The organism is Methylobacterium sp. Leaf399 (assembly GCF_001424525.1).
Taxonomy (GTDB): domain Bacteria; phylum Pseudomonadota; class Alphaproteobacteria; order Rhizobiales; family Beijerinckiaceae; genus Methylobacterium.
Genome location: NZ_LMQK01000001.1, coordinates 671,263 through 783,317, shown reverse-complemented (window position 1 = coordinate 783,317; position 112,055 = coordinate 671,263). Strand labels below are relative to the sequence as shown.

General features: G+C 70.6%; 105 protein-coding genes, 2 tRNA genes and 1 riboswitch (2 of these 108 only partly in view). Of the genes, 41 read left to right on the top strand and 66 right to left on the bottom strand.

The features are described 5' to 3' along the window. On the bottom strand, positions 1–382 hold the 5' portion of the coding sequence (locus ASG40_RS03565) for a GntR family transcriptional regulator (RefSeq protein ID WP_055880509.1). It extends 347 nt beyond the left edge of the window; only the first 382 of its 729 coding nucleotides appear in the window; its start codon is at positions 380–382; the stop codon falls past the left edge of the window. 112 nt (positions 383–494) lie between these two features. Continuing rightward, on the bottom strand, positions 495–1,412 hold the full coding sequence (locus tag ASG40_RS03560; RefSeq protein ID WP_055880506.1) for a LysR family transcriptional regulator: 918 nt from the start codon (positions 1,410–1,412) through the stop codon (positions 495–497). Between the two features lie 126 nt (positions 1,413–1,538). Between ASG40_RS03560 and ASG40_RS03555 the strand changes: the two genes are divergently transcribed. The 6 genes from ASG40_RS03555 to ASG40_RS03530 all read left to right on the top strand — a co-directional run bounded on the left by ASG40_RS03555 (position 1,539) and on the right by ASG40_RS03530 (position 7,357). Next, positions 1,539–2,480, top strand: a complete 942-nt coding sequence (locus ASG40_RS03555) for a ring-cleaving dioxygenase (protein WP_055880503.1) — start codon at positions 1,539–1,541, stop codon at positions 2,478–2,480. Between the two features lie 70 nt (positions 2,481–2,550). After that, positions 2,551–3,183, top strand: coding sequence for an alpha/beta hydrolase (locus tag ASG40_RS03550; RefSeq protein WP_055880500.1), 633 nt, complete (start codon positions 2,551–2,553; stop codon positions 3,181–3,183). 88 nt (positions 3,184–3,271) lie between these two features. Further along, entirely contained in the window at positions 3,272–3,628 is a 357-nt protein-coding gene (locus ASG40_RS03545) for a 4-fold beta flower protein (RefSeq protein WP_055880497.1), read from the top strand. Between the two features lie 211 nt (positions 3,629–3,839). Then, positions 3,840–4,823, top strand: a complete 984-nt coding sequence (gmd, locus tag ASG40_RS03540) for a GDP-mannose 4,6-dehydratase (protein WP_055880488.1) — start codon at positions 3,840–3,842, stop codon at positions 4,821–4,823. A gap of 69 nt (positions 4,824–4,892) precedes the next feature. After that, on the top strand, positions 4,893–5,894 hold the full coding sequence (locus ASG40_RS03535; protein WP_055880485.1) for an NAD-dependent epimerase/dehydratase family protein: 1,002 nt from the start codon (positions 4,893–4,895) through the stop codon (positions 5,892–5,894). A 38-nt stretch (positions 5,895–5,932) separates the two neighbouring features. Beyond that, on the top strand, positions 5,933–7,357 hold the full coding sequence (locus ASG40_RS03530; RefSeq protein ID WP_156387552.1) for a mannose-1-phosphate guanylyltransferase/mannose-6-phosphate isomerase: 1,425 nt from the start codon (positions 5,933–5,935) through the stop codon (positions 7,355–7,357). Here ASG40_RS03530 and ASG40_RS03525 read toward each other — a convergent pair. The 4 genes from ASG40_RS03525 to metX form a co-directional block, all read right to left on the bottom strand. Next, positions 7,345–10,095, bottom strand: a complete 2,751-nt coding sequence (locus ASG40_RS03525) for a molybdopterin-dependent oxidoreductase (RefSeq protein ID WP_055880481.1) — start codon at positions 10,093–10,095, stop codon at positions 7,345–7,347. The two genes, ASG40_RS03530 and ASG40_RS03525, sit on opposite strands and share 13 nt — an antisense overlap. Beyond that, the gene (locus ASG40_RS03520) at positions 10,092–10,919 is read right to left on the bottom strand and encodes an FAD binding domain-containing protein (RefSeq protein ID WP_055880479.1); all 828 of its coding nucleotides are present in this window, start codon (positions 10,917–10,919) and stop codon (positions 10,092–10,094) included. Before ASG40_RS03520 ends, ASG40_RS03525 begins: the two co-directional genes overlap by 4 nt. Before the next feature lie 195 nt (positions 10,920–11,114). After that, on the bottom strand, positions 11,115–11,798 hold the full coding sequence (gene metW / locus ASG40_RS03515; RefSeq protein ID WP_443136576.1) for a methionine biosynthesis protein MetW: 684 nt from the start codon (positions 11,796–11,798) through the stop codon (positions 11,115–11,117). Between the two features lie 121 nt (positions 11,799–11,919). Further along, positions 11,920–13,167 (bottom strand): homoserine O-acetyltransferase MetX, encoded by a 1,248-nt coding sequence (metX, locus tag ASG40_RS03510; protein WP_055880473.1) that lies wholly within the window; start codon positions 13,165–13,167, stop codon positions 11,920–11,922. A 290-nt stretch (positions 13,168–13,457) separates the two neighbouring features. On the opposite strand from metX, the gene ASG40_RS03505 reads away from it, so the two are divergent. The 3 genes from ASG40_RS03505 to ASG40_RS03495 all read left to right on the top strand — a co-directional run bounded on the left by ASG40_RS03505 (position 13,458) and on the right by ASG40_RS03495 (position 16,504). Continuing rightward, positions 13,458–14,306, top strand: coding sequence for a chorismate mutase (locus ASG40_RS03505; RefSeq protein ID WP_055880470.1), 849 nt, complete (start codon positions 13,458–13,460; stop codon positions 14,304–14,306). Positions 14,307–14,421: 115 nt separating this feature from the next. Further along, the gene (locus ASG40_RS03500; protein ID WP_055880468.1) at positions 14,422–15,564 is read left to right on the top strand and encodes a pyridoxal phosphate-dependent aminotransferase; all 1,143 of its coding nucleotides are present in this window, start codon (positions 14,422–14,424) and stop codon (positions 15,562–15,564) included. Then, complete coding sequence (locus ASG40_RS03495; protein WP_055880465.1) at positions 15,554–16,504, top strand: prephenate/arogenate dehydrogenase family protein; 951 nt, start codon at positions 15,554–15,556, stop codon at positions 16,502–16,504. The genes ASG40_RS03500 and ASG40_RS03495 overlap by 11 nt, the downstream gene beginning before the upstream one ends. A 9-nt stretch (positions 16,505–16,513) precedes the next feature. Here the strand turns inward: ASG40_RS03495 and ASG40_RS03490 are convergent, their stop codons facing one another. The 4 genes from ASG40_RS03490 to ASG40_RS03475 are packed head-to-tail and all read right to left on the bottom strand — an operon-like array spanning position 16,514 to position 20,112. After that, positions 16,514–17,854, bottom strand: coding sequence for a glutamate--tRNA ligase (locus tag ASG40_RS03490; protein ID WP_055880462.1), 1,341 nt, complete (start codon positions 17,852–17,854; stop codon positions 16,514–16,516). Between the two features lie 37 nt (positions 17,855–17,891). Then, positions 17,892–18,728: a substrate-binding domain-containing protein gene (locus ASG40_RS03485; protein WP_082523866.1), complete on the bottom strand. Its 837-nt coding sequence runs from the start codon at positions 18,726–18,728 to the stop codon at positions 17,892–17,894. Continuing rightward, positions 18,701–19,420: an ABC transporter ATP-binding protein gene (locus ASG40_RS03480; protein ID WP_055880457.1), complete on the bottom strand. Its 720-nt coding sequence runs from the start codon at positions 19,418–19,420 to the stop codon at positions 18,701–18,703. Before ASG40_RS03480 ends, ASG40_RS03485 begins: the two co-directional genes overlap by 28 nt. Next, positions 19,417–20,112: an ABC transporter permease gene (locus tag ASG40_RS03475; protein WP_055880453.1), complete on the bottom strand. Its 696-nt coding sequence runs from the start codon at positions 20,110–20,112 to the stop codon at positions 19,417–19,419. The genes ASG40_RS03480 and ASG40_RS03475 overlap by 4 nt, the downstream gene beginning before the upstream one ends. Before the next feature lie 201 nt (positions 20,113–20,313). Here ASG40_RS03475 and ASG40_RS03470 point away from each other — a divergent pair, with 201 nt between their 5' ends. Continuing rightward, positions 20,314–21,522: a complex I NDUFA9 subunit family protein gene (locus ASG40_RS03470; protein ID WP_443136575.1), complete on the top strand. Its 1,209-nt coding sequence runs from the start codon at positions 20,314–20,316 to the stop codon at positions 21,520–21,522. A gap of 9 nt (positions 21,523–21,531) precedes the next feature. Here ASG40_RS03470 and ASG40_RS03465 read toward each other — a convergent pair whose 3' ends face one another. Beyond that, positions 21,532–22,248: a sulfate transporter family protein gene (locus ASG40_RS03465; RefSeq protein ID WP_055881266.1), complete on the bottom strand. Its 717-nt coding sequence runs from the start codon at positions 22,246–22,248 to the stop codon at positions 21,532–21,534. A 150-nt stretch (positions 22,249–22,398) separates the two neighbouring features. Between ASG40_RS03465 and ASG40_RS03460 the strand changes: the two genes are divergently transcribed. Further along, a complete protein-coding gene (locus ASG40_RS03460; protein ID WP_200944188.1) occupies positions 22,399–23,739 on the top strand; it encodes a flavin monoamine oxidase family protein in 1,341 nt (446 codons plus the stop codon). A 48-nt stretch (positions 23,740–23,787) separates the two neighbouring features. Here the strand turns inward: ASG40_RS03460 and ASG40_RS03455 are convergent, their stop codons facing one another. From ASG40_RS03455 to ASG40_RS03430, 6 genes are all read right to left on the bottom strand, one after another. Beyond that, complete coding sequence (locus ASG40_RS03455; protein ID WP_156387532.1) at positions 23,788–24,909, bottom strand: branched-chain amino acid ABC transporter substrate-binding protein; 1,122 nt, start codon at positions 24,907–24,909, stop codon at positions 23,788–23,790. A 73-nt stretch (positions 24,910–24,982) separates the two neighbouring features. Beyond that, entirely contained in the window at positions 24,983–25,330 is a 348-nt protein-coding gene (locus ASG40_RS03450) for a DUF6867 family protein (protein WP_055880446.1), read from the bottom strand. Beyond that, positions 25,327–26,109 carry an ABC transporter ATP-binding protein gene (locus ASG40_RS03445; RefSeq protein ID WP_055880443.1) on the bottom strand — a complete coding sequence of 261 codons (783 nt, stop codon included), beginning with the start codon at positions 26,107–26,109 and terminating at the stop codon, positions 25,327–25,329. Before ASG40_RS03445 ends, ASG40_RS03450 begins: the two co-directional genes overlap by 4 nt. A 10-nt stretch (positions 26,110–26,119) precedes the next feature. Continuing rightward, positions 26,120–26,977, bottom strand: a complete 858-nt coding sequence (locus ASG40_RS03440) for an ABC transporter ATP-binding protein (RefSeq protein WP_055880439.1) — start codon at positions 26,975–26,977, stop codon at positions 26,120–26,122. Beyond that, positions 26,974–28,359 (bottom strand): high-affinity branched-chain amino acid ABC transporter permease LivM, encoded by a 1,386-nt coding sequence (livM, locus tag ASG40_RS03435; protein ID WP_055880436.1) that lies wholly within the window; start codon positions 28,357–28,359, stop codon positions 26,974–26,976. The genes ASG40_RS03440 and livM overlap by 4 nt, the downstream gene beginning before the upstream one ends. Position 28,360: 1 nt before the next feature. Beyond that, positions 28,361–29,278 (bottom strand): branched-chain amino acid ABC transporter permease, encoded by a 918-nt coding sequence (locus tag ASG40_RS03430; protein ID WP_055880433.1) that lies wholly within the window; start codon positions 29,276–29,278, stop codon positions 28,361–28,363. A 321-nt stretch (positions 29,279–29,599) separates the two neighbouring features. Between ASG40_RS03430 and ASG40_RS03425 the strand changes: the two genes are divergently transcribed. After that, positions 29,600–31,729 (top strand): GumC family protein, encoded by a 2,130-nt coding sequence (locus tag ASG40_RS03425; protein ID WP_055880429.1) that lies wholly within the window; start codon positions 29,600–29,602, stop codon positions 31,727–31,729. A 7-nt stretch (positions 31,730–31,736) separates the two neighbouring features. Continuing rightward, positions 31,737–33,083: a VpsF family polysaccharide biosynthesis protein gene (locus ASG40_RS03420; RefSeq protein ID WP_082523865.1), complete on the top strand. Its 1,347-nt coding sequence runs from the start codon at positions 31,737–31,739 to the stop codon at positions 33,081–33,083. Here ASG40_RS03420 and ASG40_RS03415 read toward each other — a convergent pair. Both ASG40_RS03415 and ASG40_RS03410 read right to left on the bottom strand, forming a co-directional pair. Further along, on the bottom strand, positions 33,080–34,354 hold the full coding sequence (locus ASG40_RS03415) for a glycoside hydrolase family 5 protein (protein ID WP_055880425.1): 1,275 nt from the start codon (positions 34,352–34,354) through the stop codon (positions 33,080–33,082). The two genes, ASG40_RS03420 and ASG40_RS03415, sit on opposite strands and share 4 nt — an antisense overlap. Then, positions 34,351–35,544: a DUF1972 domain-containing protein gene (locus ASG40_RS03410; protein WP_055880422.1), complete on the bottom strand. Its 1,194-nt coding sequence runs from the start codon at positions 35,542–35,544 to the stop codon at positions 34,351–34,353. The genes ASG40_RS03415 and ASG40_RS03410 overlap by 4 nt, the downstream gene beginning before the upstream one ends. A gap of 213 nt (positions 35,545–35,757) precedes the next feature. Between ASG40_RS03410 and ASG40_RS03405 the strand changes: the two genes are divergently transcribed. The 4 genes from ASG40_RS03405 to ASG40_RS20990 all read left to right on the top strand — a co-directional run bounded on the left by ASG40_RS03405 (position 35,758) and on the right by ASG40_RS20990 (position 40,209). Next, entirely contained in the window at positions 35,758–36,909 is a 1,152-nt protein-coding gene (locus tag ASG40_RS03405) for a glycosyltransferase (protein WP_055880417.1), read from the top strand. Between the two features lie 24 nt (positions 36,910–36,933). After that, entirely contained in the window at positions 36,934–38,289 is a 1,356-nt protein-coding gene (locus ASG40_RS03400) for a hypothetical protein (RefSeq protein WP_156387531.1), read from the top strand. After that, positions 38,280–39,581 carry a GNAT family N-acetyltransferase gene (locus tag ASG40_RS03395; protein ID WP_244480510.1) on the top strand — a complete coding sequence of 434 codons (1,302 nt, stop codon included), beginning with the start codon at positions 38,280–38,282 and terminating at the stop codon, positions 39,579–39,581. The genes ASG40_RS03400 and ASG40_RS03395 overlap by 10 nt, the downstream gene beginning before the upstream one ends. 187 nt (positions 39,582–39,768) lie before the next feature. Next, positions 39,769–40,209, top strand: coding sequence for a hypothetical protein (locus ASG40_RS20990; protein WP_156387530.1), 441 nt, complete (start codon positions 39,769–39,771; stop codon positions 40,207–40,209). Between the two features lie 166 nt (positions 40,210–40,375). On the opposite strand, the gene ASG40_RS03390 is transcribed toward ASG40_RS20990, so the two are convergent. Then, positions 40,376–40,837 (bottom strand): molybdenum cofactor biosynthesis protein MoaE, encoded by a 462-nt coding sequence (locus ASG40_RS03390; RefSeq protein WP_055880414.1) that lies wholly within the window; start codon positions 40,835–40,837, stop codon positions 40,376–40,378. A 212-nt stretch (positions 40,838–41,049) separates the two neighbouring features. Between ASG40_RS03390 and ASG40_RS03385 the strand changes: the two genes are divergently transcribed. Together ASG40_RS03385 and ASG40_RS03380 are read left to right on the top strand one after the other, a co-directional pair. Next, positions 41,050–42,069: a gamma carbonic anhydrase family protein gene (locus ASG40_RS03385; protein ID WP_055880410.1), complete on the top strand. Its 1,020-nt coding sequence runs from the start codon at positions 41,050–41,052 to the stop codon at positions 42,067–42,069. 437 nt (positions 42,070–42,506) lie between these two features. Further along, positions 42,507–42,848: a hypothetical protein gene (locus ASG40_RS03380; protein WP_244480509.1), complete on the top strand. Its 342-nt coding sequence runs from the start codon at positions 42,507–42,509 to the stop codon at positions 42,846–42,848. A 32-nt stretch (positions 42,849–42,880) separates the two neighbouring features. Here the strand turns inward: ASG40_RS03380 and ASG40_RS03375 are convergent, their stop codons facing one another. After that, entirely contained in the window at positions 42,881–44,371 is a 1,491-nt protein-coding gene (locus tag ASG40_RS03375) for a M48 family metalloprotease (RefSeq protein ID WP_055880406.1), read from the bottom strand. Between the two features lie 8 nt (positions 44,372–44,379). Next, positions 44,380–45,189 carry a thermonuclease family protein gene (locus tag ASG40_RS03370; protein WP_055880402.1) on the bottom strand — a complete coding sequence of 270 codons (810 nt, stop codon included), beginning with the start codon at positions 45,187–45,189 and terminating at the stop codon, positions 44,380–44,382. Between the two features lie 446 nt (positions 45,190–45,635). On the opposite strand from ASG40_RS03370, the gene ASG40_RS20985 reads away from it, so the two are divergent. The 3 genes from ASG40_RS20985 to ASG40_RS20980 all read left to right on the top strand — a co-directional run bounded on the left by ASG40_RS20985 (position 45,636) and on the right by ASG40_RS20980 (position 48,289). Further along, positions 45,636–45,712 (top strand) — tRNA-OTHER (locus ASG40_RS20985). A 98-nt stretch (positions 45,713–45,810) separates the two neighbouring features. Then, positions 45,811–47,616, top strand: coding sequence for a site-specific integrase (locus ASG40_RS03365; RefSeq protein WP_055880397.1), 1,806 nt, complete (start codon positions 45,811–45,813; stop codon positions 47,614–47,616). After that, complete coding sequence (locus ASG40_RS20980; RefSeq protein ID WP_156387529.1) at positions 47,576–48,289, top strand: hypothetical protein; 714 nt, start codon at positions 47,576–47,578, stop codon at positions 48,287–48,289. Before ASG40_RS03365 ends, ASG40_RS20980 begins: the two co-directional genes overlap by 41 nt. A gap of 333 nt (positions 48,290–48,622) precedes the next feature. On the opposite strand, the gene ASG40_RS03360 is transcribed toward ASG40_RS20980, so the two are convergent. Continuing rightward, positions 48,623–49,066 (bottom strand): hypothetical protein, encoded by a 444-nt coding sequence (locus ASG40_RS03360; protein ID WP_055880393.1) that lies wholly within the window; start codon positions 49,064–49,066, stop codon positions 48,623–48,625. 91 nt (positions 49,067–49,157) lie between these two features. Further along, positions 49,158–49,310: a hypothetical protein gene (locus tag ASG40_RS20975; protein WP_156387528.1), complete on the bottom strand. Its 153-nt coding sequence runs from the start codon at positions 49,308–49,310 to the stop codon at positions 49,158–49,160. 846 nt (positions 49,311–50,156) lie between these two features. On the opposite strand from ASG40_RS20975, the gene ASG40_RS20180 reads away from it, so the two are divergent. Then, the gene (locus tag ASG40_RS20180; protein WP_162243287.1) at positions 50,157–51,554 is read left to right on the top strand and encodes an AAA family ATPase; all 1,398 of its coding nucleotides are present in this window, start codon (positions 50,157–50,159) and stop codon (positions 51,552–51,554) included. Between the two features lie 127 nt (positions 51,555–51,681). Then, positions 51,682–52,137, top strand: a complete 456-nt coding sequence (locus ASG40_RS20175; RefSeq protein WP_162243286.1) for an RloB family protein — start codon at positions 51,682–51,684, stop codon at positions 52,135–52,137. Positions 52,138–52,651: 514 nt separating this feature from the next. Here ASG40_RS20175 and ASG40_RS03355 read toward each other — a convergent pair. The 5 genes from ASG40_RS03355 to ASG40_RS03345 all read right to left on the bottom strand — a co-directional run bounded on the left by ASG40_RS03355 (position 52,652) and on the right by ASG40_RS03345 (position 56,646). Further along, positions 52,652–53,293 carry a hypothetical protein gene (locus ASG40_RS03355; RefSeq protein WP_055880387.1) on the bottom strand — a complete coding sequence of 214 codons (642 nt, stop codon included), beginning with the start codon at positions 53,291–53,293 and terminating at the stop codon, positions 52,652–52,654. A gap of 684 nt (positions 53,294–53,977) precedes the next feature. Next, positions 53,978–54,106, bottom strand: a complete 129-nt coding sequence (locus ASG40_RS22325; protein ID WP_274533817.1) for a hypothetical protein — start codon at positions 54,104–54,106, stop codon at positions 53,978–53,980. A gap of 64 nt (positions 54,107–54,170) precedes the next feature. Further along, on the bottom strand, positions 54,171–54,806 hold the full coding sequence (locus tag ASG40_RS03350) for a hypothetical protein (RefSeq protein WP_156387527.1): 636 nt from the start codon (positions 54,804–54,806) through the stop codon (positions 54,171–54,173). Between the two features lie 902 nt (positions 54,807–55,708). Next, positions 55,709–55,834, bottom strand: a complete 126-nt coding sequence (locus ASG40_RS22320) for a hypothetical protein (RefSeq protein WP_274533816.1) — start codon at positions 55,832–55,834, stop codon at positions 55,709–55,711. 509 nt (positions 55,835–56,343) lie between these two features. Further along, entirely contained in the window at positions 56,344–56,646 is a 303-nt protein-coding gene (locus ASG40_RS03345) for a hypothetical protein (RefSeq protein ID WP_156387526.1), read from the bottom strand. A 231-nt stretch (positions 56,647–56,877) separates the two neighbouring features. Between ASG40_RS03345 and ASG40_RS20170 the strand changes: the two genes are divergently transcribed. Continuing rightward, complete coding sequence (locus tag ASG40_RS20170) at positions 56,878–57,078, top strand: ribbon-helix-helix domain-containing protein (RefSeq protein WP_082523895.1); 201 nt, start codon at positions 56,878–56,880, stop codon at positions 57,076–57,078. 40 nt (positions 57,079–57,118) lie between these two features. On the opposite strand, the gene ASG40_RS22005 is transcribed toward ASG40_RS20170, so the two are convergent. Then, positions 57,119–57,397 carry a hypothetical protein gene (locus ASG40_RS22005; RefSeq protein ID WP_244480506.1) on the bottom strand — a complete coding sequence of 93 codons (279 nt, stop codon included), beginning with the start codon at positions 57,395–57,397 and terminating at the stop codon, positions 57,119–57,121. A 173-nt stretch (positions 57,398–57,570) separates the two neighbouring features. Between ASG40_RS22005 and ASG40_RS21600 the strand changes: the two genes are divergently transcribed. After that, entirely contained in the window at positions 57,571–57,714 is a 144-nt protein-coding gene (locus tag ASG40_RS21600) for a hypothetical protein (RefSeq protein WP_200944186.1), read from the top strand. Positions 57,715–57,749: 35 nt separating this feature from the next. Here the strand turns inward: ASG40_RS21600 and ASG40_RS21595 are convergent, their stop codons facing one another. The 6 genes from ASG40_RS21595 to ASG40_RS03315 all read right to left on the bottom strand — a co-directional run bounded on the left by ASG40_RS21595 (position 57,750) and on the right by ASG40_RS03315 (position 63,985). Then, a complete protein-coding gene (locus tag ASG40_RS21595; RefSeq protein WP_200944185.1) occupies positions 57,750–57,926 on the bottom strand; it encodes a hypothetical protein in 177 nt (58 codons plus the stop codon). Between the two features lie 96 nt (positions 57,927–58,022). Continuing rightward, positions 58,023–58,700 (bottom strand): recombinase family protein, encoded by a 678-nt coding sequence (locus tag ASG40_RS03335; RefSeq protein ID WP_055880374.1) that lies wholly within the window; start codon positions 58,698–58,700, stop codon positions 58,023–58,025. 562 nt (positions 58,701–59,262) lie between these two features. Next, a complete protein-coding gene (locus ASG40_RS03330) occupies positions 59,263–61,143 on the bottom strand; it encodes a SufS family cysteine desulfurase (RefSeq protein ID WP_055880370.1) in 1,881 nt (626 codons plus the stop codon). Further along, positions 61,130–62,521, bottom strand: a complete 1,392-nt coding sequence (locus ASG40_RS22315) for a family 2B encapsulin nanocompartment shell protein (protein WP_055880367.1) — start codon at positions 62,519–62,521, stop codon at positions 61,130–61,132. Before ASG40_RS22315 ends, ASG40_RS03330 begins: the two co-directional genes overlap by 14 nt. 374 nt (positions 62,522–62,895) lie before the next feature. Next, a complete protein-coding gene (cysE, locus tag ASG40_RS03320) occupies positions 62,896–63,657 on the bottom strand; it encodes a serine O-acetyltransferase (protein ID WP_244480523.1) in 762 nt (253 codons plus the stop codon). A 136-nt stretch (positions 63,658–63,793) separates the two neighbouring features. Beyond that, a complete protein-coding gene (locus ASG40_RS03315) occupies positions 63,794–63,985 on the bottom strand; it encodes a hypothetical protein (RefSeq protein ID WP_055880358.1) in 192 nt (63 codons plus the stop codon). A 266-nt stretch (positions 63,986–64,251) separates the two neighbouring features. On the opposite strand from ASG40_RS03315, the gene ASG40_RS03310 reads away from it, so the two are divergent. The 3 genes from ASG40_RS03310 to ASG40_RS03300 are packed head-to-tail and all read left to right on the top strand — an operon-like array spanning position 64,252 to position 65,587. After that, entirely contained in the window at positions 64,252–64,731 is a 480-nt protein-coding gene (locus ASG40_RS03310; RefSeq protein ID WP_055880355.1) for a TIGR01244 family sulfur transferase, read from the top strand. After that, entirely contained in the window at positions 64,728–65,153 is a 426-nt protein-coding gene (locus ASG40_RS03305; RefSeq protein ID WP_338011760.1) for a YeeE/YedE family protein, read from the top strand. Before ASG40_RS03310 ends, ASG40_RS03305 begins: the two co-directional genes overlap by 4 nt. Then, positions 65,150–65,587, top strand: coding sequence for a YeeE/YedE family protein (locus tag ASG40_RS03300; RefSeq protein WP_055880351.1), 438 nt, complete (start codon positions 65,150–65,152; stop codon positions 65,585–65,587). Before ASG40_RS03305 ends, ASG40_RS03300 begins: the two co-directional genes overlap by 4 nt. A gap of 34 nt (positions 65,588–65,621) precedes the next feature. Here the strand turns inward: ASG40_RS03300 and deoA are convergent, their stop codons facing one another. From deoA to ASG40_RS03280, 4 genes are read right to left on the bottom strand one after another with little or no spacing between them, the layout of a single operon-like run. Next, positions 65,622–66,932: a thymidine phosphorylase gene (deoA, locus tag ASG40_RS03295; protein ID WP_055880348.1), complete on the bottom strand. Its 1,311-nt coding sequence runs from the start codon at positions 66,930–66,932 to the stop codon at positions 65,622–65,624. Next, complete coding sequence (gene deoC / locus ASG40_RS03290) at positions 66,929–67,633, bottom strand: deoxyribose-phosphate aldolase (protein ID WP_082523894.1); 705 nt, start codon at positions 67,631–67,633, stop codon at positions 66,929–66,931. The genes deoA and deoC overlap by 4 nt, the downstream gene beginning before the upstream one ends. Before the next feature lie 38 nt (positions 67,634–67,671). Continuing rightward, positions 67,672–68,445 carry a purine-nucleoside phosphorylase gene (locus tag ASG40_RS03285; protein ID WP_055881244.1) on the bottom strand — a complete coding sequence of 258 codons (774 nt, stop codon included), beginning with the start codon at positions 68,443–68,445 and terminating at the stop codon, positions 67,672–67,674. A gap of 47 nt (positions 68,446–68,492) precedes the next feature. Continuing rightward, positions 68,493–68,903: a cytidine deaminase gene (locus ASG40_RS03280; RefSeq protein ID WP_055881239.1), complete on the bottom strand. Its 411-nt coding sequence runs from the start codon at positions 68,901–68,903 to the stop codon at positions 68,493–68,495. Positions 68,904–69,051: 148 nt separating this feature from the next. On the opposite strand from ASG40_RS03280, the gene ASG40_RS03275 reads away from it, so the two are divergent. Next, the gene (locus ASG40_RS03275; protein WP_055880341.1) at positions 69,052–69,273 is read left to right on the top strand and encodes a DUF2093 domain-containing protein; all 222 of its coding nucleotides are present in this window, start codon (positions 69,052–69,054) and stop codon (positions 69,271–69,273) included. A 217-nt stretch (positions 69,274–69,490) separates the two neighbouring features. Here ASG40_RS03275 and lpxK read toward each other — a convergent pair whose 3' ends face one another. The 3 genes from lpxK to ASG40_RS03260 are packed head-to-tail and all read right to left on the bottom strand — an operon-like array spanning position 69,491 to position 72,550. After that, entirely contained in the window at positions 69,491–70,474 is a 984-nt protein-coding gene (lpxK, locus tag ASG40_RS03270; protein ID WP_055880338.1) for a tetraacyldisaccharide 4'-kinase, read from the bottom strand. A 16-nt stretch (positions 70,475–70,490) separates the two neighbouring features. Then, positions 70,491–71,795: a 3-deoxy-D-manno-octulosonic acid transferase gene (locus ASG40_RS03265; protein WP_055881235.1), complete on the bottom strand. Its 1,305-nt coding sequence runs from the start codon at positions 71,793–71,795 to the stop codon at positions 70,491–70,493. A gap of 32 nt (positions 71,796–71,827) precedes the next feature. Further along, positions 71,828–72,550, bottom strand: a complete 723-nt coding sequence (locus tag ASG40_RS03260) for a lysophospholipid acyltransferase family protein (protein WP_055880335.1) — start codon at positions 72,548–72,550, stop codon at positions 71,828–71,830. 529 nt (positions 72,551–73,079) lie between these two features. Between ASG40_RS03260 and ASG40_RS03255 the strand changes: the two genes are divergently transcribed. The 5 genes from ASG40_RS03255 (at position 73,080) to ASG40_RS03235 (ending at position 77,011) form a co-directional block, all read left to right on the top strand. Next, positions 73,080–74,243 carry a tetratricopeptide repeat protein gene (locus ASG40_RS03255; protein ID WP_082523863.1) on the top strand — a complete coding sequence of 388 codons (1,164 nt, stop codon included), beginning with the start codon at positions 73,080–73,082 and terminating at the stop codon, positions 74,241–74,243. 182 nt (positions 74,244–74,425) lie between these two features. Then, positions 74,426–75,325, top strand: coding sequence for a metallophosphoesterase family protein (locus tag ASG40_RS03250; RefSeq protein WP_055880328.1), 900 nt, complete (start codon positions 74,426–74,428; stop codon positions 75,323–75,325). Positions 75,326–75,541: 216 nt separating this feature from the next. After that, positions 75,542–76,018 (top strand): MarR family winged helix-turn-helix transcriptional regulator, encoded by a 477-nt coding sequence (locus ASG40_RS03245; RefSeq protein ID WP_055880326.1) that lies wholly within the window; start codon positions 75,542–75,544, stop codon positions 76,016–76,018. 322 nt (positions 76,019–76,340) lie between these two features. Continuing rightward, positions 76,341–76,796: an NUDIX hydrolase gene (locus ASG40_RS03240; protein WP_055880320.1), complete on the top strand. Its 456-nt coding sequence runs from the start codon at positions 76,341–76,343 to the stop codon at positions 76,794–76,796. 140 nt (positions 76,797–76,936) lie between these two features. Further along, positions 76,937–77,011 (top strand) — tRNA-Thr (locus ASG40_RS03235). A gap of 431 nt (positions 77,012–77,442) precedes the next feature. Here the strand turns inward: ASG40_RS03235 and ASG40_RS03230 are convergent. The 9 genes from ASG40_RS03230 to phnG all read right to left on the bottom strand — a co-directional run bounded on the left by ASG40_RS03230 (position 77,443) and on the right by phnG (position 92,688). After that, a complete protein-coding gene (locus tag ASG40_RS03230; RefSeq protein ID WP_156387525.1) occupies positions 77,443–85,863 on the bottom strand; it encodes an ExeM/NucH family extracellular endonuclease in 8,421 nt (2,806 codons plus the stop codon). A gap of 505 nt (positions 85,864–86,368) precedes the next feature. After that, complete coding sequence (phnN, locus tag ASG40_RS03225; protein WP_055880317.1) at positions 86,369–86,938, bottom strand: phosphonate metabolism protein/1,5-bisphosphokinase (PRPP-forming) PhnN; 570 nt, start codon at positions 86,936–86,938, stop codon at positions 86,369–86,371. Beyond that, positions 86,938–88,080 carry an alpha-D-ribose 1-methylphosphonate 5-triphosphate diphosphatase gene (locus ASG40_RS03220; protein ID WP_055880313.1) on the bottom strand — a complete coding sequence of 381 codons (1,143 nt, stop codon included), beginning with the start codon at positions 88,078–88,080 and terminating at the stop codon, positions 86,938–86,940. Before ASG40_RS03220 ends, phnN begins: the two co-directional genes overlap by 1 nt. Positions 88,081–88,097: 17 nt before the next feature. Then, positions 88,098–88,832, bottom strand: a complete 735-nt coding sequence (phnL, locus tag ASG40_RS03215; RefSeq protein ID WP_443136574.1) for a phosphonate C-P lyase system protein PhnL — start codon at positions 88,830–88,832, stop codon at positions 88,098–88,100. Beyond that, positions 88,829–89,602: a phosphonate C-P lyase system protein PhnK gene (gene phnK, locus ASG40_RS03210; protein WP_055880306.1), complete on the bottom strand. Its 774-nt coding sequence runs from the start codon at positions 89,600–89,602 to the stop codon at positions 88,829–88,831. The genes phnL and phnK overlap by 4 nt, the downstream gene beginning before the upstream one ends. Further along, a complete protein-coding gene (locus tag ASG40_RS03205) occupies positions 89,599–90,474 on the bottom strand; it encodes an alpha-D-ribose 1-methylphosphonate 5-phosphate C-P-lyase PhnJ (RefSeq protein WP_055880303.1) in 876 nt (291 codons plus the stop codon). Before ASG40_RS03205 ends, phnK begins: the two co-directional genes overlap by 4 nt. After that, positions 90,471–91,580: a carbon-phosphorus lyase complex subunit PhnI gene (locus ASG40_RS03200; protein ID WP_055880302.1), complete on the bottom strand. Its 1,110-nt coding sequence runs from the start codon at positions 91,578–91,580 to the stop codon at positions 90,471–90,473. The genes ASG40_RS03205 and ASG40_RS03200 overlap by 4 nt, the downstream gene beginning before the upstream one ends. A 2-nt stretch (positions 91,581–91,582) precedes the next feature. After that, a complete protein-coding gene (phnH, locus tag ASG40_RS03195; RefSeq protein ID WP_082523862.1) occupies positions 91,583–92,245 on the bottom strand; it encodes a phosphonate C-P lyase system protein PhnH in 663 nt (220 codons plus the stop codon). Then, positions 92,245–92,688: a phosphonate C-P lyase system protein PhnG gene (phnG, locus tag ASG40_RS03190; protein WP_274533815.1), complete on the bottom strand. Its 444-nt coding sequence runs from the start codon at positions 92,686–92,688 to the stop codon at positions 92,245–92,247. The genes phnH and phnG overlap by 1 nt, the downstream gene beginning before the upstream one ends. Before the next feature lie 110 nt (positions 92,689–92,798). Here phnG and phnF point away from each other — a divergent pair, with 110 nt between their 5' ends. Next, positions 92,799–93,545 (top strand): phosphonate metabolism transcriptional regulator PhnF, encoded by a 747-nt coding sequence (gene phnF / locus ASG40_RS03185; protein ID WP_055880300.1) that lies wholly within the window; start codon positions 92,799–92,801, stop codon positions 93,543–93,545. A 124-nt stretch (positions 93,546–93,669) separates the two neighbouring features. Here the strand turns inward: phnF and phnE (ASG40_RS03180) are convergent, their stop codons facing one another. The 5 genes from phnE (ASG40_RS03180) to ASG40_RS03160 form a co-directional block, all read right to left on the bottom strand. Continuing rightward, positions 93,670–94,518, bottom strand: a complete 849-nt coding sequence (phnE, locus tag ASG40_RS03180; RefSeq protein WP_055880292.1) for a phosphonate ABC transporter, permease protein PhnE — start codon at positions 94,516–94,518, stop codon at positions 93,670–93,672. Beyond that, on the bottom strand, positions 94,515–95,393 hold the full coding sequence (phnE, locus tag ASG40_RS03175) for a phosphonate ABC transporter, permease protein PhnE (RefSeq protein ID WP_055880289.1): 879 nt from the start codon (positions 95,391–95,393) through the stop codon (positions 94,515–94,517). Before phnE (ASG40_RS03175) ends, phnE (ASG40_RS03180) begins: the two co-directional genes overlap by 4 nt. 53 nt (positions 95,394–95,446) lie before the next feature. Further along, complete coding sequence (gene phnD / locus ASG40_RS03170; RefSeq protein WP_055880286.1) at positions 95,447–96,373, bottom strand: phosphonate ABC transporter substrate-binding protein; 927 nt, start codon at positions 96,371–96,373, stop codon at positions 95,447–95,449. A 29-nt stretch (positions 96,374–96,402) separates the two neighbouring features. Then, positions 96,403–97,200, bottom strand: a complete 798-nt coding sequence (phnC, locus tag ASG40_RS03165; RefSeq protein WP_055880283.1) for a phosphonate ABC transporter ATP-binding protein — start codon at positions 97,198–97,200, stop codon at positions 96,403–96,405. 261 nt (positions 97,201–97,461) lie between these two features. Further along, entirely contained in the window at positions 97,462–98,127 is a 666-nt protein-coding gene (locus ASG40_RS03160) for a DUF1045 domain-containing protein (RefSeq protein WP_055880279.1), read from the bottom strand. Positions 98,128–98,604: 477 nt separating this feature from the next. Here ASG40_RS03160 and ASG40_RS03155 point away from each other — a divergent pair, with 477 nt between their 5' ends. The 5 genes from ASG40_RS03155 (at position 98,605) to aqpZ (ending at position 104,520) form a co-directional block, all read left to right on the top strand. Next, entirely contained in the window at positions 98,605–99,150 is a 546-nt protein-coding gene (locus tag ASG40_RS03155; protein WP_055880276.1) for a hypothetical protein, read from the top strand. A gap of 69 nt (positions 99,151–99,219) precedes the next feature. Further along, complete coding sequence (locus ASG40_RS03150; RefSeq protein ID WP_082523861.1) at positions 99,220–99,459, top strand: hypothetical protein; 240 nt, start codon at positions 99,220–99,222, stop codon at positions 99,457–99,459. 96 nt (positions 99,460–99,555) lie between these two features. Next, positions 99,556–99,768: riboswitch (cobalamin riboswitch) on the top strand. Positions 99,769–99,895: 127 nt separating this feature from the next. Then, positions 99,896–102,109: a TonB-dependent receptor gene (locus ASG40_RS03145; protein ID WP_055880274.1), complete on the top strand. Its 2,214-nt coding sequence runs from the start codon at positions 99,896–99,898 to the stop codon at positions 102,107–102,109. After that, on the top strand, positions 102,106–103,515 hold the full coding sequence (locus ASG40_RS03140) for a PepSY domain-containing protein (RefSeq protein WP_244480505.1): 1,410 nt from the start codon (positions 102,106–102,108) through the stop codon (positions 103,513–103,515). Before ASG40_RS03145 ends, ASG40_RS03140 begins: the two co-directional genes overlap by 4 nt. 264 nt (positions 103,516–103,779) lie before the next feature. Then, a complete protein-coding gene (gene aqpZ, locus ASG40_RS03135; protein WP_055880268.1) occupies positions 103,780–104,520 on the top strand; it encodes an aquaporin Z in 741 nt (246 codons plus the stop codon). Between the two features lie 234 nt (positions 104,521–104,754). Here the strand turns inward: aqpZ and ASG40_RS03130 are convergent, their stop codons facing one another. From ASG40_RS03130 to ASG40_RS21990, 9 genes are all read right to left on the bottom strand, one after another. After that, entirely contained in the window at positions 104,755–105,201 is a 447-nt protein-coding gene (locus ASG40_RS03130) for a hypothetical protein (RefSeq protein WP_055880265.1), read from the bottom strand. Positions 105,202–105,228: 27 nt separating this feature from the next. Further along, positions 105,229–105,558, bottom strand: coding sequence for a hypothetical protein (locus ASG40_RS03125; RefSeq protein ID WP_055881224.1), 330 nt, complete (start codon positions 105,556–105,558; stop codon positions 105,229–105,231). Between the two features lie 44 nt (positions 105,559–105,602). Beyond that, positions 105,603–106,106, bottom strand: a complete 504-nt coding sequence (locus ASG40_RS03120; protein ID WP_082523859.1) for a rod-binding protein — start codon at positions 106,104–106,106, stop codon at positions 105,603–105,605. A gap of 55 nt (positions 106,107–106,161) precedes the next feature. After that, a complete protein-coding gene (locus ASG40_RS03115) occupies positions 106,162–106,611 on the bottom strand; it encodes a hypothetical protein (RefSeq protein WP_055880262.1) in 450 nt (149 codons plus the stop codon). A 4-nt stretch (positions 106,612–106,615) separates the two neighbouring features. Continuing rightward, positions 106,616–107,368, bottom strand: coding sequence for a flagellar biosynthesis protein FliR (fliR, locus tag ASG40_RS03110; protein ID WP_274533814.1), 753 nt, complete (start codon positions 107,366–107,368; stop codon positions 106,616–106,618). After that, positions 107,365–109,446, bottom strand: coding sequence for a flagellar biosynthesis protein FlhA (gene flhA / locus ASG40_RS03105; RefSeq protein WP_055880259.1), 2,082 nt, complete (start codon positions 109,444–109,446; stop codon positions 107,365–107,367). Before flhA ends, fliR begins: the two co-directional genes overlap by 4 nt. 437 nt (positions 109,447–109,883) lie before the next feature. Continuing rightward, the gene (locus ASG40_RS03100) at positions 109,884–110,117 is read right to left on the bottom strand and encodes a hypothetical protein (RefSeq protein WP_156387523.1); all 234 of its coding nucleotides are present in this window, start codon (positions 110,115–110,117) and stop codon (positions 109,884–109,886) included. A 268-nt stretch (positions 110,118–110,385) separates the two neighbouring features. Beyond that, positions 110,386–110,733 carry a hypothetical protein gene (locus tag ASG40_RS21590; protein ID WP_200944184.1) on the bottom strand — a complete coding sequence of 116 codons (348 nt, stop codon included), beginning with the start codon at positions 110,731–110,733 and terminating at the stop codon, positions 110,386–110,388. A 238-nt stretch (positions 110,734–110,971) separates the two neighbouring features. Beyond that, on the bottom strand, positions 110,972–112,055 hold the 3' portion of the coding sequence (locus tag ASG40_RS21990) for an HlyD family efflux transporter periplasmic adaptor subunit (RefSeq protein WP_055880253.1). The gene runs 401 nt beyond the window's last position; only the last 1,084 of its 1,485 coding nucleotides appear in the window; its start codon lies beyond the right edge, outside the window — the gene reads right to left on this strand; its stop codon occupies positions 110,972–110,974.

Here is a 112,055-nt window from a genome sequence, read left to right as displayed (position 1 = left end):
CGGTGCCGTGGCGGGCGGCGTCCTCCTCCTCGATATGGGCGAGCAGCGCCGCCTCCTGGGCCGGGCCGATGCGCCCGACGAGGCGCTGCATCACCAGGCGCTCCAGCGAGATGCGGACCTCGAAGGTGTCGCGCGCCTCCTCCCAGCTCGGGGTCGCCACCACGGCGATGCGGTTGCGGCGCAGTTCCACCAGCCCCTCCGCCGCCAGCTGCCCCAGGGTCTGGCGGGCGATGGTGCGGCTGACGCCGAAGCGCTCGCCCAGCGCATCCTCGGGCAGGCGGTCCCCCGGCAGCAGCGCCCGCTCGACGATGGCCCGGCGCAGGGACCGGCAGATCGACCCGACCTTGCCGGTGCCGTCGTGTGTCTGCGCCTTGGCCGCCATCCGTCCCCCCGTCGATCATGGTTCGTCTTGCACGCGGTCCTTGCGCATGTTCCTTGCGCGCGCGCCTGTCGGACAACCGTAAGCACGACTGGGACCAGCCCGTCACATCCGGTCACGGCCCCGGCGTGTTCCACGGCCGCGCCACCAGTTCCCGTTCGAGGAAGCCGATCAGCGCGCTCACCCGCGCCGGGCGCAGGGCACCCGGGGGCATCACCAGGTTGAGGGCGATCGGCGGCGGCGCCCAGGCCGTCATCACCCGTTCGAGCCGGCCGGCGGCCAGGTCCTCCCACACCATGAAATCGGGCTGCACGGCGAGGCCGAGGCCCGCCAGCACCGCCGGCGTCAGGGCGTCGGCGTTGTTGGCCCGCAGCGGCCCGCCCGGCACCACGCTCGCCTCCTCGCCGGTCTCGCTCACGAAGCGCCAGCGGTCGGGGCTCGGGAGGTGGGCGTAGCCGAGGCAGGCGTGGTGGGCGAGGTCGGCCGGCGCCTGCGGCCGGCCGTGCCGGTCGAGATAGGCCGGGGCCGCCACCAGCGAACGCCGGATCGGGCACAGGCGGCGCACCCTGAGGCTCGAATCGGCCAGCGCCGCGATGCGCAGGGCGAGATCGAAGCCCTCGCCCACGAGATCGACCACGGCGTCGCTCAGCGCCAGGTCGATCCGCACCTGCGGATGGGCGGCGAGGAAGGCCGGCAGCAGCGGGGCCACGTGCAGCACCCCGAACGACATCGGACAGGCCAGCCGCACCAGGCCGCGCGGCTCGGCCGTGGTGGCCATCGCCAGCGCCTCGGCCGCCTCTCCCTCCGCCAGCAGCCGCGCGGCGCCCTCGCGGGCCTGCCGCCCGGTCTCGGTGAGCGAGAGTTTTCGCGAGGTGCGGTGGAACAGCGGGGCGCCGAGGCGCGCCTCGAGCCGGCTCACCGCCTTCGAGACGGTGCCCTTCGACAGGCCGAGGTCGGCCGCGGCCCGCACGAAGGAGCCGGCCTCGGCCACCTTGGCGAAGATCGCCCAGGCCTCGAAATCGGGTAGGCGCATGGCAACCCTGCTTTTGCGAAACGATGGGTTTCCATCGTTTCCGTTTATGCGAGGGCTGGCAAGCTCCATATCGGCGTCACGGGGTCCGTCCCACCGGACCGAACGCCCTTCGAAGGAGACATCGTCATGTCCGTCCCCGGCATCCGCCACGGCATCCACCACGTCACCGCCCTGTCCGGCCCGGCCCGGCGCAACCTCGATTTCTACGGCCGCGTGCTCGGGCTGCGGCTCGTGAAGAAGACCGTCAACTTCGACGATCCGGGCACCTACCACCTCTACTACGGCGACGAGACCGGCCGGCCCGGCACGATCCTGACGTTCTTCCCCATCGCCCAGGCCGCCCGTGGCCACGTCGGCACCGGCGAGACCGAGGAGACCGCCTTAACCGTGCCGCGCGGCGCCATCGGGGCCTGGATCGACCGCCTGGCCGGCCACGGCATCGCCGTCGATCCGCCGGTGCGCCGCTTCGGCGACACGGTGCTGCGCTTTGTCGATCCCGACGGCATGGCCCTCGCCCTGGTGGGGGTCGACGAGGCCGGGCCGGCGCCGGCCCGCAGCGGCGGCGAGGTACCGGCCGGGGAGGCGATCCGCGGCATCCACGGCGTGACGCTGCGGCTCGCCGAGACCGGCCCGACGGCGGCGATCCTCACCGACGTGATGGGCTTTGCCGAGGTCGCCCGCGAGGGCGACACGGTGCGCTACGCCAGCGGCGCGGATCTGGGCGGGTTCGTCACCCTGCGCGGGGTCGGGGAGGCACAGCGCGGCCGGGCCGGGGCCGGCTCGGTCCACCACATCGCCTTCCGTGCGGCCGACGACGCCGAGCAGGCGGCGATGGTGGACAGGCTCACGCGGGACCACGGCCTCGCCGTGACCGAGCAGCGCGACCGCCAGTACTTCCGCTCGGTCTACCTGCGCGAGCCCGGCGGCATCCTGTTCGAGATCGCCACCGACGTCCCGGGCTTTGCCGTCGACGAGCCGGTGGCCGACCTCGGCGGGGCGCTCAAGCTGCCGGCCTTCCTCGAGGCCCAGCGCGCCCGCATCGAAGGCGTGCTGCCCGCCCTCGCCTGACCGCGACCGCCCCCGCGCCGCCACGACCGGCGCGGGGGCGGCATCGCTGAATCCCCTGCAGGAGCCCGCCATGACCGCCGCCACCCTCGGTTTCGTCCATCGCTTCGCGCCCGCCACGGTGCCGGGGCGCCCTGCCCTCCTGCTCCTGCACGGGACAGGGGGCGACGAGGGCGACCTGCTGCCGCTCGGGCAGGCGATCGCACCCGGGGCGGCCCTGCTGTCGCCGCGCGGGCCGGTGCTGGAGCGGGGCATGCCGCGCTTCTTCCGGCGTCTGGCCGAAGGGGTGTTCGACGAGGCGGACGTGGAACGCCGCGCTCGTGACCTCGCCGATTTCGTCGTCGCCGCGCGGGACGCCTACGGGATCGGCCGGCCGATCGCGGTGGGATTCTCCAACGGCGCCAACATCGCCGCCGCGACCCTACTCCTGCGGCCCGGCGTGCTCGCGGGCGCCGTGCTCCTGCGCGCCATGGTCCCCTTGCGCGCCTGGCCGGAGGCGGATCTCGCCGGGCTGCCGGTGCTGGTGCTGTCGGGGGCGACCGACCCGATCGTGCCGCAGGAGAACGCGGGGCGTCTGGCCTCCGGGCTGGCGCAGCGCGGTGCGCGGGTGGAACACCGGGTGCTGCCCGGCGGCCACGGCCTGACCGCGACCGACGCGACGCTGGCGGCCGATTGGCTCGGGCGGCGGGAGGCGGATGCCGCCTGACGGGGGCGTCGTCCTCGCCGTTCCCGCGTTCGGCCCTACCTTGTGACGGGGACGCCCGGTTCCCCGCGCGTCGGACACGGATCCCGTCATGATTGCCTTCTACGATCGACAGGGACGGGCGACCGCCTTCTGCGAGGACGGCGCATCCCTCTACTTCTGGGACGGGCGGCCCGCCGCCTACCTCGACGGCGACATGGTGGTCGACTACGGCGGGCGCCCCATCGGCTGGCTGCAGGACGGCTGGATCACCGACCTCGACGGGCACGCGATCCTGTTCGAGAGCGACGCGATCCGCGGCCCGGCCAAGCCCGAGCGCCTCGCCAAGGCCGTGCCCGCCCCGCGCCGGCCGCGCCCGGCCAAGGCCGACCGCACCGGCGAGGCCCCGCCGCGCCGGCCGGTGTCGAGCACGTCCTGGTCCGAGCGCAGCTTTTCGCAACTGCTCTGATCCCCGTCGCCTCGCGATGCCGGCGTCGCGAGGACGACGGCATCGTCGGGCGTGCCGGCTCCGGCCGGCGGGATGGTCCGGCCCCTTGCGTGCCCCCCGGGCATCCGGTACGGCGGAACGCGCCGATGCGTCTCCATCAACGCCTTGAGGGGACGCGGTTTTTGGTCGGGAGCCGGCGGCCCTCGTCCCGAACACCGCTGAGGACCGTCCCATGGCAGCCCCGCGCGCATTGATCACGGGAGTGACCGGGCAGGACGGCGCCTACCTGGCCCAGCTGCTGCTCGACAAGGGCTACGAGGTCTTCGGCGTGGTCCGTCGCTCGAGCCACGCCGGCATCTACGACCACCGCCTGAAGTGGCTCGGCATCGCCGACCACGTCCACATGCTCGACGGCAACCTCATCGATCCCTCGAGCCTGTCGCGGATCGTGCATCAGGTCCAGCCAGACGAGATCTACAACCTGGCCGCCCAATCCTTCGTCACGGCCTCGTGGCAGCAGCCGATCCTGACGGGCCAGGTGACCGGGCTCGGCGCCGTCCACCTCCTGGAATGCGTCAGGAACCTCAAGCCCGACACGCGCTACTACCAGGCCTCGTCCTCCGAGATGTTCGGCCTGATCCAAGAGGAGGTGCAGAACGAGGCGACGCCGTTCTATCCGCGCTCGCCCTACGGGGTCGCCAAGCTCTACGCCCACTGGATGACCGTGAATTTCCGCGAGAGCTTCAACCTCCACGCCTCGAACGGCATCCTGTTCAACCACGAATCGCCCCTGCGCGGGGTCGAGTTCGTGACCCGCAAGGTCACCGACGGGGTGGCGCGGATCAAGCTCGGCCTCGCCGGCGAGCTGCGGCTCGGCAACATCGACGCCAAGCGCGACTGGGGCCACGCCAGGGACTACGTCCGGGCGATGTGGCTGATGCTGCAGCAGGACACGCCGGACGACTACGTCATCGCCACCGGCCGCACCACCACGGTGCGCGACATGTGCGAGATCGCCTTCCGCCACGTCGGCCTGAGCCACGAGGACCACGTGGTCGTCGACCCTGCCCTGTACCGGCCGGCGGAGGTCGACGTGCTCCTCGGCGACCCCGCCAAGGCGACCCGGACCTTCGGCTGGAAGGCGCAGATCACCCTCGAGGAGATGATCACCGAAATGGTGGACGCCGATCTCGTCCGGTTGCGCACGGGCGGGTGACGGCCGCACCGGGACCGGTTCGGTGTCATCGGACGAACGCACACGGGCTATGGAGCGGAGGACGACGACGTGAGGCGCATCCTCGTCACCGGCATCAACGGGTTCGTCGGGCGCCACGCCGCCCCCGCCTTCGTGCGGGCCTTTCCCGATGCGTGCCTCCTGGGGATCGGGCGAACGGCGGCGGCCGCCCCTGTCCCGGGCATCCCCGCGCCGCCGATGGCCTATCGCGACACCGATCTCGCCGACGGCGCGGCGGTCCGGGACGTGATCGGCGCGTTCCGGCCCACCGACGTGCTCCACCTGGCGGCGGCGTCCTCGGTCCAGCAGTCGGAAGGCGCGCGCGCGGGCACCTGGCGGGCCAACGTCGGCGACCTCGTCACCCTGGCCGAGGCCGTCGCCGACCTGGCGCCGGGGGCACGCTTCTTCTTCGCGAGCACCGGCGAGGTCTACGGACGCGCCTTCCTCGATGGCTGTCCCGTGAACGAGGCGACCCCGCCGCAGCCCGCCGGCACCTATGCCCGCACCAAGCGGGTCGGCGAGGAGGTGCTGACCGACATCCTGCACGGGGGCGGCCACCGGGTCGTGCTGATGCGGCCGTTCAACCACAGCGGCCCGGGCCAGGACGAGCGCTTCGTCGTTCCCTCCTTCGCCGCGCAGATCGCCCGGATCGAGGCCGGGGTGACGCCCCCGGTGATCGCGGTCGGCGACCTCGACGCGCGGCGCGACTTCCTCGACGTCCGCGACGTCGTCTGCGCCTACGTGGCCCTCGTCGAGAAGGCCGAGGGCCTGCCCGGCCTGTCGGTGTTCAACATCGCCTCGGGCGAGGCGCGCCGGATCGGCGACATCCTCGAGGCCCTGCGCCGGCTGTCGCGGCGGCCCTTCGAGGTCCGGGTCGCGCCCGAGCGGATGCGGCCGTCCCAGATCCCGGTGGCCAGCGGCAGCGCCGCCGCCCTCGCGGCGGCGATCGGCTGGACGCCGGCCGTGCCCTGGGAGGATACCCTTCTGTCCGTCCTGGAGGATGCCCGCCGCCGCGTCGGCGCGGACCCGACCCGGCCGGTGACCCCTCCATGACGACGCGCGCTCCAGACGAAGGCTCAGTGATGACGGACATGCCCACTCCCCTGATCCTCCCGGTGATCCTGTGCGGCGGCTCGGGCACGCGCCTGTGGCCGGCCTCCCGCGAGAGCATGCCCAAGCAGTTCACCGCCCTGGTGAGCCCGACGAGCTCGACCTTCCAGGAGACCGTCCGGCGCGTCGGCGACGCGGCGAGCTTCGGGCGGGCCACGGTGATCACCTCCAGCGACGCCCGCTTCATCGTCGCCGAGCAGCTCGCCCAGGCCGGCATCGCCGCCGACATCCTGCTCGAGCCCGAGCGGCGCGATTCCGCCGCCGCCGTGGCGGTGGCCGCCCTGCACGCCGCGGCCACCGCGGCGGACGCGGTGGTGCTGATCATGGCCGCCGACCACGTCATCGGCGACACCGCCGCCTTCGCCGCGGCGGCGCGGGCGGCGGCCGAGGGCGCGCGGGCCGGCTACATCATGACCCTGGGCATCGAGCCGACGCGGCCGGCCACCGACTACGGCTACATCCGCCGGGGCCGCCCGCTGGAGGGCGACGGCGCGGCCTGCACCGTCGCGCGCTTCGTCGAGAAGCCGGACGCGGCCGGTGCCGAGGCGCTGATCGCCGACGGGGCGCTGTGGAACTCCGGCTACTTCCTGTTCCGCGCCGACGTGATGATCGCCGAATTGCGCGCGCACGTCCCCGAGATCCTGGAGGCCGCCGAGGGCGCCCTGGCGCAGGCGACCCGCGACCTCGACTTCATCCGCCTCGACGCCCCGGCCTTTTCCCGCGCGCCCAAGACCTCCATCGACTACGCGGTGATGGAGCGCACCACCCATGCCGGCGTCCTGCCGGTCTCGTTCCCGTGGTCGGACGTCGGCACCTGGGACGCGGTCTGGTCCGTGCTCGACAAGGACCCGGACGGCAACGCCGTGCGCGGGCGGGTCGAGCTGCTCCACACCCGCGGCAGCCTCGTCCACAGCGAGGGCGAGCACCTGACCACGGTGGTCGGCCTCGACGACGTGGTGGTGGTGACCACCGCCGACGCGGTGCTCGTCACCTCCAAGGCCCGCTCCGGCCTCGTCAAGGACCTCGTCACGGTCCTGCGCGACAAGGCGCATCCGGAGGCGGACGCCCATCGCCGGATCTACCGCCCGTGGGGCTGGTACCAGCGCATCGACATCGGCGAGCGCTTCCAGGTCAAGCGCATCATGGTGACCCCGGGCGGGCGGCTCTCCCTGCAGAAGCATTTCCACCGGGCCGAGCACTGGGTGGTGGTGCGCGGCACCGCCGAGGTCACCCTCAACGGCAGCGTCGCCCTCGTCCACGAGAACGAGGCGATCTACCTGCCGATCGGCGCGATGCACCGCCTCACCAACCCGGGCAAGATCCCGCTGGAACTCATCGAGGTCCAGGTCGGCTCCTACACCGGCGAGGACGACATCGTCCGCGTCGAGGACATCTACGGGCGCTGAGGGCCCTCCAGACCCGAACCCGCCGTCGCCATCACCGCACGAAAAATCCGGTCGGGGGCGAAAGGGGTCTGGGTGAGGCGGGCGCCGGTGGCGTCGCGGATGGCGTTGGCCAGAGCCGGGGCGACCGGGTTGAACGGGCTCTCGCTCATCGACTTGGCGCCGAGCGGCCCGATGCCGTCGTGGGTGTCGGCGAACAGCACCGTGGTGCGGGGCACGTCGGCGAAGGACGGGACGTGGTAGTCGCGCAACGTCCGCGTCGTCACCGCGCCCGCGTCGTCGATCCGCATGTCCTCGTAGAGGGCCGCCCCCAGGGCCTGCGCCACGCCGCCCTCGATCTGGCCGCGGCACTGCATCGGGTTCATCACCCGGCCCGCGTCCGCCGCCTGGACGCTGTCGAGGATGCGGACCTCGCCGCTGAGGCGGTGCACCGCCACCCGGAACCCCTGGACGTTGAAGGCCACCGAGCGCGGCGTCCCGTCGGCCCGGCCATGCCCGACGAGGGCGCCCTCCCGCGCCAGGTCGGCGAGCGCCACGGCGCCGCCCGGCACCGCCACGGCGTCGATCCCGAGCCGGCAAACCTCGGCCGCGACCCCGGCACGGGCGGCGGCCGCGGCCCGGATCGCCTCGGCGAGCGCGGTGGCGGCGCGCAGGCTCGCCTGTCCCGCCACCACGATGCCGGTGCTGCCGTAGGCGCCGGTGTCGTGGCCGACCGCGTCGGTGTCGGCCTGCCGGATCGCGATCCGGTCCGGCGTGGTGCCGAGCGCCGAGGCGGCGATCTGGCCGAGGACGGTGGTGGTGCCGTTGCCGAACTCGGCGGTGCCGACGGACAGCGCGTAGCGCCCCTCGGGGGTGAGCGCGACGCTCGCCTCGGCGACATGCCCACGCGGCGGGATGGTGTCGATCATCGCCATCGCCATGCCCTCGCCGGTGAGCCAGTCGGGGGAGGGGGGAACGGCCGGCGGCATCGCCGCCAAGGCCTCCTCCACCCGGTCGAGGCACTGGTCGAGCCCGTAGCTGCCGTAGGCGACGTCGTGCGGCGCCAGGCTCGTGGAGACCATGGCGTCGCCGGGCCGCACGACGTTGAGGCGCCGCATCGCGAAGGGGTCGATCCCGAGGCCGCGGGCGAGCTCGTCCATGGCCGATTCCACCGCGAACACCGTCTGGCTAAGGCCGTAGCCGCGGAATGCCCCGGCGGGCACGGTGTGGGTGTGGACCGCGTAGGCGTCGACGCGCTTGTTGGGGCAGCGGTAGACCCCGATCACCTCGTTGCAGCCGTGGTGGATGACGCCGCCGGCGTGGTTGCCGTAGGCGCCGGTGTCGGAGACCACGTGCAGGGCGATGGCGGTGAGCGTCCCGTCCCGCAGGGCGCCGATCTTCACGCCCACCCGCATGGCATGGCGGCTGGTGGCGCCCACGAACTGCTCCTCGCGCGTCGTCTCCCAGGCGACCGGCCGGCCGGTGGCGAGCACGGCCAGCGCCACGAGGTCTTCCGTCAGCATCTCCTGCTTGCCGCCGAATCCGCCCCCGACCCGGCCGCAGACCACCCGCACCGCCTCGGGCGCGAGGTGGAACAGGTCGGCCAGGGCGTCGCGGGTCAGGAACGGCACCTGGGTGCTCGAGCGGATCACCAGGCGGCCGGCCGCGTCCCGCCAGCCGATGGCGGCGTGGGTCTCGAGATGGGCGTGCTGCACCCTTTGCGAGACGTAGGTGCCCTCGTGGATCAGGTCGGCCTGCGAAAAACCCGCCGCGACGTCGCCGATCTCGCCGTGGACTTCCGCGGCGAGGTTGGAGTGGGTGCCGGCCGCGCCGCCGGCCCGGGCGTGGACCGGCGGCGCCTCGGGCATGAGGGCACGGTGCGGGTCGAACACCGCCGGCCGCACCTCGTAGTCGACGACGAGGGCGGCGCAGCCGGCCTCGGCCGCCGCCTCGCCCAGGGCCACCACCGCCGCGACGCGCTGGCCGACGAAGCGCACCACATCATCGAGCACCCGCGTGTCGCGGGCGTCGTCCAGCGGGTCCTGGTGGCGGCCGGTGGAGAAGCGCTTCGCCGGCGCGTCATCGTGGGTGAGGACCGCGACCACGCCGGGCACGGCCAGGGCGGCGGCCCGGTCGATGCGCAGGACGCGGGCATGGGCATGGGGCGAGCGCAGCACCTTCATGTGCAGCATGCCCTCCAGCGGAACGTCGAGGGTGTAGCGGGCGGTGCCCGAGACCACCGCCGCGCCGGCCGGGGCGGGGAGGTTGCGCCCGCACGGGTCGGGCGCCCCATCGGTGTCCCGGTCGACGTGGCCGATCCCGGCGATGGCGTCGCCGATCGCCCGGTAGCCGGTGCAGCGGCACAGGTTGCCCTTGAGGGCGGTGGCGAGATCCCGACGCTGGCCCTGGTCGAGGGCGGCCGCCGTCATGATCATGCCCGGCGTGCAGAAGCCGCATTGGAAGCCTTGAGCGGCCAGGAACGCCTCCTGCATCGGGTGCAGCACCGCCGGCGGGCCCTCGCCCGGCCGGCACGGGCCGGCCAACCCCTCGATGGTGGTGATCGCCCGGCCCTCGGCCCGGAACGCCGGGACGAGGCAGGAGTGGACCGGCTCGCCGTCGAGGTGGACGGTGCAGGCGCCGCAATCGCCGGCGTCGCAGCCCTTCTTGACCCCGTACCAGCCGTGCTCGCGCAAAAGCGTGCGCAGGCACTGGCCGGGGCGCGGCGCGGCCTCTCGCACCTCGCCGTTGACGGTGAGGATCATGCCCGTTCCTCCCTCGCCATCTCGGCGCGGATCTCCTCGGCCAGCACCAGGGTCATGTGCCGGCGCCAGTCCGGCGCGCCGTGGACGTCGTCGTGATAGGCCGCCTCGGGGATCGCGGCCGCGATGGCCCCCCGCAACGCCCCCGCCTCCGGGCAGGCCGGAAAGGCGAGGCGGAACGGCCGCCGGGTCGCGGCCGTCACCGTGAGGGCGACGCCGCCGTCAGCGTCCAGCGTACCGACGAGCAGGGCGCCCGAACGGCCGTTGGGGCTGAGCGACACCTGCCGGAACGCGGTCCGCCGCCGCAGGGCCGCCGCCGGCAGGTCGATGCGGCGCAGGACCTCGCCCGGTGCCAGGGCCACCGTTTGGGCGCCCACCACGAAATCGAGGATGCCGACCCTGCGCTCGCCGCCGTCGGGCGTCCAGACCACGCAGGTGCCCTCCAGGGCCGTCGCCAGGGCGATCATCGGGGCGGCCGGCAGCGCCAGGCAGACGTTGCCGCCGACCGTGGCCAGGGTCCAGATCTTGAACGACCCGAGCAACGCCCGGCAGCAGCGCCCGACCAGGGGGGCGGCGACCCAGGCGGGCGGCAGGTCGATCCGGTCGAGGGCGGCGATGGTGCAGGTCGCCGCCAGCGACAGGCCCTCGTCGCTGATCGCGTGATCCGGCCAGCCGAGGCGGGTGAGGTCGACGAGCCGGGTCAGGGCCGGCTGGGCTTGCGAGAACAGCCACGTCCCGCCCGCGAGCCAGGCGTCGCCCGGCCGCCAGCCGGTCAGTTCCTCCCGCGACCGGGGCGTCGCGACGGCCGCGATGGTGTTCAGGTCCAAGGCGCTCCCCCTCCTACCCTGCCGCCTCGATCGCCGCCTCGCGGGGAGGGGAGAGACCTTCACGCCGCCGGCCGCGCGGGAACCGAGCTGCGCAGGACGCCGGTCCCGGTACGCGATCCGATGCAAGGTCCTTGCCCGGTCCGCCCGTGAAGCGTCGGGCCGACGCCCGAGTTTTCACGTGGAACGCGGGCGGCCTCAGGTCGGGCCGGGTTCGCCCCGGCGCAGCAGGAACACCCCCTGCGCACCCATCAGGTTCCACACCCACCACGGCATGGCAAAGCGCATCGGCCGGCCCCTGGCGTTCAGGGCCTGGGCGGTCTCGATGCGGGCGCCGACCACCCGGCACAGACCGACGAAGTCGCGGATGGTGCAATGGTGGATGTTCTGGGTCTCGTACCAGGCCTCCGGCATCAGGGTCGTCACCGGCATGCGCCCGCGAAACCCCAGTTCGGCCCGCACCCGCCAATGCCCGAAGTTCGGGAACGAGATCACCACCTGCCGGCCGATCCGCAGCAGGTGTTCGAGGACGATGCGCGGGTTGCGCGTCGCCTGGATCGTCTGGGACAGGACCACCACGTCGAAGGCGTCGTCGGGGTAGTTCTCGAGGTCGGTGTCGGCGTCGCCCTGGATCACCGGCAGGCCGCGGGCCAGGCACGCGTTGACGCCCTCGCGCGACAATTCGATGCCGCGCCCATCGACCCCGCGCCGGTCGCGCAGGAGCGCCAGCAGCGAACCGTCGCCGCAGCCGATGTCGAGCACCCGGGCGTTGGGCGGCACCAGGCCGAGCACGATCAGGTGATCGATGCGCGCGCCGTCGTCGTGCGGCAGTGCGCCGATGCCCTGCCAGGGGGCGGGGGAAAGGGATGGGGAGCGGCTCATCGTCATGAGGCGGCACCCGCCGGCGTTCCGTCCCGCTCCCTCCTCCCGAGGCCGCTCACGCGGCACCTTAGGATGAGGAGGTGGGCGGGACGACGCGTTCCGGGCGGTCTCGAGGCCACTCTCACAGCCCGCGCGCCCGGGCGGCGGCGTCGATGAACCCCCTGGCGGCGTTGAACATCACCGGCTCGTCGAGGAGGAAGGCGTCGTGGCCCTTGTCGCTCTCGACCTCGACGAAGGCGACCGCCGCCGAGGCCGCGTTGAGCGCATGCACGATCGCCCGCGAGTCGGCGGTGGGGAACAGCCAGTCGGAGGTGAAGGACATCACGCAGAACCGCGTCTTCGTTCCCTGGAACGCCTTGGCCAGGACCCCGCCGTGATCGGCGGCGAGGTCGAAGTAGTCCATGGCGCGGGTGAGGTAGAGGTAGGCGTTGGCGTCGAACCGCTCGACGAAGCTCAGGCCCTGGTGGCGCAGGTAGCTCTCGATCTGGAAGTCGGCGTTGAAGGAGAAGGTCGGGGCCGAGCCGCCCTGGAAGCGGCGGCCGAACTTGCGGTGCAGCGCCGGCTCCGAGAGGTAGGTGATGTGGGCGCCCATGCGGGCGACGCCGAGCCCCTTGGCCGGGCGCGTGCCCTCTTCGAGGTAGCGCCCCTCCGCCCAGGCCGGGTCGGCCATGATCGCCTGGCGGCCGACCTCGTGGAAGGCGATGTTCTGGGCCGAGTGCCGGGCTCCGGTGGCGATGGGCATCGCCGCGAACACCCGCTCGGGGTAGCTCGCCGCCCATTGCAGCACCTGCATCCCGCCCATCGACCCGCCGATGCACAGGAACAGGTCGGGGATGCCGAGCCGGTCGAGGAGCATCGCCTGGGCGCGCACCATGTCGCGGATGGTCACCAGCGGGAAATCGAGCCCGTAGGCCCGGCCGGTGGCCGGGTCGAGGGAGGCCGGACCGGTGGAGCCCATGCAGGAGCCGATCACGTTGGAGCAGATCACGAAGTAGCGATCCGTATCCACCGGCTTGCCCGGGCCCACCAGGGTCTCCCACCAGCCGGGCTTGCCGGTGAGCGGATGGGTGTGGGCGAAATGCTGGTCGCCGGTGAGCGCGTGGCAGATCAGCACCGCGTTGGTGCGCGCCGCGTTGAGGGTGCCCGCGGTCTGGTAGGCGATGCGGAACGGCGCCAGCGCCACCCCCGCGTCCATGGCCAGCGGCTCGTCCGTCCCGAACAGCGCCACCGGGCTTTTGGGATCGGCGCTTTTGGGATCGGCGCTTTTGGGATCCCGGCTCCTGGGGTCGACCGGCTGCGACGGGTCCCGCGCGGAAACGTCGTCCACGGGGGCGCCCGGTGCCGTGGCGGGATCGAGGGAAGTGTCCATGGCGGGTCTTGACGGTTCCGTCCGTCTCGGGTTTTGGGCGTCGAGCGCCGGCCGGCACGAGCCGGTCTGCCCGCAACGGGTGTCACGCGAGGTAATGTGCGCCCCTGCGGACGTCAACGAAAGGCCCCCGCCCCGGCAAAAGGCCGTTTGCCGGGCAGGATCGCTCCCCGCACTGGCCCTCGCTTGCGCAATTCCCTAAGCAAGGCCCCCGAGCAGGGTCCCGCACACGGGCCCGGCGGCCTCTCACGCGCCGACCACTCGTCCCCCGCCCCGGACTCGCGTTTCCTCGCATGCGCTTTTTCACGAGACCCGCGCCGCCCCTCGACGATCTCGCCTCCCTGCGCGCCGAGATCGACCGCATCGACGCGGAGATGCACGCCCTGCTGATCCAGCGCGGGTCGATCATCGACCGGCTGATCGCGGTCAAGAAGACCTCGGCCTCGGGCTCCGCCTTCCGGCCCGGCCGCGAGGCCGGGATGATGCGGCGGGTGGCCGAGCGCCATCGCGGGCTCCTGCCCCTCGACACGGTGGAGGGGATCTGGCGGGTCATCATCGCCACCTTCACCTACGTCCAGGCGCCGTTCGGCGTCCACGCCGACGTCTCGGGCGGCGACGCGCCGATGCGCGATTCCGCCCGGTTCCACTTCGGCTTCACGGTGCCCTACCGGCCGCATCCCACCTGCCTCGCGGTCATCGAGGCGGTGGCGGCCTCCCGCGGCGACCTGGGCATCTTCCGCCTCGATTCCGAGGAGGCCCCGGCCTCGGGCGCCGCGCCGTGGTGGGAGGGGCTGGTGGGCGAGGGCCGGCCCAAGGTGATCGCCCGCCTGCCCTTCATCGAGCGGCCGACCCACCCGGCCGGGACCCCGGTGTTCGTGATCTCCAACCCCCTCGACGACCCGGCCGCCGCGCAGCGCGACTGGGTGCTCCACGCCCTGCGGGTCGCGGCCTGGACGCCCCAGGCGGAGCGCGCGCTGCAGGACCTCTACGGCGAGGTGGTGGCCCGGGACGGCCTCAGCCTCCTCCTCGCGGTTCCCGGCGGCGCCGGCCCGCGCCAGCTGCGCGAGACCCTGGAGCGTGCCGGTGCCGCCCCGCAGAGCCTCGACGAGGTCGGCAGCCACGCGGCGCGGTTCCGGGTGTAGGGCGTCCCGCCCGGTCGGAGCTGCGGCGATTCTTTCCCGTCGCCGCCGGTGTCCACGGCCTCACGAAATGCGCTAGAGGAACGGCTTCGCCCTCGTTCCGGCGCCGTATCCCGACATGACCGTTCCCGCAGACCCGTCCGCCGCCCGCCCGCTGCCCCGCCCCGGGGTGCTCGCCATCGAGGCCTATGTGCCCGGCAAGAGCGGCCCCGAAAAGAGCGGGGTGCCGGGCGCGCATCCGGTCCACAAGCTCTCCTCCAACGAGACGCCGCTCGGCCCGAGCCCCAGGGCCATCGCCGCGCTGTCGGAGGCGGCGGGCAAGCTCGCCCTCTATCCCGACGGCAACGCCACGCGGCTGCGCCAGGCCATCGCCGACCGCTATCGCCTCGATCCGGCCCGCATCGTCTGCGGTGCGGGCTCGGACGAGCTGCTGTCGTTCCTGGCCTACGCCTTCCTGGAGGCGGGCGACGAGGGGATCTACACCGAGCACGGCTTCCTCGTGTACCGCATCGCCATCCTGGCGGCGGGCGGCACCCCGGTGGTGGTGCCCGAGCGCGACCTGACGGCCGACGTCGACGCCATCCTGGCCGCGGTGACCCCGCGCACGCGCATCGTGTATCTGGCCAACCCCAACAACCCCACCGGCACCTACCTGCCGTTCTGCGAGGTCCGGCGCCTGCACGCGGGCCTGCCGCCGCGGGTGCTGCTGGTGCTCGACGGGGCCTATGCCGAATACGTCGGGGCGGCCGACTACGAGGCCGGGCTCGCCCTCGTGCACGAGGCGCGGAACGTGGTGACGACGCGGACCTTCTCGAAGATCCACGGCCTCGCCTCCCTGCGCATCGGCTGGATGGTGGCCCCGCCCGAGGTGGCCGACGCGGTCAACCGCATCCGGGGTCCGTTCAACCTGTCCGGGCTGGCCATCGCCGCCGGGGCGGCGGCCATCGCCGACGAGGACCACGTCGCCGCGGCGATCGCCCACAACGACCTCTGGCTCGCCCGGGTCGGCGAGGGCGTGCGGGCGCTCGGCCTCGCCATCACCCCGAGTGTCGCCAACTTCGTGCTGGTCCATTTCCCCGATGCGCCGGGCCGCTCGGCGGCCGACGCCGATGCGTTCCTGACCGAGCGCGGGATCATCGTGCGCCGCGTCTCGGCCTACGGCCTGCCCGGCTCCCTGCGCGTCACCATCGGTTCGCAGGCCGCCAACGAGGCGTTCCTGTCCGCGCTCGCCGCCTTCATGGACGAGACCCGTGCCCGCTGAGGCGCCGGCCCCGTTCCGGCGCCTGGCCATCGTCGGCCTCGGGCTGATCGGCTCGTCCATCGCCCGGGCGGCCCGGCACTACGGCATGGTCGAGACCATCGTGGCGATCGACCGCGACGCGGCCGTGCTCGAGCGGGTGCGGGCGCTCGGCATCGCCGATGTCGCCACCGACGACCTTGTGGCAGGGGTGGCACAGGCCGACCTCGTGATCCTGTGCGTGCCGGTGGGGGCGGCGGGCGCGGTGGCCGAGGCCATGGCCGGGCATCTCGCGCCCGGCACGGTGGTCTCCGACGTCGGCTCGGTGAAGGTGGCGGTGGTGGCCGCCGTCGCGCCCCATCTGGGGCCCGGTGTCCATTTCGTGCCGGCCCACCCGGTGGCGGGCACGGAATACTCGGGGCCGGACGCCGGCTTCTCGACCCTGTTCTCCGGGCGCTGGTGCATCCTCACCCCGCTGCCCGAGGGCGACGCGGGCGCGGCGGCGCGGGTGCAGGCGTTCTGGGAGGGGATCGGCGCCATCGTCGAGACCATGACGCCCGAGCACCACGACCTCGTGCTCGCCATCACTAGCCACGTCCCCCACCTCATCGCCTACAACATCGTCGGCACCGCCGCCGACCTCGAGGCGGTGACGCAATCGGAGGTGATCAAGTTCTCGGCCGGCGGGTTTCGCGATTTCACCCGCATCGCCGCCTCCGACCCGACCATGTGGCGCGACGTGTTCCTCGCCAACAAGGACGCGGTGCTGGAGATGCTGGGCCGCTTCAACGAGGACCTCTCGGCCCTGGCCCGCGCCATCCGCTGGGGCGACGGCGACGCGCTCCACGCCCTGTTCACCCGCACCCGCGCCATCCGCCGGGGCATCGTCGCCCAGGGCCAGGAGACCGCCGAACCGGACTTCGGCCGCAGCCGGGCCGAGCGGGGCAAGACCGGCGAGGGGTGACCGGCGGGCCTACTCGCCAGACAGCCGCGCCACCACCGCCTCCCGGCCGATCAGCGGCAGCAGTCCGGCGAGGTCCGGCCCGTGTTCGAGGCCGGTGAGTGCCAGGCGCAGCGGCATGAACAGGGCCTTGCCCTTGGCGCCGGTGGCCGCCTTCACCGCCCCGGTCCAGACCTTCCAGGTCTCGCCGTCCCAGGGCGCGGGCGGCAGGACGGCGAGGGCGGCGGCGACGAAGCCGGGGTCGGCGACGACCGGGGTCACCGGCCCGGCCACCACCCGCCACCAGTCGCCGGCCTCGGCAACCTTGGCGAGGTTGGCCCGCACCGCGAGCCAGAACGCCTCGGCGCGGTCGTCCGGCACGCCCAGCGCCAGCAGACGCTCGCTGGCCTGCGCGTAGGGCATGGCGTGGATCAGGCGGGCGTTGAGCCCGTCGAGCTCGTGCGGGTCGAACTTGGCGGGCGCCCGCGAGATCTGCGCCAGGTCGGTCAACGCCGCGAGCTCGTCCATCGTGGCCACCGCCCGCACCGCTTCGGCCGAGCCCGTCAGCACCGCCAGCGAGCGCACGGCCGCCGGCTCGAACCCCTCGTCGCGAAGCCCCCGCAGCGAGAGGTGGCCGAGGCGCTTCGACAGGCCCTCGCCGTCGATGGTGGTGAGCAGGTTGTGGTGGCCGAACACCGGCACCGGGTGCCCCAGCGCCTCGAAGATCTGCACCTGCACGCCGGTGTTGGTGACGTGGTCCTCGCCTCGGATGACGTGGGTGACGCCCATCTCGGCATCGTCCACTACGGAGGGCAGGGTGTAGAGGTAGCTGCCGTCGGCGCGGATCAGCACCGGGTCCGACAGCGAGGCGCAATCGACGTGGGCCGGCCCACGCACGAGGTCGGTCCAGGTCACGCTCCTGTGGTCGAGCCTGAAGCGCCAGTGCGGGCTGCGCCCCTCCGCCTCCAGGGCGGCGCGATCGGCTTCGGTGAGGTCGAGGGCGGCGCGGTCGTAGAGCGGCGGCTGGCCGCGGCCGAGCTGGCGCCGGCGGCGGCGCTCCAGCTCGTCCTGGGTCTCGTAGGCCGGGTAGAGCCGGCCCATCGCCTTGAGGCGCTCGGCCGCCGCGTCGTGGATCGCCGCCCGGTCGGACTGGCGGGCGACGAGGTCGGGCACGATGCCGAGCCAGGCCAGGTCCTCGGCGATGGCATCGGCGAAGACGTCCGTGGAGCGCTCCGCGTCGGTGTCGTCGAGGCGCAAGAGGAAGCGCCCGCGGTGGCGCAGGGCGAACAGCGCGTTGAGGAGCGCCGGCCGGGCGTTGCCGATGTGCAGGTAGCCGGTGGGTGAGGGCGCGAAGCGGACGAGGGGAGCGGTCATGCCCGCTCTCTAGCCGATTCCCCGGCCTCGTGCGCGCTCACTGCCCCTTCGCATCCGGGGCCGCGTTGGGGAAGAACAGCTGCTCGCCGCCGATGGTGTAGGCGGCGATGGCGTCCTGGCCGGGCTTCGAGACCAGCCAGTCGACGAAGGCCTGGCCGGCGGCGACCTTCACCTGCGGGTGCTTGGCCGGGTTCACCAGCATGACGCCGTACTGGTTGAACAGGCGCCGGTCGCCGGCCACCAGGATGGCGAGATCGCCGCGGTTCTTGAACGAGAGCCAGGTGCCGCGATCCGACAGGAGGTAGGCGTTCGCGGCCGAGGCGGTGTTGAGCGCCGGGCCCATGCCCTGGCCGATCTCCTTGTACCATTCGCCCTTGGCCGCGCCGAGGTCGACGCCCGCCGCCTTCCAGTATCGCAGTTCGGCCGCGTGGGTGCCCGAGCGGTCGCCGCGCGAGACGAAGGGCGCCCTGGCGGCGGCGATGCGGCGCAGGGCCTCGAGCACGTCCTGGCCGCCGGCCCCGGCCGGGTCGTTCCTGGGGCCGACCACGACGAAGTCGTTGTACATCACGTCCTGGCGCTTCACGGCGAAGCCGTCGGCGAGGAAGGCCTCCTCGGCGGCCTGGTCGTGGACGAAGACCACGTCGGCGTCGCCGCGCCGGCCCACGTCCAGGGCCTGGCCGGTGCCCAGCGCCACCACCTTCACGCCGATGCCCTTGGCCTGCGTGAACAGCGGCAGCAGGTGCTTGAACAGGCCCGACTGCTCGGTGGAGGTGGTGGAGGCCACCGTGATCGTCTCCCCCGGCTCGGCGGCGGCCGGCCCGGAGAGGCAGACCGCGAGGCACAGGCTCAGGAGGCTGCGACGGCCGATTCCCATGAGAACTCTCCCTTGATGTAGGCCCGGGCCTGCGCCGATCGCGGTGCGCCGAGAACCTGTCGGACCGGACCCTGCTCGACCACGCGGCCGGCGGCAAGCACGACGACGTGTTCGGCCAGCCGCGCCACCTGGGCGAGGTTGTGCGACACCAGCACCACGGCGATGCCCTCCGCCGCCATCTCGGCCACCAGCGTCTCCACGGTGGCGGTGGCGGCGGGATCGAGGCTGGCGGTGGGCTCGTCGAGGAGGAGGAGGCCGGGCCGGGTCGCCCAGGCGCGGGCCAGCGCCAGCCGCTGCTGCTCGCCGCCCGACAGCTTCGGCGCCGGGTCGCCGGCCCGGTCGAGGAGGCCGACCCGCGCGAGGGCCTGCGCCACGCGGGCCCTGCGCTCGGCCCCCGAGAGCCCGAGCGGCGCCAGGGCCAGGGCGACGTTGCGCGCCGCGCTGGTGCGCACCAGGGGCGGGCGCTGGAACACGAAGGCGCGGCGCAGGGCGCCGGTCTCGACGGTGCCGGCCTGCGGCGCCAGCAGCCCGTCGATCATCCGCAGCGTCACGCTCTTGCCCGCGCCGTTGGGGCCGACGAGGGCGGTGATGCCGGTGCCCTCGAGCGTCAGGTCGAGCCCGTCGAGGATGGTGCGGCCCCCGGCCTCGTAGCGCAGGCCCGCGAGGCGGACGATGGCGGCAGGGCCGCTCATCCGTAGGCGCGGGCGGCGTAGCCGCGCAGCACGGCCGCCGCGGCGTTGACGGCGATCACGAGGGCCATCAGCACCAGCCCGAAGGCCAGCGCCAGGGGCAGGTCGCCCTTCTGGGTCTCCAGCGAGATCGCGGTGGTCATGGTGCGGGTGTGCCCGGCGATGTTGCCGCCCACCACCAGCACCGCGCCGATCTCCGACATCGCCCGCCCGAAGGCGGCCAGCACGATGGTGACGAGGGAGAAGCGCACGTCGTAGATCAGCACCAGGATGCGCTGCCACAGGGACAGGCGCAGCGAGCGCAGCTGCTCGCCCAGCTGCCCGTCGGCATCGGCGACGGTCTGGCGGGCCAGCGCCGCCACCAGGGGCGTCACCAGCACCGCCTGCGCCGCGATCATCGCGGCGGGGCTGAACAGGAGCCCGAGGGCTCCCAGCGGGCCGGAGCGGGACAGCAGCAGGTAGAGCACGAGGCCGATGATCACCGGCGGCAGGCCCATGGCCGCGTTGAGGAGCGCCACCACCGCCTGGCGCCCGCGCCAGTCCACCAGGGCGACGAGGGCGCCCAGGGGAATCCCGACGAGGGCGGCGATCGCCACCGCCGAGGCGCTGACGCGCAGGCTCAGGGCGGCGATCGCCACCACGTCCCGGTCGAGGGTTGCGAGGAGCGAGAAGGCCTCGCCGAAGGTCTGCAGCATCGGGCGTCGATACCACCGTCGGGCCGCCTAGCGCCATGCGTCCCGTCCGGGGCCGCGACGTCGCGTGTTTTCGCGGCCCGCGGCGGCTCCCGTTCGGGCTGGAACTGCTCTACATAGCGCTGCGCACGGGACCGGCGCCGGCCGCGATCCCTTCGCGCGAGCGCGGCAGACCCCGCTCCGGGCCGTCTTTCGGGATCAGCGATGACCGACCTTCCAGAGACCGTTTCCCAGACCGGGGTTTCCCAGACCGTGGTTTCCCGGACCATGCCCGGCGCCGGGCCGCTGACCCCGGCCGCGACACGCCTCGTGACCGTGTTCGGCGGGTCCGGCTTCCTCGGGCGGCACGTGGTGCGGGCGCTGGCCAAGCGCGGCTACCGCATCCGCGTCGCCGTGCGCCGGCCCGACCTCGCCCTGTTCCTGCAGCCGCTGGGCAAGGTCGGCCAGATCGTCGCCGTCCAGGCCAACCTGCGCTATCCGCAGTCGATCGCGCAGGCGGTGGCGGGCGCCGACATCGTCGTCAACCTCGTGGGTATCCTCCAGGAGAGCGGGCGCCAGAGTTTTTCGGGGTTGCAGGCGGAGGGAGCCGGGGCCATCGCCCGCGCGGCGGCCGCGGTGGGTGCCCACCTCGTCCATGTCTCGGCGCTGGGCGCCGACGCCCAGTCCGCGTCGCAATACGCCCGCTCCAAGGCGCTGGGCGAAGCGCAGGTCTTCGCCGCCCGGCCCGACGCCGTGGTGTTCCGGCCCTCCATCGTGTTCGGGCCGGGCGACAGCTTCTTCAACCGCTTCGCGGGCCTCGCCCGTGCCCTGCCGGTGCTGCCGCTCGCCGGCGCCGAGACCCGGTTCCAGCCTGTGTTCGTGGGCGACGTCGCCGAGGCCGTGGCCCGGGCGGTGGACGGCAAGGTCCCCGGCGGCACGGTCTACGAACTCGGCGGCCCCGAGATCCGCACCCTCGAGGCGCTGGTGCGCTACATGCTGGAGACGACCATGCGCCGGCGCCCGGTGGTGGCGCTGCCGCTGCCGGCGGCCAACCTCCAGGCCCGGATGCTGGAGATCGTCGACACCCTGTCGCTCGGCCTCCTCCCCGACGCCCTCAAGCTCACCCGCGACCAGGTCACCCTGCTCCAGACCGACAACGTCGTCTCGGAGGCCGCCGAGGCGGAGGGGCGCACCATTACGGCGCTGGGCGTCGTGCCCACCGCCCTGGAGGCGGTGGTGCCGGGCTACCTCTGGCGCTTCCGCAAGGCCGGCCAGTTCACCACCGCAGCCCGCCCGGCCGAGGTCGAGGTGGCGCCCACCTCCGCGCCCGAGCCGATGCCCGCGTCCGGCGTGCAGCGCCCCAGCGGCCCGGCCATCGGCCCCGACGCCTCGGCGCCGAGCCGGATGGGCACGCGCTGGGGCACGCGGGACTGAACCTCGCGCCTACCGCAGCCGCCCCTGCACCTCCGGCCCGGTCAGCTCCGCCCGCCGGCTCAGGCCCTTGTGGACGTGGACCATCAGGGCGATGCCGAACAGCGGGGTCAGCAGGTTGAGGATGGGCACCACCATCAGCCCGGCCAGCAGCGCGCCCGCGCTCATGGCGGTGAAGGAATGGTGGCGGCGCATGGCGCCGGCCTCGTCCAGCCCGCGGAAGCGGGCGGCGGCGAGCTCGAAATACTCGCGGCCGAGCAGGTAGGTGTTGGCGCCGAAGAACGCCACGAGGTTCACCCCCGGCACGAAGAACAGGATCAGCGCCACGAGGTTGACCAGCAGCGCCAGCCCGGCGAAGCGCGCGGTGTAGAGCATCGATTGGCCGAGCGGCATCGCCCGGCCGGGCGGCTCGCCGGGAAAGTCGGTGGCCTCGACGATGGCGGCGGCGTCGTCCAGGAAGTAGCCCGCCACCAGGATCGAGACCGCCGGCATCAGGTAGGCCAGCGCCACGAACAGGCCGGCCCCCGCGAAGAAGAAGGCGAGGGTGTCGAGGAAGGGATAATCCGCCGAGAGGTGGTGGTTGGCGAGGAACCACGCGATGAGCCGCGTCAGTGCGAACCAGATCACCGCCAGGATGCCGATGGTGAGCGCCAGCGACTTCCACAGGATCGCCCGCAGGGGCGGCGAGAACACCTGTCTCAGGGCGGCGAGGGAGGCCTTGATCAGCATGGACGAATCCCCGATGCGGACGCCGATGGCGGCGTCCGCCTGCGCCCAGCATCTGGCCTCGCCCCGGCGCCGGGGCAAGGCCGCGGCCCGCCCGTCCTCCCCATGCGCTGGAGGACCCCGGCCGGCTCCTCGTCCCGTCCAGGGTGTTTCATGATCCCAATCCGTTCCGCGCGCCCCGCCCATGCCCACTTCCGGCCGAGCGTGTCCCCGCGCCTCTCCGCCCTGCCGCCGGACTCCGAGGTGGTGGTGGTCGGGGCGGGGGCGGCCGGCATCGCCGCCGCGCGGGCCCTGACGGAACGAGGCGTCGCGGTGGCGGTGCTGGAGGCGCGCGACCGGGTCGGGGGCCGGCTGGTGACGACCCGGCTGCGCGGCCACCCGGTCGATCTGGGCGGCCACTGGCTCCATGCCGGGCCGATCAACCCGCTGGTGCGCCTCGGGCAGGCGCGGGGCGAGCCGTTGCGGGTGGCGGCCCAGGAGAGCCACCTCTGGGTCGGGCGCCGCCGGGCGCGGCGCGACGAGGAGCGCGCGCTCGGTCGCGCCTTCGCCCTGGCCGACCGGGCGATGACCGAGGGGGCCGCCCGCCCCGGACCCGACCGGCCGGCCGCGAGCGTGCTGCCCCCCGGCCTCGGGCCGTGGGGCGAGCGGGTGACGCTCGTCCACGGTCTCGTCTCGGGCCAGCCCCTGAGCGAGGTGTCCCTGCACGACTTTCCCAGCATGGAATATGGCGACAACCGCTTCATCGCCGGCGGCTTCGGCGGCTATCTCGCCCGCCTCGCGCAGGGGCTGCCGATCGCGCTCGGCACCGCCGTCACCGGGATCGACTGGAGCGGGGAGGGGGTGGCGATCGCCACCGCCGGCGGAGAGACCCTGCGGGCCAGGGCGGCGATCGTCACCGTGCCGATGATGGTCCTGCGCGGCGGCGCCCTGTTCGCCCCGGCCCTGCCGCCGGCCCATCGCGCGGCCATCGACGGGTTCTCCACCGGCATCTACGAGCATGCGGTGCTGCACTGGCCGTCCTGCCCGTTCCGGGGGGCGGACCGGCTGGCGAGCGTGGTCGGCGGGCGGCGCAAACCCCCCGGTCTCCTCACCCGCATCGACGGCACGCCGTTCCACTTCTTCGAACTCGACGTCCATGCCGCCGCCGAACTCGACGCGGCGGGGAGCGGGCCGGACGGGGTGCGCCGCTACGTCCGCAGCGTGCTCGCCGAGCACGTCGGGCACCGCTCCATCCACGACCTCGCGATCCCCGCTGTGAGCGAGTGGCGCCACGACCCTTGGTCGCGCGGCTCCTGGGCGGTGGTGCCGCCGGGCCATGCCGGCGCCCGGGCCACCCTCGCCGAACCGGTGGGGGACAAGATCTGGTTTGCCGGCGAAGCGCTCTCGCGCCTGCAATGGGGCACCGCCGGCGGCGCCTACGAGGAAGGCGCGCGGGCGGCGCAAGGCGTTATGGCGGCGATCGGCGATTCGACCGCCCCGCCTCGTCCCACCTGAAGGCGCCCCCCTTCCCCTTGCGGGGAGGGGGGCGCCGCCGGCGATCGACTACTCGATCTCGTTGCCGGCGTAGTTGATCGAGCCGTCGGGGGCCTTCTTCCAGACGTACATCACGTAGTCGGGCCGGGTGATGTCGCCCTTCTTGTCGAAGGAGATGTCGCCGATCACCGTGTCGAACGGCTTGCCCTGGTGCATGTAGTCGGCGACCTTCTTGCCGTCCGAAGACTTGGTGGCCGTCATCGCCGCCTGGAGGATCTGCACGGCGGCGTAGGAATAGAGGGTGTAGGCTTCCGGATCGATCTTGCGCGCCTTGAAGGCGTCGACGATGGCCTTGGCCTTGGGGTTCTTGCGGGCGTCGGGCGAGAAGGTCATGTAGGTGCCCTCCGCGCCCGGGCCGGCGATCTGCACGAACTCCCGGTCGGTGATGCCGTCGCCGCCCATGAGCGGGGCGTTCAGGCTCTGGTCGCGCATCTGGCGGATGATGAGGCCGGCCTCCGTGTGCAGGCCGCCGTAGTAGACCACGTCGACCTGCGCCTGCTTGAGCTTCGACACGAGGGCCGAGAAGTCCTTCTCGCCCGGGTTGATGCCCTCGTAGATCACGTTGGAGCCGCCCTTGGCCTTGAGCGCCTTCAGGGTCTCGTCGGCCAGGCCCTTCCCGTAGGGGCTCTTGTCGTGGACGATGGCGATCTTCTTGCCCTTGAACTTGTCCGCCAGGTAGGCGCCGGCGACGCCGCCCTGCTGGTCGTCGCGGCCGCAGGTGCGGAAGGTGTTCCAGTTGCCGCGCTCGGTGAACTTGATCGCGGTGGACGCGGGGCTGATCTGGACGATGCCCGCCTCCTGCAGCGCGTCGGAGGTCGGGATCGAGACGCCGGAGTTGAAGGCGCCGACCACGGCCTTCACGCCCTCCGAGGCGAACTTGTTGGCCACCGAGACGCCCTGCTTGGGGTCGGAGGCGTCGTCGCCCACCGACAATACGATCTTCTCGCCGTTGATGCCGCCGGCCTTGTTGATGTCCTCCACCGCCTGGGTGGCGCCGTTCTTGATCTGGGCGCCGAAGGCCGCGTTGGGGCCGGTGATCGGCGCGACGATGCCGATCTTGATGTCGGCCATGGCATGGGTCGCCGACATCAGGAGGCCGAGTGCGACGCCGGTGCGGAGCAATGTTCTCATCGGTGTTTCCCCTCTGGGCCGGTCGGGCTCACCCGCCGGCCGCGTGAAAGCGAAGTTGTGCGCGGGCGTCAGATCAGCGGACCCGCCAAGTCAGCGGACCCGTCCGTTCGTAGAGCCAGCGGTACTGCGTCGTCATCTGCCGCGTGCGCGTGGCACGATAGCTCGCCGCCCCGATCGCGAGGATGACGATGGCGTCGAGGGCAAAGCCCATCCCTGAGAGCAGCGGCTGCTCGAACAGCGCGTAGTGCAGGAAGCGCGCGACCGCCGCCACGAGCAGCAGCGCCAGCAGGCATTGCCAGAACGGCCGCCACCCGCGCGCGATGCCGGCCCCCGTCATCCAGGCCGCCCCGCCGCCTAAGATCACGGTGACGAGGACGAACACCCAGAGGGTGGGCAGATCGTGGGGGATGTCCTCGGTCAATGCTGGCCCCCTTCGAGATAGGCCGCCTTCACCTGCGGATCGTCCAGCAGCGCCTTGCCGGTGCCGCTCATGGTGATGGTGCCCGTGACCATGACGTAGCCGCGGTGCGCCAGCTTGAGAGCGTGGTAGGCGTTCTGCTCGACGATGAAGACGGTGAGCCCGTCGGTGCGGTTGAGGTCGCGCACCGCGTTGAAGATCTGCTTGACCACCAGGGGGGCGAGGCCGAGCGAGGGCTCGTCGAGGAGCAGCAGGCGCGGCCGGCTCATCAGGGCGCGGGCGATGGCCAGCATCTGCTGCTCGCCGCCCGACATGGTGCCGCCGCGCTGGTCGATCCGCTCGGCCAGGCGCGGGAACAGGGTGCAGACCTTCTCCAGGTCTTCCGCGAAATGGCGCCCGCCGTTGACGGCCGCCCCCATCTGCAGGTTCTCGCGCACGGTCATGCGCGGGAAGATGCGCCGCCCTTCCGGCGACTGCGCGATGTTGAGGCGCGCGATCTCGTGGGTGGGCAGCCGGGTGATGTCGCGGCCGGCATAGGTGATGGAGCCGTCGCGCGCCTGCGGGCTGCCGAAGATCGTCATCATCAGGGTCGACTTGCCGGCCCCGTTGGCACCGATGAGCGCGACGATCTCGCCCTCGTTGACGTCGAGGTCGACCCCCTTCAGGGCGCGGATGCTGCCGTAGTAGGTCGAGACTCCGCGCACGCTCAGCAGCGGCAGCGCCGCCCTGGCCTGGGCGGCCCGGGTTTCCTCCACGAGGACGTTGATGCCGGCGACGCTCATGCTGGGCTCTTCATGCCTGCGTCCCCGTGAGCCCGACTTCGGCCTCCACCGCCTCGACCTCCTCGTCGTCGACCCCGAGGTAGGCGGCGATGACGCGGGTGTCGGTGCGGATCTGGTCGGGGGTGCCGTCGGCGATCTTGAGGCCGTAGTCGAGCACCACGATCCGGTCGGAGATCTGCATCACCACCGACATGTCGTGCTCGATCAGGAGCACCGAGGTGTCGTGCTCGTCGCGGATCAGGCGCAGCAGGGTGTTGAGGTCGGCCGATTCGCGCGGGTTGAGGCCGGCGGCCGGCTCGTCGAGGCAGAGCAGCACCGGGTCGGTGCACATCGCGCGGGCGATCTCCAGGCGGCGCTGGTCGCCGTAGGGCAGGTCGCCGGCCTCGTCGTCGGCACGCTCGACGAGATCGATGCGCTCGAGCCAGGCCCGCGCTTTCTCGATGCCGGCCCGCTCGGCGCGGGCGTAGCCGGGAAAGCCGAGGATGCCCGCGAGGCTGAAGCCGGAGGCCTTCATCAGGGGCTTGTGCATGGCCACGAGCAGGTTCTCGAGCACGGTCATGCGCGGGAACAGGCGGATGTTCTGGAAGGTGCGCGCCACCCCGGCGCGACGGTTGACGTCGTGGCCGGGCAGGCGCTCGAGCAGGTAGGTCGACCCGTCGGCCCGGCGCAGGGTGATCATGCCCTCGGTCGGCTTGTAGAAGCCGGTGATGCAGTTGAAGACCGTGGTCTTGCCGGCCCCGTTGGGACCGATGAGCGCGGTGATGTCGCCGCGCCCGACCGCGAAGGAGAGGTCGTCCACCGCCACCAGCCCGCCAAAGCGCATGGTGAGGTGGTCGACGACGAGGATAGGATCGACGAGCTTGCTCATCGTGCCCGCTCGCTCAGGCGCACCGAGGGCTCGCGCTCGGAGATGAGGCCGCGCGGGCGGAACACCATCATCGCCACCATGGCGAGGCCGAACAGGAGCAGGCGGTACTCGTTGGGGTCGAAACCCTCGCCGAACACCGCGCTCAGGAAGCCGAGGTTGCGCAGCATCTCGGGCGCCCCGACCATGACGATGGCGGCGATGGCGACCCCGATCTGGCTGCCCATGCCGCCGAGCACCACGATGGCCAGGATGATCGCGCTCTCCAGGAAGTTGAAGCTCTCAGGCGAGACGAAGCCCTGGCGCACGGCGAAGAACGAGCCGGCGAAGCCCGCGAACATCGCGCCCAGCGCGAAGGCGGTGAGCTTGGTCATGGTGGTGTCGATGCCCAGCGACCGGCAGGCGATCTCGTCCTCGCGCAGGGCCTCCCAGGCGCGCCCCAGCGGCAGGCGGCGCATGCGCAGGGTGACGAGGTTGGTGATCAGCGCGAGCACCAGGATCAGGTAGTAGAGGAAGACGACCCGGTGCATCGGGTTGAAGTCGAGCCCGAAGGTGGCGGCGAACCCGCCTTCGCCGGCCGTGAAGGGAATGCCGAAGAAGCTGGCGCGGGGGATCGAGGACAGGCCCGCGGCCCCGCCGGAAAAGTCGACCCAGTTGATGAGGACGAGGCGGATGATCTCGCCGAAGGCCAGGGTCACGATGGCGAGGTAGTCGCCGCGCAGGCGCAGCACCGGAAAGCCGAGCAGGACGCCGAAGGCCGCCGCGAACAGGCCGGCGAGCGGCAGGCAGACCCAGAACGACAGGCCGAACACCGTCGCGCACAGGGCGTAGGTGTAGGCCCCCACCGCGTAGAAGGCGACGTAGCCGAGGTCGAGCAGGCCCGCGAGGCCGACCACGATGTTCAGCCCCCAGCCGAGCATGACGTAGGTGAGGATGAGGATGCCCAGATCGATCCAGTAGCGGCCCTCGCTGAGGCCGCCGCCGCCGACCACCGCCAGGACGGGCAGGAACAGCGCGAGGCCCAGCGTCAGGGGCGACAGGATCGCGGCGAGCCGGCTCACGGGGGCGGCGAGCCCGCTGGCGGCCTGGCGCGCCTGCGCCGCGGTCCGGCGCCGCCCGACCCGCAGCAGGATCAGGCGCTGCACGAGGCGCAAGGCGAACACCGCCGCGCACAAAACCGCCACGGCGCCCCAGCGGGTGGTGAGGAAGAGGCCGGTGCCCTGGCCGAGGTCGGTGCGGATGGCGACGATGGGGATCGAGAGCCCCAGGGTCACCAGGGCGAACAGCGCGCAGTCCTTGAGGATCTCCGGATACGGCGAGGCGTCCCGGCGGGGGGGCGCTCCGGCGGGGAGCGCGGAGGCGGGAGAAGGATAGGCTTGCGCCACGTCAGACCTTCTCCACTTCCGGCCGGCCGAGGATGCCCGACGGCTTGAAGATCAGCACGATGATCAGGATCAGGAAGGCGGCCACGTCCTTGTACTCGATCGAGAAATAGGCCGACCAGAACGTCTCGATGAGGCCGATGATCAACCCGCCGATGACGGCGCCCGGCAGCGAGCCGATGCCGCCGAGCACGGCCGCGGTGAAGGCCTTCACGCCGGGCACGAAGCCGTCCGAGAACGAGACCACGCCGTAGTAGAGGAGGTAGAGGGTGCCGGCGACGGCGGCCAGGGCCGCGCCGAGCACGAAGGTCAGCGAGATGGTGCGGTCGACGTTGATGCCCAGCAGCGCGGCCATGCGCCGGTCCTGCTCGCAGGCGCGCTGGGCCCGGCCGAACGGCGTCTTCTGGACGAGGTACCAGAACCCGGCGAGCAGCACCGCCGTGGTGACCATGATCAGCATCTGCTTGTAGGACAGGGTCACCATGTAGTCGTCGCGCTGGTAGAGCACCACGACGTCGCGCACGAGCGGCGGCACCGGCTTGTTGCGCGCGCCCTGCACCACCTGCACGAAGTTCGACAGGAAGATCGAGACGCCGATGGCCGAGATCAGCGGCGCGAGGCGGAACGAGCCGCGCAAGGGGCGGTAGGCGGCCCGTTCGATCGCCCAGCCCCACAGGGCGGTGACCGCCATGGCGCAGACCAGCACGATGACGAAGACCAGCGGCACCGAGACGAGGCCGACCCAGGTGGTGAGCGCCAGGAACACGATCAGCGCGACGAAGGCCGAGAGCATGAAGACGTCGCCGTGGGCGAAGTTGACCATGCCGATGATGCCGAAGACCATCGTGTAGCCGATGGCGATGAGGCCGTAGATGGACCCCAGCGTCAGGCCGTTGATGAGCTGCTGGGCGAAGAATTCCATGCGGCGGCCTTGCCCTCGTCGCGTCCCGTGCTCGGTCCCTGCTGGAATGTCCCATTCGCGGGCCGGTGGTCAATGCACCTTCGTCCGGGCACGAACCAACGGCCGCACAAGTTTCCGGCGCGGCCGCACAAAGGTTCGGCGGGTCGCCGCGCAAAACCGCCGTTAGCGCCGCATTCACCATGTCGGCAGATCCGCGCCGGCCGGAAACCTCGGCTTGGTGAATCGTCTCGTAGCGTCGGGTGGTTGGCGACCTCGGTCCGGCGGCGGTTCCTCCCTCGGGAGCGTCCGCGCCGGAGCCGTGTCACAGGCGACCGGTAGGCCATGACGCAGTTCGAAAGCACGATGGGGGCGCGGGGCCGGGCCATGGCGGTGGCCGGCGGGCCGGCGGTCAACTTCGCCGGGCCCGAGCTCGACCGCACCGCCGAGATCGGCGACCTCTGGCGCATCCTGCGGCGCCGCAGCGGCTGGATCCTGTGGACCCCCCTCGTCCTTGTGGCGGTGGCCCTCGCCTACGGGCTGACCACGCCCTCCCTCTACACCGCCACCTCGCAGATCCTGATCGACCCGCGCGACCGCACGGTGATGACCAACGACATCAATCCGGTCTCGGTGGCGCCCGACGGCGGCATCACGCAGGTGGAGAGCCAGGTCCGGCTGATCGAATCGGCCAGCGTGCTCGGGCGCGCCATCGCCGCCACCGACCTCACCGCCGACCCCGAGTTCGCGGGACGGGGGGATTTCTCCGCCGTCACCGACGCCCTGGCCGGGCTGGTGGGCAAAACGCCGGCCGCCGAGAGCCCGGCCGACCTGAACGAGCGCACCCTGCGCGCCCTCAAGAAGCGCCTGGCCATCAAGCGTGCCGACAAGGTGTTCGTGATCGACATCATCATCACGGCCAAATCCGCCGCCAAGGCCGCGCGCCTGGCCAACGCCATCGCGAGCGCCTATCTCGCCGACCTCGCCGACGCCCGGGTGCAGGCCTCCCGGCGGGCCTCCGACGAACTCACGAGCCGGCTCGACGAGCAGCGCGAGCGGGTGCGCCAGGCCGAGGACCGGGCCGAGACCTTCCGCGCGCAGAACGACCTCGTGCGCTCCAACGGCCGCCTCGTCACCGAGCAGCAGCTGAGCGACATCAACATCCAGCTCAGCGCGGCCCAGAGCAAGGCCTCGGAGCTCAAGGCCCGCATCGAGCAGATCGAGCAGATCCGCAGGGCCGGCGGCGGCGCCGAGGCCACGGCGGAGGCGCTGCAATCCCCGGTGATCGCCCGGCTACGCCAGCAGTTCGCCGAACTCTCCGAGCGGCAGGCGGACCTCTCGACCCAGCTCGGCGGCCGCCATCCCTCGATCGTCTCCATCGGCGCGCAGATGCAGGAGGTGCGCAACCTCATCTCCGGCGAGCTCGGGCGCCTCGCCCGCTCGGCCCGGGCCGATTACGAGCGGGCGCTGGCCAACGAGAAGTCCCTGTCCGCCAGCCTGAAACGCCTCCAGGGCGAGACCAACACCACGTCGCAGGCCTCGATCCGCCTGCGCGAGCTCGAGCGCGACGTCGAGGCGAGCCGCACCGTCTACACCGCGTTCCTCACCCGCGCCCGCGAGATCCGCGACCAGGCCGGCATCGATTCCACCAACGCCCGCATCATCTCGCTGGCCAACCCGCCCCAGGAGAAGAGCTGGCCGCTGCCCGGCGTGTTCGCGCTCGGCGCCCTGGCGGCGGGCCTCGGGCTCGGCACCGGGCTCGCGGTGGTGCGCGAGTACCTCAGCCCCACCGTGCTCTCGCGCAACCAGATGCAGGCCCTGGCCGACGCCCCCGTCCTCGGGGTGGTTCCGCTGAAGGCCACCACCGCCAGGGCGGGGAGCGCGAAACCCGCCGGCGCCGGCGGGCCGGAGGTCCATGCGGTGAGCCTGCTGCTCGGGCGCATGCTCGCCCTGCGCGGCCGCGGCGGCGAGACCATCGGCAGCGTCTTCGTCACCTCGAGCCGGGGCGACGACACCGCCCGCCGCCGGATCGCGCATCTCCTGGCCTCCGTGGCCGAGACCCGCGGCCTGCGCGTGCTCTACATCGAGACGGACCTGCGCGAGGGCGGCGCCTCGCCGGGCTTCCTCGACGTGCTGCGCGGCGAGCGCAGCCTCAACACGGTGATCCGTGCCCAGCCCGCCAGCGGCATCCGCACCCTCGGGCTCGGCCGCCAGAAGCGCGGCGAGGTCACCGACCTCGACGCGAAGGAACGCTTCCTCGACGAGGTCGGGCGGCGCTTCGACCTCGTGGTGGTGGAGGGCGGCGCCCTGGTGGAGAGCCTGCAGGCGACCCCGCTGATGGTCTTGGCCGACGCGGTGCTGCTGGTGGCCGACGCCGGCGTGACCACGCAGCGCGACCTCCTCGACGCCACCGAGGCGGCCATCCTCAACGGGCGCCCGATCTCGGCCGGCGTCCTGGTCTCGCGGGCCGCCTGAGGGGCCGATGCGCAGCCGCACCGCGTCCCCCGCCGGGCCGAACCGGACGCCCGCCTTCGAAGCGCCGGTCTTTTCGGCCCAGGCCTCGCGGCCGGTGAGCGTGCGACGCTCGGCGCCGGTGGCGGCCCTGGTGCTGACCACCGTGCTGCTGTTCGGCGTCTCGGGCGGCATGCTCTGGTACGCGGGCCTGAACTACGACGGCCTCTCGGGCAGTGCCGCGGCCAAGATCCACCCGGCGACCTATTGCGCGGTGCTGCTGTTCGCCTGGTCGCTCCTCACCAACGGCGACCCGGTCGGGTTCCTGGTGCGCTCGGTCCAGGCCTGTCCGGCCAGCCTGTTCCTGCTGGTGGTCGCCCTGTCGATGGCCGCCCACATCGCCCTGCGCGGGGCGAGCGGGCTCGCCGGCTCCATCGACACCTACGTCGGCCCGGCCCTGCTGGTGCCGGTGATGGCCAATCTCGACGGCCGGGGCCTGCGCCGGATGGAGCAGGCGCTCCACCTCGTCATGCTCGCCAACGCCCTCCTGGGGCTCGCCGAATTCCTCACCGGCACCCTGGTGTTCCCCTACCGCTTCGACGGCGCGGTGTTTCCCACCGACACCCGCTCGGCGGCGCTGCAGGGGCACCCGCTGGTGAACGCCACCGTCACCGGGCTCTATCTCATGGCGCTCCAGGCCGGCGGCGGCTCGGCGATCCCCGCCGCCCTGCGCCTGCCGATGATCGCGCTCCAGCTCGTGGCGCTGGTGACCTTCGGCGGCCGCTCGGCCATCGTCGCCTGCCTCGTCTTCGGAGGCGCCTACGCCCTCGTGCAGGGCCTTCGCGTGCTGCGCTCGGGGAGGGTGCCGCTCCTGGGCGCCGGCATCTTCCTCGTCGTCCTCGCCGTGGCGCCGGTGGCGGTGGTGGGCCTGGCGGTGGGCGGCTTCTTCGACAAGCTGCTGCAGCGCTTCGTCTCGGACGGCGGCAGCGCCAACGCCCGCGTCGAGATGTTCGAACTGTTCGGCCGCATCCCCCTGCGCGACCTGATGTTCGGCCCCGACACGGCGCTCGTCGATAGCTTGCGCCGCATCAGCGGCCTCGAATGGGGCATCGAGAACCCGATCATCCGCATGGTGCTCTACCAGGGCGTGTTCATGACGGCCCTGCTCACCATCGCCGTGGTCCTGTTCATGACCGAGGTGATCCGCCGCTGCCGGCCCGGCACCGCCCTGCCGGTGATCGTGTTCGCGCTGCTCCTCAACACCTCCGAGAGCATCGCGGGCAAGACCACGCTGATGATGAAGTTCGCGGTTTTGATGCTGGTGATGTTCCGGCCGCTGCCGCCGGGGGATCGGGTCGTTCCGGCACGGCGGCGTTAATCCGGCGCGCCGACCCCGAGCGCATCCGCGATGGCGCGGTCGAACACCCGCGTGGTGTCGTCGATGAGGCCCATGCCGTCGAACAGGTTCCAGAACGCCCAGGGGAAGCCGGCGGCCTCCGCGCTCGTCCGCACGTCGCGGATGTAGCGGGCGCGGTCCGGGGCGGGGGCGGCGACGTAGCGGGCGTCCGAGCGCAGGGCACCGAATTCGCCGAGGACGATGTGCTCGGGCGGGATGGCGTGGCGGCGGGCGTAGGCGCTCACCCGCGCCATCGCGTGGTCCACGAACGGCCGGTCGGGCCGGGCGTCGAAATACTGGGTCAGCACCCGCTCGGTCTCGGCGTAGGCGTTGGCCTTGGCCGTCGCCGACAGCACGGTGTCGGCGGCCATGCGCCGGCGCACCGCCGCCAGGGTCGCCTCGAGGGACCCGGCCGAGGCCGGCCACGGCACCGCGTTGAGCGCCCGGTAGACCGGCTCGCGCATCCAGGGCGCGCCCTGGTGGCTGAACAAGTAGGGCTCGTAATAGTGAAACGTGAAGAACACCGGTGCCAGCGCCAGGATCGGGGCGGGATCGAGCGCTTCAAGGCCGGGGATCATGCCGCCGCAGGCGCCGGTGGCAACCAGGGGCAGGCCGGGCGCGGCCGCGCGGGCCCGGCGCAGCAGGGCGAGCTGCACGCCGTCCCATGCGGCCGAACCGCAGCCCTGCGGCGGCTCGTTGACCGGTTCCAGCGCCACCCGCCCGCCCCCGATGCGCGCCAGGGCTCCGGCGACCTCGCCGACCAGCGCCCCGTAGCCGGCAAAATCGGGGGCCTGCGTGCCGGCGATCAGGCGGGATGAGGTGAAATGGTGGGTCGCCTCGTTGATCTGCAGGTTGACCACCACCGAGAGGTCGGCGTCGAGGCTTCGCGTCACCGCGTCCGTGAGCAGCCCGAGGAGGGCACCCCGCTGCGGCTGGCCGAAGGCCAGGAACGGGCCGGGGTCCACCGGGATCCGCAGGAAGTCGAACCCCGCCGTGCGCAGCCTGCGCAGGTCGGCGGCACGCGGCACCGGGCGCTGGTCCTGGTAGGGCGGCCAGGCGTAGTCGGTGCGCGGGGCGGGATATTCCTTGGTGAGGGAGAACCACGGCCAGACGTTGATGCCCCGCCGCAGCCTCGGCATCCGGGCCTGCGCCAAAGCGTCGGATGGCAGGGCGGCAAACCCCGCCGCCGAAAGCCCAGCCGCCAGCCCCTGCGTGACAAACGCCCGGCGGCCGAGCGTTCCCTCCGGGGTCACCGCACCATCTCTTCCGCCGGCAGGCCGAGGGCGCCGTCCATGACCGGCGCCAGCGCCGGGGCGGCGGCGTAGCCGCCGAGCACGAGCAGCTCCTGCTCGTAGGCCTTGAGGATGTCGCTCCAGGCGAAATCCCGCGAGGCTCGCACGCGGGCGGCCGCACCGGCCCGGGCGACCCAGGCGTCGTCGCCGAGCGCCGTGGCGATGGCCGCGTCGAGTTCGTCGGCATCCGAGAAGAACAGCTGCTCGGGCCCCGCCGTCCAGGCGTTGTAGGCGTTGGCGTGGGCGATCACCGGGTTGCCCGCCCACAGGGATTCAACCAGCGAGGGGTTGGTGCCTCCCACCGTGTGCCCGTGCACGTAGGCGCGGGCGTGGAACCGCAGGGCCTGCAGCGACGGCGGGTCGTAGATCGGGCCGGGGAACAGCACCTCCCCGCCCGCCGCCGCGCGCACCGCCCGGTGATAGGGGTTGGCGTCGTCGAGGCGGCCGAGCACCGCGAGCGTCATGCCGCGCGGGCGCCGCGAAAACGTCTCGACGATGGGCAGGATGCTGTTGTCGGGCTCGATGCGCGCCACCGAGATCAGGTAGCGGCCCGGCGTCAGGCCCAGGGCCTCCACCGGGGCGAGGGGGGCGCCGAGCACCTCCTGCCCGCCGTAGGGGATGGTGGCGATGGCCTTGCGCGGGCGCCGGGTGGCGATGTGGTCGGCGATGACGGGATGGTCGGCGACCAGGCGCTGCGACGACCAGGCGGCGATCCACTCGTTGATCCAGAACCACGCCTTCACGGCCCGGCTCCATTTCGGGCGCCGCCACTCGATGCCGTCCATGTTGGTCATGATCTTGGAGCCGGCCAGCCGCAGATACGGCAGGAACACCGCCCCGTTGTAGCCGAGCACCAGGCAGACGCCGTCGCGGTCGGCGGCGTCGCGCACGCAATGGGCGTCGAAGTCGAGGGTCCCGGCCGGGCCGGTGGAGGCCACCTCCACATGGATCTGCTCGATGCCGCGCCAGTAGGTGCTGGAGAACCGCTCCGTCACCGCGCTCACGTCGCGCTGGCAGTAGACGCCCACGTCCCAGCCGCGCTCGACCAGGTGCAGGGCGAGGCGTTCGGCGAAGGTCTCGAAACCCCCGTGCGCCGCCGGGACGCCACGCGTCCCGAGGATCAGCATGGAAGGCCGGCGCGTGGTCGTCATGGCGGCGTGGCTCTGGTTCGGCGCCGCCGCGACCCGTGGAATTCGCGCCGGCAGTCATCAAACCCTGCACCGGCAACGCCTAAATCATCCTTACCGCCCGCGATGCATTCGTTCCGATCGCATGTTTCCCGTCAAAGCTACGATTTGCTCACGACCTGTCGGGTAGAGAATTCGAGCCCCGCATCCGCTCCGGACGGGGCCACGGGGACACCGATGCACATCGCCTGCATCCATCAGGGCTACGAACTCTACGGCTCGGACCGGTGTTTCGCCGAGAGCGTCCGCACGATCCGGGCGCTGGCCCCCGATGCGCGCCTCACCGTCGTCCTGCCCCGGCCCGGCCCGATCCTCGACCTGTTGCAGGGCCTGGCCGACGAGATCCTGTACGAGCCGCTGTGGATCCTGCGCCGGCGCGGCCTGGCGCGTCTGGCCACCCTCGGCCTGCTGCGCCTGCCCCTGGCGCTGGCCAGGGCCGCCCGGCGGCTGGCGACCTGCGATCTCGTCTACGTCAACACCACGGTGGTGGCCGACTACCTGATCGCCGCGCGGCTGTTTCCCGGCCGCACCATCCTGCACGTCCACGAGATCCCCGAGGGGCTGGTGCGCAAGGTCCTGCGCCTGCTCGTGCGCTGGAGCGGGGCCGAGGTGGTGTTCAACTCGCAGGCGACGCGGGCGGCCTTCGCCCTGCCGGCCTGCGCCGACACCCGCGTGATCTACAACGGCATCGCCGGCCCGGCCGCGCCCGAGCCGGTCACCTACGACGGCACCCGGCCCCTGCGCCTCTTGATGCTCGGCCGCATCAGCCGCATCAAGGGCCAGGAGGTGCTGCTCGACGCCATCGCGGCCCTGCCGCCGGCTGTGCGGGCGCGGATCGAACTCAGGATCGTCGGCAGCGCCTTCGAGGACGCCGCCCGCGAGGCGGCGCTCGCCGCCCGCATCGGTGACTCCGGCATGGACGGGCGCATCACCCTGCGCCCGTTCGACCCCAACCCGGCGCCCCACTACCGCTGGGCCGATGTCGTCGTCGTGCCCTCGCGCCTGCCCGAATCGCTCGGCCGGGTGGCGATCGAGGCGATGGCCTACGGGCGCCCGCCCGTGGTCTCGGCCATCGGCGGCCTCGTCGAGGTGGTGGAGGCCGGGCGCACCGGCTGGACCGTGCCCCCCGACGATGCCGCCGCGCTCAGTGCCGCCCTGGCGGCGATCGTCGCCGACCCGGGGTCGCTCGCCGCCCGTGCGCCCGCCGCCCGCCGGCGCTTCGAGACCCTGTTCAGCGAGGCGGCGGTGGGCCGGGCCTTTTCCGCCATGCTCGCCCCCCGCCTCGCACGCAAGCCCCGCGCGGCCGCCCCGGCGGTGGTCCATCCATGATGCGCCTGCCATGATCCGTTTGCCATGATCCGCCAACACACCGCCTCCCTCGCGGGTGCCGCCGCCGAACCCGGCGGCCGGCGCGACCTCGTCCGGCTCGGGCGCCGCTTCGTCCTGATGCTCGGGGGCGAGGTGCTCCAGAGCGTCTTTCACTTCGGCCTCAACATCGCCCTGGTCCATGCCCTGGTCCCGCACGACTACGGGCTGTTCGCCATCGTCTTCCTGATCGGCGGCATCGCGCTCACCTTCGTGCGGGCGGTGGCCGGCATGCCGGCGAGCGTCTTCATCCCGCAGGCCCGCGGCGCCCGGGCGATGCGGGCCCAGGCCGTCACCTTCGGCTCCGGCGCGGCCCTGCTGTCCCTGGCCATGGGGCTCGGCACCGCCCTCGTCCTGGCGATTCCCCTCGGGGCCGCCACCGCGGCGGCGGGCGGGGCCTTCGTCGGGCTGTGGTGCCTGCGCAGCTACCTGCGCAACATGCTGTTCGCCTGCCGCCGGCCCGGCATCGCCGGCATCAGCGACGCCACCTTCGCCGGGACCGGGACGGTGCTGCTCGCCTGCCTTCTCGCCGGCGGGCGCGCCGACCTCGTCCTGCCCGGCAGCCTCGCGGTGCTGGCCGCCGCCCACGGCATCGCCATCCTCGCGGGCCTCGCCGCCTTCCGCGAGCCGGTCCGCATCAGCCTCGGGCGCCACGTGCTGCGGCGCTACCGCGGCCTGTGGCGCTCCCTCGCCTGGTCGGTGGCGGGGGTCGCCACCGCCAATATCCAGGCGCAGGGCCAGACCCTCCTCGTCGCCCTGCTCGCCGGGCCGGCGGCCTATGCCCCCATCGCCGCGACCCTGGTGCTGTTCTCGCCCCTGCGGCTCTCGGCCTCCGTCGTCGTCAACCTGATGCAGCCGGAGATGGCCGCCAGCCTCGCCCGGGGCGACGGCGCCCGCCTGCGCCACCTCATGGCCCTCTCCACCGGCCTGCTGCTGGCCGGCTGCCTCGGCTACGGCGTCTTCCTGGCCGCGACCCTGCGGCTCATCGAGAGCCAACTGTTCGCCGGGCGGTTCTCGGGCGAGCCGCTCGGCCTGATCGCGCTCCTGGTCTGGGCGACGGTGACGGCGACCATGCTCTACGTCGGGCCCAAGACCCTGCTCGAGACCCGCGGCGAGTTCCGGGCGCTGGCCCGTGTGGCGCTGGCCAGCGCCGCCTTCGGCATCGGCCTCGTCGGCCTGCTGCTGTGGCTGGCGACCCCGGCCTGGTCGCTGCTGGGCGTCGTCGCCTCGGAACTGGTGGTCCTCCTCTACTGCCGGCGGGCGATCCTGTCGGCCGCTGCCCTCCCTCCCGTCCGTTCCGGGGACGGGCCCCTCCATCCGGCGACCGCACCCTCATGGCGATGACCTTCGACGTCCAGGCGGCCGACGGCCCCATCCCCGCCGGGCCGGGCGCGACCCTCGCCGCCGGCGACCCCACCGCGGCGGCGCCCCGCGGCGCGGCGGCGCCCGCCTACCGCGCCCGCCTCCACCCGGACCTCGCGGCGGCGGCGCCGCTCTGGCGCAGGCTGCAGGCGGAGGGCGCCTGCACCGCCTACCAGCGCCTCGAATGGGCCGAGGCGGTGGTGGACAAGCTCGTGCCGGGCTCGGGCGCAACCCCGCTCATCGTCCAGGTCGACGAGGCCGAGAGCGGCCGCCCGGTGATGCTCCTGCCGCTCGCGCGCCTGCGCAAGCGCGGCACCACCACCATCCAGTGGCTCGATCTGGGCGTCTGCGACTACGCCGCGCCGGTCATGGCGCCGGGCGTCGTGCTGTCCCCCGCCGAGGCGGTGCTGGCCTGGGAGGCGGTGCGCGCCGTGCTGCCGAAGGCCGACCTCGTGCGGATCACCCGCATCACGCAATCGATCTTCGGCACCCCCAACCCCCTGGCCCTCCTGCCCGAGGCGCAGGTCATCCCCATGCGCGCCTCCGGGCTCGTCATCGAGGGCGACCCCGAGACGCTGATCAAGCGCGTCTGCAGCAAGTCGATGGCCAAGGACATCGAGAAGCGGCGCAAGCGCCTGGCCGCCATCGGCGAGGCCCGCTTCGTGGAGGCCCGCACCGAGGCGGAGGTGACCGACCTGTTCGAGGCCCTCCTGCGCCAGCGCCGCGACCGGTTTCGCGAGCTCGGCCGGTTCGACCTCCTCGACCGGCCCGAGGTGGTGGATTTCTACCGCGCGGCCGCGCTCAACGGCGGCCCGGACGGCCTCGTGCGCGTCTTCGGCATCGCGGTCGGCGGCGAATGGATCGCCACCGCCTACGGCCTGTGCCACCACGGCGCCTTCCACGGCATCATCCTGGCCATGGCCGGCGAACCTTGGAAGGGCTGCTCGCCGGGCATCCTGATCGTGGCCGAGATCATGGTCTGGGCCCGCCGCCAGGGCCTGACCTACCTCGACTTCACCATCGGCGACCTGCCCTACAAGAACGGCTTCCGGCCCGTGGCCCACGACCTCATGGAGGTCGCCCACGCCCGCAGCCTGCGCGGCCACGCCATCCTGGCCGCCGAGCGGGCCTTGCGCGGCGCCAAGGCCACCCTCCAGCGCCACCCGGCCCTGTTCGACCGCCTGCGCGAAAGCCGCCGGATGCTGCGCCGGATCGGCAGACGCGCCCCCGAGGCGCCCGCTCCCGACACGCAGGCGACCGCTCGGGACGCATAGGGGATCGCACACGACGCTCGCCCCGCCTGTGGTGCGCGGGCGGCGCTGGCGGACGAACCCTCGGCAGGTCTGGGGGTCGGAACCCGAGCCGCTCGACCACGCGAAGGGCTGCTCAGGGTGGGAAGCGGACCCAAGCGGGTGGCGCTACTATAAGCCCTACTTGGAGTGCTCTCCTTTAGGATCGGACATGCCAACAAAGCTATTCCTCGCTGGAAGCCTTGCCTTCGTGGCAATCTGCAATCCGCTCGGTCCCGCAGAGGCTTGTTTCAACAATGACGGGGGAACAAGGGTGTTGCTCAATGAACCACCAAAAAATATCGAACACGTCACAGATATCGCTCATATCAAAATAGAGCGATACTACAATCACGTTTATTCGGAGGCAAAGGTCATTTCGACATTAAAAGGCTTCGACGGCGTGTCGGAGTTTATCATCATTGGTAATCGCGGCGGCGGAAGTTGTGACAATGGTCCAGATGCAAATAATGTAGGGTATCCTTTTTATATTGCAGGCAAGATTATCCATCGTCTTGGAAAGCGCCCCGTGTTTTGGGGCATCTGGCGAGGCGAAGAACAGCAAATCAATTACCCGCCGTCCGCGCAGAGCTATGCCGATGCGCCCCCCTGAACCAGTGGAGGAAGAGCTTCCGCTCAGGGTCGTAAGCAGCCCCTCGAACAGGCAAGCGGATCGGGTTTTGACCGGAGCAGACGTGGTCACCGGTCTTGCATCGAGAACCTGCGCGACCCCGAAAGCCCCGGCAGGATGACGCGTTTGCTCGCCGGCGCGCATCGTCTCAAGCCCAGCGCCCGGCCGCGTCGTCGTCGGCCCGGGTCGCCTCGACCCAGCCGCCGGTGGTGCCGTCGGCGAGGTGCTCGCGCTTCCAGAACGGCGCGCGGGTCTTGAGGTAGTCCATCAGGAAACTCGCCGCCTCGAAGGCGGCGATGCGGTGGGACGAGGCCGTCACCACCAGCACGATGCCGTCGCCGGGGGTTACGAGCCCGTGGCGGTGGACGACGCGCACCCCGTCGAGGGGCCAGCGCGCGCGCGCCTCCTCCACCACCCGCCCGATCTCGGCCTCGGCCATGCCGGGGTAATGCTCGAGTTCCAGCGCCGTGAGGCGCCCGCCCTCGTCCCGGCACAGGCCGCTGAAGGTGACGATGGCCCCGACCCGCCCGTGGAGGGCGTCCGACAGGGCCGCGATCTCGGCGGCGGTGTCGAAGGGGGCGCTCTGGATGCTGACCGGGGACGTCGTCACGGCGGACCTCGTGCGTGTCGAAAGACGGGCTCGCGCAATCCGGGCTCACGAAATCCGGGCTTGCGAACTTGCCATTTTCGGCAAGGGGCCGATTTTACCCGGCATCGACGGGACATACCCTGCCCTCCATGGCTTGTCAGACCGGAGCGGCGAATTCACGCTGCGGCACCCGGCAGGTCCCGGCCGATCGGCCTTTTCGAGGAAACGCTCGCGTGAGCCCAGACCTGATCCTGCCCCACGACGGCGTCCGGCCGGTGTTTTCCGCGCGACCGGTGTGGTGCGGCCGTGCCAGCACCGTCATCGGCATGGCCACCCTCGGGGCGCAGGCCTGGCTAGGGGACGACAGCGTCATCCGCGCCGACGGCCAGACCGTGGTGCTCGGCGACCGGTTCTGGCTCGGCCACCGCTCCACCGTCCACATCGCCACCAAGACCCTCGGGACCACGGTCGGCGACCGGGTGACGGTGGGCCGCAACGCCGTGGTCCATGCCTGCACGGTGGGCTCGGACGTGGTGATCGAGGACGACGTCATCGTCCTCGACGGGGCGGTGGTGGAGGACGGCGTCGTGATCGAGGCGGGTGCCACGGTGTTTCCGCGCGCGCGCCTGCCCGCCGGTTTCGTCTACGGCGGCAGCCCGGCCAAGCCGATCCGCCCGATCGACGCCCCCGAACTCGCCGAGCGGGCCGAGCGCCTGCGCGAGGCCTCGGGCGAGACGCCCGCGCCGCCGCAGGGCGATACGCCGGAGGTGGAGGACAGCGTCTTCGTCGCCCGCACCGCCCGCCTGCGCGGCCGCATCGCGCTCGGCGCGGGATCGAGCGTGCTGTTCTCCTGCCTGCTCGACGCCGAGGTCGGGCCGATCGTGGTGGGGGCCGACACCAACATCCAGGACAACAGCGTCCTGCGCAGCCGGGGCGAGGGCATCGTGATCGGGCGCGACACCACCATCGCCCACAACGTGCGCCTGGCCGATTGCCGGATCGGGGCGCGCAGCCTCATCGGGATCGGCTGCGTCGTGGCCCCGGGCACGGTGATCGCCGACGACGTGATGCTGGCCGGCGGCGCCACCACCGACCCGGGCCAGCTCCTCGATGGCGGCCACCTCTGGGGCGGCCGCCCCGCCCGCATCCTCGCGCCCCTCGACGCGGGCAAGCGCGCGCTGATGCGCGAGATCGTCGAGGGCTACTGCGCCCACGGGCAGGTCTTCCGCCAGACGCAGGACGCCGGCCTGTAGCCGCGCGGGAAGGCCGAAAACCGCCGCCGCCGAACGAAGGGGTCGCCGCGGGGCCCGAACGGGGGCGGTCCTGCCCTGTTTCACGTGAAATACGAAAGATCGCTCCGTTGACGGACAAGGCTCCGCAACGCATCTTTGCTGCGTGGTCTGACAGGCAAGACATCAGTCTTGCCTTACGGCCACCGCGGTGATTTGAAGTGGATCGCTTGCGCCGCGTCACCAAACGCTAAAGCATCACGAGGCTTAAGACCGCTCGTGGTCCTTGTCGGATAAAGGATGACTTGCCGTGGCTTCCTCCTTCCCCAGACCGAGACTGTCCCGTGGCCGGGGCCGTTCGCAGGGCTGCTGTCGACGCTGATCGACGCCGCCACCGCCGAACCCGTTCCCCGCCCCGGTCCGACGCGACAGTCGGCTCTCATCGAAGAGCAGTTTTCGTCATGCCTCAGCTTCAGTTCGCCTTCGCCCCGTCCCGGTCCAACCCCGGCTTGGCCCCTCACCTCGACGATCCCTTCGTCGACCATCTCGCCGGCCGCGCCGGCAACCGGCTGCACCGCGAGCCGGCCCCCACCCGCGTGATCGAGATCGGCGAGGTCACCGCCGGCATCGCCGTGCCCGAGCACGGCGGCGTGCGCTTCTTCTCGTCGCGCCGGGACTTCGACCCCCTCGACGGCACCGTCTTCCCCAGCGTCGAGCAGGCGGCCAGGGCGGTCCGGACCCGGTTCCGCGCGCGGACGCGGCCTCAGGCCGGCCCCGGAGGCCAGGGCCTGCGGGCGGTGTGATACGGCTTGCCGCTCGTCCGAGCGGCAAGCCCTCATTCCACCACGAGCTTGTAGCCCTGGCCCGGCCTCAGGCCGGCACCCCGTTCGAGGCCGTTGAGGACGAGGAACCGGTCCAGCGCCCGGTCCTGCACCGCCATGCGCCGGGACAGCACCTCGGCGGTCTCGCCGGGGGCGGCCGTGACCACCTGGATGCGCGAGGGGCGCAGCGACTGCGTCTCGGCCGCACTCACCGGGGCGAGGCTCTCGATCCAGCGGCGGAAGGCCGGATCGGGGTCGGTGGCGCCCTTGGCCGCCATGATCATGCGGAAGGTGCGCTCGCCGACCCGGATCGCCGCCAGGCGGAAGGTCCACTCCTTGCCGCGCGAGACCGCGGTGACCGCCGGGTTGCCGGCCACGATCCGGTTCTCGCTGCCCTCGAGCCCGTCGTTCCAGGTCGCCTTGAGCACCTCGTCGAGGCCCTGGCCGATCGTGGTGTCGACCTGGTCGAACAGGAGCCGGCGGCTGCCTTCGTTGGTGGTGCCCAGCACCGCGCTGCGGGTGTTGTCGACGGAGAAACCGTCGGGCACGTCGAAGGCGATGCCGAGGTTGGGGTGCAGGAACCGCTTGGCCCGCACCGCCCCATCGGTGGGGTTGTCGCCGTAGGCGATGCCGTCGATGGCCGCGAGGTAGCGGGCGCGCTCGTCGACCCCGAGGCCCGGCGCCCCGATCAGCCGGGCGGCGCGGGTGACGAGGGTGATGCGCTCGGCGGTGCCCGGGTGGGTGGCGAGCATGTCGGGCTCCCCCGCGACCCCGGTGCCGGTCTTCATGGCGGTGGTCCGGCTCAGGGCCGTCAGGAAGCGCCCGGCCGCGAAGGGGTCGTAGCCGGCCCGCGCCAGGGTGCGCACGCCGATGCGGTCGGCCTCGAGCTCCTGGTCGCGGGAGAACCGGGCCAGCGCGAAGCGCGACTGGCTCTGGATCTGGGCGCCGGTCTCGGGGTCGTTGAGCACGTCGGCCACGACCTTGCTCACGAGTTGCGAGCGCAGCGCCAGTTCGCTCCGCGCGCTCGCATGGCGCAGGGTGACGTGGGCGATCTCGTGGGCGAGCACCGCGGCGAGTTCGGAGGTATCGGTGGCCAGCGCCAGCAGGCCGCGGGTGACGTAGAGCCGGCCGCTCGGCAGGGCGAAGGCGTTGATCACCGCCGAATCGAGCAGGGTGACGGCGTAGGTCTCGTCGGGCCGCTCGGTGGCGCGCACCAGCCGGTCGGTGATCTCGCCGACCGCGCGCTGGGTGACGGGCGCCCGGTATTCGCCGCCGAAGGAGGCGACGAGCTGAGTGTGGTCGGCGTCCGGGGCGGTGCGCTCCCGGCCCGTCACCCGCGGCGCCTCGGGGGGGATCGCGATGGGGGTGAGGACCGCGCTGGCCTGGTCGCCGGCGCAGGCCGACAGGCACAGCAGCGCCAGCGCGGACACCCAGCCCGCGCGCGACCGGTCTGCGCGCGCCCGGGGATGCCGCGCGCGAATGGCGAAAGATGCGGACCCCTGCATGCCGTTCGTCAGCGCCGAAGCGCCCGCTCCTCGTCCAGAACCTCGATCATGTCCGCGCTCGCGAGGTCGATGACCGGCCCGCGGCCGATCGTGACGATCCCGCGCACCCGGACGAGGCGCCCCCTCAGGCTCGCCGCACTCAAACCACGTTCCTGCAACCGGCGCCAAGTGCGTTTCGACACGGTGACCGTGAGCCCGTCCTGCCCCCGCGGCACGAAGTCGAGATAGGTGCGCGTCGCCCGCTCCCCGACGCTCACGAGGCGCCCCTGCGCCACCACGAACCGGTCGGCCCTGGCGCGCAGGCCGGCCCCGTCCCGCGCCTCGGGCGAGGCCGTCCGCCACAGGCCGAGGCCGCCTCGGCGCGCGGTCTCCTCCAGGGCGAGCAGGCCCGGCCGGCACAGGGAATCGCCCTCGCCGGCATCGACCATGGCGAGGCCGTCCGCCACGAGGCCACCGGCCAGATCCACCGCCTCGCCCTCGACGACCGCATCGACCCGGATGCGGCCCCAGCGGTCCGGCTCGCCCCGCGCGGTGAGGGCGAGCGCCTTGTCACGTTTGCCCAGCAGCCAGGCCGTCGCCGCGCCCGCCTCCTCCGGCCAGTTCAGGCCCGAGAGCACGGCGCGGGTGCCGGACGCGAGGACGAGTTCGCCGCGTGCGCCCAAGTCCGTCAGCCGGTCGCTCCGCACCGGGGCGGTCCGGCATTCGGGCACCGGCCGGGGTGCGGCCGCAGCGGGGGCGACGGCGGTCGCAGCGAGCCATGCGAGGACCGGGCCGACCTTCCCACGCAACCGCCCGCCCTCCGATCCGCCCGTCGCCATCCTGGCCCGCTGCGGTGCGATCGGCCAGGGCCGCGCGGCCGGGCGGCGCCTTTCCCGGCACCCTGCGGCAGGATCGTCACAACCCGAGGGTCGATGATGCGGCGTATCCCGACGGCCGCAGCGGCTGTCCCGGCCGCGATCCCGCGGTTGGCCGTGCGGGCGGTTGGTGCTATGGCTGCCCACGGTGAGTCTCCGTAGCTCAGCTGGACAGAGCACAGGTTTCCTAAGACCGTAAATTGGGCGTCGCGACGGGAAACCACGCGGCGGATCCGCTCAAATTCGGGGAACGCCCACGGGCCCGTTCGCGGGCCCCGGCCGATCCCGAGCCAAGCCAGGGATGCGCGTCAGCGCTTTCCGCGGAAGGTGTAGAGACTAGACGGGCGGCACCTAAAGGCCTTCTTCGGACGGGCCCATGGTGAAGGGATAGTCCAGACCACGAACGCTGCGTCTTGCCGCAGCGGCGGCGGAAGCCGAAGTGGGATGAAACCTGGGGTCGCAGGTTCGAGACCTGCCGGGGACGCCACCATTCTTTAAGCCCTTGTCGGGGCTGAAAATCTGCCGATATCAGTAGCTTACGCGCCGCCAGTCATACAAACGGGCGGTACAAACGCGATGGCTCTGATGTCGTACCTGATCCGGGATAGGCTGGGGACCTACTACTTCCGTCGGGTCATCCCGGAGGCCCTCAGGCCCTTCATGCCCGCCCCCTGGACCGGCAAGGGGAGCTGGAAGCGCAGTCTTGGGACGAAGCAGCCGGCCGCCGCCAAGAAAGCGGGCGCCCGCATGCTGCGGGACTGCATGGCAGATTTCGAGGCAGCCGAGCGGGCGATGCGTGGCGAGGCACCGAGCCCGAGCAATCGGCTGCCGCTCATGCCCACCGCCGACGAGATCGCCCACGATGTGCTGGTGGAGTTGCTCGCTGACGACGCAGCGGAGCGGTCGGACGGAGACGCACGCAAGCAGCACCAGACGCGCGAGGAGCGGGAGCATTGGCCCGCGCTGGGCCCTGTGCTCTTCGACCGCAGAGGCATCCCGGAGGACTACCATCACGCCATGGGAGAGGGCATCGAGCTGCTCCTTGCGGACTACCGCAAAGCCCTCTCACGCTCAGACACCAGCGCCGTCGATGTGGAGTGCCGCGACTACCTGCGCCGAAAAAACATACCGATAGACCCTGCCTCCGAGGCCTACCACGAGGCAGGCCTTGCGGTGCTCCAGGCCCACGTGAAGGCCTACTCTCTGATGCTGGAGCGGCAGAAGGGCGAGATCGTCACCATCCCCGCACCGAGTGCCCGCCGGGGCCCGAAGCTCTCCGAGGCCCTGGAGGCTTGGACCAAGGGGAGTGGCGCAAAGGGTAGCCGGCAGCCCAGCCCAAAGACGTTGCTCGAAGCCGGCCACGCGGTGCGCCGCTTCACTGAGTGGCAGGGTGATATCCGCCTCGGTGACATCACACGGGAGATCGCTCGCGACTTCCGGGATGCGCTCGCGAGGGCGCCAACGCGGCTGGCTGGAGACCTCCGGGCGCTTCCCCTACGCGAGCTGCTCAAGCGCGACCTGAAGGGCTTCCCAGCGGTCCAGGCGGTGACTGTCAACAAGTCCCTCAACATCCTCGCCGCCATCGTGAGCCATGAGGAGGCGGCCGGGCGGCTGGACGCGGTGGCGGGCTACCGGAACCCCTTCGGCAGAGGCGCCAAGCTGGTGGTGGACGGGCGAGGCGAGGAGGGCCGCCAACCCTTCGACAAGGCTGACCTGGGCCGCCTCTTCGCAACGGGGGTCTTCACTGCCGGGGATCGGCCGGTAGGCGGATGCAAGGAGGCGGCCTTCTGGCTCCCCCTTCTCGCCTTGCTCTCCGGCGCCCGACAGGCCGAGTTAGCCCAGCTCCGGGTGGCGGACTTGGCCCAGGATGCGGAGACGGGGGTCTGGTTCTTCAACATCGGCACGGCGGGCGGCCGGTCGATCAAGACGGTTTCCTCCCGCCGGAAGGTCCCGGTGCACCCCGAGCTGGAGCGGATCGGCCTGCTTCGCTACCGCCAGTCCCTACTCGATGCAGGCGCGGAGCCCGAAAGTCCTCTCTGGCCGGGGCTTCAGGCGAGCCGCGAGGTCCAGCCGGCGGGTGCATGGTCGAAGTGGTTCACCCGGCACCTCCGCGAGAAGGCCGGCATTGAGGCCCGGGCGAAGGTCTTCCACTCCTTCCGGCACAGTTTCAAGCGCATGGCGAGGGACGCACGGCTCGGGGAGGAGGTGCACGATGCCCTCACGGGGCACAGTGGCGGTGGCAGCGTCGGGCGGGGCTACGGGAGCGGCTTCGGGTTGAAGGCGCTGGCGGAGGAGCTGGCTAGGATAGAGGCACCGGAGGCGGTGCGGGGTCTGTGGTGGGAGTCCGAGAATGGCAACGAGAGAAGTTGCGGGAAAGTCAGTCCGTCTTAGTGCCGAAGCTATCAATGGGCATATCAACGAAGGTCTCACAACGCTCCAGCAGCTATGCGAGATTTACGACAATGGTCGTCCATATATTGCTTTCAGTATGGCAACTGAAATAGCGAGAATATTGACAGATAATTCATTTTCCGCCCGCTTACGGGCTCAGCAGAAATTCACAACCACTCCGGTAGATATTGTATCAGAAAATCTATGTTCTCAGAATAAACTTATAGTAATGAGTATCGACAATAGGGGATCGGCCGTCGATTTCATACCACAAATCATGTACAATAATTATGAGCCCAAGGAGTTGAAGTTTGCGGACTGGTGGAACCGCGACGCTATCTGGGTAGCTGGGGCGGCAAAACCAGGGCTCCCGATGGATATGGTGCCTCTTGATCCCAAGGAGCAAGTGCCGTTCTCTCAAAGACGACGCTTGGTTCGACGCGAGCTAGTTCTAATGATGCGCAATAAATTAGGTGCTCATTTGGACGCAGAGCTACCAGAAATCCTTGACGAGCTGCAACGAGTTGAGATTTTTGGGATGGGAGCCTCTATTACAACTCCTATGGGAACCTTCAATACGTGGGATGGAACTCTGCCAATCCGCGTGGGTCCAAGTGCGGCAATGGTCCGACAAATCGGCTACGAGGTGCTCAAAGCATACGGTAGGATATGATGCTGCGAGTGAGCTGCGGTTAGGCTTTTATAACGAGCATATGCGTGCTTCGCACATTGCAGCGCTCGCGCTTGTGAGCCGCTACGCGCCTCCGCTCGCAATCACGGGCAACTTCAGGCCGGAGCGGCCGGTGGCTGCAAGGTGACCGATCAGACCCCGATCCGCCTCGCCACCTTCGCCAGGACGCTACCAGGAAGCCGGTGTCACAATACTCGAAGTGACCGTGAAGTCGGGTGAGGGTGGTGTGAGCCATGAGACGGGTAGCAGCCTCGTGGCCGGGAGCGAGCACCTAATGCCCACCCCCGGCCTCCTCAACGCATCTCTGCGACGGCCTCAGTTGCCTAAGCCTTGCCCGAACGCCTTGCCCAGTTGGTCCAGCGCCGAGGCCCCGGCACCCCCGCCAGCCCCCGCACCGTCCTTCCCGGCCACCGCCCCCCGCGCCTTCATGTTCTGCCGGGAGACCGCCTCACACACCTTCGGTGCCGCCATCATCTGGCGCCACGGCGCGTCCCGGTACTTCGACACGGTGCCCGTCAGCATGGCCGCCTTGGTGCCCTTCGTCTTGCGCTCCTCGTCGGGCGCCTTCTGGTAGGCCCTGGTCGCCATGATCTTCTCCAGGGTCTCCTTCATGCTCGGCCCCCGGGGTGGGTGCCCGGCGAGATGCTGGAAGGCATCGTAGGCATTCCGGCCGTCCTTCATGGTCACCTCTTGGAGGTCGACCTCACGCTGTCTCGGTGAGGGCGGGCCGAACGGTCCCGCCCCTGCCTCATCGATCATGCGGCGCACCTCGGCGTCCACGATGCCACCAGCGCCGTGGACCCAAAGCCACTTGTGGACCGTGAGGGGGGCTCCCGAAGGAGTATGGTTACTACCCAGTGGCCATCAGGTCCTTTCGGAACTGAGGGGCCAGCTGCCCGCCCCCGGTGAAGTGCCCCGCGTGGGTGAGCATTGCGGCGATGCTCATGAAGAACGAACCCATCGCGAACTGGCCCATCGCATGCGCCTGCTTCTCGGCACCCATCTTCCCGCGGATCACCCAGCTCCTTATCCAGCTTCTCGACGGACTTACGGGTCTCCGATTTACCAAAGATGAAGACGGAGGTTCCACCAGATCGACTTGGCGGCACCCGTGAGGATGGCCGCCCCGACTTGCTCCAGGGCGTCCAGCTCGTTCCCGTTCACGGTGGGCAGGAGAGCCAGCGCAGGGGCAGAAGCAAGGTAGGAGCCTGGAGCGGGGCAGCCCGTCAAGCGTCCAAGACCGAGAGTAGGTGCGGGATTATAGGTTCAAAACCCAATCAGCTCGACCTTGAAAAGGACCGCTTCCGACCGATTGCGTTGGAAAAACTCAGGAGGTGGTCGAAACGGTCCACTCGACGGAACTCAGAAGAGAAGATATTTCTTACAGGTCGCCTAATATCCATGCACCAATGCCAAAAAACTTTTTCGGAGAGATATATATTTGTCTCTGCGGTGAGCTATATGGAGTGGAAGTGGGCGCCGCCGAGTTTTTCAACACAATTGATCCTTAGCAGACCAAGGCAGCGTAGGTCAGAGTAACCACCCACTCACCACCATATCAGATTGGTGGCAAAATCGATCGTTATCCCGACACCGAGAGATCATGCCCGATTGCATCACCGAGTCAGAAATAAAGCGATACATCCGGGAATGGTCTCTGTTCTTCTCCTACTCAAAGCTGATTTAGCAATCTTGCACAGCCGATCAACTTGCGGTCGGAGAAAAAATCTCCGGAACCGACTGAAAGAATTGAAAAGCTTGCCGTTAGATGGCATTCCACGCCCTAAGATCGCGCAAACTTGCGTGCTTGGGTCCTATCAAGGCACGCGGATCAACGAAGGAATTTTCCATGCTAATTAGATTTACAGCCGAGAATATTCTATGTTTCAAGGAAGAGGTATCCATATCGTTAGTTGCTTCTTCAGACGATAAGCATATTAATCATTTATTACCTGGCAATTCTGATAAAGTTCCACGTTTATTGAGAGCTTCTGCCATATATGGAGCAAATGGACACGGTAAAACAAAGATTGTTGAAGCAATTGATTTTATGAAGGGGCTTGTAGTCAACGGGACGGATGGGGATGATCCGATAAATGCGCCGACATTTCGGCTCGATAGCTCATATTTAACAAAGCCAACAAAGCTTGTTATTGAATTCAGGATTGGAGATCGCGATTACGAGTACGGAATAACATTTACTAAGTCTTATATATGCGAAGAATGGCTCTTTTATACAGACCTTCGCGGCAAAGAAAAATTGTTGTTTGAAAGAGTTACAACAATGAAAGACGAAAATAATTTCGAAAACAAATTCAAATTCGGAGGCGCCATGATAGACATGAAGAGCCCAAGTAAATCTGTAAAAACTTCTGTTTTTTTAGAAGTATTAGCAAGCGGTACACGAAAAAATCAGCCCTTTTTGAAAGACGCTGTAGAGAGAAAAGTGATAGGATTAGAAGAGGTGTATGAATGGTTTGATAATATTCTATCTCCTGTAACAGCTGAATCTGTTTACTCCTCACTTTTTCGAAGAGCAAAAACTGAAAAATCCTTCGTTGAAGCAATGTCTGAATTTATGAGCAATGCTGATGTCGGAATTCATCGGATGGATTTTGACGAATTTTTGTTAGATTCGAATATATCTTCTATTTTACCACCATCAGTTCTTAAGGCAGTCGAAGAAAGAATAACAGGGGATAAAATAGTTGAAGTTGGAACCAGTGATGGCTCCGTTATGATCTTTGATAAAAATAAAAGCGGTCAGATTACTGCCTCTCGTATAGTTTCGATTAGAAAAGACGATGCTGGTAAAGAAGTGAAATTCAGTATGCATGAAGAATCTTCTGGAACTAGGCGTCTTTTAGACCTTATACCGATGCTCAAATCTGGAGATGATAGACGAGTATACATCGTAGACGAGTTAGATAGAAAATTACATCCAGTTCTCGCAAAGAAATTTATTGAAGTATTTCTCAAATCAAATGTGAACCAACTTATATACACAACTCACAACACATATCTTCTTGATTTAGATTTACTAAGGAGAGATGAGATATGGTTTGTGCAAAAGAAGAGAGACGGAAGTAGTGAAATATATTCACTCTCGGATCTGAAAATAAGACCTGATTTAGATGTTAGGAAGGGGTATCTCAATGGCAGGTTTGGGGCGATACCTTTTGCCGGTAACACTCAGGATCTAGGCTGGCCGCCGGTAGAATTAGGGGATGCCAATGCTCACAAGTAGAAAGAAGCGTCCTCTTGATCGTGCCTCTGCTACAAGGGATGCTAAATTAATTGTTATTGCATCAGAAGGTGAGAAGACTGAAGTAATATATTTCGAAATATTTCAAAGTACTAAATTAAAGATTTGATTGATTAATTCTCAGGGTGGGAGAAGTTCCCCTGCTCACATAATGGAAAATATGCAAACCTATATTGACTCTTACGAAATTGGAGGCGGTGATGAGCTTTGGCTTGTCTTGGATAGAGATGCATGGCATCCGAGGATGATCAGCCAAGTTGCGACTTTATGTAAGCAAAAACAGGTTCGACTTGCAGTAAGCAATCCCTGTTTCGAATTGTGGCTTGCTCACCATTTTGATGATGTTTTACCTAAACCATTAGACTGCGCAAGCTTACAAAACCACCTACGACAATGTATGCAAATTTATAATAAATCTAGCTACAATGCGGGTTGTTTATTGGGTTCTGTTAATAAAGCTATTGAGAACGCTAAAAAATTAGATAAAAATCCGAATAGTAGATGGCCGCATCCTGCAGGAACAAGGGTGCATGAGTTGGCATATTCTATATTAACGTCTATATAGTGACCTGTCTCCCTGGTCGATGCGCGCCCATTGAAGATCAATGTCGAACATTAAGCGCCCGGGACGGCAGCTTGCCACTCACAGCGGCCCTCTAACAAGGTTAAACTGACTGGATTTTGACCCTAGTGTTTCTCCCGGGGGGGGCTTCTGGTGTCGGCGCGGGGGTAGTGATCGGAGCGGCATCTGTGAGAGCTTTGAGGTCCGCTGGGGTCATCTCGCCGGGGGGGGCTTGGGAGCGGCAGGGGGTGGGCATTGCGTCGAGGGCCAAGAGTTCTTCAGGCGACATGGGGTGGCGTTCCTGGTGAGGGGTGGATGCGTGCGGAGACACCCGGCAGAGCAGGGGTGCTTAATGCAGGGCGCTGGGTAGTGCGGTGGCGGTGGGTATGTTCGGGGTGGCGGTGATGCTGGGATAGGCCGGAGGGGTGCCACCCCACATGTTCCCCCTCCGGCCGGCTACCCCCGTCTTCAAGGCGCCCCGTCAGGCTGCTCTCGGCGGGGAACTTGGTGTCAGACCTCAGGCCTCGTCGGCGTCGGGGTCCTCGGAATAGTAGGCGTCCACGAGGCGGAAGCAGTCCCGGAGGATGGCCTCGTACTCTGCCCGGGTCACCCGGATGTCAGGGCGGCGGTGGTGGTTGCGGTCCCAGTACCCGAGGGCCGTCGCGATGGCGTCCTCGCGATCCCTGCGGGGTGCGCCGAGAGCCATCGGGTCATACCCCTCGCCGCCGGTTGCCCGGAAGTTCTGCGGGTGCTGGTCGTGGTGGTCGGACCTCTTGCACTGCTTCACCACCTGGCCGGGCCTGGGGTTGGCGACGAGGCGCCCCAAGGTGTGCCGGTAGTTACCACTCCACGGGCGGACGTAGGCCCAACCACCGCCGTTGTCGTTCACCGAGGCACCGCCTCCAAAGGCTAGCAACAGGTCCAGCATGAGGAAGACCACGGGGGGAGACCACCGTGGACCACGGTCCGCGTTCTGGACGGTGAAGTAGACCGAGACCGGCCCGTTGTTCGGCGCCGGTGCCACCCAGATGCCCGTGAAGGGGCCATGGGGTCCGACCGTGAGGAGCGCGGGGTCGGGCTCGGGGGCGGTGGGGTCTTTGATCTTGGCGAGGGCTTGGCGGAGGTAGGTGATGCGGGCCTCCCACGCCTCTGCGCTCATGGGTGCATAGCCGTAGGATCGTTTAGGCTTGCGAGGGGGTGTCGTGTCGTTTGCCATGGGGTGGCTGGTCCTTGCTGGGGGTAGCGGCCGGGTGGGGTTCCGGTCCGGGGGCACACAGCTCTCTCCCCCCAGCACCGAACGGTCCGGGGCCCCTTGCGGGCACGGGTTCTCGTTCCCCGGAGCGGAGTTGGCGGTGGTGAGGGCGAGGCTGTGATGGGGTTGGGCTACCGCTCTCAAGTGTGCGGGAGGTAGCCAAAGGGATGGGGCAGCGAGCGGCGGGAGCCCGGTGGGGCTGCTACGCGTCTAGTCGTGCCGTGCTTGGGTAGGGCGGCCGAGCGCCCATGGTGACCGAGTAGACCCCGACCGATCATATCTGCCGGATGAGGGGCTGGTGGGTTTTCACCGGGAGGCAGGGGGCCGAGCGGTCGGCGCTAGGCCCTACCGTATCCCGATGTATTTCCTGAGACGCCGTGCCTGCGGGACTATCAGCGGGCGGGCGGCGCGAGGTCTTACCGTATCGGAGGGTAATTCGGGCGCTGGGGCTTCATAGGGGATCACCATATGGGCGGCGCTAGGTCTTCTGGTAACGGGACCTAATTCTAAGCCATTGAGAACCCACGGAGAAATGCCGAGCGGACGGCGCTAGGTCTTACCGTATCCAAGCCTAATTCTAACCCATTGAATTTACGCGAAGAAATAGTCGGACGAAAGCACGTCGCCGAGGTCGAGGTTTCCACGCGCAGGCAGGCGCCGGGGCTGCTCCTCCGCCAACTCGCCCGCAGCCATCGGGTCGAGGTCCGGCCGGGTCGCCATGAGCTGCGCCACGATGACGGCAGCGCAGGAGCGGCGGTAGGTCTTCTCAAGTCCTCGGGTAATTCTAACCCTTTGATTTTGCGGAGACCACTTTCTCCCCGTCCAACGGCCGGAGGAAGTGCATCGCGTGCTCAACGTCGAACATGCGGAATGCCCCCTTGAGCATGGCCTCGTAGCCCTCGGGGGGGAGGAGGGCAGTGAGACCCCACTCCTCCACGCGGTCCCGGTAGCGGCGCACAGCGTACCTGATGGCGTCTTGGTGTCTCCTCCCAGCCCAAGGCCTTCCCCGCTCTACCAACAAGCACCACGGACGAAGGTCTACATGGCCCTCTTGGAGCCGGACCACCTCGTCATCGTCGGCATCGGCCATGAGACGGGTGAGGGTGAACCCGGGGGCCAGCACCTCGATACCGTGGGCCGCCTCGCGTTCGTAGGGCAGACCTCCAGACAGCGAGAGGACCCGGAGGAGGAGGAAGCCGGCGTGGGTGAGGAGGCGGTTGTTGCCGTGGTTGATGGCAAAGAAGATGGCGGGTGCGTTCGGGACCTCCTCATCCACATCGACGTAGCGGGCATAGGAGATGGGGCCGTAGGGCAACCCGATGACGAGGCGGCGGGGGTCCGGTGCGAGGGCTGGTGCCGTGTTCGGGTCGGGTGGCAGGAGGTAGGCCACCATCTCATCGAAGTAGGTGACCAGACCCATCACCATCTCGGGGGGCGGGGGCTTGGCCTGTTGCCGGACCTTGCGGACCTTCGGGGTGGCTTTGGGTTGCCTTGGGGTGGGAAGGGGTGGTGGCTTGGTCATAGTCCTAGTGGCGGGCATGTGGGGGTGCCTCTCAGGGGCGGCTTGGTGGTGGCCTAGTGTGGTGCTCGAAGACCTCCAGCCCGCTACCGCAAACAGAGTGGTCTAGTAGGAGAGCACTGGTGGTATCACTCAAGGGTGGGCTGGAAGACTGCTCGGGGTGGGAGATGGGGTGGCAAGGTCTAGGGGGTAGGGGTGTCAGATAGCGTGCTGCTAGAGGCCCCGGCGGAGGCGGCTTTGAGCTATCTCTCTCATAACGACGGGGTATTGCGAAGATGATTTGTCGCATGCTTTGTCAGGCCATTGCAGAGAAATGCTTTTTGCCCACGAAATTACTGAAAGCGGCACCTCCAAGATAGCTTCCCGAAGCCACCCTCTTGACACCATTTCTCCCCCTCTTCCGCTGGGTTCCATGAGGCACCCCCTACAGCACCAGTATGGGCCCCTATGCAGACCCAGTGCCCAGCCCTGTGCTGCCCTCTGGTTTGGGGTGGGGGCATCAGGTTCTCGGTGCCTGCCCTTGTGCCTGCCTTGGGGTAGGGGCCTGCTTCACCACCCCTCATCTGGTCCAGCTTGGGGTGAGCATCCGGGTGGCTTGGGGTGGGGGGCTAGTGGGATAGGTGGAGCACAGACCTAGTGGTAGGCACCCAAGCATTGCGCCCATGCTCACATGCACCAGGGTCCTAGGGGTCTAGGTGATGAGGGGTCTACACTACATGCTATAGCACCCGGGGGAGGCTTCGAGCCCCTTCCATATACGGAGGGTATTTCGGGCTATTTCCTCAATGATTTCAATGGGGCCCTTAGAGCGCCCGCTTGAACACCACGCGGAACCACGAGGAACCCGTGAAGGCGAGGGCGGCGAGGTCCCACCCCCGGGAGCCGTACTCCGCGAGCCGCAGCGCCAAGTCGTCGTCCTGGACGCTCACTTACTCGGCGAGCGCGGCCTTGAGCCTGACAAGAGCCTCGGTGGCACAGCGCCTTTCGGCGACTGCTTCCGCTCAGCGGCTTCCCTCGCGCATCGAGCCAGAAAACCCTCTTCCTTGGCGCTCGACGGCCTCTGCCGCTCGGCGGCTTCCCTCTTCAGTCGTGCCAGAAAACCGCCGCCCTCCACGCTCGAAGTCGTAGCTGTACGTCTCCGCGCCGGCCCGCTTGTAGACAGACATTCGGTTCGGCTCCGATCTTCGAGGAAGCGTAGGACGGCATCGAGGGTGAAGACGCGACGAGGCGCCCTCTCCCCGAAGCCGATCTGGACGTAGCTGATGTGGCCCCGGCGAATGTGCCCGCGAAGGGTCTCCGGGTCCATAGGGAGCAGGCGGGCCAGCTCGGCAAGCGTGATGGTGGCCTGCCGCTCGAAGACGGCGGCGAGCGGTGCGGGGCACGGGATCGAGAAGCCCCGCACGGTCACACCAGAAAGAGGCCGCCTGTCGTCCATGGTCTACGTTCTCCCAAGCTCGGCGCCACCACCAAGCCGCCCGAAGACTGCCGGCAGGGCAGCCTCGGCGGCGTTGAAGAGATCATCCATCGCGACGTTCGATTGCTCTTCTGCGGCTGCCTGTACGGCTACCGCCTTGGTCCGCCCGAGCACCTCGAAGTCATTCTCGGTGACACCTTGGCAGTCCACAATGGTGTAGAGCGCGAACTCCAGGGCGATGGCGCCAATGCGGTCTCGTGTCTCGATGGGAAGGCCCCGCCACGCCGACTGGAGGTCAACCGGACCGGGCACGCCGTGGCCCTTCAAGACTGGCGACAGGGGCGGCCTGGGGCGGTGACGATAAGGCACGGGTCGGCGCAAGGCGCGGCAGGCTGCTCGCTCATGGATGGGCTCCAGGATCGGGGTGTGGGGTGTGAGAAGGGCTGCGGTGTGAGGCAGCACCTCGACGCACCAAGGGGTAAACGGGGCCGTTTAACGTGTCAATAACCGGGGCCTTTTATGGTCCTGGGCTTAGCCGAATGCCTGGAGCAAACCGCCATGGGACGACCCCCGCTCAACGTGAAGACCATGAACGTGCGGCTGCCGGAGGGGGTGCCGGAGAGGATTGATGCCCTCGTGGGAAACCGGCGGCGGGCCGAGTTCATCCGGGATGCCGTAGTCGCCGAGCTGGAGCGTCGAGAGGCGGGCTCCTCGAAGGCAAAGCCCCCGGCAGGCGCAGGGACGCCCGAGGGCGCGTAGAGCCTACTCCGGTGGTTAGTCCGCCCTGAGGCTCGCGGCCTCAGTCCCCCTCCTCCCCATCGTCTAACGCTCCCCTGACGTACCCTCGGGAGATCAGCCGGCTTCGGCTCCGGGTCCTGCGCTCGGCCTCCAGGAGGTCCGCCATGGCATCCGTGATCGCGCACCGAAGGGCTAGGTTGGCATCCCCCTCGGTGGCCATGAGGTAGGCGTGGGCGATGGCCTCGACTGGGCAGGTGGACGCGGGTTCGGGGTCTGGTCTCGATGCCACCGGGAGGGTCCCTTCTCGACTCGATGTGAGAACGAAAAGAGAACACCGCATGGCGAGGGTGGCTTGGTCAAGCGGGTAAGGGCCGCCGGGCACTCCCCCGCGTGAACCCTTCGTTCACCATGAGGCCACCACGGCGCCGGCCCCAGCCCGTGGCTGTGCGCTACCGCATGCCGCCCCGGAGCCCTCGGGCCTAGACCGCCTCCATGACACATGAGGCGAGAGCGATGGGCTCGAAGGTGATCCTGGCAATGACCGTGCTGGCCTTCCTGATGACCGGCAAGGCACCGGGCATACGCGAATTGCGCAACCCGGATGCCGAGGCAGGCCATGGGCGGATCGTGCTCGCGACCAAGCGGGCGTCAGCCTGACAGGATAGGTCTCGGGACCGCCCGGCGCCGAGGCCTCAGTGCTCGGTGCCGGGCATGTTGGCCCTCGGGGCGCCACCGTGATCCTTCACGATGCTTGAGCGTGCCGGGTCGTTCTTCAGGTCCGCGACCTGCTTGCGGGCGCCGAGGGCCAGGAAGAGGATACCTCCGAGCGTTCCCAGCGCCAGGAACAGGAGTGGGTAGCCAGCACTCATCGGTCTTGCTCCAGTTGGCCCCGTCTGGACGAAGGGGTGATCGGGAACAATGCTGCCAGATAGGCTTGGGTTGCGCAGTAAAATGCCGAGCGGCTCCTAAGCCACCCGAGCCAAGGCCCGCTTCACCGCCGTAGCCGTCCAGGCGCCTTTACGCGGGGTCTGGTGGCCCAACTCGTTGAGGCGCTTGGCGAGGGCGTTGAGGCTCACCACACCGCCGGCCTGAAGCCCCTCCAGCACGGGCAGCACCGCGAAGGCCGCATGGTCTGCCTTGCGCTGCCTCACAGCCGTTGCCTGCGCCACGTCCTCTGCCGAAGGCGGCGCGGGTGGGCGATACCCCCGATCCCCTCCTAGCTTCGTGCCCCGGCGCTTCGTGGCTGCCAGGGCTGCCTTGGTCCGCTCCGAGATCATCTTGGCTTCGTGCTCGGCCACGGCAGCGAGGATGTGGACGGTGAGCCGATTGGCCTTCGGGAAGTCCACCGCCTCGAACTCGACGCCGCCTTCCATGAGGTTCGAGATGAAGGCGACGTTGCGGGCCAGCCGGTCCAGCTTCGCGATGAGGAGCGTGGCGCCCGTCCTCCGGCATCGCGCGATGGCGGCCTGAAGCTGAGGCCTGTCGGCCCGCTTGCCGCTCTCCACCTCGACGTAGGGCGGCTGGAGGAGGAGGTCTCCCGGCCGGAGGTGGGACTGCATGGCGGCTTGCTGGGCCTCCAGGCCGAGCCCAGAGCGGCCCTGCTTGTCGGTGCTCACTCGGCAGTAGGCAACGTAGGTGGTCATGGCGGCGGGCCTCGGTGGCGCTCGCCCTAAGCTGAGCCCTCGATAGGTCCGTGTCAATACCGATCAACGCTCGTCGATGAGTGGTGATATGGTCTTGGCTCGCCGCTGCCGAGGTGCGGCCACGTCTCACCCCTCGCCGATGCCGACTTAAGTTGCGAAGGATGATGCTGCGCCTGGACTTGAGGCGGACGGCGGGATGCAGCCAGGGCTGCCGGCCCGGTGACTCATTCGCGCGGGCGCCCGGAGATGGTCACGCGGGTAGGCGGGGGTGCTACTCCACGCGCTAGGGCGTGCGCGAGTACCCCTACGGGGGGAAACGCCTGCGCTGGCCTCTACGTGTCAGGTCTCGCATGGTTGACCCCTTGGGTAGTCGGGGTGACCTAGTGATCCGGCTTGACCGTCCAGGCAGGATGGTCATACAAAGTTTGCCTCAAGGGCGGCGCTAGAATACTGATTAACAAGCAGAATTTCGCCTCATCGGTTCAACCTGCCGGGGACGCCACCTCCAGACAATCGGCACGGCCGTGGCGGGAGACGGGTGGACCCGTCTCCCGCGGTCCGCCTATCGCCGCGCCAGGGCGTGCAGGCCTTTGAGGAAGACGTCCACGTCCTCGCGGGTGTTGTAGAAGGCGAGCGAGGCGCGCACCGACTGGTCGACGCCGAAGCGGCGCAGGGCCGGCAGGGCGCAATGATGCCCTGAGCGTACCGCGATGCCGCGGGCGTCGAGGTGCTTGGCCACCGCCTCGTTGTCGTGGCCCGCCACCGTGAAGGACATCACGCTGGCCTTCCGGCGGGCGGTGCCGATGAGGCGCACGCCCCGCACCTCGGCGAGGCCGGCCTGCGCATACTCCAGGAGGTCGTGCTCGTAGGCCGCGATGCCGGGCAGGCCCACGCCCTCGAGGTAGTCGAGGGCGGCGCCTAACCCCACCGCGCCGGCGATGTCGGGCGTGCCGGCCTCGAACTTTTCGGGCGCGCCCTTGTAGACGGTTTTCGCGAAGGTGACGTCCTCGATCATGTGGCCGCCGCCCTGCCACGGCGGCATCGCCGCGAGCAGGTGCGTCTTGCCGTAGAGCGCCCCGATGCCGGTGGGCCCGAACACCTTGTGGCCGGAGAACACCAGGAAGTCGGCGTCGAGGGCCTGCACGTCGAGGGGAATGTGCGGCGAGGATTGGGCCGCGTCCACCAGCACCGGCACCCCGTAGGCGTGGGACAGCGCGATGATCTCGGCCACCGGGTTGATGGTGCCGAGCGCGTTGGCGACATGGGTCACCGACACGATCCTGGTGCGGCCCGAGAGCAGGGCGGCGAACCGCTCGAAGATGATCTCGCCCCGGTCGTTGACCGGGATCACCCGCAGGGTGGCGCCGGTGGCCTGGGTCAGGAGCTGCCAGGGCACGATGTTGGCGTGGTGCTCGATCTGGCTGACGATGATCTCGTCGCCCGGACCGATGTTGGCGCGGCCGTAGGAATTGGCCACGAGGTTGATCGCCTCGGTGGTGCCGCGCAGGAAGACGATGTCGTCCTTGCTCGGCGCGTTGAGGAAGCGCCGCACCGTCTCGCGCGCCCCCTCGAACAGGTCGGTGGAGCGCGCCGCCAGGGTGTGGGCGGCCCGGTGGATGTTCGAGTTGTGGCGGCCGTAGAACTCGGACGTGGCGTCGATGACGCTCCGGGGCTTGTGCGTGGTGGCGGCGTTGTCGAGCCAGACCAGCGGATGGCCGTTGATGGTCTGGTGCAGGGCCGGAAAGTCCTTTCGAACCGTCTCGACGTCGAAGGCGGCGGCCGGCGGGGCCGAGGCCGGCGCGTGGACATGGGTCGGCGTCCCGCCGGCCCGCGAGCCCCGGTGCGCGTCGAGCCGGTGCTCGTCGAGGCGGTGGGAGGCGGCCGGCCCCGGCGCGGTGCGGCTCGTCTCGGACGTGAGGAAGTAATAGTCGCCCGGATACTCCACCGTGCGCACGGGCCGGGACGAGGGCCGGCCCCCGTCGTGGCGGGCCGGCTCGGTCGCCGGTCCGGCCCCCTGGGGGTGGACCGAGGGAAGGGCGAAGGCGGTGGCGCGCGGGTGGTCGCCCGCGATCCGGCGGTGCAGGTCGGGCCCGCCGGGCAGGCCGGCCGCCGCCTCGGACAGGCTCGGCACGAAGAACTCCGGCAGCGGCCGAAGAGCCGGCGGGTCGGCCAGGGGATGCACCGAGGGGATCGTCGCCGTATCGAGCGGCGGGGTGTGCGTGATGCCGGGCACGCCCACGGGGGGCGTGCCGAAGGACCGCGAGCCCACGCCCGCCTCCCGGCTCACGCCCGGCGCCTGCGCTGACGCGGGCGTGACCGGAGCGCTCGGCCCATGGCCCCGGCCGTAGATCTCGTTGGCCAGCCGGGCCACGAGATCCGCGTGGGAGGCCTCGCCGGGAATCCCCGGCGAAGCGTGGAGGAACCCGGTCTCAGGCGTAGTCATGGTAGTTGCCCAGGAGCACGTTATCGAGGCGGGCGATGGCGTCCTCCACCAGCACGGCGGCCGAGAAGTAGCGGGTCACGAGGTGCGAGGCGATGGAGTGGTCGTTGGTGCCCATGTAGCGCACCGACAGGCCGGGCTCGACCTCGCCGGTGACGCCGGACTTCTGCAGGCCGACCACGCCCTGCTCTTGCTCGCCGACGCGCAGGAGCAGGATCGAGGTGGTCTGGGCGCCGGTGACCGGGTCGATGTCGATGGGCAGCTTGTCGCTCGGCACGATCGGGACGCCGCGCCAGGTGAGGAAGGGCGAACCGAACAGGTGGATCACCACCGGCGGCACGCCGCGCCGGGTGGCCTCGCGGCCGAAGGCGGCGATGGCGCGCGGATGCGCCACGAAGAAGGCCGGCTTCTTCCACACCAGGGTGAGCAGCTCGTCGAGGTCGTCCGGGGTCGGCGGGCCGCCGCGGGTGGGGATGCGCTGGCGCGGGCCGACCTCGTGGAGCAGGCCGAACTCGGAGTTGTTGAACAGCTCCCACTCCTCCCGCTCCTTGACCGCATCCACCGTCAGGCGGATCTGCTCGCGCAGCTGGTCGATCTCGTTGGAGTAGAGGTCGGTGACGCGGGTGTGCGTGTGCAGGATCGTCTGGATGGTGGAGAGGTGGTACTCGCGCGGGTCGATCTCGTAGTCGACGTAGGTGGTTGGCAGGCGCGGCTCGCCGGTATGGACGGCCAGGAGTTCGATGCCCTGCTCGCCATGGGAGTTGGTGTGGCCCTTCAGACGGTCGCGCTCCTCCTGGTACTGGGTGATGCGCGAGCGGATGGCCTCGTCGTCGATGGCGGCGCGGTCGAGGGTGAGCAGCGTCACCGCCGAGAGCGCCTTGACCGCCGGCGCCGGTCCGTTCTCGCCCACGAGGTCATCGTCGCCGAAGTAGTCGCCGCGGGTGGCCAGGCGCTGGCGCAGGCGGTTCTTGAACGGACCCGACAGGCTGAGCTCGACGGTGCCGTCGGCCACCACCGCGAGGCTGCGGCCGGTGGAGCCCTCCTCGGCGATGACGTCGCCGGCCTTGTGGTGGCTGAGGGTGAACGTCTGGGCCAGCGTCGCGAGCTCGGCGTCGCCGAGCCGGCTGAACAGCGGCACGGCGCGCAGCGAGGCCGAGCGGATCGTGCGCTCCTCGCCCTCGTTGACCAGCGTCAGGCGGCCGGGCTTGGCCAGCACCACCGCGCGGCGGTTCACGCGGTAGACGCCGCCGGGCACGTCCACGAAGGGCAGGAGCCGGTGGAACCAGCGCGGGGTGGTGGCGGCGTTCTGGACCGCGGTGACGGTCGCCGTCGCTAGGTTGCGCGCCGCAGAGGCGCTTACGCTCAGACCCGGTCCACTCATCGTCTCAAGCTTCCTTTTTGTCGTCGGGGGTCGTGATCGGGAGGGCTGGTGACGGGCGGTTGCCATCCCGTCGGGCTATGGCCGCAAGCAAACGCACCGCCCGAACCTTGTCGAGCAGGGAAAAATCACCCCGATTCGTGTGATGTCGACTGTCTAACGCAATCATAAATTGCGTCATCGCTCCGTATTTAGTCTTTAGATTTCGAATTCGTCAATGGAACTAAATTCTATATTGACATAACTTCTCAGAAAAGACTTGTCGGATCCGGAGGTAGACTGCGGGAACGGTCTTTCCGCGCCGCAATCGGGAGAGGTTTATCCTCGAGAACGCCGCCGCAGTGGAAGCGAACGAGAAAAGCCTCTCGCGGAGGCGGTCAGATCCCGTCTGCGAAAAACTGGTCCATGCTGAGGGCGGGCGCCTCGCCGGTCCCGAGACGGGAGACGACGCGGGCCGGGACGCCGGCCACGGTGGTGTGGGCGGGCACATCGTGCAGCACCACCGCTGCGGCGGCGACCTTGGCGCCCTCGCCGACCCGGATGTTGCCGAGCACCTTGGCGCCGACGCTGAGCAGCACCCCACGCTCGATCTTGGGGTGGCGGTCGCCGCTCTCCTTGCCGTTGCCGCCCAACGTCACCGACTGCAGGATCGAGACCTCGTCGGCGATCACCGTGGTCTCGCCGATGACGACCCCGGTGGCGTGGTCGATGAACACGCCCGAGCCGATCCGGGCGGCGGGGTGGATGTCGGCCCCGAACACCTCCGAGATCCGGCTCTGGACGTGGAGGCTCAGGGTGGCGCGGCCCTGGTGCCAGAGCCAGTGGGCGACCCGGTAGCCCTCCAGCGCCGCCAGGCCCTTGTAGAACAGGAACGGGTCGAGGTAGCGCCGGCAGGTGGGATCGCGCTCGCGGATGGCGACGAGGTCGCGCACCGCGTGCGCCCCGGCGTGCGGGTCGGCCTCGAACGCCGAGAGGCAGAGGTCGCGCATCGCCAGGCGCGCGAGGTCGCCGTCGCCCAGGCGATGGGCGAGGCGATAGGCGAAGGCGTGCGCGATCGACCGCTGGTCGAGGATCGTCGCCTGGATGATGCCCGCGTAGAGCGGTTCCTCGATGATGGCGGCCTCGGCCTCCGCCCGCATCTCCCGCCAGACGTCGGCCTCGGTGGTGCTGTGGCTGATGCTGCGCAGAGGCGGCTTGAGGCCGTCGAGGGTGCCGGCCGCCGTCACGGGCGGCCGCTCCTGGAGGTGCGATGACGCTGTCATGCGGGCCGCGCCGTCAGGCGACGCGCGTGAACAGGGCGGCGATGTAGCTGACGAGGACGCCGTAGCCGTCGAAGGCCACGTCCACCGCCAGCGGCCCGTCGGTCGCGGGGTGGATTCCCACGACGCGACCCGTGGCGTGCCGCCAGATGCCGAGGGCTTCCGCGACGTCGAGCCGTGCGAACACCACCTGATCCCCTGGTGCCATGGCGTAACCCTCCTGCCGATGCTGCTATTCTTGACAATCGCGTCTGTTCTGGTGGTCGAACGGTCAGGCCCTCCGCGGTCGGTGAGGCCGCGGATGGAGGTTTCTGCGACGATCCCATTTCATGGACGATTCTTGCTCCGTGGGGCTGGATTGGCGGTTCAAAATTCTATAAGTCATTGATTTACAATGCATATTTGACGATCTATCAGCGAAACACAAGGGGGCGGCGTCGCGTTCGCCCGCCGCAACGACGAAGAGGACAGCCCATGCCGCTCACGCGCGTCACCCCCAAGCTCCTGGTGTCGGGGCAGCCGAGTCTGGCCGAGATCGCCGATCTGCCCGCCCACGGCGTCGCCGGCCTCCTCAACAACCGGCCCGACGGGGAGGAGCCAGGCCAGCCGGGCGCGGCGGCCGAGCGCGCGGCGGCCGAGGCGGCCGGGCTCGCCTACGCCGACCTGCCGGTGACGGGCGACACCATCACCCGCGACGACGTGCGCCGCTTCCGCGAGACGGTCGCGGCCGCCCCCGGGCCGGTCCTCGCCCATTGCCGCGGCGGCACCCGCTCGCTCACCCTGCACGTCCTGGGAGAAGTCCTGGACGGGCGGATGCGGCGCGAGGACGTGCTCGCCTACGGCGCCGGCCTCGGCTTCGATCTCACGGGCGCCCTCGCCTGGCTGCGCCGGCACGCGCCGGACCTGACCGGAGACGCCGGCACCGGGAACGCCGACACCGGAGAGACCCCGTGATCGACATCCTAAGCCCGGTGCTCCCCTCGCTCGCGGGGGGGCTCCTCATCGGGCTGTCGGCCGCGATGCTGCTGCTCCTCAACGGCCGCATCGCCGGCATCAGCGGCCTCGTGGCCGGTCTCGGCAGGGACCGGGGCGAGCGCCGCCTGACCGATCTGGCCTTCGTGCTCGGGCTCCTGTCGGGCCCGCCGCTGTTCGCGGTGGCCACGGGGGCCTGGCCGGTGATGCGGATCGAGGCGTCGTGGCCGCTGCTCGCCGTCGCCGGCCTGCTCGTCGGCTTCGGCAGCCGCCTCGGCTCGGGCTGCACCAGCGGGCACGGGGTCGCCGGTCTGGCGCGGCTCTCGCCCCGCTCCCTCGTCGCGGTGGCGACCTTCCTGGCGAGCGGCATGGCCACCGTCACCCTCATGAGGCTCGCCGCATGAGCCCGGCCCGCCTCCTGTCCGCCCTGGCCGCCGGCCTCGTCTTCGGCTTCGGGCTGTCGCTCTCAGGGATGCTCGACCCGGTGCGCGTGCGCGGCTTCCTCGACGTCGGCGGCGCCTGGGACCCGAGCCTGATGGCCGTCCTCGGGGGCGCCGTCACCGTCTCGGCCCTCGGCACCCTGATCCAGCGCCGCCTCGCCCGGCCGGCTTTCGACGCCCGCTTCGAGATCCCCGCCGGCCGCCGGATCGACCCGCCCCTGGTGATCGGCTCGGCCCTGTTCGGCATCGGCTGGGGGCTGGCCGGCCTCTGCCCCGGCCCGGCGGTGGCCGCGCTGTCCACGGGCGCCGTGCCGGTGCTGGTGTTCGTGGGCGCGATGGCGGTGGGGATGGGGGTGCATGCCCGGGTCGCCGGACGCAGGGCGACAGGCGCATCGTGAGGGGTGGCGATCCCGGTCCGCGCGATCCGACCGATCACCCGATCCGTTCGATCACGGCCGGCCTCGGTTCACGCCCCTGCGCCCCGATCCGATAGGCCGCCCGCACCGCCGCTTCGGCCGCGTCCGCAGCCGCCTCGCTCGCCGCATGGACGATGCCGAGCGGGCGGTCGGGGCCGACCGGGTCGCCGGGGCGGGGGAGGTTCGTGAGGCCGACGGCCGGGTCGATGCCGTCCTGCGGCCGGGTCCGGCCGCCGCCCAGCGCGATGACGGCGAGGCCGAGCGCCCGGGTCGCCACGCCGGCGACGTGGCCCTGTTCCGTTGGCAGGACCGTTCGGACGACGGGCGCCCGCGGCAGGTGACGGTCGGGGCGCTCCACGAGGTCGGCGGGGCCGCCGAGCGCGCCGACCATCCGCGAAAAAGCCTCGGCGGCGCGGCCGTCGGCCAGGGTCGCCTCCAGCCGTCGGGTCGCCTGCGCGACATCCCCGGCGAGGCCGCCCAGCACCAGCATCTCGGCCGCCAGCGCCAGGGTCACCGCGTGGAAGGCCGGCTCGCGGCGGCGGCCGGTGAGGTAGTCGATCGCATAGGCCACCTCCACGGCGTTGCCGGCGGCGCTGGCCAGCGGCGCGTCCATGTCGGTGACGAGGGCGACGGTGTTCAGCCCCGCCCCCTTGGCCACCGTGACGATGCTGGTGGCGAGCGCGCGCGCCTCGTCGAGACTCGCCATGAAGGCACCCGAGCCGGTCTTCACGTCCATCACCAGGCCGTCGAGCCCGGCGGCGAGCTTCTTCGACAGGATCGAGGCGGTGATGAGATCGAGCGATTCCACCGTGCCGGTGACGTCGCGGATGGCGTAGAGGCGCCGGTCGGCCGGGGCGAGGTCGGCGGTCTGGCCGATGATGGCGCAGCCGGCCTCCCGCACCACCTGGCGGAAGCGGGTGAGGTCGGGCGCCACGTCGTAGCCGGGGATGCTCGCGAGCTTGTCCAGCGTGCCGCCGGTGTGGCCGAGGCCGCGGCCCGAAATCATCGGCACGTAGCCGCCGCAGGCCGCCACCATCGGTGCCAGCACGAGGCTGACGGTGTCGCCGACGCCACCGCTCGAATGCTTGTCGAGGGCGGGGCCGGGCAGGTCCCAGGCCAGCACCGTGCCCGACTCGGTCATCGCCCGGGTCAGCGCCACCCGCTCGTCCAGGGACAGCCCGCGAAAGAACACCGCCATGGCGAAGGCCGCCGCCTGGCCTTCCGTGACGCGCCCGTCGGTGAGCCCGGCGATGAAGCCGGCGATCTCGGCGGGCGCGAGGTCGTGGCCGTCGCGCTTGTGCCGGATGATCTCCTGGGGGAGTCTCATCGCGTCTCTCCGAGGGCGGCGGCCAGCGCCCCGTGCAGCTGGCTCGCGCCGAAGCGGAAGGTCGCCGGGCTCGCCCATTCCGCCCCCATCGCCGCGTCGGCCAGGGCGAGGTAGGGGGCGGCGTCGGCGATGGTGCGCACCCCGCCCGAGATCTTGAGGCCGGCCGGGCGCGGCCCGGCATGGGCGCGGATGGCCGCGAGCATGATGCGGGCGGCCTCCGGCGTCGCCGAGACCGGGCTCTTGCCGGTGGAAGTCTTGAGCATGTCGGCACCTTCTTCCAGGGCGAGGCGGCTCGCCCCGGCGATGGCCTCGGGCGTCGTCAGCTCCCCGGTCTCCAGGATCACCTTGAGCAGGGCCCCGCCGCAGGCCGCCCGTACCGCGGCGACCATCGCCCGGACCGGGTCGGCGCGCCCCTCCAGATGGGCGCGGTAGGGCAGGACGAGGTCGATCTCAACGGCGCCGTCCGACAGGGCCGCGCGGGTGTCGGCCACGGCACTCGCAACGTCCTCGCCGCCGCCCGGAAAGTTGATCACCGTCGCGACGCGCACGCCGCTCGTCCCCAGGTGCCCGCGGGCTACCGTGACGAAGCGCGGCCAGACGCAGACCGCCGCCACCCTGCTGTCGCGCGCCGTGGCGCAGAGGGCCGCCACGGCGGCGGCGGTGCAGCCCTCCGAAAGGTCGGTGAGGTCGAGGAGCGGCATGGCGCGCCGGGCGAAGGCGGCGTTTTCGGGCAAAGGGGTCACGGCAGTCTCGCGACGAAGGCCTCGACGAGGCGGGCAAGGTCGGCGGCCGCGGCCCTGGCCGCCGCCTTGGTCTCGGCATGGTCGGGGTCGCCCCCCTCGATCCCGGCGGCGAGGTTGGTGACCACCGAGACCGCGGCCACCGGCAGACGGTAGAACCGGGCGAGGATGACCTCGGGCACCGTCGACATCCCGACGAGGTCGGCCCCCATGCGCCCGGCCATGCGCACCTCCGCCGGGGTCTCGAAGCTCGGACCGGAGAACCAGGCGTAGACGCCCTCAAACAGCGGGACGGCGCAGGCTTCGGCGGCGGCGTGGAGATGCCCGCGCAAGGCCGCGTCGTAGGCCCCGACCATGCCGACGAAGCGGGCGTCGCTCGCCTCGCCCACGAGGGGGTTGAGCCCCGACAGGTTGATGTGGTCGGTGAGGGCGACGAGGCTGCCGGGGCCGGCCTGAGGCATCAGCGAGCCGGCGGCGTTGGTCAGCAGCAGGGCACCCGCCCCGAGCGCGCGAGCGAGGCCGACGGGCACCCGCATCGCGGCGGCGTGCCCGCGCTCGTAGGCATGGGCCCGGCCCTCGAACACCAGCACCGGCCGGCCCGCGAGAAGGCCGCTGTGCAAGCTCCCGCCGTGGCCGCTGACGCCGGGGGCCGGAAACCCCGGGATCTCCGCGTAGGGCAGGGCACGGGCCTCCCCGAGGCCGCCGACCAGGGCGCCGAGCCCGGTGCCGGTGACGATCGCGCAGGCGTAGGGGCCGGCGAATCCCTGCCGCATCAGGTGGTCGCGGGCCGCCGCCACGGCCACATCGGGCGAGGGGGCCGTCACGCCAGGTTGTCCGGCCCGAACGAGGCGGGCAACAGGTCGTCGAGGGTGAAGCTGCGCCGGATTCCCTCCGGCCCGGCCACGTGGATCGGAGCGGACGGCTCGGCGAACTCGCGGATGCGCTGACGGCAGGCGCCGCAGGGCGTCACCAGGGCCGGGCCGTCGCCGAGCACCAGGATCGCGCGGATGCGCCGCCCGCCGCCCGCCACCATCGCGGCGATGGCCCCGGCCTCGGCGCAGGTGCCCACCGGATAGGCCGCGTTCTCGACGTTGCAGCCGGCATGGACCCGGCCGGCTTCGTCGACGAGGGCGGCCCCGACCCGGAAGGTCGAATAGGGGGCATGCGCCCGCTCCCGCGCCAGGCGGGCGGCGGCGAACAGCGCGTCGAGGGGCGGGGCGGGCTCGCTCATCAAGGCGGAAGCGTCGGGCGGAAAGGCGGGCATCGCCGATCATTGGCACCAAGGCTTCGCGCCTGTCGAGGCCGGCCGCGTCGACAAGCGTCGGCCGCACTCCTAAGACACGTCATCACGGCGAGGACGGACGAAGGACGCAAGAGCGATGCTGGGGCGATACGATCGGAGCGGATCCGGCGAGGCGGTGGTGGAATACGGCGACGGCACCATGCGGGTGATCAAGCCCGGCACCTTCGTGCGCTGCGCGGTGACCGGAACCGCCATCCCCCTCGACGACCTGCGCTACTGGAGCGTCGACCGCCAGGAGGCCTATGCCACGCCGGAGGCGGTGATGGAGCGGCTGGCCGGGAGTGCGAAGGCGGGGTGAACGCGGTCGCGCGTCGGCGATGCGGCCGGGAGCAGTCTCCTCATTCTCATGAGGTGCGGCGGAGAGCCCGCAGAATCCCTCGCCGATGGCGACAGTATGTTTCCCGTGAAACACCGACGGGCCGGCCGGTTCCATGACGAAACCGGTTCTGTCCTCCGACACCCGGTCCACGGCTCCGTAGGCTGGAAGGGGACGCCCGCACCGACCGGAGTGACGATCAAAGGCTCGGGAGCCGCCGCAGCAGCCCCGCCACCGCCGCCTCGTCGGCGAAGCGCAGGGTCACCGGCAGCGCCTCGATCCGATCCGCGAAGGCCGGCGGCACGCGAACCAGGTCCTTCTGCGTGGTGATCAGCCCGGCCCCGAGGCGCTGCGCCTCGGCGGCGAGGGCGGCGAGGTCGCCGGCGCGGTAGGGGTGGTGGTCGGGAAAGCCGCGCGTCCCGACGACCTCGGCGCCGGCCTCGCGCAGGGTCGCGAAGAATTTGTCCGGCCGGCCGATGCCGGCGAAGGCGAGGAGCCGGCGCCCGGCCAGCGGCGGTCCGGACCGGTCCGGCACCAGCCGTGCGCGGAACACCGGCAGGCCGCGCGCGCTCGCCATGGCGGCGACGCGCTCGCCGGGTTCGCCCGTCCCCACCAGCACCACGGCGTCGACGTGGGGCCATTGCCGGGCCAGGGGCACCCGCAGGGGGCCGGCGGGGAAGGGCAGGCCGTTGCCGATGCCCGCACCCGCATCCACCACCGCCAGCGACAGGGTCTTGGTCAGGCTCGGGTTCTGCAGGCCGTCGTCCATCACCACCGCCGTGGCGCCCCGGTCGCGGCAGAGGCGCGCGCCGGCCGGCCGGTCGCGGGACACCACCGTCGTGGCGGCCCGGGCGAGCAGCAAGGCCTCGTCGCCCACCGCCGCGGCATCGTGGCGGGCGGCGTCCACCGCCACGGGGCCGGCGAGCCGGCCGCCGTAGCCGCGGGTGAGGAAGGCCGGCCGGGCGCCGCGATCGCGCAGGAGGGCGGCGACGGCGAGCGCCGTCGGCGTCTTGCCGGCCCCCCCGAGGGTGAGGTTGCCGATGCAGACCACCGGGCAGGGGCCGGGCTCGCCGGGCCGGTCCATGCGGGCCGCGGTGAAGCGGCCGTAGAGCCGGCCCAGGGGGGCCAGGAGCCGGGCGGCCGGATGGCGGGGGGAGGCGTCCCAGAAGGCCGGGGGCCGCATCAGGACCCGTTCACCCTCACGGCCGGGCCATGGCCGAGATGGTCATCTGCGCGATGAACGGCTCGATCACCGCCAGGGTCCGGTCGAGGGCACCCTCGAACGGCAGCAGGGCGGCCCCTCCGGCCGCGGCCATCGCCCGCAGCCGGCGCGGATCCGGCAGGAGGTCGCCGACGGCCGCGGCGAGATCGCGCTCGTCGGCCACCGCCAGGGCGCCCCCGGCCGCGTCGAGGGCGCGGTAGACCTGGGTGAAGTTCTCGACGTGCGGCCCGTGCAGCACGGCCGCCTCGAGGCGGGTCGGCTCGATCGGGTTCTGGCCGCCGTGGGGCACCAGCGAACCGCCGAGGAACACCAGCGGGCACAGGCGATAGAACAGCCCGAGTTCGCCCAGCGTATCGGCGACGTAGAGGTCGATCGCCCCGTGCGGCCAGCCGCCCTGCGCCCGGCGGGCGGTGCGCAGGCCGAGGCCGGCGACCTCGCTCGCGATCTCGGCGCCGCGATGGGGGTGGCGCGGCACCAGGACGGTGAGCAGGTCCGGCAGCCGGTCCTTGAGCGCGAGGTGGGCGCGGGCGACCATGGCGTCCTCGCCCGGATGGGTGCTGGCCGCAGCCCAGACCGGCCGGCCGCCGACGACGCTGCGCAGGTGCGCCAGATGCGCCTCGTCCACGGCGGGAACGGCGGAATCGTACTTGAGGTTGCCGGTGACGCTCACCCGCGGCGCCCCGAGCCGCGCGAACCGCTCCGCGTCCTCCTGCGTCTGGGCGAGGCAGACGGCGATGCGCGACAACAGCGCCTCGGCGGTGCGCGGCGTGCGCCCCCACCCCTTGAACGATCGCTCCGACATCCGCCCGTTGACGAGGAGCAGCGGCACCCCGCGGGCGTGCAGCGCCACGATGGTGCTGGGCCAGATCTCGGATTCGGCCACCAGGGCGAGGTCGGGCCGCCAGTGGTCGAGGAAGCGGCCGATCCAGCGCGGCGCGTCCAACGGCACGTATTGGTGGAAGGCGGCCGGCGGCAGCCGGGCGCCGATCAGTTCGGCGGCGCTGCGGGTGCCCGTGGTCACCAGCACCGAGAAGCCGCGGGCGATCATGCCGTCGACGAGGCCGACGAGGGACAGCGCCTCGCCGATGCTGGCCCCGTGCATCCAGCACAGGCGCCCCCGTGGCCTGACCCGCCCGGGCACGCCCCGGCGCTCGGGCAGGCGGGCGGTGTCCTCCTTGCCGCGCCGGGCCCGGAACGCCAGCAGGCCCGACAGGGCGGGCTCGGCCAGGGTGAGGCCGGTGCGGTAGGCCGTGATGCTCAACGGCAGGGGTGGCGCCTTCATCAGGGCCTGCGCCTTCTGGAGAGCCGGTGCCGTCATGGCGGATTCCCGACGCGGTCGTGGCGCCCGACCAGGGTGTAGGCGCGGTCGTGGACCCGGTTCATCTCGGCCTCCACCGCCAGGCGGATCGCCTCGAACGCTTCCGGTTCGATCTCGCGCGGCACCTCGAAGGCGCGGCCGAACACCATGGCGCCGCGCCCGAACGGCAGGCCGAAGCAGGCCCGGTCCCAGCTGCGCAGGCGCAGGTGGCGGCTCGTCACCACCGCCACCGGCACGATCGGGCGGCCCGAGAAGCGGGCCAGGGTCAGGATGCCGGCGTCGCAGCGCCGCGACACCTTCGGCACGTCGGCGCTGAAGGCGACGCTCTCGCCGTCCTTGAGGGCGCGCAGCATGGCGCGCAGGCCCTCGGCCCCGCCCTTGGCGCGCACGTCGCGCACGGCGCGGCCGCGGGCACCCGAGGCGCGGATCACCCGCACCCCCATCCGGGTCAGGGCGATGGTGTTGACGTTCCCGTCCGCCGAGCGGGAGATGATGGTGGCGATGCGGTCGTGCGGCCGGCGCATGAACGAGATCATCGTGTGCTGGCCGTGCCACATGCCCGCGATGAAGGGCGAGAGCCCGTCGAGCCAGGGGTCGGGGCCGGCGGGCTCGACCACGAAGCGGTTGGTGCGGCGCACGAGGCGCAGGTAGCGCTCGGCCAGGACTCCAAGGACGGTCTGCACCGCCGGCGCGCGGCCGATGCGCTTGACCAGGCTCATGCCGCGGAACGGGCGGAGTCGAAACGGGCGGGTCGGGACCAAGCGGTCGGTGTCATGTCTCGCTCCCCCGGGATGCGCCGCGCGCGGAGCGTCTCCCGGTGCCGGCGGATGCGCTCCGCTGGCACGGCGGCAGACGCGGAAAGGCCGGGCTGTCTAGCTCCGATCCCTCCCGGGGCGCAACCGCGTCCCGGCACGCACGGTCTTCCCGACCGGGTCCGCAAAACCGCTTCCGTAAACGGATCGGTGGTCCTAAGGAGGTTTCGCGAAAGCGGCCACCGGTTTTGCGTCAAAACCCGGTGATACGGTTTCCGCTCGAATCGAGCGTGAACCGTATCGCCGAGCCCGCGCGGCGCCTGAGCGAAGCCCATGTCCGCATCACGACGTGATCAGCCGGAAATGGTGTGACACACCAAGGACCTGGGCAGGGTGAAGCGTTGGCCCGCCGACGCGAACCCGCTTCGGACGCCGGTGCAACCGTGTTCCAGCCGGCCGTCGGGCCGGCGTGGGCGAACCGTGAGAGAACGCCGGCATGCGTGTTTGGTCTGGACGGGTCGGCCTCGCGCTGGCGCTCGGGTTGACGGCGGGCTCGGCCTCGACGGCGGGCTCGGCCTTGGCGGCGGGCAAGCCCCGCGACGCCTGCTTCGGCGACGACGGCACGCCCGAACAGACCATCGCCGGCTGCAACCTCGTCCTCGGCCAGCGCAAGCGCGAGACGACGACGAGCGTCGCGCATGCGTTCTACAATCGCGGTCTCGCCTACAAGAAGAAGGAAGACTACGACCGCGCCATCGCCGATTTCAACGAGGCCATCGCGGTCGATCCCAGCGATGCGGACTTCTTCCGCAGCCGCGGGTCGACCTACGACGACATGGAACGCTACGATGCCGCGATCGAGGACTACGATCGGTCCATCAAGCTCGATCCGACCGTGGGCGACAGCTTCGTCAACCGCGGGATCGCCTACGGCAACAAGGGCGATTTCGAGCGGGCGATCAAGGACTTCGACGAGGCGATCCGCCTCGATCCCAAGCGCGGGCTGACCTACTACAGCCGCGCCCTCGCCTACGAGAAGACCGGCGCCGCCGACAAGGCGCTCGCCGACGTCGAGACGGCGTTCCGCCTGGAGCCGGAGGACGAGGACGTCCAGGCCGTGCGCAAGCGGCTGCGCTCCGTGGTCGCCGCGCGTCCCGCCCCGGCGGTCGCCGCGAGCCCGGCCGCACCGGCCACCGGGGCGGCCACCTACGCCGAGTTCGACGCGCAGCAGGCGGCGACCGCGGCGATCTGGTCGAGGCTGCCGTTCGGCGCCCGCCGGGCGATGTTCGTCACCCGCAAGGCCAACAGCTTCGGCGACTACGAGGCGCGGCCCTCGAGCGTGTTCGCGCCGGGTGAAAAGCTCCTGACCTACCTCGAGCCGATCGGCTACGCCTTCACCCCCGTGGGTGCGGACACCTACCGGTTCGGCGTCACCGTCGACGTCGAGATCGTCTCGGCGTCGGGTGAGATCCTGGGCGGCCAGAAGGCCATCCTGAAGCAGGATTTCACCAGCCATTTCAAGAACCAGGAGTTCTTCCTCAACAGCACCATGAGCCTCGACGGCGCGCCCGCCGGCGCCTACGTGCTCGCCTACACCCTGCGCGAGGACGGCGGCGACCGCACGGTCCGCGTCGAGCAGCCCTTCACGATCGGCCAGTGACGGCCGGCAACCGAGGGCCGGCGAGCGACGGCCGGCGAGTGACGGGAAGCGGGTGACCGGCCGCGCTTGACGCGACGGCGGGTTGCCGCGAAGGCGGGGCCTCGACGTGCCGTCATGCCGGTCCGGCATGACGATGTCGGAAAGACCCGACCCCGCGTTTCCGCATCATGCCCTAGGTCGCGATGTTCCGTCTCGCCCATCTCACCGACCCGCACGTGGGGCCTTTGCCGCGACCCCGCCTGCGCCAGCTCCTGAGCAAGCGCGCCACCGGCTACGTCAACTGGCGTCGCGGGCGGGGCCAGGGCCACGACATGGACGTGCTCGCCGCCCTGGTGGCCGACCTGCACGCCCAGGGGCAGGACCACATCGCCTGCACCGGCGACCTGTGCAACATCGGCCTTCCCAGCGAATGGGCGACCTCGCGCGTCTTCCTCGAGGCCCTGGGCCCGCCCGGGGCGGTAAGCTTCGTGCCGGGCAACCACGACGCCTACGTGCGCGGCTCCCTCGAGGGGCTGCTCGGGGCCTGCGGCGACTGGGCCACCGGCGACGGCGAGGCCCGCGCCGGGTTCCCCTACCTGCGCCGGCGCGGGCCGGTCGCCCTCGTCGGGCTGTCCTCGGCGATCCCCACGAAACCCTTCGTCGCCAGCGGCCGGCTCGGGGCGGCGCAGATCGCCGCGGCCGAGGCGGTGCTGACGGCGCTCGTCGCCGAGGCCGAGCCGCCGTGCCGGGTGGTGATGATCCACCATCCGCCACATCCCGGCGGCGCCAGGCCCGGGCGCGAGCTCACCGATGCGGCCGCCTTCACGGCGATGATCGGGCGGGCGGGCGCCGAGATGATCCTGCACGGGCACAACCACGTCGGCAGCCTCGCCGTCGTCGCCGGGCCGGGCGGACGGCGGGTGCCGGTGGTGGGGGCGCCCTCCGCCTCGGCCGGCGTCAACGCCCGCCACCACCGGGCGAGCTATCGCCTCTACGCCATCGCCCGGGACGGCGACGGCTTCTCCATCGCCGCCAGCGAGCGTGGCCTTACGCCGGAGGGCGCCATCGCCGACCTCGGGCCGGTGCCCCTGACCCTGCCGTAGGCGCGGCGCCGTGGACGCCGGCGGCCGTCGCGGCGCAAAGGCCCTATACGCTGGGACAAGTGTTCGGCACTATGTCTCTGCCCAGTCGGGACGATTTCGCAATGTGCCGGGCCCAACCGAACGCATCGTGCAGGTTTTTCCCCTCCGGGCCGGTGAGGATGTCGCCACCACGGCCGGTCGGGGTCATAAGGGGCGTCGGTGTCGAGGACGGATGGCATGACCTGTACGGTAGATGCGCCGAGGGAGGAGAAGGCGACCCTCGTCGATCCCCTGCTGTTGGACAACCAGCTCTGCTACGCGCTCTATGCCGCCGCCCACCGCATGACCAAGAGCTATCGCCCGATGCTGGAGCGGATGGGCCTGACCTATCCGCAGTATCTCGTCCTGCTCGTGCTGTGGGAGACCGACGGCGTCACCGTCTCCGAGATCGGACGCCGGCTGCGCCTCGATTCCGGGACGCTGACGCCGGTGCTCAAGCGCCTGGAGACCGCGGGCTTCGTCACCCGCAGCCGGCGCCTGACCGACGAGCGCGAGGTCGAGATCACCCTCACCGCCCGCGGGCGCGGCCTGCGGGCGGAGGCGGGAGCGGTGCGCAAGGCCGTGATGTGCCAGCTCAACCTCTCCGAGCCCGAGGTGCAGGCGCTGCGGGCCGATCTCAACGCCCTCATCGAGAACCTCAGCGCGGCGGACTGACGGCCCCGCGCCCGGTCGGCCCCGGTGCGACGACGGCGCCGGGCGCCGCATCGGCCGGAACCTCGGCCGCGGATCATGCGTTGCCGGCTAAGCGACGCTGGTCAAGCCGGTCGGTTGTCGTCTATTCCTCGATGGCCGTCCGTCGCCTCCGTCCTCCATCATCATGAGACACCCGCATCGTGCCTGCCACTGATCGCGGACGCCCCGTTCGGGCGTCCGGCGCACCCGACCGAGCGTGCGGGACCGGACCGATCCGGCGCGCACCGGCCACGCCGTTCGTGTCGCGCGGTGAACGGGGCCGCGATCCCGGCGTTGCCCCATCATGACGACCTACGCCGATGTGGAGCGCGAGACCCGGAACCAGGTCGGCGCGCTGCCTTTCCAGCGCCTGCCCGAACGGGGGCTGTGCGTGCTGCTCATCACCTCGCGGGAGAGCCGGCGCTGGGTGATCCCGAAGGGCTGGCCGATGAAGGGCCGCAAGCCCTACGACGCCGCCGCCCGCGAGGCCTACGAGGAGGCCGGGCTGATCGGCCAGGTCGGGAAGCGCCCGCTCGGGTTCTACCTTTACGAGAAGCGCCTCAAGAACCGCGACGCGGTGCTGTGCCAGGTCAAGGTCTTCCCCCTCGAGGTGCGCAAGCAGCTGAAATCGTGGCCCGAGCAGGACCAGCGCGAGGATCGCTGGTTCACCCCCGCCGAGGCCGCCGAGGCGGTGGCGGAGGCGGGTCTGGCCGCGATCATCCGCTCGGCCTTCAAGGGCGAGATGCGCAAGAAGGGATAAACCGCCCGGCATCGCGGCCGCCCGCACGGGCCGGCGGGACAATCGGCGAGACCGGGGCGTCGCGGCGATTGCCAAGCCCGGTGTGATCCGCTAATGCCCAACCCGTTCGGGAAGGACGCCTCGCGCCACCCGGTTCGGACGCTGCTGTAGCTCAGTGGTAGAGCACCTCATTGGTAATGAGGAGGTCGACAGTTCAATCCTGTCCAGCAGCACCACTCTATCGAGAACTCGGTATCGATCGGGGCGATCTGCACCCGCCGCCTGCTTGTTCGGGTGCATTGGTCGTGTAGCCGGGATTGTCCTGCGGGCAGAGTGTAGGACGGCGGCGATCTCGTTTCGCCGGAATGGCTCCGCGCGGCCGTCAGGACCCCCATCGAAAAGCCGCGACTCCTCCGATCGGCGAAAGCGGATGCTCGATCGCGGGCGACGCTCCAGCAGCCACGCGGTCGCCGTCACCATCGTCTTCGGGATCGCATCACTCGGTCCGGTAGCATCACTTGTCCCGGCACTCGGCCCGGCAGGACTCGCCCGGAAACGGAAACGGAAACGGAAACGGAAACGGCCGGTCGCACGCCGGACCGGCCGTCTTCGCTGCGACGATGCCGGGCCATGGGAGGCGTCGGCATCGTCCGGATGTCCGGTGGGATCAGCCGATGGTGCCGCCCCCGAAGGAGCCGTCGGCGAAGGCGAGGCGGCCCTCGGCGATCCCGTACTGGAGGTAGTGCTGCATCGGGTTGATCTGCGCGGCGGCCACGTCGCCGTAGGCGGCGAGATAGGCGCTGCTGTCGAAGTCGACCGAGGGGTCGCGGCCCTCGCGCCATCCGAACTGCCCGTAATGGGCGAGGGGGTCGAGGCCGGCCGCGGCCACGTCGGTGTAGGCCGCCAGGTAGCCGTCGGTGTCGAACACCGCGTTGGGGTCGCGGCCCTCGGCGATGCCGTAGGTCTGGTAGTGGTTCCGGGCGAAGGCGAACACGTCGGGCGCGCCGAGGGCGGCGTCGGCGACGTCGCCGTTGGCGAGGAGGTAGTACTCGGCGTCGAAGCCCGCCCGGGCGAGATCGGCCGTGCGTCCCACCGCCTCGTAGACCGTCCGGCCCTCACCCTGGCCGTACTGGAGGTAATGCGCCAGCGGGTTGAGGCCGGCCGCGGCCACGTCCGAATTGGCGGCCAGGTAGCGCTGGGTGTCGAAGCTCGCGCCCGGATCGCGCCCCTCCTTGAAGCCGTAGGTCTGGTAATGGGCGAGCGGGTCGAGGCCCGCCGCCGCCACGTCGCGGTTGGCCGCGAGGTAGCCGTCGGTGGAGAAGAAGGCGTTGGGATCGCGGCCTTCCTCGAAGCCGTATTGCGCGTAGTGGGCATCGGCATCGAGCCCGGCGGCGAAGACGTCGGGGTTGGCGGCGAGGTAGAAGAGGTCGTCCACCAGGGGCGCCCCGTCGCCGGTGACGATGGTGCCATCCGAGAACTGGAACCGCTCGAAGCCGCTGATGGTGTCGCTGCCTTCGGGCCCCGTGATGACCTGGACGTCGCCGACCTGGCTGACAGTGACCTCGGAGAAGCGGCTGTTCAGCACGAGGGTGTCGTTGCCGGTGAAGCCGCTGGGGGATGACCCGCCCGACAGGATGTCGTCGCCGGCGCCGTTGACGACGATATCGTCGCCCTCCCCACCGCTGAGCCTGTCGGCGAAGGCGGTGCCCTCGAGGATGTCGTTGCCGGTGCCGCCCTGGTCGGAGATCCCGCGCTGCAGGACGGTGTCGGCCCGGGCCGAGAGGTTCTGGATGCGGGTGTCGCCGGAGGGGGCGGTATCGGCGAGCCCGAACGGGGTCTCCTGGTGGAAGGCCTTGAGGTACTCGGCCAGGGCGTCCTGCTCCGATCCTTGAGCCGCGAAGGTCTCCGTGTCGGGCAGCGACGCGGCGGTGGCGTCGCGCAGGTTTACCCGGTCCTCGCCGAAGGCGGGGAAGGGGTAGTTGTCGCCGCCCAGCCCCGGTGCCGTGGCGGAGCCGGTGGCCAGGAAGTCGAGGGTGACGACCCGGATCTCGCGGTCGGCGTCGCCCACCACCTGGCCGTTCTCGACGAGGGTGTCGAGGATGTAGCCGTCCTCGTCGATGATCGCGGCCGAGAGGATCCGCTGGCCCTCGCGGGTGACGGTGCCGTTCACGTCCAGGGTCTGCGACTGCCGGGTGGCGTCGAAGGCGAAGCTGACGCCGCCGATCTGCGTGAAGGCTCCGGGCGTCGCGCCCGGCGCCACCCCCGCCACGCCGTGCTCGAGGATCTTCTCGAGCTCACCGGCGGTCACCGTCACCAGCGAGAGGTTGTTGTTGAAGCGCAGGGAGTTGGTGACGTCGAGCTGCGAGATGTCGCCGGCCTGCTTGCCGGCCGCCGGGTTGGCGGCGGGGGGAAGCTCGGCGGTGCCGCCGGCGGTGGCGGCGAAGGAGCCGATCGAGTCGCGGATGCCGCCGCCGTTCTTGATCGAGACGGTGACGGTCTCGTCGTACTGCTTGGCGTACCAGATGTTGGCGTCGGACGAGAGGTTGCCGAGGTTGGTCTCCTCGGTCCGGACCTCGCCGCGGCGGCCTTCGAGGTAGACCGAGGAGCGGCCGAGGATGTTGCCGTCCTGCTGGCGGATGACGTCGGCCACCCCGAGGGTCTCCTGGACGCCGTCGTTGTTCGCGTCGAGGCCCTCGATCACCTCGCGCACCAGGTAACCCTTGCTGCCGGGGGTGAAGGCGGCCTCGGTCGAGCCGTAGAGTTCGGTCACCGTGGTGTCGTCGACCACCACCGCGCCGCTGGTCTGCGTGCTGATCGAGTCGCGGATGACGTTGCCGGCCTCGTCGAAGGTCACCGTGAGGCGCCCGACGTAGGAGTATTCGCCGTCGGTGTTGACGAGGGCGAGGGTCTGGCCCGAGGCGTTGGTGAAGAACTGCGGGTAGGCCCCGCCGGAGACGTCGCCGGGGGCCAGGCGGTCGTCGGCATCGGAGAGCCGGGTGTTCGAGCCGCCGCCGATCAGCACGTCGACGTTGCGCAGGAGCGGGGCCAGCGCCTGCTCGTTCGAGAACTGCTGCAGGTGGGTGCCGACGATGACCTTGTCGATGTCGGGGTTGGCGGCCAGCACCCGGTCGACCTCGGCGTTGATCTGCTCGGCCAGGAGCGGGATGTTGTCGGCCCCGTTGAAGCCGTCCACCGTGACGTTGCCCAGCGAGGAGATCAGCGGGTTGATCTGGGTGGTGGCGCCGACGAAGGCGATGCGCTCGCCGTTCTCGGTGAGGATCGTCGACTTGGCGATGCGGTCGGCGCCCGTGCCGGTGTTGGTCGAGGTCGGGCCGTTGGCGGCGAAGCCCGCGTCGAGGATCTGGGGGGTGAAGAGGCCCGAGAGCGCGGCCTCGCGCGAAAAGTTCAGGTTGGTGGAGAGGTAGGGGAACAGGGCGCCGACCCAGGTGTCGTCGGCGGCGCCGGGCGCCGTGCCGAGGTTGGAGCCGATGATGTTGGCGACCTCGGTGGGGCCTGAGTCGAACTCGTGGTTGCCGAACACCGCCGCCTGGACGCCGATGATGTTCTGGATGGTGATGTCGGCGCGGCCCACCGAGGCGGACAGGCGGCCGTAGGCCTCCGCTCCCGAGAGCCCGAAGAGCTGGTTGTAGACGCCGTTGTAGGTGGCCGCGAGCTGCGGGTCGCCGCCGGCGATGAAGAACGGGCTGGGGATCCAGCCGTCGCCGGTGGAGAGGGTGATCGAGTTCGCGGACTGGTCCTCGAGGCGGTCGACGATGGCGGCGAAATTGGCGGCGCGGCCGATGGCGCCGATCCCGGCTTCCCAGTCGGAGGCATGCAGGATCTGGAGCGTGTAGGTCATCGGGGCGGCGTCCTGCGTGCTGAAGTCGAGCTGATCCTGGGCGAGGCCGGAGAAGCCGTTGCCGGCGGCATCGAGGAGCGTCCCGGGCGGGACGATGACGTCGTAGGAAGCGCCTGCGGCGAGGTCCGCGGCCGGGTCGATCGTCACGGTGGTGCCGGCGATGGTGACCTGGGAGGCGTCGTCGATGGCGATGGTGCGGACGTCGCCGGCCCCGTCGGTCAGCGTGATGCTGCCGCTGCCGGCCCGCACCGCCTCGTTGAAGGTGAGGACGATGGCGGCGCCCACCGCCACCGCGCCGGCCCCGTCGGCGGGGCTGGCCGACACCAGGGTCGGGCCGGTCCGGTCGAGGGCGAGCCCGACGATGATCGGATCGTGGTCCGATTCACGGGCGACCACGTCGGCATCGAAGATGTCGGGGTCGCGGCCGAAATCGAGGTTGTAGTCGAGGGCGTCGGCCTCGTCGGCGTTGATGTGCCACTCGGTGACGCCGGTGACCTGGCCGTCGAGGCTGCCGTTGGCGAAGGCGTGGTCGAGGGCTCCGTAGGCCGCGTCGAAGACGTAGGAATACGGGTTGGCGAGGCGGTCCTCGGCGAGGTTGGTGAAGCCGCCCGCCTTGAGGACGTCGAGGGCGTCCTCCTTGATGTAGGCGTTGAAGTCGCCGAGCAGCAGCGTGTCGCCGTCGGCGGTGCCGGTGGGATTGAGGGCGATCCACCGGGAGAGGGCGGTGGCGGCGAGTTCGCGCTGCTGCTGCCAGCTGCCCTGGCCGTCGCCCTGGTCGGCATCGGCGCCGGTGCCGGTGCCGCCCTTCGACTTGAAGTGGTTGATGACCGCCGTGAAGTCCTCGCCGCTCGCGGTCTCCTCGAAGGTCACCGCGAGCGCCGCGCGGCTGGTGTTGGCGCCGTTGAAGATCGCGCCGATGGAGCTCTGCTGCAACAGGGACGGGTCGAAGGCGGCCACGTCCGCGTCGTCGAGCGTCTCGATGGTGGTGTTCATCGCCACCGAGACCTTGCTCGGCTTGTAGATGAAGCCGACCGCGATCGCGTCGCCGCCGAGGAACTGGCCCTCTGCGAGCCGGTCGCCGGGGTCGATGGAGGCGTAGGTGCCCGCGCCGGCCTTCAGGTTGAGCTGGCCGACGAGGTATTCCAGCGCGTTGCCGGGATTGGCCGGCTGGAACTGGTTCTCGAGTTCGGTCAGCCCGAGCACGTCGGCGCCGGTGGCGATGAGCGTGTTGACGAGCTTCTCGGTCTGGCGGTCGAACTCGGCGGCGCTGTTGGCGCCGCGGGGCTCGAGGCCGATGGCGGTGTCGGCGCCGTTGGCGTTCAGGGTGCGGAAGTAGTTGAGGACGTTGAGGCTGCCGACCTTGAGGCTGCCGCCCACGTCGTCGGGTGCGGCGGTGCGGGGGTTGGCCTCCACGAAGGTGGTGTCGCCGTCGTCAATGGCCCGTACCCGATAGGCGTTGGCCGGGCCGTCGCCGAGCACGCCGGTGAGGCCGGTGACGGTGTCGCCCATCCGCGGCGCGGTGGCGGTGGCGTAGCCGGCAAAGCCGTCGAGGTTGTCGATCGGCTGGTTCTGGGTGTTGAGGCCGTCGTCGTAGACGATCGAGCGGGCCGCGCTGGCCGCCAGATAGGCCGCGTAGCCGGCCGCATCCGGCTCGAACGCGTTGGTGTAGGTCTCGATCCGGCCGCCGGCGGCGAGGCGCACCTCGTTGAAGCGGTCGAGGTTGAACTGCTCGGTGATGGTGAGCGTCTGGGGCAGGGTGACGAGCATGCCCTCGTAGGCTTCGAGGTCGGGCTGCTGCGTCGTGCCGGTGCCGATGGTGCCCGCGGCCGGCAGGGTCACGGTGGCGGCCGAGGCCTTCACCTCGGCGGCCGAGAGCGCGCCGGCCTGTACGACCGCGATGCCGGCGGCCGAGGCGACGGTGATCTGGGTCTCGCCGTTGAACTCGGTGACGGTGCCGGTGATGCGGACCCGGTCGCCCTCGGCGACGTCGGCGAGGGCGCCGCCGGTGCCCTCGTAGACGAACACGCCCTCGGAACTCAGGGCATCGCCGTCCCGGTCCGACGCCTCCTCCTGCAGGAAGAACCCGCCGAGGCTGCGCTTGGCGTCGGCGTCGCCGTTCTGGAAGTCGCCGACCACGACCGCCTCGATGGTCACGGTCCGACCCACAAGCGCACTCGCCGCGCCGGTGCCCTGGACCGTGGAGATCAGGGTGACGTCGTCGTTGAGGACGGTGCCCGTGGCGGTGCCGGCGGTGGCGCTCACCGCCGCGGTGACGCCGGGTTGGGTGGTGGTGGCCGTCGTCAGGGTCAGCGCCAAGGTCTCGGCGGCCTCGGGCGTCACGTCGCCCTGCACCGTCACGGTCACGACCGCCGAGGCCGCGCCGGCCGGGATGGTGCCGGCGATCGCCAGCGGCAGGGCCGGATTGCCGGAGAGGTCGTCGCCGGAGACGGGCGCGGTCCCGGTGCCGGTGAGTTCGGCGGTGAAGGCGAGGTCGCCCAGGGTGCCGTTGCTGCGCTGGACGGTGAAGGTGAGGGTGGTGGTGCCCGCGTCGCCCTCCGCGGCGGCGACCGCGAGGGACTCGGCGGCAAAGCCGATCTCCTGGGTGTAGCCCCGGGTGAGGGCGGCATAGACCGTGGCGCCGCCGCCGCCGACCTCGTTGGCCGAGACGACGATGGGGGTGCCGGTGGGGTTGTCGGCCGCCGCGATGAAGGTGAGCACCTCGGGACCGCGATCGGCCGGCCCGTCGACGGGCGGGACGTAGGAGACGTAGCTGGCGGTCTCCGGTTCGGTCACGTCGTAGACGAGGATGCCGCTCTGGCGCTCGAGCCCGACGAAGGCGTAGGTGCGCCCGTCCACCGTCCCGATGGTGACGCCCTCAGGCTCCGGACCCTTGTTGTCCGAGCGGTTGTCGAATTCGAACACCCCGTCGCCGTTCGGCTCCTGGTCGATGTTGAACTGCGCCGCCGCGTCGCGGGCGAAGATCGTCTCGAACTCGCCGCCGGTCTCGCGCACCTTGGTGATCGTCCCGTCCGCGTTCTGGCGGAAGATCGAGATGCCGCGGCCGCCCAGGGTGTTGAGCTGGTCGATGACGCCGTCGCCGTCGGTGTCGCCGGTCTGGCGCAGTACGTTGAGGCGGGCGTAGGCCGGGTCGGCCTTGAGCGCCCGCAGCTCGGGCGTGAGCTGGCTGTCGGGGATGGCGCTGAGGCGCGACACGTCGGCGGTGTTGTCCTCGCCGCCGATGACGCGCTGGTCGCCCTCGTTGGCGGTGACGAAGTAGGTGGTGCCGCCCACCGCGTAGGAGGCGATCGCATCGGGCTGGAGCAGGCCGTAGATCGGCGTGGCCGTGGGGGTGGTGGCGACGGTGACGGCCGGATCGCCCCCGGGGCCGTCACGGTCGGAGGCGTCGAACGCGTTGCCGGGCAGCGAGCGGTCGACGCTGCCGAGGGGCTGGATCGCGATGGGCGCCGTGCCGGGGTTGGCGAGGTCGATCACGGCGACGCCGTTGACCTCCTGCAGGGTGACGTAGGCGAACCGGTTGTTGGGCGAGATCGTGATGTACTCCGGCTCGATGTCGGACGAGGCGGTGTTGCCGGGGCTGATCGCGAGCCCCTTGGCGCGCAGGGCGGCCTCGCTGCCGTCGAGGGCGCCAAAGCCCACGGTGGCGGTGACCGCCGCCGTCGCGGCGCCGGCCACGCCACCCGACACGTCGATGATCGACACGCTGCCGACCGGGTTGCTGGCAACCGTGAACTGCTCGCCCTCGTTGGAGACGAGGAGTTTTTGGCCGTCGCGCGTGAAGACGACCTGGTCGGGGCCGACGCCGACGACGAGGGAGCTGAGGAAGGTTCCGTCGGCGTCGAACAGGGCGACGCGGCCGGGCTGGTCGCCGGCGGCATTGGCATAGGCGATCGCCACGAGGCCGTCGAAGACCGCCACGGAGTTCACCGCGCCGTACTGGTCGAGGCCGGCGAGCAGGATCTCGCCGCTCTTTGCGAGGCTGCCGGTGGCCGAGATCGTCACGATCTCGATGCGGTTCTCGTTGGTGTTCTGCACGTAGAGGCTCGCGGTGGTGGCGTCGTAGGCCACGACCTCGGCGTTCGGGGCGTCCCCGGTGGCGGCGTCGTCGGTGGTGGCGTAGGCGCCCAGCCGCACGAGCTGGAGCGCGTTCGTGGCCACGGGCGCCGCGCCCTGGGTGCCGGTGAGCGAGGGCGCCGCGTCGTACACGGCGATGCCGCCGATGGTCGGCGGGGTCTCGTCGTTGAGGAGGGTGCCCACGGCCTCGCCGTCGGCCACCGTCGCGCCGACCACGTTCGTCACGCTCACCCCGAAGCTCTCGGCCGGCTCGAACACGGTGTCGCCGTTGACCGTCACGGCGAAGGTCGCCGAGGTCTGCCCGGCCGCGATGGTGAGGCCGGTGGCGGCGGCGACGTAGTCGCTGCCCGCGGTGGCGGTCGCGTCGCCGGTGGCGATGTCGAAGGCGACGCCGCCCGCCGGTGCCGGGGCGTCGAGGGACACGGTGAAGACCACCTGCGTCGTGCCGGCATCCCCTTCCGCGATGGCGACGTCGGCCACCGACAGGGCCGGGACCACCGCCGCACCCGCGCTCGTGACGCTGATGTCGTCGATGCCGATCCACTCGTCGTTGCCGAGGGCGTTGGTGGTGATGACGCGCACCTGCACCTGCGGCTGGTTCTCGACCGCGGCGGGCAGCACGGCGGTGACGACGCCGTCCGGCCCGAAGGTGTTCGGGCCCGCGGTGGCGTCGGCGCGGTAGGCGGCCGGCACGTTGACCCAGGCGCCGGTGGTCCCGACCCGGTACTGCAGCGCCACCGCCTGCGCGGCGTTGTCGGCGCCGTCCTCGAGGTCGCGCAGGGTGTAGGAGACGGTGACGTCCCGCCGGCCGGTGGTGTCGAGGTGGATGACGAGGTTGGGCGCGTCGGCCGTCCCTGATCCGGCCAGGGCGACCGTGGGGTCGGACAGCGCGAATTCCGCGACGCCGCCGGTGGAGAAGCCGTTCGGATTGGTCTGGTTGGCGTTCACGTCCACCGTGACCGTGCCGTCCCCGGCGAGGGTCTGCGGGTCGGCGCCGGTCACCGTCGTGATGTCGTCGCCGCGATATCCGACGATGCTCGGCACGCCGGCCCACTCGTCGTTCGTCGTGATCGACCCTGCATTCGACCAATCCTGGATCAGGGAACCGTTTGCCAGAACGTGATAATCGGTTGTCATTGCGGCTCAGATCCGAAGATGGCCGGGGATCAGGGCACGGCGGGCGCGCGGGCATCCAAGTCGGTCAGCCGGCTTCCTTTGAAGAACCATCGGTCTTCACCGGGCCTATAGCCAACCAACGATGGTCGTTTGAGCGCGAATGCCGTGTCTGAACGCAGGCGGCAGTGGGACGTGGCCATTCCGTAGCCACGATTTACGACAGCGCCATGAATACGACGGCGCCATGAATACGACGGCGCCATGAATACGACAGCGCCATGAAACGGTCCTGGCGGCGCTGCGCGTGATCGATCGGGACGAGCGTGTCCGACGACGGTCCGGTTGGCCGGGTCATGCCGCCGCCGCGGCTTCGATGGCCCCGGGCGCGACCCCATCCCGAAGCGCCCCGACAGCGGCATCGCCACGGCACCTCGGGATGAGACGGTTTCCGCTTGGATCAAGCGGGAACCGTCTCACCGAGCCCGCGCGGCGCCCGAGGATGACCGACATCCGCGGTGCGAAGCCATCAGACGCAATTCGTGTGGGCACCCGGCCGCGCGCCGGCAACGCACGCGCGCAGATGCACCACGAGGCGGTCGGCCGCACCCTCTGCGTCGGCATCGTTATGGATCGTGCATTCGGCCTCGATCGGGATCGCGCGGTCGAGGCGGGCGCGCAGGTCGCCGTCCTCGGGGCGGCCGCGGGTCGCAAGGCGTCTGGCGAGAACCTCCGGCGAGGCCGTGACCTGCACGACGCTGACACGGGGCAGGGTGCGGCGCGCCTGCGAAACGATGCGACGGGACACGTTGCAGACGATCCAATGCCCGTCGTCCGCCTGCCTCACGGTCTCGGCGGGGATGGCGTAGCCGAGGCCGTGGGCGCGCCAATGAAGCGCGAAGGCATGCGCTTGCACGCCCATGTCGAAGGCGACGTCGTCGAGTTCGAGGTTGGCCTCGTGGGCGGAGGGGGGGCGGGTGACGAGCCGGCGCGGGAAGACGAAGCGGGGATCCCCCGCGAGGCGGTCGCGCGCCAGCCGCAGCAGGGTATCCTTGCCGGCCCCGCTCGGGCCGACGACGAGGACGAAGCCGCCCGCCATCACACCACCCGCTCGCCCGCACGCCAGACCTGGCGCACCACCGGCACCCCTCGGGCGAGGCGCACGCGGACGAGGTCGGCACGCAATCCCGGTTCCAACCGGCCGCGATCGGTGAGCCCGGTGGCTGTCGCGGGATTGGCCGTCACGGTGGCGATGGCCTCCGGCAGGGTGATGCCCGGGACCCGCTCGGGCAACGCGAAGGCCGCCATCAGCAGGCTCGCCGGTACGTAATCCGAGGACAGGATGCGCAGGGTGCCGGCCTCCGCCAGGGTTTGGGCCGCGACGTTGCCGGAATGCGAGCCGCCCCGGATCAGGTTGGGGGCGCCCATCATCACGGTGATGCCGGCTGCGTGCGAGGCCTCGGCCGCCTCCAGGGTGGTGGGGAACTCGGCGAGCGCCACTGATTCCTCGCGCGAGAGCGCCACGTCGGCCAGGGTGGTGTCGTCGTGGCTGGCCAGCGGAATCCCGCGTTCGCGCGCCAGAGCGACGAGGGCGGGCCGGTTCACCGCGTTGAGGGCGCGGCCGTCGCGCATCTTGCGCTCGGTGTTGAGCTTGATCTCCTCCAGCGATCGACCGCCGCGCCCGGCATAGACGTAGTACTTGGCCACGTCCCGGAACTGGCGCTGGCCCGGCGTGTGGTCCATCAGCGACAGGAGCCCGATGCTGTAGCGCTCCGCGAACGCCCGCACGGTGTCCACCACGTCGGGGCTAGGGATCTCGCAGCGCAGGTGCGTGCGGTGCTCGGCCCGGAACAGGTCCGCCCCTTGCGCCTCCGCCAGGGCGGCGGCGAGGAGCTCCAGTTCGGTGCCCAGCCCGCTGCCGTCCGGGTCGGTGCCGGCGCGCAGGGAATCGAACACCGTGGTGATGCCCGAGGCCGCGATCTGCGCGTCGTAGGCCAGCACCGCCCCGAGGGGGTGCCAGCGCACGCCCGGACGCGGCGCGTAGTGGCTCTCCAGATGGTCGGTGTGGAGCTCGACGAGCCCCGGGACGATGGTGTCGCCGCCGCAGTCGAGGCCGCGCTCCGGGGCCGTGCCGGTGCCGATCTCGGCGATGCGCCCGTCGACCACGGCGAGCCAGCCGGTCTCGACCCGGTCGGGGCGCACCAGGCGCGCGTTCTCGAGGATCTCGACCCGGTCCGTCATGCGTGCGTGTTCCCGTTTCATGCGGCCATCGCCCCGCGAAAGGCCGCGACGTCGACGATGCGGGTCGCCACCGCCTCGCGGACATCGGCGTCGTGGAAGATCCCGAGGATGCCGGCACCCGCCGCGCGCTTCTCGGCGACGAGGTCGACCACCACGGCCCGGTTCCGGGCATCCAGCGAGGCGGTGGGCTCGTCGAGGAGCAGGATGGGCCGGTCGGCGATCAGCCCGCGGGCGATGTTGACCCGCTGCTGCTCGCCCCCCGAGAAGGTGGCGGGCGGCAGCGCCCACAGGCGCTCGGGCATGTTGAGGCGCGCGAGCAGGTCGGCGGCGCGGGCACGGGCGACCTCCGGCGCCAGGCCCCCCTCGATGCCGGCGGCCTCCACCACGGCGCGGGCGCCGACGCGGGGGATCACGCGCAGGAACTGCGAGACGTAGGCCAGCGTGGTACGACGCAGCCTCAGGATCTCGCGGGGTGCCGCGGCGGCCAGGTCGACGGTGCGGTCGCCGTCGCGGACCCGGATGGCACCCGTGGCGCAGCGGTAGTTGCCGTAGGCCATCTTGAGGAGCGAGGATTTGCCGGCCCCCGAGGCGCCGCCGAGCACGACGCATTCGCCCGGATGGACCGTCAGCGTCGCCCCCGCGACGACGGGGAGCACCGTCCCGCCGCGCAGGTGCAGGGTGAAGCTCTTGGCGACGTCCTGGAAGGCGAGGAGCGGCGGGGTGAGAAGCGGCGTCATGTGGAGCGGCGTCATGCGGCCAGCACCGAGGAGACGAGGAGCTGGGTATAGGCGGCCTGCGGGTCGTCGAGGACCTGGTCGGTGAGGCCGGTCTCGATCACCCGGCCCGCCCGCATGACGAGGACGCGGTGCGAGAGCAGGCGCGCCACGGCGAGATCGTGGGTGACGATGATCACCGCCAGGCCGAGTTCGGCCACCAGCCCCCGGATCATGTCGAGGAGGCGGGCCTGGACCGAGACGTCGAGGCCCGAGGTCGGCTCGTCCATGAGCACGAGGCGGGGTGCGGTCACGAGGTTGCGGGCGATCTGCAGGCGCTGGCGCATGCCGCCGGAGAAGCGCGTCGGCGGGTCGTCGACCCGGTCGGGCGCGATCTCGACGCGGGCGAGCCAGTCGAGGGCGGTGGCGCGGATGCGGCCGTAATGGCGGTCTCCCACACCCATCAGGCGCTCGCCGACATTGCCCCCGGCCGAGACCGCCATGCGCAGGCCCTGCGTCGCGTCCTGGCGCACGAAGCCCCAGTCGGTGCGCATCAGGGCCCGGCGCTCGGCCTCGCTCAGGTCGGCGAGGTCGCGGGTGGCACCGTCGCGCATGCGGTAGGAGACGGCGCCGGCATCGGCCGCGACCTCGCCCGCGATCAGCGAGAGCAGGGTCGACTTGCCGGAGCCCGATTCGCCCACCACCGCCAGCACCTCGCCGGGATCGAGGGAAAAGCCGATGCCGTCGCAGGCGAGGCGCCGGCCGTAGCGCTTGGTCAGCCCCTCGACCGTGAGCAGGGGTTCGGTCATGACGCCTCTCCCGCGTGGCCGTCGGCGCGGCGGGTCTCGCAATGGTCGGTGTCCGAGCAGGCGAACATCCGGCCGCCGGCATCGTCGAGCACGACCTCGTCGAGGTAGACGGCGCGCGCCCCGCAGAGGGCGCAGGGGCGCTCGAAGCTCTGGACCCGGAAGGGATGGTCCTCGAAGTCGAGGCTGCGCACCCGCGTGTAGGGCGGGATCGCGTAGATGCGCTTCTCGCGGCCCGCGCCGAAGAGCTGGAGCGCGGGACAATCGTCCATCTTCGGGTTGTCGAACTTCGGAGTCGGCGAGGGATCCATCACGTAGCGGCCGGCCACCTCCACCGGGTAGGCGTAGGTGGTGGCGATGTGCCCGTGGCGGGCGATGTCCTCGTAGAGCTTGACGTGCATCAGGCCGTATTCGGCGAGCGCATGGAGCTGGCGCGTCTCGGTCTCGCGCGGCTCGAGGAAGCGCAGGGGTTCGGGGATCGGCACCTGGTAGACCAGCACCTGCCCCTCGGACAGCGGCGCCTCGGGGATGCGGTGGCGGGTCTGGATCACGCTCGCCTCCGCCGTGCGCGTCGTGGTGGCGATCCCCGCCGCGGCGGTGAAGAAGCGGCGGATCGAGACGGCGTTGGTGGTGTCGTCGGCGCCCTGGTCGATCACCTTGAGCACGTCCGACGCACCCAGGATCGCGGCCGTGACCTGCACGCCGCCGGTGCCCCAGCCGTAGGGCATCGGCATCTCGCGGGCGGCGAACGGCACCTGATAGCCGGGGATCGCGATGGCCTTCAGGATGGCACGGCGGATCATCCGCTTCGTGCCCTCGTCGAGATAGGCGAAGTTGTAGCCGCTGCCGGCGGAGACCGTGACGCGCGCGTTCATTCGGCGGCCTCCCGCTGGACGGGTTCCTCGAGCGCGCGCGCGCCGTGCTCGGCACGCAGGCGCCGGACGAGGTCGAGTTCGGCCTGGAAGTCGACGTAGTGCGGCAGCTTCATGTGCTCGACGAAGCCCGTCGCCTGCAGGCTGTCGCAATGGGCCAGCACGAATTCCTGGTCCTGGGCGGGCACCACCACGGCTTCGCCGAGTTCGGCGGCGCGCAGGGAACGGTCGACGAGCGCCATGGCCATGGCCTTGCGCTCGCCCTGGCCGAAGACGAGGCCGTAGCCCCGGGTGAATTGCGGCGGCACCGGGCCGTTCCCGTGGAACTGGTTGATCATCTGGCACTCGGTCATGTCCACCGAACCGAGGCCGACGGAAAAGCCGAGTTCCTCCGGCGTGACCTCGAGCTCCACCGCGCCGACCCGGATCTCGCCGACGAAGGGGTGGGTGCGGCCGTAGCCGCGCTGCGTCGAGTAGCCGAGCGCCAGGATGAAGCCCTCGTCGCCGCGTGCCAGCGCCTGGAGCCGCACCGCGCGGTCGGCCGGGTAGTCCACCGGCTCGCGGGTGAGGTCGCCGATCGGCGCGCCCAGATCCTCCGGCGAGGGTTCGAGCAGGCCGGCCCGGCCGAGGAGATCGGTGACGCGCGGGCAGGCGGCGGCGTCAGCGGCCGGCTCGGCCTCGGCGGCGGGCTCGGGAGCGGTCCCGTCGCCGAGGGAAAAGTCCACGAGGCGGTGGGTATAGTCGAAGGTCGGGCCGAGCACCTGCCCGCCGGGCAGGTCCTTGAAGGTGGCGGAGATCCGGCGGCTCAGGGTCATCGCGCCGGTATCGACCGGCTCCGTCGCACCCAGGCGCGGCAGCGTGGTGCGGTAGGCGCGCACCAGGAACACCGCCTCGATCACGTCGCCGCGCGCCTGCTTCAGGGCCAGGGCCGCCAGATCGGGGTCGTAGAGGGAGCCCTCCGTCATCACCCGGTCGACGAGGAGGCGCATCTGCTCGCGGATCTGCGCCACGCTCATGTCGGGCACGGCGGGGTCGCCGCGCCGGGTCTCGGCCAGCAGCCGGTGGGCGTTGTCGATGGCGGCCTCGCCACCCTTCACGGCGACATACACGGTCAGGCCTCCGGGGCGAGCGGACGGGCGGAGCGGGGCAGCGCGGCCAGCCGTCCGGCCGCGACGAACAGGAGGTCGAGCCCTTGCGGGAAGCCGGCATGGTTGTGAGCCAGCCGCGAGGGCCAGTCCGCGGGCAGGGGGGCCGCGTCGAGCCGGGCCGTGCCCCGGATGCCCGGCCCTTCGAAGGCGAGGCCCTTCTCGTCCGACAGGGCCGCGACGGCGAGGACCAGGGTGGCGGAGGCGTCCGGATAGGCGAGGGAGCCTTGGGCGAACGCGGTGAAGGCCGGGCAGCGGCCGGGATCGGCGATCAGCGCGAAGGCCGCCTGGGCCGGCTCCGCGACGATCGGCGCCCCGGTGTGGAAGCGCAGGAAGCCCGCGACCGCCGGATCGGTCCGCAAGGGAGCGTCGAGCCAGACCGGCGTGTCGGCATCGGCCAGCGCCAGCGCCAGGGCGGCGAGCTCGGGCGTGAGCGGGGCAGGGGGCATCAGGGTCGTGACGAGGGGGAGGAGGCGGCCGGGCCGGCTCAGGGCCTCCATCGCGGCGCGAAACACCGCCTGCCCCTCGTGGACGGGGTCGGCGAAGCCATGGGCGAGAGGTTGGCCGTGGGCGAGAGGTTGGCCGTGGGCGAGAGGTTGCGCGAGAGCTTGGACGTGAGGCTGGGCCATCAATCCTCTCCCCGCGCCAGGGTGAAGAAGTTCACCCGCGTCGCCGCGACCTTGCGGGCGGCCAAAGCCGCCGCCTCGGCCCGGCGCTCGGCGATGGCCGCCAGGGCCGCCTCGAGGGCGGGCCTCGCCTCCGGGCGCTGCCAGTGCGCGTCGAGGATGGCGGCGAGGCGGGCCCGCGTCCGGTCGCGTCCGAGCTGGTAGGCGAACCCCGTCTCGCCGCCGGGCAGGCGCACCGCCGCCCGGGTCACCGTGGCCTCGCCGGCATTGAAGGGCCGGCCGTCGCCGCCGATGCGCCCGCGCACCATGACGAGGCCGGTCTCCGGCGCCCGCAGATCCTCCGCCTCCGGCGTGAGGCCGGCCTGCGCCAGGGCCTCGCGCAACTCGCCTTCCGTCGCGGTGCCCGCCCGCGCCATCGCGCGCCGGCGCATCGCGAGGTCTGGCATCCCGGGATCAGGTGGTGTTTGGCTGGCGCTCGGCATCGGGGCCTCTCTTCCAACATGTCTATATGTATAGACATGTGGATCGATAAGCACAACGGATTTTCGATCACGTCATGCAGGATGCGAGCGACACGGGCGTGACGGCCCTCCAGCGCGGGGGCGGCCTCGCCGCCTGGCGCCAGATCGCGGATGCGCTGGGCCATGCCATCCACAGCGGCGAATTCGCCGCCGGGGCGCAGCTTCCCGCCGAGTCGGCGCTGGCCGCGCGTTTCGGCGTGAACCGCCACACCGTGCGCCGGGCGCTCGGCGTGCTCGCCGAGGGCGGGCTGGTGCGGACGTCCCAGGGCAAGGGCACCTTCGTGGAGCAGGGGCCGCTCACCTACCCGATCGGCCCCCGGACCCGGTTCTCCGAGATCGTCTCGCGGGCCGGCCGCGAGGCCTGGGGCGACCTCGTCTCGGCCGCCGCCGTGCCGGCGGATGCGGAGTGGGCGGAGGCCCTCGGGCTCGCCCCCGGCGCCCCCATCCTCGAACTCCTGACGCGCCACCTGGCCGACGGCGCCCCGATCTCGACGGCGCGGACCTGCCTGCCGCTGCCGCGCTTTTCCGGCTTCGACGCCGCCTACGCCGACTGCGGCTCGATCACCCGCGCCTATGCGCGGTTCGGCGTGGCCGACTACACCCGGCTCTCGACGCGGATCGGCGCGCGCCCCGCCACGGCGGCGGAGGCCGGGCGCCTCGACATCGCCCCCGGCCGCACCGTGATCGCGCTGACCAGCGTGAACGTGGACGGGGAGGGCCGGCGCATCCAGGCCACCCGCAGCCTGTTCGCCGCCGACCGGGTCGAGCTGGTGGTGGAGTAGGCGCGAACCTGCCCGGGTCCCTGGTCCGTCGCAGGTCTTCTCCGTCGCAGGTCCTCCCCGTCGCAGGTCTTCCCCGTCGCAGCTCTTCCGTCGCAGAACCGGCGACCGCTTTCGCGAAGCCCGCCTAGCGTGCCGTTCCGATCAGCGCCCGGCGCAGGCGCCCGGAGACGGCGTCGATGGCCGCGACGGTGACGAGGATCATCAGGATCAGGAAGGCGACCTGGCGCAGTTCGAGGACGCGGATCAGCTCGGTGAGGTACTGGCCGATTCCGCCCGCGCCGACGATGCCGATGATGGTGGCCGAGCGGGTGTTCGACTCGAAGAAGTACAGCACCTGGCTGCCGAGCACCGGCAGCACCGCCGGGATGAGGCCGAAGCGGATGCGGTGCAGTTCGGCGCCGCCCGATGCGCAGACGCCCTCGCCGGCCTTGGCGTCGACGGTCTCGACGGCCTCCGAGAACAGCTTGCCCAGCGCCCCGAAATCCGCGCAGGCGATGGCAAGCGCGCCCGCGAAGGGCCCGAGCCCGACGACGTTGATCCAGATCAAAGCCCAGATCAGCACGTCGACGGAGCGCATCACGTCGAGGCCGCGCCGGATCGTGAAGTGCACGAAGGGGTTCGGCACGACGTTGCGGGCGGCGAGGAACGCCACCGGAAAGGCGAGCAGCGCCGCCGTCAGCGTGCCGATGAAGGCGATGCCGAGGGTCTCGGCCAGCGCCCGCAGGAAGGTCCAGGCCTGTCCGGCCGGATCGGGCGGCAGCATCATCAGGCTGAATTCGCCGAGCCGCCCGAGGCCGGCGAGGAGGCGCACGGCGGAGAAGTCGAGCCGCACCATCGCGTAGCCCGCGACGGCGATAAGCCCGGCGACCGCGAGGCAGGCCAGGAGCCGGGGCCCCCGGGCCGGCCGGAAGGTCTCGGGATAGCGCTGGCGCAACGCCGCGATCTCGGCCGGGTTCGGGTCGCGGGGCGTCATCGCAGGCCTCCGAGGAGGTGATGGCGCAGGCGCTCGGTCCCGAGGTCGATCGCCATCACGGTGAGGATGATCAGGACCAGGATCGCGCTGACGTCCGCGTAGTAGAAGTTGCGGATCGCCACGAGGAGCTCCTGCCCGATGCCGCCGGCGCCCACGAACCCCATCACGCCCGCGCCCCGCACGTTGATCTCGAAGCGCAGCAGCCCGTAGGAGACGAAGTTCGAGAGCACCTGCGGCAGCACGGCGAAGCGCAGGGTCTCGATGCGGCCGGCACCCGCGGCGGTGAGGCTCTCCACCGGCTTCAGGTCGATGTTCTCGATCACCTCGGCGAACAGCTTGCCCAGCGCCCCCGTGGTGTGGATCGCCAGGGCCAGCACGCCCACCATCGGCCCGAGGCCGAAGGCGATGACGAAGATCAGCGCGAACACGATCTCCGGCACCGTCCGGCAGAATTCGAGGATGCGCCGGACGAGGAAGCATCCGGTCCGGCTGCGCGCCACGTTGCCGGCGGCGGCAAAGCACAGGAGAAAACCGCCGATGGCCCCGAGCAGGGTGCCGAGATAGGCCATCAGGAGGGTCTCGCCGAGGAGCGCGAGCCATTTCGGCCAGCCCCAGTACCATTCGGCGAGGTCGCCCCCGAGGTTCCCGAGGGTCAGGGCCGGCAGGATCTGGGCGATGTAGTCGGTGAACTTCCCGATGTTCGCAGCCAGCACCCCGGGGCGCACCTCGGCGGCCTGCGCGGCGAGCCCCGTGAGGACGACGAGCACCGCGAGGCCGACCCAGACCCGACGCCGGCTCGCCGCGACGGCGCCGTCATAGGCCTGCGCCAGGGCGGCGGCGCGGTCGGGGGGCAGGGGGCTGACGGTCTCAAGCACGGGGATCGGCCGGCACGGACCCGTGCGGCCCGGATCGGGGCCTGCAACCCGCATCAGGACTTGCGACGCTGCTCGTCGTTGAACTTCAGCATCTCGATGACCGGCTGGTAGTCCTTCAGGGTCACGGGGGCGAGGCCGAGGTCCTTGCCGTCCGAGAGCCGGTCGAAGGCCGCCTTGTCGGCCTTCGGCAGGTCCACCAGGGCCTGGCGGACCTTCGCCTTGAGGTCGTCGGGCAGGCTCGCCAGCATGGCGAAGGGGCCCTCGGGCAGGAAGTCGGACTTGAAGACCACGCGGAAATCGGCCTGCGTCATGGCTGAGCCGTCGGGCTTCTTGAGCATGCCCTTGGCGGCCATGCGGGTGACCATGGTGTCGGTGTCGGTGTTGTAGAGGTTGGCGGCGGCGTCCACCGTCCCCTGGACGAGGGCGAGAACGGCGTTCTCGTGGCTGCCGGCATAGACGGTCTTGCCGAAGAACGCGTCCACCGGGTAGCCGGCCTTGTGCAGGAAGAACCGCGGCGCCTGGTTGCCGGAGGTGGAGTTGGGATCGACCAGGGCGAGGTTCTTGCCCTTCAGGTCGGCGATCGTCTTGTACGGGCTGTCGGCGCGCACGTAGATCACCGAGTAGTAGCCCAAGGCGCCGGTGTCGTGCGTCTGGTTGACGATGGGCTCGACCTTCACGCCGGTCATCACCGCGCGGGCGAAGGAGGCGGGGCCGTAGAAGGCGAGCTGGGCGTTGCCCGCGCGCTGGCTCTCGATCACGGCGGCGTAGTCGTTGGCGATGCGCAGCTTGACCGGCACGCCGAGGCTCTTGGTCAGGTAGGCGGTCAGCGGCGCGTAGCGGTCGCTCGTGCCGGAGGCGTTCTCGGCCGGGATCACCGCCAGGGTCAGCTCCGGATAGGCCGCCTTCCAATCCTGCGCGGCGGCGGGCAGGGCGAGGAGGGCGAGCGCGAGGGCGCCGGCGAGGGTGCGACGGTTCAGCATGGGATTCTTCCGAAGGCGTCCGGGACGGATCAGGCGACGAGGGCGGTGGGGTAGGCCTTGAGGACGGGCGCGGGCGCGTCGAGCACCTCGCCGGCCTCGAGCCCGTAGAGCTGGCGGGCGACGTCCTCGGTGAGGTCGGCCGGCGCGCCGTCGAACACGAGGCGCCCGTCGGCGAGGCCGACCAGGCGGTCGCAGTAGCTGCGGGCCAGATCCAGGGAATGCAGGTTGCACAGCACGGTGATGCCGTGGCGGCGGTTGGCCTCGGCCAGCGCGTCCATGACGATCCGGGTGTTGCGCGGATCGAGGGAGGCCACGGGCTCGTCGGCCAGGATGAGATCGGGGGCCTGCATCATCGCCCGCGCGATGGCGACGCGCTGCTGCTGGCCGCCGGAGAGCTGGTCGGCCCGGTGGCCGGCAAAATCGCCCATGCCGAAGTCGTCGAGGGCGGCGAGCGCCAGGGCGCGCTCACGCTCCGACCAGAGCTTGAGGAGCGAGCGGTGCCTGGGCACCTCCCAGAGGCGCCCCATCAGCACGTTGCTCAGGACGTCGAGGCGGCCGACCAGGTGGAACTGCTGGAAGATCATGGCGCTGCGGGCCCGCCAGCGCCGCAGGTCGCGGCCGCGCAGGGCCGTGACGTCGAGGCCGTCGAACAGGATGCGCCCGCCGGTCGGTTCGACGAGGCGGTTGATCATCCGCAGCAGGGTCGACTTGCCCGCGCCCGAGCGCCCGATGACACCGACGAAGCGGCCGCGCGGGATGGCGAGGGAGACGCGGTCCACCGCACGGCGATCGCCGTAACGACGGATCAGATCTTCGAGAACCAGCATGAGACTGTCCGGCAGGAGCGATGAACCACGGTAAACCCGCCCCGCACGACAGAGGAATGACAGTTGTCCGGCTAATGATGAGCCGGTACTCTTGTGCTTGCGGTTCGAGGCGATCGGGCAGACCTTGCCGATCGTCGCGTGGTTCGTCTGACCCGTCCTCGACGATATCGGGAACCGTCGTCGAGGACCGTCTCGCTCAGCCGCGAGCGGGCGCCGACCTGCGTGTCGCGGCCGGGGCGGTTCGAGGCCCTCGCATGCGCCTCAAGGCGCGAAAGGAATACGGCGCAAGAGCCGGAATGGATCGGCGCCGTCCTGGACGACCACGCTCAGGGCGTCGATCACCAGGTCCGGCAGGTCCGCAGCGGCCTCCGTCAGCAGCGGCAGGATCACGGCCCTGTCCTCGGGGCCGAGGCGGCCGGTCAGCGTCATGTGAAACCCAAACTCCTCGAAGACGTGCGGGTAGCCCCAACGCTCCAGCAGCGCCCGCCCCCGCGGGTCGAGGCGCTCGGGGTGGCGCCGGACGCGCTCGGCTGCCGAGAGGGGGGCCCGCAGCGGGTCGAGGGCGGCCACGCATTCGGCGGCCAGCAGGCCGAGGGCCGGCGGCGGCGACTCCGGCACCAGGGCGGCGACATGTCCGAGCGCGGCGACGCGCAGCGAGCCGACAGGCAGAGGCGGTCGATGGGCAGCGAGGGCCTCGGCCGCCGCCAGGAGATCGGCTTCCGTCACGCCCGGGCCGAGGCGCCACGGCGCCTTCATCGTGGCGTGGAAGCCGTAGACGCGCGGCTCCTCGGTCCTGGCGGCAAGGAGGGCCCGGAGCGTGGTCGGCCCCAACGTCGGCACGGCGCCGAGGACCGCGTCGCCGAAGGCGGCGAGAGCCGTCCCCGGTGCGGGGGTGAAGTACAGGGCATATCGGACGGTTCGGTCCAAAGGAGCTCTTCCCCGGCGGTGTAAGAGGCGCCGCTGCGCTCATAATCCGCAGCCCGGACGCTCGTGTGACGATGTCGAGACCGCAGCAAGGAGCGCTCCAGCACAGGCGCGCCGACCTGTCGAGGTTCCCCGCGAGGACGAGACGCGGGTGTCGACGGCGATCCTCGTCACCCTCCAGCATCCTTGCCGGCCTCAATCGCCCTCGTGACGAGGAGCGTTCTCGTGAGCTCCAACACGTTGTATGGAGGGCCACGGCTCGGCACCGATCTCGCTCCCGCGGGGTGCGGCGGTGGTGCCCGCCAGCGGTCGCTCTCGCGTCGATCGGCAAGACGCGATGCCGCAAGAATCGCGCTGCATCGGCCACATCCTGACATCCCGGGGCCTCTTGATCACACGTCGCGTCATCTCGGTCATGAGGCGGTCGACAGGTCGATCCTGTCCGGCGACGCCATGGCCATTCGCCCTCGTCGTCCGTCGATGACCGATCCGTCCGCCGCGCCGCTCGGGACCGCCGGGCTCGTGACGCTGCTGACGGACCGGCTCCTGGCCGGGCCGAGCGCGACCGCCGTCCTCGAGGAATGGTGCCACGAGCGCGGGCTGTCGGCCGGCGGTTCCAGCCTGTGCGCCGTGCCGGTGACGGCGGCGGCGCGGGCGCCCTCCGCCCAGCAGTGCGAGCGCCTCGGCGTCGGCTCGCCGGACCTCGTGCGCTACCGCCGGGTGCGGCTCACCTGCGGCGCCCACGTCCTGTCGGAGGCGCAGAACTGGTACGTGCCCGAACGCCTCACGCCGGGCATGAACCGGGTCCTCGACACCACGGCCACGCCCTTCGGCCGTGCCGTCCATGCCCTGGCGCCGCAGCGTCGCAATCTGTCGCTGGAGCGGCTGTGGACGCAAACGGCGGGGCGGCCCGGTCCCGCCACGGCGCTCTTCGCGATCCATGCCGTGCTCAGCACCGCCGACGGCGTCCCGTTCTGCGAGGTGGTGGAGACCTATCGCGGGGCGATCCTCGCCGATGGGGGATGACGCCGCACGCCCCTGCATCGGGCCGCCGATCGGTGGTAGGATGGCGGGGCAACGGAGACCCGTCCCCCCATGATCGCCAAGCTCGCCGCCTCGACCGCCGTCCTCCTCCTGCTGGCCGCCGCGCCCGCCTCCGCCATGAGCTGCTGCGGCGCGAAGGGCGGCAAGGCGGGGGCCATGTGCGGCCGGGGCGATATGGCCATGAAAGACGGGGGCATGAAGCACGGTGGGATGAAGCACGGCTCGGCCAAGGGCACGAAGGCGGCCTGCTGCTGCGAGGGCATGGGCGGCCGGATGAGCCGGCGCGGCTGAGGCCGCACCCCGCGTTGGGTGCGTCGTGGATGCCACACGTTCCGGTGAGCGTGCCGTGACCGAACCTGTGCGCGATTGACGCGGTCTTCGCCGGCGCGCTAGCCTCGGGTCGACGGTTCCTCGCGAGAGGATCAAAAGGGAACGCGGTGAGGGCGAGGGTCCGCAAGGATCGCCCGATGCCGCGGCTGCCCCCGCAACTGTAAGCGGCGAGTCCTTCATCAACACGTCACTGGGTTCCTCGGGCCTGGGAAGACGATGACGGGACAGCGACCCGCGAGCCAGGAGACCTGCCGTCAGTCGTGGTCACACGCGAAACGCATCGGGCGGGGTGTCCTGGTGGGTGTCGAGGCGGGCGCGTGTCTTTTTCGGAGACCGCCTGAGCCGAGGCTTCGTTCGCGGTGACGTGCCACTGCCGTCGCCCGAGGCCTCGCTGCCCATGTCGTCCCATTCTCTCGCCCGACGACCGTCGGGTCGCCTGCTGCTGATCTTCGCCCTCGCTCCGGCCTCCCTCGCCGCGCAGGTCGCCCTCGCGGCGCATGACGCCCCCCGCCCGGGCGAGGACCACGCCGCCGCCACCCTCTCGGAACTGGCGGTGGCCGGCCCCGGGACGGGAACCCGCCTGCTGGCGCCGACCCCCTACACGGCGGCACCCACCGGCCTGAACCTCGCGACACCCAACCGGACCGGCAGCCGCCTCGACCTGTCGCCGCTCCAGACGCCGGCCAGCGTCGAGGTCGTCTCCGGCCAGAAGATCCGCGAGCGCGGCCAGGAGACGGTGCAGGAGGCGGTGACCCAGAACGCGGCCGGCATCACCACCATCGCCGCGCCCGGCAACGGCTTCGGGGCGTACACCTCGCGCGGGTTCGCCGGGGTCAACTCGGTGATGCAGCTCTACGACGGCACCCGCCTCTACGTCGGCACCGGAACCATCACCTTCCCGTTCGACACCTGGAACGTCGACCGGATCGAGGTGCTGCGCGGCCCCGCCTCGGTGCTGTCGGGCGACGGCGCCATCGGCGGCGTCATCAACGTGGTGCCCAAGAAGCCGACCTTCACCACCATCAACGCGGCGCGGGTGGCGCTCGGCTCGGACGGGGTGAAGCGCCTGGCCTTCGACACCGGCGGCGCCCTCGGCGACCGGGTCGCCTACCGCCTCAACGTCAGTGCCAACCAGGCCGACGGGTGGCTGCGCCAGAACGGCGAGTTCAGCAACCTCGCGGTCTCGGGATCGCTGTTCTACCAGGCCACTCCCGACCTCGCCTTCACCCTCTCGCACGACTCCGGCTACCAGGAGCCGCTGCGGTATTTCGGGACGCCCCTCATCGATGGCGGCATCGACCGGCGCACGCGCTTCAACAACTACACCGTCGACGACAGCCGGATCGTCTTCAAGGACGACTGGACGCAGTTCAAGACGGAGTGGTCGCCCAGCGCCGACGTCACGATCCGCAACACCGCCTATCGCCTGTCCTCGCACCGGCGCTGGCGCAACGCCGAGACCTACGCCTTCGTCCCGGCCACCGGCCGCGTCAGGCGCTCGGACTACATCGAGATCTTCCACGACCAGGAGCAGATCGGAAACCGCTTCGACGCCACCGTCCGCGGCGAGCTGTTCGGCTTCGCCAACGAGTTCGTGGCGGGCTTCGACGTCAACCGCATCTCGTTCCTCCACACCAACAACGCGCCCTACGGCGGCGTGAGCACCGTCGATCCCTTCGCCGTCGATCCGGGCCGATTCCTGCGCGTCGACGGCACCACGCCGGGGTACGCCACCAGCACCGACCAGTATTCCCTCTTCGCCGAGAACCGTCTCGTCCTGTCCGACCAGCTCTCGCTGATCGCCGGCGTCCGCTACGACGCGCCGACCGTCCGCCGGAACGACCTGCGCAACCCCGCCGCCGGCTACACCAAGGACTTCAGCGCGGTGAGCTATCGCTTCGGCGCCGTCTACAGCCCGACGCCGGGCAGTTCGCTCTATGCGAGCTACGCCACGGCCGTCGACCCGGTGGGGACGCTCATCACCCTCACCCTGGCCCAGAAGGACTTCCAGCTCTCGAACGGCGAACAGGTCGAGGTCGGCTACAAGCAGGTGTTCTGGGACGGGCGCGGCGAGTTCACCCTGGCCGGCTACCGGATCAAGAAGGACAACCTCCTGACCGCCGACCCGCAGCGCCCCGCCGTGTCGATCCAGGTGGGGAGCCAGTCGTCCCACGGGGTCGAGGCGTTCGCCTCCCTGGGCCTGTGGGAGAACTGGCGCATCGAGGGCAACCTCGCCCTCTTGCAGGCGCAATACGACAGCTTCCAGCAGGCCGTGGGCGGGGTCGCCGTCTCGTTCGCGGGCAACCAGCCGATCAACGTGCCCGAGCGAGTGGCCAACCTGTGGCTGTCCTGGGCCTTCGCGCCGCGCTGGGAGGCGCGGGCCGGCGTGCAGTTCGTGGGCGAGACGGTGGGCGACTTCGCCAACACGGTCCGGCGACCGGCCTACGAGGTCGTGAACGGCAGCGTGGACTACCGGATCGACGACACCTCCCGCCTGAGCCTGCGCGCCTACAACCTCCTCGACGCGGTCTATCCGGTCACCGGCGGCTCGACCTTCTGGCTGCTCGGGCGGCCGCGCTCGGTCGAGGTCGCCTACAGCGTGACGTGGTGAAGGTCGCCAAACGCTGGCTGATCCTCGGGCATCGCTGGCTCGGGATCGGCGCCGGGCTCCTCGTCGCCCTGTGGATCGGCTCGGGCCTCGTGATGCTGCACGTGCCGTTCCCGCGCCTGTCGCAGGCCGAGCGGCTCGCCCGCCTGCCGCCGATCGCCTGGGACCGGGTGGCCATCGCCCCCGACGCCGCCCTCGCGGCGGCCGGCCGGCCCGAACCCGCCGCCCTCGGACTGGAGATGCAGGGCGGGGAGCCCGTCTACCGCGTCACCGGCCGGGACGGTGGCCGCGCCACGGTCTCGGCCCGGACCGGGGAGCGCCGGCCCGCGCTCACGCCGGAGGAGGCCCGGGCCCTCGCCGGCCCCGGCACCGTCGAGCCCGTGGCGCGCGACCAATGGACCGTCACCGCCCGCTACGACCCGCTGCGGCCTTTCCACAAGGTCGCCCTGGCCGATGCGGCCGGCACCGAGGTCTACGTCTCGGCCGCCACCGGGGAGGTCGCCCTCGTCACCACGCGGTTCGAGCGCGGCTGGAACTGGGTCGGCGCCGTGGTGCATTGGGTCTACCCGACGCCGCTGCGGGCCCGGCCCGACCTGTGGCGGGACGTGGTGCTGTGGCTGTCGGGACTCGCGATTCCGCTCCTGGCGAGCGGCCTCGTCCTCGGGATCTGGCGGCTCGGCTGGCCGCGGCGCTATCGCAACGGGGCGCTGACGCCCTACCGCGGGCTGGCGCGCTGGCACCACCTCTCGGGTCTGGCGGGCGGGCTCGCCCTCACCGGCTTCCTCGTGAGCGGCTGGCTCTCGATGAACCCGAACCGCTGGTTCACCGGACCGGCCCCGTCGGCGGCCCTCGTGGCCGCCCAGGCCAGCCCCTGGCACCCGGTCGGCCTCGACCCGGCCGGGCTGCGGCGGGTCGCGGCCTCGGACGCGGTGGCCCTGCGCTTCACCACCCTCGGCGGGCGGCCGCTCGTGGTGTCGCTCATGCGGGAGGGACGCCGCGTGGCGGGGGCCGACGGCGGCCCCGGCCCCGACGAGGCGCAGATCGTGGTCGCCGCGATGCGGGCGATGGGCCAGGCCGCGCCGCCGACGGTGGAGCGGCTGACGGCCCACGACGCCCATTGGTCCGGCCTCGGCGAGCGTCCGCTGCCGATGCTGCGCCTGCGCTTCTCCGACCCGGCCGCCACCTGGCTGCACGTCGACCCGGCCGACGGCACCATCGCCGAGCGCCTCGACCGCTCCGGCCGCGCCTACCGCTGGCTGTTCGACGGCCTGCACCGCCTCGATTTTTCCGTGCTCGCGGGGCCTGCGCGCGAAGTGGCGCAGTGGGCGCTCAATCTTCTCGGGGCGGTGGTGGTCATCAGCGGGCTTGTGGCGGGTTGGCGGCGGGTGAGCCGTAAGCTTTCGGGCTGAACGCGATGGGTTTAATTGTGTGAGGTGGTGCTTTGGGTGGAAATCAGACCTTCCGCGCCGTCCTTCTCAAGCCCCTCTGAGCATGAATACGATTGGAGAGTAAGCGCATTGCTGTTCCGGTAATTGCTGTCTCCCTCTGTCCGTGCAACGTTCGCGAAATGCGTTCCGGTAGATGCCAGCGCAGACTGCTCGCGTCGCACAAATCTGAGATTTCGAACCTGCTCTTCGAGTGCCGCGCGAAATCCTATAGCGGGAGGTTCAGACATGGATCACGATACGATGCGCCGGGCGACGGCCGAGTTTTTCGGCACCTTCTGGCTGACCTTTGGCGGTTGTGGTGCCGCCGTCTTGTCCGCCGCGTTCCCGGAACTCGGCATCGGCTTCCTCGGTGTCGCCTTTGCCTTTGGCTTGACCGTGCTCACGATGGCCTACGCGGTCGGTCACATCTCGGGTGGCCACTTCAATCCGGCTGTGACGCTTGGGCTGTGGTCTGCCGGACGTTGTGCGAACCGGCACGTACTGCCCTACATCGTCGCCCAGGTCGTTGGCGCTATGGTCGGTGCCTTCGTCCTCTATGTCATCGCATCGGGCAAGGCTGGCTGGCTTCCGAACGGGTTCGCCTCGAACGGCTACGGTGATCTCAGCCCTGGCAAGTACGGCGTTGCCGCTTGCCTGATCATCGAGCTTCTGACGACCTTCTTTTTCATCTTCATCATCGTCGGCACGACGTCGAAGGGCGCTGCGACGGGCTTTGCGGGCATCCCCATCGGATTCGCTCTGGTCCTGATCCACCTGATCTCGATCCCCGTGACCAACACCTCGGTCAACCCGGCTCGCAGCACCGGACCTGCCTTGTTTGCGGGCGGCGAGTACGTCGCACAGCTTTGGCTGTTTTGGCTCGCACCAATCGTAGGAGCTATGGCGGCCGGGGCTATGGCACGGTGGCTCTACGAGCCAGCGGACGTCGTTGACACCATCGTCGTCGAAAAGGGCGCTGCAATCTGAAGTCTTGCAGTCCAAGTCACGACGAACGGACCTGCTAAGATCCTAGAACGACGATGTGACCCGGCCTGACATGAATTGGCGGGCCGGGGCAAAGTGGGGGCAAGGCAGGAAGCGACGTGGTCGCAAGCAGTGCCCATGAGGATTCGTAGCGCCCGACGAGCCAAAGTTCGCTGCAGGTCACAAGCGACCGCTCAAATTCCCAAGCTGCCGGCTTTCAACCCCCAAGCCCACCCCTTAAGACCGCACCTCCCGCTTGGCGACAAAGTTGAACTCCTCGACCAAAATGTCCTTGACGACCTCGGAGCCCAGGCGCTCGTTGACCTTGGCGCGGACCTCGGCGAGGCGCTTGGTGACGTTGTAGCGGGCCAGGCGCCTGAAATCGATCTCGGGGTCGCTGTAGATCTGGCGGAAGGTCTCGTCGACCACGAAGGCGTTGGGCGGCACCGAGAGGGTGTGCATCAGCCGCGCGTCGGCGGTGAAGACCAGGACGGCGACGATGTAGCCGGTGACCTTGCCGTCCGCGAGCATCGGCACGTTGATGGGCGCCAGCTTCTGGTACTGCAGGCCTTCGAGGTAGGGCTCGGTCTTCTTGCCCATGAGGCCGCTGCCCCAGGTCACCGCGCCGTAGCAGGAGGCGACGGTGAGGGCACAGATCCAGAGGCCGGTGACGAGGATGCGCATGGCGGCGGCCGGGCTTTCGGTGGGCGGTCAGCGGCGGCGGCGGGCGGAATAGGTCCCGTCGGATTCGGCGTCCTGGATCGCGTCGTTGACGATCTCGGCGATCTCCTCCACCGCCCGCAGGTGCAGGCCCACCACCTCCTGGTTGCGCTGCAGGCTGCGGCGCAGGCGCGCGAGCTGCTCGGCGAGCTCCGGGTCGACCCGCTCCGGGTCGAGGCCGCGGGTCAGGCGGGTGAGTTCGAGCAGGCTCTGGCCCTTGCGCCGGTTGACCGCGTCCTGGTCGATCGGGCGATGGGCGAGCAGCGCCTCGGTCTCGGCCGAGACGGTGGCGTCGAGCCGCTTGAGGGAGGCGATCAGCATGGAGGGTCCTTCGATCATCGGGGCGTCTTGGACGGCGAGCCCGGTCAGGAGGTCGCCTTGGTCCGCAGGAGGGCGGCGGCGGCCCGGTCGGCGGCCTGCCGCTCGACGGTGACCGCCTCGGCGTTGCGCGGCGCCGACAGGATGCGGGCGATGCCCAGCCCGCCGGCCTTCGAGATCTCCGAGCCGACCTGCTCGGCCAGCATCGACTTCCAGATGCCGCCGGCGTTGCCCTTGCCGAACACCGAGGTCGCCTTGTCGGGCATCATCTTCTCGACGAACTGGCGCAGCACGAACGCCTCGAACTGCTTGTAGGGGTCGGCCGCCTTGCCGCCTTTGGCCATCGCGCTGTCGCTCTGCAGGGTGGTGAGCGTGCCGCGGGCGTCGAGGGGCATGTGGACCCCGGCACCCGCCATGCGCACGGCGTCGCCGAAGGCGGCCGGATCGGTGCCCGCGGGGGCGGCGAGCTTGGCCGAGGCTTCCTGGTAGCGGGCCGGGTCCGCCGCCCGGGCGACGTCGAGAACGATGTCCGATGGGGGTCTGATGCTCATGGTCGTCGCCGGGGCTGACAGGGAATCCCGAAGGCCGCGGCGCGGCGCCGGGCCTTCACGACCCGGATAGCGCGCCTGGCTTTCGGGAGGCTGGTGTCGGGGCATCGTCGAGGCCGCCGCCGCCGCGGGCGATCAGCAGGTCGAGCTGTTCCAGGGCGTCGCGGCGGTCCTCCTCGGCGCGGTGGGAGCGGGCGAGCCCGTCGGCCCAGCGTTCGGCCTGCTTTTCGGACAGGCCGCGCGCCAGGACGGTCCTTTCCTGGGCCGTAGCCCTGGCACCGAGCGCCGTGGCGGTCTCGGCGATCCGGCGCAGGCGGCCGGCGGCGGCATCGAGGAACAGGCCCGCCATCCGTTCCCCCGCCAGCGTCTGCAGCAGGGCGGCCCGGTCGGCCTCGGTGCTGGCGATGTCGCGGCGGGTGGCGGCCAGATCGCGTTCGGCGACGCGGCGCATCTGCTCCTGCACCGTCACGAGGCGCTTGGCGCGGGCGAGGCGCTGGCTCGGCGTCATCGCCTCAGCCCCTGCGCAGGTAGTCGACGTAGCCGATCAGGAACTGCATCATGAACTCGTTCGAGATGTAGTAGAGCATCAGCAACCCGCCGAACATGATGAACGGGGTCGCGATGAAATACACCGGGATCGTCGGCGTGAGCTTGTTGGCGAAGCCCGCTGCCAGGTTCACCGCCACCGCGTAGACGATGAACGGCGAGGTGATCCTGAGGCCGAGCACGAAGGCGGTGCCGATCTGGTCGACGATGCGCACCAGGGCCGTCTGCGAGCCGACGCCCTGGCCCGGCGGGATGCGGGCGTAGGAATCGACGATGCCGCGAAACAGCTCCCAGTGCATGTCGGCGGCAAAGACCAGGGCGGCGGCCGACATCATGATCAGCGCCTCCACCGCCGGCACCGGGTCGACGCCCTCGGCCACCGCGCCGGGCATGCCGCCGAAGCCCACCATGGTGGATGCGGCGTTCACCACCGTCTCGAGCACGAAGAAGAAGATCCGCCCGAGGAAGCCGATGACGAGGCCGGTGATGCTCTCGCTGACGATGAAGAACAGGGTGGTGGCGGGGTTGTCGTCGAGCTTGCCCTGGAACTGCGGCAGCAGGAGCGGCGTCAGCGCCAGCGACACCGAGAGGGCGATGAGCAGCCGCACCTGGGCCGGCACGCGCGGGCTGGAAAAGCCGGGGATCATCAGGAGGCAGCCCCCGACCCGGCAGAAGATCATGAACACCGACAGGAAGCTGTCGGGCGCCAGTGCCGTCACGAGATCGTCCCGAGGGACTTGATCTCGACGCCGCGCGCGATCTCCAGGTGCGAGAGCACCGCCAGCGTCGGATAGAGCCGCTCGACGATCATGCGGACGTAGGGGCGGGCGTCGGGCGCGGTGACGAGGGCGAAGTTGTGGGTCTCGCGCATCCGGGTGCGGATCGCCTCGCCGGCCTCGGTGCCGAACTGCTCGACGAGGCGCGGGTCGATGTCGAACTCGATGACCTCGCCCTTGGCGTCGCGCTTGAGGCTCTGGTGGAACGAGAGGTCCCAGGCGCCGCCGAGGCGCAGGACGTTGAGGACGCCGTTCTCGGCGAGGTCGCCGCAGATCTGCTGGGCGATGCGCATGCGCACGTGCTCGACGATCTGCTCGGCGCGCCGGGCGTGCGGCGTGATCTCGGCGATGGCCTCCAGGATGAGGTGGAGGTTGCGGATCGAGACGCGCTCGGCGAGCAGGAGCTTGAGCACCGCCTGCAGGCCGGAATACGAGATCTGCGACGGGCAGATCTCCTCGAGGAGGCGCTTGTACTCGGGATCGAGCCGGTCGATCAGGCCGCGCATGTCCTTGTAGGACAGGAGCTGGGGCAGGTTGTTGCGGATCACCTCGGAGAGGTGGGTCAGCAGCACCGAGGCGCCGTCGATGGGTTCGAAGCCGCCGCGGCGGACCTCGGCGCCGTAGGATTCGAGCACCCAATGCGCCTTCATGCCGAAGGCGGGCTCGCGCACCGGATCGCTGGGCACGTCCGGCGACGGGCCGTCGCCCACCACCACCAGGAGCTCGCCGGGGCGGATCTCCTGGGTGGCGGCGACGGTGCCGTGGATGAGGATCTGGTAGCTCTTGGGCGCCAGGGCGAGGCTGTCGGTGAGCTTGATCTCGGGCACCACGAAGCCGTATTGGCGCGCGAACTTGCGGCGCATCTTGGCGACCCGGTGCGACAGCTCGGAATGGGCGGTCTGGATCTGGGACGAGACCTGGCGGCCGAGACAGACCTCGATCTCGGGCGTCTTGAGCGACTCCTTGACCGATTCGCGGGCCGCGACGTCCTTCTTCTCCTGCTCGGCCGCGGCTCTGGCCACCACGATGGCCTTCTCCTCGGCGAGCTTCTTGGGGATCGCGTAGGCGATGAAGGCCATCAGGCCCGCGAGCACCATGAACGGCAGGAACGGCAGGCCCGGCACCAGGGCGAACATCAGCATCAGGAACGCGGACACCCACAGCGCGCGCGGATAGGCGCCGAGCTGGCCGATCACCGCCTGTTCGGCGGTGCCCTTGGTGCCGCCCTTGGAGACGAGGAGGCCCGCGGCCAGCGACACGATCAGCGCCGGGATCTGCGAGACGAGCCCGTCGCCCACCGAGAGCTTGGTGAACACGTCCGCCGCATGGCCCAGCGGCATGCCGTGGCGGGTGGTGCCGATGATGATGCCGCCGAACACGTTGACGGCGATGGTGATGAGCGAGGCGATGGCCTCGCCGCGCACGAACTTCGAGGCACCGTCCATCGATCCGAAGAACGAGCTCTCCTCCTCCAGCTCCCGGCGGCGGTGCTGGGCCTCCTTGTCGTCGATGAGGCCGGCGTTGAGGTCGGCGTCGATGGCCATCTGCTTGCCGGGGATGGCGTCGAGAGTGAAGCGCGCGCCGACCTCGGCGATGCGGGTGGCGCCCTTGGTGATGACGAGGAAGTTCACCGTGATCAGGATCAGGAAGACGACGATGCCGATCACGAAGTCGCCGCTCATGACGAACTGCGAGAAGCCCTCGATGACGTGACCCGCGGCCCCGACGCCGTGGTGACCGTTGGCCAGGATGAGGCGGGTGGTGGCGATGCCCAGCGCCAGCCGCAGCAGGGTCGCGATCAGCAGCACGGTGGGGAAGGCCGAGAATTCGAGCGGCTTCTGGATCCACAGGGCCACCATCAGGATCAGTACCGACAGGGCGATGGAGAAGGCGAGCCCGATGTCGAGGAGGATGGCCGGGACCGGCAGGAACAGGATCGCCAGGATCGCGACGATGCCGAGCGCGAACCCGATGTCGCGCTGCGACTTGCGCTCCGGGACGATCGCCTCGATCGCAGCCATGATGCTCCCTCATGTCCCGACATGGGTGTCCCACGTCTCAAGGGAGGCGTTCTGGCCGGGCAAGCTTGCGTGGGGATGGGGGCTTCGCGCCGGCCCCTCGGCCTCCCCCGTCCGTTCCGGGAGAGCGGGCCTCATCCCATGTCCGGTTGATCACTTCGTGATGCGGAAATGGGCTTCGCTCAGGCGCCGCGCAGGCTCGATGATACGGTTCCCACTCGATTCGAGCGGACACCGAATCAAAGATCCACGATGGATCGAGGCGCGGGCCCAGCCTCGGCCATCGCCACGTCATGGTTGGGAGAGGGTCGGCGAGACGCGGCCTTCGGGCATGTTTCCGATTCCTGGAGTCGAACCGGCGGGGCGGCAGCCCGCCCGCGGTCGGACCGGGCCGGTCGACCCGGCGTCGTCTTTCCCGCCTACGGCATGGTCTTTCCCGCCTACGGCATGCGCTGGAACAGGCGCACCGCCTCGACGTCCATGCGGGAGAACGCCCTGAGGGCGACGGGCTGGAACGCATCCCAGCGGGCCGCGGCCACCCGCTGCGGGACCAGGCGGGGCCGGCAGGCGTCGTCCCACAGGCAGGGGTTCTGGCGGGCGATCTCGCAGCCGGTGGTGCACGCCAGGGCCGGTGCCGCCGAGACGGCTCCCAGCAGCACGAGGGACAAGGTCACGGCCGTCGATCTGAAGGACACCATCTGATTGCTTCCTGACTGCGGAACGGACCCGGATGTCGGGTGACACGACGGAGTCGTGGTCCGTCTCGGATTGGAGGGCATCGCCGTTACCGGCGGGTCACCGCCGCACGAAATCAATGCCCGGCTCGCAAAATGGTTCATATCGTCTTGCGAGAGCGCGGACGGGACGGGCGATCATTCGATTCGCCGCGACCGGGCCCGGCCGAGACCTTGCATCGACCGAGATGTCCTATCGACAAGGCGGCTATTCGGCGGCGCCCGTCCGGCACCACGCCGTCCAGAGTTCGTAGCCGCTCGCCATCGGGTCCGACGGCGCGCACCAGGCGGAGGTGTCGGTCCCGGTCTCGATCGAGCGGGTGGCGACCCTGGTCTGTTCGAGGCCGTTGAACACCGCCTGGCAGCCGGAGCTCAGGCTGGCCTTCTTCTGCCGCAGGCAGGTGGTGATGCGCTCGACGTTGGGGATGTCGCCGCTGCAGAACTTGAACACGTCCGGGGTACAGGCCGCGCGCTGCAGGGTGGTGCCCTGCGCCAACCCCGCCGACGTGCCGATGCCGAAGATCAATCCCGCACAGGCCATCACCACTGTCTTCATTCCGACCTCCCGACGTTTCGACACGCCATTCCCGCTCCCGACGGGGTGCGGACAAGATGACCGGACGACCGCGGGTCGACCTGTTCATGGGAGCGACGTTATCGTGCAAGAGTTGGCGGTCAACCGTGAATCGTCGATCCGGTCTCGCCAGTCGACGGCTCCGTGCGGGGCAGCACGCAGGCGCGGATGTTCTGTCCTCGCGGGGGTTTTTACGCCGGACGCACGGGTGTCGGGCTCTTCAATCGGCCGCTCGTCCGGCCTCGACGCGGATCGGCCGGATCGCCGCGCCCTCGCGCAGGAAGGCGCCGGCGCGGGCGACCACGACGTCGTTCCGCTCGAGGCCGCCGCGCACCTCGACGTCCCCACCCGCCGACAGTCCGATCGTGACGAGGCGCGGCTCGATCCGGCCGTCCTCGACCCGGTAGACGAAGCGGCCCTCCTCGCCGATCATCACGGCCGAGGCCGGTATTGCCGTGCCGCAGCGTTCCTCCACCGTCACCACCGCGCGCGCGAAGGTGCCCTGGCGCGGCTCGCCGGCCTCCGCCATCTGGATGCGCACGCGCCCCGACTGCGAGGCGCCCTCGGCCGAGGCCGACACGGTCCGGACCCGGCCGCGGCTCTCGGGCAGGCCGAGCGGCGTGACGGTGGCGGGCTGGCCCGCCGCGATCCGGCCGAGGTCGGACAACGGCACCTCCGCGGCGAGTTCGAATTCGCCCTGCGCCACGATCTGGAACGGCGCCGGGCCGGCGGCGGTGACGGGCGCCCCCGGCGTCGCCGAAACCCGCCCGACCACCCCCGAGGCCGGCGCCCTCAAGGTCACCGGCGGCTGCTCCGGCCCGTGCAGGCGCCCGAGGGTGGCCAGCACCTGGCCGGCGGCGACCCTGGCCAGGGGCTCCACCGCCACGGTGAGGACGCGCAGGCCCTCGCCCTCGGGCCGGACCTCGATCTCGCGGCGCGGCACCACCACGCCCCCGAGCCGGACCTCGTCCTTGAAGCAGAGGTGTCGCGCCGCGATGACGCTCACGGGCAGCGCTTCGGTGACGACGGGATCGCCCGGCGGATCGGCGGGATCGTCCCGCCACGGCAGGGGACCGGCCCGGAGGGCGAGCGCCAGGGCCGCCGGCACGGCCAGCGCCGGGACCAGGAGCCAGCGGCGGGCCGGCGCGCTCCGCCGCAAGCGGTCGCGCACCGACCCCGCGGCGGCGGCCTCCTGCGGCCACACCACCCGGTAGGCATGGACGGGGCGCGGGATGTTCTTGAGGCGCTGCGGGCCGATATCGCGGAACTGCACCGGCACCTTATTGCTCACCGCCTCGTGCACC

Coding starts and splice junctions, on each gene's coding strand:
- ASG40_RS03475 (WP_055880453.1), bottom strand. CDS start 20,112: ATGCTGCAGACCTTCGGCGAGGCCTTCTCGCTCCTCGCAACCCTCGAC.
- ASG40_RS03370 (WP_055880402.1), bottom strand. CDS start 45,189: ATGGCGACGGGCGGATCGGAGGGCGGGCGGTTGCGTGGGAAGGTCGGC.
- ASG40_RS03115 (WP_055880262.1), bottom strand. CDS start 106,611: ATGACGCCGAGCCAGCGCCTCGCCCGCGCCAAGCGCCTCGTGACGGTG.
- ASG40_RS03145 (WP_055880274.1), top strand. CDS start 99,896: ATGTCGTCCCATTCTCTCGCCCGACGACCGTCGGGTCGCCTGCTGCTG.
- ASG40_RS20990 (WP_156387530.1), top strand. CDS start 39,769: ATGCCAACAAAGCTATTCCTCGCTGGAAGCCTTGCCTTCGTGGCAATC.
- phnE (WP_055880292.1), bottom strand. CDS start 94,518: ATGACGCCCCGCGACCCGAACCCGGCCGAGATCGCGGCGTTGCGCCAG.
- ASG40_RS03530 (WP_156387552.1), top strand. CDS start 5,933: ATGCCCACTCCCCTGATCCTCCCGGTGATCCTGTGCGGCGGCTCGGGC.
- ASG40_RS03205 (WP_055880303.1), bottom strand. CDS start 90,474: ATGAACGCGCGCGTCACGGTCTCCGCCGGCAGCGGCTACAACTTCGCC.
- ASG40_RS03350 (WP_156387527.1), bottom strand. CDS start 54,806: ATGGGTCTGGTCACCTACTTCGATGAGATGGTGGCCTACCTCCTGCCA.
- metW (WP_443136576.1), bottom strand. CDS start 11,798: ATGAGCCGCTCCCCATCCCTTTCCCCCGCCCCCTGGCAGGGCATCGGC.
- ASG40_RS03380 (WP_244480509.1), top strand. CDS start 42,507: ATGCCTCAGCTTCAGTTCGCCTTCGCCCCGTCCCGGTCCAACCCCGGC.
- ASG40_RS03470 (WP_443136575.1), top strand. CDS start 20,314: ATGACCGACCTTCCAGAGACCGTTTCCCAGACCGGGGTTTCCCAGACC.
- ASG40_RS03480 (WP_055880457.1), bottom strand. CDS start 19,420: ATGAGCGGCCCTGCCGCCATCGTCCGCCTCGCGGGCCTGCGCTACGAG.
- phnN (WP_055880317.1), bottom strand. CDS start 86,938: ATGGCGGGCGGCTTCGTCCTCGTCGTCGGCCCGAGCGGGGCCGGCAAG.
- phnD (WP_055880286.1), bottom strand. CDS start 96,373: ATGCTGAACCGTCGCACCCTCGCCGGCGCCCTCGCGCTCGCCCTCCTC.
- ASG40_RS03485 (WP_082523866.1), bottom strand. CDS start 18,728: ATGGGAATCGGCCGTCGCAGCCTCCTGAGCCTGTGCCTCGCGGTCTGC.
- ASG40_RS03250 (WP_055880328.1), top strand. CDS start 74,426: ATGTTCCGTCTCGCCCATCTCACCGACCCGCACGTGGGGCCTTTGCCG.
- ASG40_RS21595 (WP_200944185.1), bottom strand. CDS start 57,926: ATGAGTGCTGGCTACCCACTCCTGTTCCTGGCGCTGGGAACGCTCGGA.
- ASG40_RS03355 (WP_055880387.1), bottom strand. CDS start 53,293: ATGAGCGCAGAGGCGTGGGAGGCCCGCATCACCTACCTCCGCCAAGCC.
- ASG40_RS03245 (WP_055880326.1), top strand. CDS start 75,542: ATGACCTGTACGGTAGATGCGCCGAGGGAGGAGAAGGCGACCCTCGTC.
- ASG40_RS03505 (WP_055880470.1), top strand. CDS start 13,458: ATGCGCTTTTTCACGAGACCCGCGCCGCCCCTCGACGATCTCGCCTCC.
- ASG40_RS03120 (WP_082523859.1), bottom strand. CDS start 106,106: ATGAGCATCAGACCCCCATCGGACATCGTTCTCGACGTCGCCCGGGCG.
- phnK (WP_055880306.1), bottom strand. CDS start 89,602: ATGACCGAACCCCTGCTCACGGTCGAGGGGCTGACCAAGCGCTACGGC.
- flhA (WP_055880259.1), bottom strand. CDS start 109,446: ATGGCTGCGATCGAGGCGATCGTCCCGGAGCGCAAGTCGCAGCGCGAC.
- ASG40_RS03425 (WP_055880429.1), top strand. CDS start 29,600: ATGACGCAGTTCGAAAGCACGATGGGGGCGCGGGGCCGGGCCATGGCG.
- ASG40_RS03465 (WP_055881266.1), bottom strand. CDS start 22,248: ATGCTGATCAAGGCCTCCCTCGCCGCCCTGAGACAGGTGTTCTCGCCG.
- ASG40_RS03125 (WP_055881224.1), bottom strand. CDS start 105,558: ATGCTGATCGCCTCCCTCAAGCGGCTCGACGCCACCGTCTCGGCCGAG.
- phnL (WP_443136574.1), bottom strand. CDS start 88,832: ATGACGCCGCTCCACATGACGCCGCTTCTCACCCCGCCGCTCCTCGCC.
- ASG40_RS03280 (WP_055881239.1), bottom strand. CDS start 68,903: ATGAGCGAGCCCGCCCCGCCCCTCGACGCGCTGTTCGCCGCCGCCCGC.
- phnG (WP_274533815.1), bottom strand. CDS start 92,688: ATGCCAGACCTCGCGATGCGCCGGCGCGCGATGGCGCGGGCGGGCACC.
- lpxK (WP_055880338.1), bottom strand. CDS start 70,474: ATGCGGCCCCCGGCCTTCTGGGACGCCTCCCCCCGCCATCCGGCCGCC.
- ASG40_RS03260 (WP_055880335.1), bottom strand. CDS start 72,550: ATGAGCCTGGTCAAGCGCATCGGCCGCGCGCCGGCGGTGCAGACCGTC.
- ASG40_RS20980 (WP_156387529.1), top strand. CDS start 47,576: ATGGCAACGAGAGAAGTTGCGGGAAAGTCAGTCCGTCTTAGTGCCGAA.
- cysE (WP_244480523.1), bottom strand. CDS start 63,657: ATGCGGGCGGAGGCCGAGGCCGCCATCATCGAGGAACCGCTCTACGCG.
- ASG40_RS03360 (WP_055880393.1), bottom strand. CDS start 49,066: ATGATCGATGAGGCAGGGGCGGGACCGTTCGGCCCGCCCTCACCGAGA.
- phnC (WP_055880283.1), bottom strand. CDS start 97,200: ATGCTGGTTCTCGAAGATCTGATCCGTCGTTACGGCGATCGCCGTGCG.
- phnH (WP_082523862.1), bottom strand. CDS start 92,245: ATGGCCCAGCCTCACGTCCAAGCTCTCGCGCAACCTCTCGCCCACGGC.
- ASG40_RS03420 (WP_082523865.1), top strand. CDS start 31,737: ATGCGCAGCCGCACCGCGTCCCCCGCCGGGCCGAACCGGACGCCCGCC.
- gmd (WP_055880488.1), top strand. CDS start 3,840: ATGGCAGCCCCGCGCGCATTGATCACGGGAGTGACCGGGCAGGACGGC.
- ASG40_RS03255 (WP_082523863.1), top strand. CDS start 73,080: ATGCGTGTTTGGTCTGGACGGGTCGGCCTCGCGCTGGCGCTCGGGTTG.
- ASG40_RS03405 (WP_055880417.1), top strand. CDS start 35,758: ATGCACATCGCCTGCATCCATCAGGGCTACGAACTCTACGGCTCGGAC.
- ASG40_RS03315 (WP_055880358.1), bottom strand. CDS start 63,985: ATGGCACCAGGGGATCAGGTGGTGTTCGCACGGCTCGACGTCGCGGAA.
- ASG40_RS03500 (WP_055880468.1), top strand. CDS start 14,422: ATGACCGTTCCCGCAGACCCGTCCGCCGCCCGCCCGCTGCCCCGCCCC.
- ASG40_RS03330 (WP_055880370.1), bottom strand. CDS start 61,143: ATGACTACGCCTGAGACCGGGTTCCTCCACGCTTCGCCGGGGATTCCC.
- ASG40_RS21590 (WP_200944184.1), bottom strand. CDS start 110,733: ATGAAGACAGTGGTGATGGCCTGTGCGGGATTGATCTTCGGCATCGGC.
- ASG40_RS20180 (WP_162243287.1), top strand. CDS start 50,157: ATGCTAATTAGATTTACAGCCGAGAATATTCTATGTTTCAAGGAAGAG.
- ASG40_RS03555 (WP_055880503.1), top strand. CDS start 1,539: ATGTCCGTCCCCGGCATCCGCCACGGCATCCACCACGTCACCGCCCTG.
- phnF (WP_055880300.1), top strand. CDS start 92,799: ATGCAGGATGCGAGCGACACGGGCGTGACGGCCCTCCAGCGCGGGGGC.
- aqpZ (WP_055880268.1), top strand. CDS start 103,780: ATGGATCACGATACGATGCGCCGGGCGACGGCCGAGTTTTTCGGCACC.
- ASG40_RS20975 (WP_156387528.1), bottom strand. CDS start 49,310: ATGGGTGCCGAGAAGCAGGCGCATGCGATGGGCCAGTTCGCGATGGGT.
- ASG40_RS03150 (WP_082523861.1), top strand. CDS start 99,220: ATGATCGCCAAGCTCGCCGCCTCGACCGCCGTCCTCCTCCTGCTGGCC.
- ASG40_RS03550 (WP_055880500.1), top strand. CDS start 2,551: ATGACCGCCGCCACCCTCGGTTTCGTCCATCGCTTCGCGCCCGCCACG.
- ASG40_RS03155 (WP_055880276.1), top strand. CDS start 98,605: ATGACCGATCCGTCCGCCGCGCCGCTCGGGACCGCCGGGCTCGTGACG.
- metX (WP_055880473.1), bottom strand. CDS start 13,167: ATGGACACTTCCCTCGATCCCGCCACGGCACCGGGCGCCCCCGTGGAC.
- ASG40_RS03285 (WP_055881244.1), bottom strand. CDS start 68,445: ATGCGGCAGGGATTCGCCGGCCCCTACGCCTGCGCGATCGTCACCGGC.
- ASG40_RS03445 (WP_055880443.1), bottom strand. CDS start 26,109: ATGAGCGTCGCCGGCATCAACGTCCTCGTGGAGGAAACCCGGGCCGCC.
- ASG40_RS03490 (WP_055880462.1), bottom strand. CDS start 17,854: ATGACCGCTCCCCTCGTCCGCTTCGCGCCCTCACCCACCGGCTACCTG.
- ASG40_RS03230 (WP_156387525.1), bottom strand. CDS start 85,863: ATGACAACCGATTATCACGTTCTGGCAAACGGTTCCCTGATCCAGGAT.
- ASG40_RS03460 (WP_200944188.1), top strand. CDS start 22,399: ATGATCCCAATCCGTTCCGCGCGCCCCGCCCATGCCCACTTCCGGCCG.
- ASG40_RS03455 (WP_156387532.1), bottom strand. CDS start 24,909: ATGAGAACATTGCTCCGCACCGGCGTCGCACTCGGCCTCCTGATGTCG.
- ASG40_RS03335 (WP_055880374.1), bottom strand. CDS start 58,700: ATGACCACCTACGTTGCCTACTGCCGAGTGAGCACCGACAAGCAGGGC.
- deoA (WP_055880348.1), bottom strand. CDS start 66,932: ATGAGACTCCCCCAGGAGATCATCCGGCACAAGCGCGACGGCCACGAC.
- ASG40_RS03410 (WP_055880422.1), bottom strand. CDS start 35,544: ATGACGACCACGCGCCGGCCTTCCATGCTGATCCTCGGGACGCGTGGC.
- ASG40_RS03300 (WP_055880351.1), top strand. CDS start 65,150: ATGAGCCCGGCCCGCCTCCTGTCCGCCCTGGCCGCCGGCCTCGTCTTC.
- ASG40_RS03430 (WP_055880433.1), bottom strand. CDS start 29,278: ATGGAATTCTTCGCCCAGCAGCTCATCAACGGCCTGACGCTGGGGTCC.
- ASG40_RS20170 (WP_082523895.1), top strand. CDS start 56,878: ATGGGACGACCCCCGCTCAACGTGAAGACCATGAACGTGCGGCTGCCG.
- ASG40_RS22315 (WP_055880367.1), bottom strand. CDS start 62,521: ATGAGTGGACCGGGTCTGAGCGTAAGCGCCTCTGCGGCGCGCAACCTA.
- ASG40_RS03440 (WP_055880439.1), bottom strand. CDS start 26,977: ATGAGCAAGCTCGTCGATCCTATCCTCGTCGTCGACCACCTCACCATG.
- ASG40_RS03525 (WP_055880481.1), bottom strand. CDS start 10,095: ATGATCCTCACCGTCAACGGCGAGGTGCGAGAGGCCGCGCCGCGCCCC.
- ASG40_RS03275 (WP_055880341.1), top strand. CDS start 69,052: ATGCTGGGGCGATACGATCGGAGCGGATCCGGCGAGGCGGTGGTGGAA.
- ASG40_RS03560 (WP_055880506.1), bottom strand. CDS start 1,412: ATGCGCCTACCCGATTTCGAGGCCTGGGCGATCTTCGCCAAGGTGGCC.
- ASG40_RS03240 (WP_055880320.1), top strand. CDS start 76,341: ATGACGACCTACGCCGATGTGGAGCGCGAGACCCGGAACCAGGTCGGC.
- ASG40_RS22005 (WP_244480506.1), bottom strand. CDS start 57,397: ATGCGGTGTTCTCTTTTCGTTCTCACATCGAGTCGAGAAGGGACCCTC.
- ASG40_RS03400 (WP_156387531.1), top strand. CDS start 36,934: ATGATCCGCCAACACACCGCCTCCCTCGCGGGTGCCGCCGCCGAACCC.
- ASG40_RS03220 (WP_055880313.1), bottom strand. CDS start 88,080: ATGACGGACCGGGTCGAGATCCTCGAGAACGCGCGCCTGGTGCGCCCC.
- ASG40_RS03265 (WP_055881235.1), bottom strand. CDS start 71,795: ATGAAGGCGCCACCCCTGCCGTTGAGCATCACGGCCTACCGCACCGGC.
- ASG40_RS03130 (WP_055880265.1), bottom strand. CDS start 105,201: ATGCGCATCCTCGTCACCGGCCTCTGGATCTGTGCCCTCACCGTCGCC.
- ASG40_RS03545 (WP_055880497.1), top strand. CDS start 3,272: ATGATTGCCTTCTACGATCGACAGGGACGGGCGACCGCCTTCTGCGAG.
- ASG40_RS03310 (WP_055880355.1), top strand. CDS start 64,252: ATGCCGCTCACGCGCGTCACCCCCAAGCTCCTGGTGTCGGGGCAGCCG.
- deoC (WP_082523894.1), bottom strand. CDS start 67,633: ATGCCGCTCCTCGACCTCACCGACCTTTCGGAGGGCTGCACCGCCGCC.
- ASG40_RS03395 (WP_244480510.1), top strand. CDS start 38,280: ATGGCGATGACCTTCGACGTCCAGGCGGCCGACGGCCCCATCCCCGCC.
- ASG40_RS22325 (WP_274533817.1), bottom strand. CDS start 54,106: ATGGCGACCCGGCCGGACCTCGACCCGATGGCTGCGGGCGAGTTGGCG.
- ASG40_RS03375 (WP_055880406.1), bottom strand. CDS start 44,371: ATGCAGGGGTCCGCATCTTTCGCCATTCGCGCGCGGCATCCCCGGGCG.
- ASG40_RS21600 (WP_200944186.1), top strand. CDS start 57,571: ATGGGCTCGAAGGTGATCCTGGCAATGACCGTGCTGGCCTTCCTGATG.
- ASG40_RS03365 (WP_055880397.1), top strand. CDS start 45,811: ATGTCGTACCTGATCCGGGATAGGCTGGGGACCTACTACTTCCGTCGG.